Annotated in this window: 124 protein-coding genes, 1 tRNA gene and 3 pseudogenes; 34 read left to right on the top strand and 94 right to left on the bottom strand. The window is 63.6% G+C overall.

Features of this window, described 5'->3' with window-relative positions:
- Positions 1-55 precede the first annotated feature (55 nt).
- A pseudogene (locus RT614_RS21040) lies at positions 56-473 on the bottom strand (transposase); the annotation flags it as partial.
- A gap of 87 nt (positions 474-560) precedes the next feature.
- Between RT614_RS21040 and istA the strand changes: the two are divergent.
- Positions 561-1,571, top strand: a complete 1,011-nt coding sequence (istA, locus tag RT614_RS21045; protein ID WP_313624212.1) for an IS21 family transposase — start codon at positions 561-563, stop codon at positions 1,569-1,571.
- Positions 1,568-2,338, top strand: coding sequence for an IS21-like element helper ATPase IstB (gene istB / locus RT614_RS21050; protein ID WP_313624067.1), 771 nt, complete (start codon positions 1,568-1,570; stop codon positions 2,336-2,338). Before istA ends, istB begins: the two co-directional genes overlap by 4 nt.
- A 78-nt stretch (positions 2,339-2,416) precedes the next feature.
- Here istB and RT614_RS21055 read toward each other — a convergent pair.
- Positions 2,417-2,776: pseudogene (locus tag RT614_RS21055) on the bottom strand (transposase); the annotation flags it as partial.
- A 481-nt stretch (positions 2,777-3,257) separates the two neighbouring features.
- Here RT614_RS21055 and RT614_RS21060 point away from each other — a divergent pair.
- The 4 genes from RT614_RS21060 to RT614_RS21075 all read left to right on the top strand — a co-directional run bounded on the left by RT614_RS21060 (position 3,258) and on the right by RT614_RS21075 (position 4,964).
- Entirely contained in the window at positions 3,258-3,446 is a 189-nt protein-coding gene (locus RT614_RS21060) for a tyrosine-type recombinase/integrase (RefSeq protein WP_409558504.1), read from the top strand.
- Between the two features lie 403 nt (positions 3,447-3,849).
- Positions 3,850-4,005, top strand: a complete 156-nt coding sequence (locus RT614_RS21065) for a hypothetical protein (protein WP_313624068.1) — start codon at positions 3,850-3,852, stop codon at positions 4,003-4,005.
- Between the two features lie 31 nt (positions 4,006-4,036).
- Complete coding sequence (locus tag RT614_RS21070; RefSeq protein WP_313624069.1) at positions 4,037-4,699, top strand: SOS response-associated peptidase; 663 nt, start codon at positions 4,037-4,039, stop codon at positions 4,697-4,699.
- A gap of 46 nt (positions 4,700-4,745) precedes the next feature.
- Positions 4,746-4,964, top strand: a complete 219-nt coding sequence (locus RT614_RS21075; RefSeq protein WP_313624070.1) for a hypothetical protein — start codon at positions 4,746-4,748, stop codon at positions 4,962-4,964.
- A gap of 36 nt (positions 4,965-5,000) precedes the next feature.
- Here the strand turns inward: RT614_RS21075 and RT614_RS21080 are convergent, their stop codons facing one another.
- From RT614_RS21080 to RT614_RS21225, 30 genes are all read right to left on the bottom strand, one after another.
- Positions 5,001-6,470, bottom strand: a complete 1,470-nt coding sequence (locus tag RT614_RS21080; protein ID WP_313624071.1) for a hypothetical protein — start codon at positions 6,468-6,470, stop codon at positions 5,001-5,003.
- A 207-nt stretch (positions 6,471-6,677) separates the two neighbouring features.
- Positions 6,678-7,115 (bottom strand): hypothetical protein, encoded by a 438-nt coding sequence (locus RT614_RS21085; RefSeq protein ID WP_313624072.1) that lies wholly within the window; start codon positions 7,113-7,115, stop codon positions 6,678-6,680.
- On the bottom strand, positions 7,091-7,501 hold the full coding sequence (locus RT614_RS21090) for a M15 family metallopeptidase (protein WP_313624073.1): 411 nt from the start codon (positions 7,499-7,501) through the stop codon (positions 7,091-7,093). The genes RT614_RS21085 and RT614_RS21090 overlap by 25 nt, the downstream gene beginning before the upstream one ends.
- Complete coding sequence (locus RT614_RS21095) at positions 7,498-7,776, bottom strand: hypothetical protein (protein WP_313624074.1); 279 nt, start codon at positions 7,774-7,776, stop codon at positions 7,498-7,500. Before RT614_RS21095 ends, RT614_RS21090 begins: the two co-directional genes overlap by 4 nt.
- 1 nt (position 7,777) lies before the next feature.
- A complete protein-coding gene (locus RT614_RS21100) occupies positions 7,778-8,086 on the bottom strand; it encodes a hypothetical protein (RefSeq protein ID WP_313624075.1) in 309 nt (102 codons plus the stop codon).
- Between the two features lie 32 nt (positions 8,087-8,118).
- Complete coding sequence (locus RT614_RS21105) at positions 8,119-8,529, bottom strand: hypothetical protein (RefSeq protein ID WP_313624076.1); 411 nt, start codon at positions 8,527-8,529, stop codon at positions 8,119-8,121.
- On the bottom strand, positions 8,530-9,537 hold the full coding sequence (locus RT614_RS21110; RefSeq protein ID WP_313624077.1) for a hypothetical protein: 1,008 nt from the start codon (positions 9,535-9,537) through the stop codon (positions 8,530-8,532). It lies immediately after the preceding gene.
- Entirely contained in the window at positions 9,538-10,188 is a 651-nt protein-coding gene (locus RT614_RS21115; protein WP_313624078.1) for a DUF2612 domain-containing protein, read from the bottom strand.
- Positions 10,185-11,375 (bottom strand): baseplate J/gp47 family protein, encoded by a 1,191-nt coding sequence (locus tag RT614_RS21120; protein WP_313624079.1) that lies wholly within the window; start codon positions 11,373-11,375, stop codon positions 10,185-10,187. The genes RT614_RS21115 and RT614_RS21120 overlap by 4 nt, the downstream gene beginning before the upstream one ends.
- On the bottom strand, positions 11,368-11,712 hold the full coding sequence (locus RT614_RS21125) for a hypothetical protein (protein ID WP_313624080.1): 345 nt from the start codon (positions 11,710-11,712) through the stop codon (positions 11,368-11,370). The genes RT614_RS21120 and RT614_RS21125 overlap by 8 nt, the downstream gene beginning before the upstream one ends.
- A complete protein-coding gene (locus tag RT614_RS21130; protein WP_313624081.1) occupies positions 11,709-12,416 on the bottom strand; it encodes a Gp138 family membrane-puncturing spike protein in 708 nt (235 codons plus the stop codon). The genes RT614_RS21125 and RT614_RS21130 overlap by 4 nt, the downstream gene beginning before the upstream one ends.
- Positions 12,401-13,225 (bottom strand): baseplate hub protein, encoded by an 825-nt coding sequence (locus tag RT614_RS21135; RefSeq protein WP_313624082.1) that lies wholly within the window; start codon positions 13,223-13,225, stop codon positions 12,401-12,403. Before RT614_RS21135 ends, RT614_RS21130 begins: the two co-directional genes overlap by 16 nt.
- On the bottom strand, positions 13,218-13,526 hold the full coding sequence (locus tag RT614_RS21140) for a hypothetical protein (RefSeq protein ID WP_313624083.1): 309 nt from the start codon (positions 13,524-13,526) through the stop codon (positions 13,218-13,220). The genes RT614_RS21135 and RT614_RS21140 overlap by 8 nt, the downstream gene beginning before the upstream one ends.
- Positions 13,523-14,065, bottom strand: a complete 543-nt coding sequence (locus RT614_RS21145) for a phage baseplate protein (RefSeq protein ID WP_313624084.1) — start codon at positions 14,063-14,065, stop codon at positions 13,523-13,525. The genes RT614_RS21140 and RT614_RS21145 overlap by 4 nt, the downstream gene beginning before the upstream one ends.
- Positions 14,065-15,681, bottom strand: coding sequence for a phage tail tape measure protein (locus RT614_RS21150; RefSeq protein ID WP_313624085.1), 1,617 nt, complete (start codon positions 15,679-15,681; stop codon positions 14,065-14,067). Before RT614_RS21150 ends, RT614_RS21145 begins: the two co-directional genes overlap by 1 nt.
- A 93-nt stretch (positions 15,682-15,774) precedes the next feature.
- Positions 15,775-16,227, bottom strand: a complete 453-nt coding sequence (locus RT614_RS21155) for a hypothetical protein (protein ID WP_313624086.1) — start codon at positions 16,225-16,227, stop codon at positions 15,775-15,777.
- 9 nt (positions 16,228-16,236) lie between these two features.
- Complete coding sequence (locus tag RT614_RS21160) at positions 16,237-16,689, bottom strand: phage tail fiber protein (RefSeq protein WP_313624087.1); 453 nt, start codon at positions 16,687-16,689, stop codon at positions 16,237-16,239.
- A 57-nt stretch (positions 16,690-16,746) separates the two neighbouring features.
- Complete coding sequence (locus RT614_RS21165) at positions 16,747-18,255, bottom strand: DUF3383 domain-containing protein (RefSeq protein WP_313624088.1); 1,509 nt, start codon at positions 18,253-18,255, stop codon at positions 16,747-16,749.
- A 10-nt stretch (positions 18,256-18,265) separates the two neighbouring features.
- Entirely contained in the window at positions 18,266-18,793 is a 528-nt protein-coding gene (locus RT614_RS21170) for a phage gateway protein (protein WP_313624089.1), read from the bottom strand.
- On the bottom strand, positions 18,790-19,158 hold the full coding sequence (locus tag RT614_RS21175; protein WP_313624090.1) for a phage collar protein: 369 nt from the start codon (positions 19,156-19,158) through the stop codon (positions 18,790-18,792). Before RT614_RS21175 ends, RT614_RS21170 begins: the two co-directional genes overlap by 4 nt.
- Positions 19,155-19,631: a hypothetical protein gene (locus RT614_RS21180; protein WP_313624091.1), complete on the bottom strand. Its 477-nt coding sequence runs from the start codon at positions 19,629-19,631 to the stop codon at positions 19,155-19,157. Before RT614_RS21180 ends, RT614_RS21175 begins: the two co-directional genes overlap by 4 nt.
- Complete coding sequence (locus tag RT614_RS21185; RefSeq protein WP_313624093.1) at positions 19,628-20,056, bottom strand: DUF4054 domain-containing protein; 429 nt, start codon at positions 20,054-20,056, stop codon at positions 19,628-19,630. Before RT614_RS21185 ends, RT614_RS21180 begins: the two co-directional genes overlap by 4 nt.
- A gap of 1 nt (position 20,057) precedes the next feature.
- The gene (locus tag RT614_RS21190; protein ID WP_313624094.1) at positions 20,058-20,408 is read right to left on the bottom strand and encodes a hypothetical protein; all 351 of its coding nucleotides are present in this window, start codon (positions 20,406-20,408) and stop codon (positions 20,058-20,060) included.
- A gap of 59 nt (positions 20,409-20,467) precedes the next feature.
- The gene (locus tag RT614_RS21195) at positions 20,468-21,550 is read right to left on the bottom strand and encodes a major capsid family protein (RefSeq protein WP_313624095.1); all 1,083 of its coding nucleotides are present in this window, start codon (positions 21,548-21,550) and stop codon (positions 20,468-20,470) included.
- A 20-nt stretch (positions 21,551-21,570) separates the two neighbouring features.
- A complete protein-coding gene (locus tag RT614_RS21200; protein WP_313624096.1) occupies positions 21,571-22,071 on the bottom strand; it encodes a phage minor capsid protein in 501 nt (166 codons plus the stop codon).
- Positions 22,068-23,324, bottom strand: a complete 1,257-nt coding sequence (locus RT614_RS21205; protein ID WP_313624097.1) for a DUF2213 domain-containing protein — start codon at positions 23,322-23,324, stop codon at positions 22,068-22,070. Before RT614_RS21205 ends, RT614_RS21200 begins: the two co-directional genes overlap by 4 nt.
- On the bottom strand, positions 23,305-24,177 hold the full coding sequence (locus RT614_RS21210; protein ID WP_313624098.1) for a minor capsid protein: 873 nt from the start codon (positions 24,175-24,177) through the stop codon (positions 23,305-23,307). Before RT614_RS21210 ends, RT614_RS21205 begins: the two co-directional genes overlap by 20 nt.
- Complete coding sequence (locus RT614_RS21215) at positions 24,077-25,585, bottom strand: DUF1073 domain-containing protein (protein ID WP_313624099.1); 1,509 nt, start codon at positions 25,583-25,585, stop codon at positions 24,077-24,079. The genes RT614_RS21210 and RT614_RS21215 overlap by 101 nt, the downstream gene beginning before the upstream one ends.
- Complete coding sequence (terL, locus tag RT614_RS21220) at positions 25,582-27,003, bottom strand: phage terminase large subunit (protein WP_313624100.1); 1,422 nt, start codon at positions 27,001-27,003, stop codon at positions 25,582-25,584. The genes RT614_RS21215 and terL overlap by 4 nt, the downstream gene beginning before the upstream one ends.
- On the bottom strand, positions 26,984-27,565 hold the full coding sequence (locus RT614_RS21225) for a terminase small subunit (RefSeq protein ID WP_313624101.1): 582 nt from the start codon (positions 27,563-27,565) through the stop codon (positions 26,984-26,986). The genes terL and RT614_RS21225 overlap by 20 nt, the downstream gene beginning before the upstream one ends.
- Positions 27,566-28,223: 658 nt before the next feature.
- On the opposite strand from RT614_RS21225, the gene RT614_RS21230 reads away from it, so the two are divergent.
- Positions 28,224-28,457, top strand: a complete 234-nt coding sequence (locus tag RT614_RS21230) for a hypothetical protein (protein ID WP_313624102.1) — start codon at positions 28,224-28,226, stop codon at positions 28,455-28,457.
- 111 nt (positions 28,458-28,568) lie between these two features.
- On the opposite strand, the gene RT614_RS21235 is transcribed toward RT614_RS21230, so the two are convergent.
- The 11 genes from RT614_RS21235 to RT614_RS21285 form a co-directional block, all read right to left on the bottom strand.
- Entirely contained in the window at positions 28,569-29,303 is a 735-nt protein-coding gene (locus RT614_RS21235) for a hypothetical protein (RefSeq protein ID WP_313624103.1), read from the bottom strand.
- Positions 29,300-29,581, bottom strand: coding sequence for a hypothetical protein (locus RT614_RS21240; protein ID WP_313624104.1), 282 nt, complete (start codon positions 29,579-29,581; stop codon positions 29,300-29,302). The genes RT614_RS21235 and RT614_RS21240 overlap by 4 nt, the downstream gene beginning before the upstream one ends.
- A 67-nt stretch (positions 29,582-29,648) precedes the next feature.
- Complete coding sequence (locus RT614_RS21245) at positions 29,649-29,852, bottom strand: hypothetical protein (protein WP_313624106.1); 204 nt, start codon at positions 29,850-29,852, stop codon at positions 29,649-29,651.
- A gap of 140 nt (positions 29,853-29,992) precedes the next feature.
- Positions 29,993-30,322 carry a DUF1064 domain-containing protein gene (locus RT614_RS21250; protein ID WP_313624107.1) on the bottom strand — a complete coding sequence of 110 codons (330 nt, stop codon included), beginning with the start codon at positions 30,320-30,322 and terminating at the stop codon, positions 29,993-29,995.
- Between the two features lies 1 nt (position 30,323).
- The gene (gene dnaB / locus RT614_RS21255) at positions 30,324-31,712 is read right to left on the bottom strand and encodes a replicative DNA helicase (RefSeq protein WP_313624108.1); all 1,389 of its coding nucleotides are present in this window, start codon (positions 31,710-31,712) and stop codon (positions 30,324-30,326) included.
- The gene (locus RT614_RS21260; RefSeq protein ID WP_313624109.1) at positions 31,709-32,758 is read right to left on the bottom strand and encodes a replication protein; all 1,050 of its coding nucleotides are present in this window, start codon (positions 32,756-32,758) and stop codon (positions 31,709-31,711) included. The genes dnaB and RT614_RS21260 overlap by 4 nt, the downstream gene beginning before the upstream one ends.
- Positions 32,759-32,761: 3 nt before the next feature.
- Positions 32,762-33,223 (bottom strand): HNH endonuclease, encoded by a 462-nt coding sequence (locus RT614_RS21265; protein WP_313624110.1) that lies wholly within the window; start codon positions 33,221-33,223, stop codon positions 32,762-32,764.
- 95 nt (positions 33,224-33,318) lie between these two features.
- A complete protein-coding gene (locus tag RT614_RS21270; RefSeq protein ID WP_313624111.1) occupies positions 33,319-33,804 on the bottom strand; it encodes a hypothetical protein in 486 nt (161 codons plus the stop codon).
- Positions 33,804-34,220 carry a recombinase gene (locus RT614_RS21275; protein ID WP_313624112.1) on the bottom strand — a complete coding sequence of 139 codons (417 nt, stop codon included), beginning with the start codon at positions 34,218-34,220 and terminating at the stop codon, positions 33,804-33,806. Before RT614_RS21275 ends, RT614_RS21270 begins: the two co-directional genes overlap by 1 nt.
- A 1-nt stretch (position 34,221) precedes the next feature.
- A complete protein-coding gene (locus RT614_RS21280) occupies positions 34,222-34,401 on the bottom strand; it encodes a hypothetical protein (RefSeq protein WP_175178531.1) in 180 nt (59 codons plus the stop codon).
- Positions 34,398-34,625 carry a hypothetical protein gene (locus RT614_RS21285; RefSeq protein ID WP_306636943.1) on the bottom strand — a complete coding sequence of 76 codons (228 nt, stop codon included), beginning with the start codon at positions 34,623-34,625 and terminating at the stop codon, positions 34,398-34,400. The genes RT614_RS21280 and RT614_RS21285 overlap by 4 nt, the downstream gene beginning before the upstream one ends.
- A 247-nt stretch (positions 34,626-34,872) precedes the next feature.
- Here RT614_RS21285 and RT614_RS21290 point away from each other — a divergent pair, with 247 nt between their 5' ends.
- Positions 34,873-35,037: a hypothetical protein gene (locus tag RT614_RS21290; protein WP_175178529.1), complete on the top strand. Its 165-nt coding sequence runs from the start codon at positions 34,873-34,875 to the stop codon at positions 35,035-35,037.
- Between the two features lie 2 nt (positions 35,038-35,039).
- On the opposite strand, the gene RT614_RS21295 is transcribed toward RT614_RS21290, so the two are convergent.
- A complete protein-coding gene (locus RT614_RS21295; RefSeq protein ID WP_006218617.1) occupies positions 35,040-35,240 on the bottom strand; it encodes a hypothetical protein in 201 nt (66 codons plus the stop codon).
- Between the two features lie 94 nt (positions 35,241-35,334).
- Between RT614_RS21295 and RT614_RS21300 the strand changes: the two genes are divergently transcribed.
- From RT614_RS21300 to ssb, 12 genes are all read left to right on the top strand, one after another.
- Positions 35,335-36,438, top strand: coding sequence for a S24 family peptidase (locus RT614_RS21300; RefSeq protein WP_313624114.1), 1,104 nt, complete (start codon positions 35,335-35,337; stop codon positions 36,436-36,438).
- A 100-nt stretch (positions 36,439-36,538) separates the two neighbouring features.
- The gene (locus tag RT614_RS21305) at positions 36,539-37,333 is read left to right on the top strand and encodes an OB-fold protein (RefSeq protein ID WP_313624115.1); all 795 of its coding nucleotides are present in this window, start codon (positions 36,539-36,541) and stop codon (positions 37,331-37,333) included.
- Between the two features lie 405 nt (positions 37,334-37,738).
- Positions 37,739-38,149 (top strand): hypothetical protein, encoded by a 411-nt coding sequence (locus tag RT614_RS21310; protein ID WP_313624116.1) that lies wholly within the window; start codon positions 37,739-37,741, stop codon positions 38,147-38,149.
- A gap of 78 nt (positions 38,150-38,227) precedes the next feature.
- Positions 38,228-38,875, top strand: a complete 648-nt coding sequence (locus RT614_RS21315; protein WP_313624117.1) for a hypothetical protein — start codon at positions 38,228-38,230, stop codon at positions 38,873-38,875.
- A 39-nt stretch (positions 38,876-38,914) separates the two neighbouring features.
- Positions 38,915-39,307, top strand: coding sequence for a hypothetical protein (locus tag RT614_RS21320; RefSeq protein ID WP_313624118.1), 393 nt, complete (start codon positions 38,915-38,917; stop codon positions 39,305-39,307).
- Between the two features lie 3 nt (positions 39,308-39,310).
- On the top strand, positions 39,311-39,679 hold the full coding sequence (locus RT614_RS21325; protein ID WP_313624119.1) for a hypothetical protein: 369 nt from the start codon (positions 39,311-39,313) through the stop codon (positions 39,677-39,679).
- 103 nt (positions 39,680-39,782) lie between these two features.
- Positions 39,783-40,259, top strand: a complete 477-nt coding sequence (locus tag RT614_RS21330) for a hypothetical protein (RefSeq protein ID WP_313624120.1) — start codon at positions 39,783-39,785, stop codon at positions 40,257-40,259.
- 1 nt (position 40,260) lies between these two features.
- Positions 40,261-40,413, top strand: a complete 153-nt coding sequence (locus RT614_RS21335; protein ID WP_313624121.1) for a hypothetical protein — start codon at positions 40,261-40,263, stop codon at positions 40,411-40,413.
- A 1-nt stretch (position 40,414) separates the two neighbouring features.
- Positions 40,415-41,512, top strand: coding sequence for a hypothetical protein (locus RT614_RS21340; protein ID WP_313624122.1), 1,098 nt, complete (start codon positions 40,415-40,417; stop codon positions 41,510-41,512).
- 7 nt (positions 41,513-41,519) lie between these two features.
- Positions 41,520-42,353, top strand: a complete 834-nt coding sequence (locus tag RT614_RS21345) for a hypothetical protein (protein WP_313624123.1) — start codon at positions 41,520-41,522, stop codon at positions 42,351-42,353.
- Positions 42,346-43,017: a hypothetical protein gene (locus RT614_RS21350; RefSeq protein ID WP_313624124.1), complete on the top strand. Its 672-nt coding sequence runs from the start codon at positions 42,346-42,348 to the stop codon at positions 43,015-43,017. Before RT614_RS21345 ends, RT614_RS21350 begins: the two co-directional genes overlap by 8 nt.
- Positions 43,017-43,523, top strand: a complete 507-nt coding sequence (gene ssb, locus RT614_RS21355; RefSeq protein ID WP_313624125.1) for a single-stranded DNA-binding protein — start codon at positions 43,017-43,019, stop codon at positions 43,521-43,523. Before RT614_RS21350 ends, ssb begins: the two co-directional genes overlap by 1 nt.
- A gap of 13 nt (positions 43,524-43,536) precedes the next feature.
- On the opposite strand, the gene RT614_RS21360 is transcribed toward ssb, so the two are convergent.
- Positions 43,537-43,770, bottom strand: coding sequence for a hypothetical protein (locus tag RT614_RS21360; RefSeq protein ID WP_313624126.1), 234 nt, complete (start codon positions 43,768-43,770; stop codon positions 43,537-43,539).
- A 55-nt stretch (positions 43,771-43,825) separates the two neighbouring features.
- Between RT614_RS21360 and RT614_RS21365 the strand changes: the two genes are divergently transcribed.
- From RT614_RS21365 to RT614_RS21390, 7 genes and pseudogenes are all read left to right on the top strand, one after another.
- Positions 43,826-43,960, top strand: a complete 135-nt coding sequence (locus RT614_RS21365) for a hypothetical protein (RefSeq protein ID WP_313624127.1) — start codon at positions 43,826-43,828, stop codon at positions 43,958-43,960.
- 1 nt (position 43,961) lies between these two features.
- The gene (locus RT614_RS21370; RefSeq protein ID WP_313624129.1) at positions 43,962-44,606 is read left to right on the top strand and encodes a hypothetical protein; all 645 of its coding nucleotides are present in this window, start codon (positions 43,962-43,964) and stop codon (positions 44,604-44,606) included.
- A complete protein-coding gene (locus tag RT614_RS21375; RefSeq protein ID WP_313624130.1) occupies positions 44,603-44,884 on the top strand; it encodes a hypothetical protein in 282 nt (93 codons plus the stop codon). The genes RT614_RS21370 and RT614_RS21375 overlap by 4 nt, the downstream gene beginning before the upstream one ends.
- The gene (locus tag RT614_RS21380) at positions 44,884-45,459 is read left to right on the top strand and encodes a hypothetical protein (protein ID WP_313624131.1); all 576 of its coding nucleotides are present in this window, start codon (positions 44,884-44,886) and stop codon (positions 45,457-45,459) included. Before RT614_RS21375 ends, RT614_RS21380 begins: the two co-directional genes overlap by 1 nt.
- A complete protein-coding gene (locus RT614_RS21385) occupies positions 45,456-46,676 on the top strand; it encodes a DUF3850 domain-containing protein (protein ID WP_313624132.1) in 1,221 nt (406 codons plus the stop codon). Before RT614_RS21380 ends, RT614_RS21385 begins: the two co-directional genes overlap by 4 nt.
- A gap of 137 nt (positions 46,677-46,813) precedes the next feature.
- Positions 46,814-46,948: pseudogene (locus RT614_RS29110) on the top strand (helix-turn-helix domain-containing protein); the annotation flags it as partial.
- A gap of 14 nt (positions 46,949-46,962) precedes the next feature.
- Positions 46,963-47,958 carry a site-specific integrase gene (locus RT614_RS21390; protein WP_313624133.1) on the top strand — a complete coding sequence of 332 codons (996 nt, stop codon included), beginning with the start codon at positions 46,963-46,965 and terminating at the stop codon, positions 47,956-47,958.
- Positions 47,959-47,984: 26 nt separating this feature from the next.
- On the opposite strand, the gene RT614_RS21395 is transcribed toward RT614_RS21390, so the two are convergent.
- The 20 genes from RT614_RS21395 to ndk all read right to left on the bottom strand — a co-directional run bounded on the left by RT614_RS21395 (position 47,985) and on the right by ndk (position 69,981).
- Positions 47,985-48,063: transfer RNA gene (locus tag RT614_RS21395), tRNA-Ile, on the bottom strand.
- Positions 48,064-48,071: 8 nt separating this feature from the next.
- Positions 48,072-50,339: an RNA polymerase sigma factor RpoD gene (gene rpoD, locus RT614_RS21400; RefSeq protein ID WP_313624134.1), complete on the bottom strand. Its 2,268-nt coding sequence runs from the start codon at positions 50,337-50,339 to the stop codon at positions 48,072-48,074.
- Positions 50,340-51,130: 791 nt separating this feature from the next.
- The gene (gene dnaG / locus RT614_RS21405; RefSeq protein WP_313624135.1) at positions 51,131-53,209 is read right to left on the bottom strand and encodes a DNA primase; all 2,079 of its coding nucleotides are present in this window, start codon (positions 53,207-53,209) and stop codon (positions 51,131-51,133) included.
- A gap of 19 nt (positions 53,210-53,228) precedes the next feature.
- Entirely contained in the window at positions 53,229-53,441 is a 213-nt protein-coding gene (gene rpsU, locus RT614_RS21410; protein WP_006218592.1) for a 30S ribosomal protein S21, read from the bottom strand.
- A 337-nt stretch (positions 53,442-53,778) separates the two neighbouring features.
- Complete coding sequence (locus RT614_RS21415; RefSeq protein ID WP_056315724.1) at positions 53,779-54,321, bottom strand: phosphoribosyltransferase; 543 nt, start codon at positions 54,319-54,321, stop codon at positions 53,779-53,781.
- A gap of 81 nt (positions 54,322-54,402) precedes the next feature.
- Positions 54,403-55,698, bottom strand: a complete 1,296-nt coding sequence (locus tag RT614_RS21420) for an adenylosuccinate synthase (RefSeq protein WP_313624136.1) — start codon at positions 55,696-55,698, stop codon at positions 54,403-54,405.
- A gap of 76 nt (positions 55,699-55,774) precedes the next feature.
- Positions 55,775-56,932 carry an ATP phosphoribosyltransferase regulatory subunit gene (locus tag RT614_RS21425; RefSeq protein ID WP_313624137.1) on the bottom strand — a complete coding sequence of 386 codons (1,158 nt, stop codon included), beginning with the start codon at positions 56,930-56,932 and terminating at the stop codon, positions 55,775-55,777.
- 263 nt (positions 56,933-57,195) lie between these two features.
- On the bottom strand, positions 57,196-58,098 hold the full coding sequence (gene hflC / locus RT614_RS21430; protein ID WP_313624138.1) for a protease modulator HflC: 903 nt from the start codon (positions 58,096-58,098) through the stop codon (positions 57,196-57,198).
- Positions 58,099-58,116: 18 nt separating this feature from the next.
- Positions 58,117-59,418: an FtsH protease activity modulator HflK gene (hflK, locus tag RT614_RS21435; protein ID WP_313624139.1), complete on the bottom strand. Its 1,302-nt coding sequence runs from the start codon at positions 59,416-59,418 to the stop codon at positions 58,117-58,119.
- Positions 59,384-60,490, bottom strand: a complete 1,107-nt coding sequence (gene hflX, locus RT614_RS21440) for a GTPase HflX (protein ID WP_313624140.1) — start codon at positions 60,488-60,490, stop codon at positions 59,384-59,386. The genes hflK and hflX overlap by 35 nt, the downstream gene beginning before the upstream one ends.
- Positions 60,491-60,574: 84 nt before the next feature.
- Positions 60,575-60,811 (bottom strand): RNA chaperone Hfq, encoded by a 237-nt coding sequence (gene hfq / locus RT614_RS21445; protein ID WP_006218585.1) that lies wholly within the window; start codon positions 60,809-60,811, stop codon positions 60,575-60,577.
- A gap of 157 nt (positions 60,812-60,968) precedes the next feature.
- A complete protein-coding gene (gene hisC, locus RT614_RS21450; protein ID WP_313624141.1) occupies positions 60,969-62,042 on the bottom strand; it encodes a histidinol-phosphate transaminase in 1,074 nt (357 codons plus the stop codon).
- Between the two features lie 3 nt (positions 62,043-62,045).
- On the bottom strand, positions 62,046-63,398 hold the full coding sequence (gene der, locus RT614_RS21455) for a ribosome biogenesis GTPase Der (RefSeq protein WP_313624142.1): 1,353 nt from the start codon (positions 63,396-63,398) through the stop codon (positions 62,046-62,048).
- Between the two features lie 25 nt (positions 63,399-63,423).
- Positions 63,424-64,581 carry an outer membrane protein assembly factor BamB gene (gene bamB / locus RT614_RS21460; RefSeq protein ID WP_313624143.1) on the bottom strand — a complete coding sequence of 386 codons (1,158 nt, stop codon included), beginning with the start codon at positions 64,579-64,581 and terminating at the stop codon, positions 63,424-63,426.
- 5 nt (positions 64,582-64,586) lie between these two features.
- Complete coding sequence (locus tag RT614_RS21465) at positions 64,587-65,225, bottom strand: YfgM family protein (RefSeq protein ID WP_313624144.1); 639 nt, start codon at positions 65,223-65,225, stop codon at positions 64,587-64,589.
- Positions 65,226-65,228: 3 nt separating this feature from the next.
- Positions 65,229-66,515 (bottom strand): histidine--tRNA ligase, encoded by a 1,287-nt coding sequence (gene hisS, locus RT614_RS21470; protein ID WP_313624145.1) that lies wholly within the window; start codon positions 66,513-66,515, stop codon positions 65,229-65,231.
- 50 nt (positions 66,516-66,565) lie between these two features.
- Entirely contained in the window at positions 66,566-67,852 is a 1,287-nt protein-coding gene (gene ispG, locus RT614_RS21475; RefSeq protein ID WP_313624146.1) for a flavodoxin-dependent (E)-4-hydroxy-3-methylbut-2-enyl-diphosphate synthase, read from the bottom strand.
- A 14-nt stretch (positions 67,853-67,866) separates the two neighbouring features.
- Entirely contained in the window at positions 67,867-68,361 is a 495-nt protein-coding gene (locus tag RT614_RS21480; RefSeq protein WP_313624147.1) for a helix-turn-helix domain-containing protein, read from the bottom strand.
- Entirely contained in the window at positions 68,358-69,512 is a 1,155-nt protein-coding gene (gene rlmN / locus RT614_RS21485) for a 23S rRNA (adenine(2503)-C(2))-methyltransferase RlmN (protein WP_313624148.1), read from the bottom strand. Before rlmN ends, RT614_RS21480 begins: the two co-directional genes overlap by 4 nt.
- Positions 69,513-69,555: 43 nt before the next feature.
- Positions 69,556-69,981, bottom strand: coding sequence for a nucleoside-diphosphate kinase (gene ndk, locus RT614_RS21490; protein ID WP_313624149.1), 426 nt, complete (start codon positions 69,979-69,981; stop codon positions 69,556-69,558).
- A gap of 407 nt (positions 69,982-70,388) precedes the next feature.
- Between ndk and RT614_RS21495 the strand changes: the two genes are divergently transcribed.
- On the top strand, positions 70,389-73,283 hold the full coding sequence (locus RT614_RS21495) for a valine--tRNA ligase (RefSeq protein ID WP_313624150.1): 2,895 nt from the start codon (positions 70,389-70,391) through the stop codon (positions 73,281-73,283).
- A gap of 72 nt (positions 73,284-73,355) precedes the next feature.
- On the opposite strand, the gene RT614_RS21500 is transcribed toward RT614_RS21495, so the two are convergent.
- The 8 genes from RT614_RS21500 to rpsP all read right to left on the bottom strand — a co-directional run bounded on the left by RT614_RS21500 (position 73,356) and on the right by rpsP (position 79,686).
- Positions 73,356-74,645, bottom strand: a complete 1,290-nt coding sequence (locus tag RT614_RS21500; protein ID WP_313624152.1) for an FAD-binding oxidoreductase — start codon at positions 74,643-74,645, stop codon at positions 73,356-73,358.
- Between the two features lie 9 nt (positions 74,646-74,654).
- Entirely contained in the window at positions 74,655-75,386 is a 732-nt protein-coding gene (locus RT614_RS21505) for an amino acid ABC transporter ATP-binding protein (protein ID WP_313624153.1), read from the bottom strand.
- The gene (locus RT614_RS21510) at positions 75,383-76,036 is read right to left on the bottom strand and encodes an amino acid ABC transporter permease (protein WP_313624154.1); all 654 of its coding nucleotides are present in this window, start codon (positions 76,034-76,036) and stop codon (positions 75,383-75,385) included. The genes RT614_RS21505 and RT614_RS21510 overlap by 4 nt, the downstream gene beginning before the upstream one ends.
- A 116-nt stretch (positions 76,037-76,152) precedes the next feature.
- Positions 76,153-76,908: an ABC transporter substrate-binding protein gene (locus RT614_RS21515; RefSeq protein WP_313624155.1), complete on the bottom strand. Its 756-nt coding sequence runs from the start codon at positions 76,906-76,908 to the stop codon at positions 76,153-76,155.
- 97 nt (positions 76,909-77,005) lie between these two features.
- Entirely contained in the window at positions 77,006-77,680 is a 675-nt protein-coding gene (locus RT614_RS21520) for a helix-turn-helix domain-containing protein (RefSeq protein WP_313624156.1), read from the bottom strand.
- A gap of 108 nt (positions 77,681-77,788) precedes the next feature.
- On the bottom strand, positions 77,789-78,664 hold the full coding sequence (gene trmD / locus RT614_RS21525) for a tRNA (guanosine(37)-N1)-methyltransferase TrmD (RefSeq protein WP_313624157.1): 876 nt from the start codon (positions 78,662-78,664) through the stop codon (positions 77,789-77,791).
- On the bottom strand, positions 78,664-79,281 hold the full coding sequence (rimM, locus tag RT614_RS21530; RefSeq protein ID WP_313624158.1) for a ribosome maturation factor RimM: 618 nt from the start codon (positions 79,279-79,281) through the stop codon (positions 78,664-78,666). The genes trmD and rimM overlap by 1 nt, the downstream gene beginning before the upstream one ends.
- Positions 79,282-79,425: 144 nt before the next feature.
- Positions 79,426-79,686, bottom strand: coding sequence for a 30S ribosomal protein S16 (gene rpsP, locus RT614_RS21535; RefSeq protein WP_008165084.1), 261 nt, complete (start codon positions 79,684-79,686; stop codon positions 79,426-79,428).
- A 447-nt stretch (positions 79,687-80,133) separates the two neighbouring features.
- Here rpsP and RT614_RS21540 point away from each other — a divergent pair, with 447 nt between their 5' ends.
- A complete protein-coding gene (locus RT614_RS21540; RefSeq protein ID WP_313624159.1) occupies positions 80,134-80,715 on the top strand; it encodes a hypothetical protein in 582 nt (193 codons plus the stop codon).
- A gap of 72 nt (positions 80,716-80,787) precedes the next feature.
- Here RT614_RS21540 and RT614_RS21545 read toward each other — a convergent pair whose 3' ends face one another.
- The 14 genes from RT614_RS21545 to panD form a co-directional block, all read right to left on the bottom strand.
- Entirely contained in the window at positions 80,788-81,057 is a 270-nt protein-coding gene (locus RT614_RS21545) for a sulfurtransferase TusA family protein (RefSeq protein ID WP_313624160.1), read from the bottom strand.
- Complete coding sequence (gene alaS, locus RT614_RS21550) at positions 81,057-83,681, bottom strand: alanine--tRNA ligase (RefSeq protein WP_313624161.1); 2,625 nt, start codon at positions 83,679-83,681, stop codon at positions 81,057-81,059. The genes RT614_RS21545 and alaS overlap by 1 nt, the downstream gene beginning before the upstream one ends.
- A gap of 77 nt (positions 83,682-83,758) precedes the next feature.
- On the bottom strand, positions 83,759-84,829 hold the full coding sequence (locus RT614_RS21555; RefSeq protein WP_313624162.1) for a prepilin: 1,071 nt from the start codon (positions 84,827-84,829) through the stop codon (positions 83,759-83,761).
- Positions 84,830-84,849: 20 nt separating this feature from the next.
- Positions 84,850-85,467, bottom strand: a complete 618-nt coding sequence (locus tag RT614_RS21560; RefSeq protein WP_313624163.1) for a type 4 pilus major pilin — start codon at positions 85,465-85,467, stop codon at positions 84,850-84,852.
- Between the two features lie 64 nt (positions 85,468-85,531).
- Complete coding sequence (locus RT614_RS21565) at positions 85,532-86,665, bottom strand: hypothetical protein (RefSeq protein ID WP_313624164.1); 1,134 nt, start codon at positions 86,663-86,665, stop codon at positions 85,532-85,534.
- Complete coding sequence (locus RT614_RS21570) at positions 86,658-88,382, bottom strand: ATPase, T2SS/T4P/T4SS family (protein ID WP_313624165.1); 1,725 nt, start codon at positions 88,380-88,382, stop codon at positions 86,658-86,660. Before RT614_RS21570 ends, RT614_RS21565 begins: the two co-directional genes overlap by 8 nt.
- Positions 88,379-88,726: a hypothetical protein gene (locus tag RT614_RS21575; RefSeq protein ID WP_313624166.1), complete on the bottom strand. Its 348-nt coding sequence runs from the start codon at positions 88,724-88,726 to the stop codon at positions 88,379-88,381. Before RT614_RS21575 ends, RT614_RS21570 begins: the two co-directional genes overlap by 4 nt.
- Positions 88,727-88,865: 139 nt before the next feature.
- Positions 88,866-90,200, bottom strand: a complete 1,335-nt coding sequence (locus RT614_RS21580; RefSeq protein WP_313624167.1) for a hypothetical protein — start codon at positions 90,198-90,200, stop codon at positions 88,866-88,868.
- Between the two features lie 2 nt (positions 90,201-90,202).
- On the bottom strand, positions 90,203-91,792 hold the full coding sequence (locus tag RT614_RS21585) for a hypothetical protein (RefSeq protein WP_313624168.1): 1,590 nt from the start codon (positions 91,790-91,792) through the stop codon (positions 90,203-90,205).
- Positions 91,789-92,721: a TcpQ domain-containing protein gene (locus tag RT614_RS21590; protein WP_409558503.1), complete on the bottom strand. Its 933-nt coding sequence runs from the start codon at positions 92,719-92,721 to the stop codon at positions 91,789-91,791. The genes RT614_RS21585 and RT614_RS21590 overlap by 4 nt, the downstream gene beginning before the upstream one ends.
- Positions 92,722-92,919: 198 nt before the next feature.
- Complete coding sequence (locus RT614_RS21595) at positions 92,920-94,257, bottom strand: extracellular solute-binding protein (RefSeq protein ID WP_313624170.1); 1,338 nt, start codon at positions 94,255-94,257, stop codon at positions 92,920-92,922.
- A 4-nt stretch (positions 94,258-94,261) separates the two neighbouring features.
- Entirely contained in the window at positions 94,262-95,518 is a 1,257-nt protein-coding gene (locus RT614_RS21600; protein ID WP_313624171.1) for a D-amino acid dehydrogenase, read from the bottom strand.
- A gap of 126 nt (positions 95,519-95,644) precedes the next feature.
- A complete protein-coding gene (locus tag RT614_RS21605; RefSeq protein WP_313624172.1) occupies positions 95,645-96,691 on the bottom strand; it encodes a CDP-6-deoxy-delta-3,4-glucoseen reductase in 1,047 nt (348 codons plus the stop codon).
- A gap of 69 nt (positions 96,692-96,760) precedes the next feature.
- Positions 96,761-97,129, bottom strand: coding sequence for an aspartate 1-decarboxylase (gene panD, locus RT614_RS21610; RefSeq protein WP_050446262.1), 369 nt, complete (start codon positions 97,127-97,129; stop codon positions 96,761-96,763).
- Between the two features lie 208 nt (positions 97,130-97,337).
- Between panD and sugE the strand changes: the two genes are divergently transcribed.
- Entirely contained in the window at positions 97,338-97,655 is a 318-nt protein-coding gene (gene sugE, locus RT614_RS21615; protein WP_313624173.1) for a quaternary ammonium compound efflux SMR transporter SugE, read from the top strand.
- A gap of 19 nt (positions 97,656-97,674) precedes the next feature.
- Here sugE and RT614_RS21620 read toward each other — a convergent pair whose 3' ends face one another.
- The 6 genes from RT614_RS21620 to RT614_RS21645 all read right to left on the bottom strand — a co-directional run bounded on the left by RT614_RS21620 (position 97,675) and on the right by RT614_RS21645 (position 102,547).
- Positions 97,675-98,547 (bottom strand): MOSC domain-containing protein, encoded by an 873-nt coding sequence (locus tag RT614_RS21620; RefSeq protein ID WP_313624175.1) that lies wholly within the window; start codon positions 98,545-98,547, stop codon positions 97,675-97,677.
- Between the two features lie 127 nt (positions 98,548-98,674).
- Entirely contained in the window at positions 98,675-99,601 is a 927-nt protein-coding gene (thpD, locus tag RT614_RS21625) for an ectoine hydroxylase (protein ID WP_313624177.1), read from the bottom strand.
- Between the two features lie 15 nt (positions 99,602-99,616).
- Entirely contained in the window at positions 99,617-100,015 is a 399-nt protein-coding gene (locus tag RT614_RS21630; protein ID WP_056571502.1) for an ectoine synthase, read from the bottom strand.
- A complete protein-coding gene (gene ectB / locus RT614_RS21635; RefSeq protein ID WP_313624178.1) occupies positions 100,012-101,319 on the bottom strand; it encodes a diaminobutyrate--2-oxoglutarate transaminase in 1,308 nt (435 codons plus the stop codon). The genes RT614_RS21630 and ectB overlap by 4 nt, the downstream gene beginning before the upstream one ends.
- 122 nt (positions 101,320-101,441) lie before the next feature.
- The gene (gene ectA, locus RT614_RS21640; RefSeq protein ID WP_313624179.1) at positions 101,442-102,002 is read right to left on the bottom strand and encodes a diaminobutyrate acetyltransferase; all 561 of its coding nucleotides are present in this window, start codon (positions 102,000-102,002) and stop codon (positions 101,442-101,444) included.
- Positions 101,999-102,547 carry a MarR family winged helix-turn-helix transcriptional regulator gene (locus RT614_RS21645; protein WP_313624180.1) on the bottom strand — a complete coding sequence of 183 codons (549 nt, stop codon included), beginning with the start codon at positions 102,545-102,547 and terminating at the stop codon, positions 101,999-102,001. The genes ectA and RT614_RS21645 overlap by 4 nt, the downstream gene beginning before the upstream one ends.
- A 270-nt stretch (positions 102,548-102,817) precedes the next feature.
- Between RT614_RS21645 and RT614_RS21650 the strand changes: the two genes are divergently transcribed.
- The 4 genes from RT614_RS21650 to RT614_RS21665 all read left to right on the top strand — a co-directional run bounded on the left by RT614_RS21650 (position 102,818) and on the right by RT614_RS21665 (position 109,056).
- Positions 102,818-103,750, top strand: a complete 933-nt coding sequence (locus tag RT614_RS21650; protein WP_313624181.1) for a MurR/RpiR family transcriptional regulator — start codon at positions 102,818-102,820, stop codon at positions 103,748-103,750.
- Between the two features lie 48 nt (positions 103,751-103,798).
- A complete protein-coding gene (locus RT614_RS21655; RefSeq protein WP_313624182.1) occupies positions 103,799-105,139 on the top strand; it encodes an aspartate aminotransferase family protein in 1,341 nt (446 codons plus the stop codon).
- Between the two features lie 154 nt (positions 105,140-105,293).
- Positions 105,294-106,298: a TAXI family TRAP transporter solute-binding subunit gene (locus RT614_RS21660; RefSeq protein ID WP_313624183.1), complete on the top strand. Its 1,005-nt coding sequence runs from the start codon at positions 105,294-105,296 to the stop codon at positions 106,296-106,298.
- Positions 106,299-106,437: 139 nt separating this feature from the next.
- The gene (locus RT614_RS21665) at positions 106,438-109,056 is read left to right on the top strand and encodes a TRAP transporter fused permease subunit (protein ID WP_313624184.1); all 2,619 of its coding nucleotides are present in this window, start codon (positions 106,438-106,440) and stop codon (positions 109,054-109,056) included.
- Here the strand turns inward: RT614_RS21665 and RT614_RS21670 are convergent, their stop codons facing one another.
- Positions 109,057-110,256, bottom strand: a complete 1,200-nt coding sequence (locus RT614_RS21670) for a DUF418 domain-containing protein (protein ID WP_313624185.1) — start codon at positions 110,254-110,256, stop codon at positions 109,057-109,059. It abuts the gene before it with no gap.
- Positions 110,257-110,327: the final 71 nt, after the last annotated feature.

The following is a 110,327-nucleotide window of genomic DNA, read 5'->3' on the forward strand; positions in this document are numbered from 1 at the left end:
CCATGGCCGCGTAGCGTTCCTACTTCTGGCAATCGCTAAAAATGGGGGGATTACCGCCGCCGGTGCTGTACTGTCGTGGCACCAAACCTACCGAGGCGGCGAACTGGCGTGCCGAGCCGAATTGCTGCGCATCGCCCAGTTCTGTCATCAGCACACTGGCCGTGATCGGCCCAATGCCGGGGATCTCGAGAAGCCGCTGGCTGCGATCGTCCTCGCGCAGTTGCTGGCACAACTCACGTTCAATCTGGCCGATCTGCTCGTCCAGATACTTGAAATGTGTTTGCAGCCGTTCAAGCAGCGCCACAAGCCGGGGCGGCAGCTCGTGCTCGGTCAGCGCTGCCGGCAGGCGCCGGATGATTGCCTGACCGCGCGGCAGGCTGATGCCGAACTCCAGTAAAAAAGGCGTGAACCTGGTTAATCACGCCGGAGCGCTCGCGTACCAGCGACTCTCGTACGCGGTGCAATGCCGAGACGTGTCATCGCCGATGTAATACTGACCCACCCCGTCGGAGTAAATCTGACCCACCTGGGCAATGATGGCGGCCTTTTGGCCGCCGAAGATGTTGACTCAGGAGCAAGCAGTGGAGATCAAGGTAATGGCGCGTCGTGGCGTCAATATTCGGGAGATGGCCAGACAGTTGGGCTGCTCACGCAACACGATCAGGCGATACCTGCGTGAGGCCAATGCCCAGCAGTACAAGCCACGCGAGGCGCGCGCAACCAAGCTGGATCCGTACAAGGACTACCTTCATGGCCGCATCGAAGCGGCGCGGCCACACTGGATCCCTGCGGCTGTGTTGTTGCGCGAGATACAGGAACTGGGCTACCCCGGTGGCGTGACGCAACTCAAGGAGTTCTTGGGCGGCTACAAGCATCGGGAGCCAGAGCCGGTGGTGCGTTTCGAGACGCCGCCCGGCAAGCAGATGCAGGCCGATTTCACCCACATCCGGCGCGGCCGGGATCCGTTGATGGCCTTTGTTGCCACGCTGGGATACAGCCGCTCGAGCTGGGTGCGCTTCACCACCGACGAGCGTGCCGACACCTGGTTCGGATGCCTGCGCCAAGCCTTCCTCTATTTCGGCGGCGTTCCCCAGCATGTGCCGTTCGACAACGCCGGCGCCATCATCATCGAGCGCGACGCATACGGTGATGGTCATCATCGTTGGCACAATGGGCTGCTAGCGGTGCCCGAGGAGTTCGGCTTTACCCCGCGTGTTTGCCAGCCATACCGGGCCAAGACCAAGGGCAAGGTTGAACGCTTCAATGGCTATCTCATGGGTAGTTTCTGCGTACCATTGGCAGCGACCCTCAAGCAGGCCGGCTTACGGTTCGATGTGACGGCAGCCAACGCCCACATCGGCCGGTGGCTGACGGAGGTAGCAGATCAGCGCCTGCACGGCACAACCCGAGAACGGCCTGCCAAGCGGCTACAGGAGGAACGCCTGGCGCTATTGCCGTTGCCCTCGCAGCATGGCATCGCGGTGCCAACTCCCTCTCTGCGGCCTGTGCCGCGCGAGAGCTTCCAGCACCCGCTGTCGGTCTATAACGAGTTGCTGGAGGTGCGTGCGTGAACCTTCAACACAGCCGGATCGAACAGTTCTGTGATCTTCTGAGGCTCGAACGCGTTGGCAGCGAGTGGCCAGCGATCGCGCAGCAGTGCGCTCGCGAGGACGCCAGTCACGGTGACTTTCTGGAGCGCCTGCTGGGCATCGAGAACGACGCGCGCATCGAGCGCCAGCGGGCCGCCTTAATGAAGATCGCCACGCTGCCTTCGGTCAAGACCATCGAGGACTATGACTTTGCCTTCGCCAGCGGTGCACCACGCGCCCAGATTCAGGAACTGGCAGGCCTGAGCTTCGTCGAACGGGCCGAGAACGTCATATTCCTGGGGCCCAGCGGCGTGGGCAAGAGCCACCTGGCGCAGGCGCTGGCCTATCGCGCCGTGATGGCAGGCATCAAGACCCGGTTCCTGACCGCCGCAGATCTAATGATGCAACTAGCTACCGCCCATAAGCAAGATCGGCTGCAACAGTACTTCAACCGGGCCATCATCGGGCCGCGACTGTTGGTGATCGACGAGATTGGCTATTTGCCATTCGGGCATGAGGAGGCAAATCTGTTCTTCAACGTGGTGGCTCAGCGCTACGAGCGCACCAGCATCATCGTCACGAGCAATCTGCCCTTCAGTCAGTGGTCGTCCTGTTTCGCAGAAGATCAGACGCTTACCGCCGCGTTGCTCGATCGCCTGCTGCATCACGCTCATATCGTGCAGATCGCCGGGGACAGCTATCGGCTCAAGGACAAACGCAAAGCGGGAAATATCAAGATCAGAAACTAGGTTTTTTCGATGCCGGGGTGGGTCAGGTTTACTCCAACGATTCCGACGAAACCGGGTCAGATTTTAACCGACGTTGACAGAGACGGTCTGCTGGGCCTCGTTGCGGGCGCTCACGAACCGCATGCTCGGGCGCGAGGCGGCTTCGCAGATCGCCTGCGCATCGGCAAAGTCGTTCTTGTTCCCCTGCACGAAGGGGCGCACGAACTGGGGCGAGATCAGCTTGGCCTGGTGACCTAGCGCCTGGATGCGACGCGCCATCCAATGGGCTCCCGCGCAGGCCTCCATCACCACCGTGCTGCACGGTGTATTGCCCAGCAATGCGAACAGTTGCTGGCGAGAGCATTTCTTGCGAAACACCATCCTGCCGGTCGCGTCTTGCCCGTGCAGATGGAAGCTATGCTTGCTCAGATCAATGCCAATCAGCGTGACGGTGCTCATGAGAGGTCTCTCAGAAAGAACAATCCCCAGAAGGTCAACGGGACTACGAGACCAAGGTACGTCACGTCAAATATTGGCGTGGCGTACTTGGCGGCGGCACCGCGGTCAGCTCTTTAACAAGCGACTCCATTCTTCACGCCCTGCCGACGCATTCCGCTCATGCGCGCCGAAAGGCCAAGCCCCTAACAGCGGCGGCGAAGAACCGATACCTTGCGACCATTCAACGCATTTTGTCCCTATGCGTTGAATGGGGCTGGTTGAATCGATCACCGAAGCTTCGGAAGTTCGTCGAGCCCGACGTACGCGTGCGCTGGGAGCCACCGGCGGTGATCGTTCAGTTGATCCAAGCCATGTCCACGGATTGGATGCGTAAGGTCAGCCTATTCGCAGTGGCCACTGGAATGCGGGCAACAGAAGTACTGTCCCCCAGATTAGCCAGATCGATTCTTCGATTCTCGCCGCCGTTTGCAAGGAAGTCGGAATCACCGGCTTTCGCTTCCATGACTTCCGGCACACCTGGGCATCATGGCATGTGCAGGCAGGCACACCGCTGATGGTCTTGAAAGAACAGGGTGGTTGGAAACGGATCGAGATGGTGCAGAAGTATGCCCACCTTGCCCCAACTCACCTCGCCCACCACGCCGAGAACGTCAAGATTACGTCAATGTAGGAGCTGGAAAAGAAACAGCCGCCATCGCTGGCGGCTGTAGGTGCCTGAATTAACAGGACTTTCTTGGTAGGCCCCCCGAGAGTCGAACTCGGCACCAACGGATTATGAGTCAACGGGCGCAGTAGCCGCACAACCGTAAGGCGTTGATTTATCGGGCTTCTTGTCTCGCGCCAGTTGTGGGGAATTCGCTCAACTGCGCCTGCTGTGCCAAATTTTCCCCCACATGCTTTGCTGTATATTCATACAGGCAATGTCCTACTTCACCCCCCTATCCGAGCGCCCCGGAGGCTGCTGGACCTGTACCAACTGGCACTGTGAAACAAGCGACGAAGCGCGGGTAACTTGGTCCTAGATTTGGGCCCGTGCGTATACGGAAATCCAACCATTAAGTAGAGTGGCCGCCATGGACACATGGCCCTTCTCCAGCATCTCACCCGAAAACTTCGCGCTCCTGACCGAACAGGAAATAGCGCTGTTTGAAGTCATCATCGCCACCTTTCTTGCCTTCGTCCACGCGAGAGATGCGACGAAGCAGGACTCAATGGGACCCGCGCCTTGACCCTATACTGGTTCCCTCTTTGGAGGGTTCCATGTGCAGCCACTACCAGACGCTGAAAGACGCCGAGCTCCTGCTCAAGAAGTTCGGCGTGACCCGGCCGGGCGTGCTTGGCAAGTACGACATGTGGCCGCGCTACCAGGGCGTGTTTGTACGCCGACCGCCGGAGCATGATGCAGGCGACGAAGCCGTGGCCGATGTGGAATCGGTGATGGGCCGCTGGGGCCTGATATCTGCCTCCACCGGACCGGACAGCCTGGCCGGCGCAGAAAAGCTCTCGACCTTCAACGCCCGCGACGACCGCGTCGCCAACGCGTTCACCTTCCGCAACGCCTGGCGCCGGGCCCAGCACTGCATCATCCCTGCCGATGCCATCTTCGAACCCGACTGGAGATCAGGCAAGGCCATCGCCACCCGCTTCACCCGGGCAGACGGGGCGCCGCTGGGCATCGCCGGTCTCTGGGATCGGTACCGGGACGCCGCCGGCCAGTGGCAGGACAGCTACACCATGCTGACCATCAACGCGGACGCGGACCCGCTATTCCGCGACTACCACCAACCGAACAAAGAAAAACGAATGGTGGTGATCCTGCCCGAGGGCGCCTACGGCGATTGGCTGACCGCCAGCGCCGAGCAAAGCCGGGACTTCCTGGTGCCCTTCCCGTCCGAAAAGCTGGTGGCCACGCCCATGGCCTGACCCCAATAAAGGCGGAATACACTGTGTTTTTGCACAGGTGTTTCACATGAACAACAACGGGATTTTGGAACAGGTCGGCGGGCCCTATGTCGCCGAGGCCCTGAAAACGCTGCCGCCGGCCGCCACGGCTGAAGATCGCGATTATTCAGTCGAGGTCGACGCAGGCCACGCCGGGCGCGTGCGCATCACCTTCCGCAAGCAGAAGGCCAAGCGCGGCAAGTTCAGCCACTGGTTCTGGCGGGCCAAGCGGGCGGATGCGGCATGAGCGAATACAGCCTCTACCGTGCGCAATCGCTCGGATTTAGCGGTTCGAATACGGCTGAACCTCGGCCGGCTGCTTGAAGCGTTCGCGGTATTCATTCCACAGCGGACGCATGTCGATTACGTAGCAGGCGCAGTCGTCGACGTCATCGCGAGAGGTCGTGACTAGCTTCAACGAGCCTGCAGGCAGCGCCAAGCGCCGCTGTGACATGATTAGCATGCCCGGGGGTGTCCAATTCGCTGACGAAGAGAACTGAGCGAATTCATACTGAATGAACTTCGGGATAAACGGACCGGGTGGCGGCATGACGACAGCAAAGTCGGTGAACCCCCGGCTCACACCCTTAACCACCTCGGCGGTGAAATAGTTCATTTCCGCAATGGCAGGAGTTATCAGATATCGCTTGGTGGCTTTGCCATTCCACCATCCTATTCCGACCATTGACATCGCCACTATTACTACCAGCGCGCCTTCACCGACTCGGCGAGAAAGCAACGCGTAAAGCACCCACGCCAGCAAAAAAGTCGATAGCATGACCCACGGCACGATGGTGCGCGCGCTCGCCCAACTGTCATTGACGATAAGGATGGGCAATTCCGCTGCGATGAGATATGCCGCGGTCACCCCCACGGTCAGCAGGAAGCCGACCAAGCCGCGCCCGGCAAAATCTCGCATCCCGGCGAGAATAATCATCGATGCTAATCCGATATAGGAGAGCACCACCGACGCCATGGTTGGAGGAATTACGGGGCTGGCGGCGAACGGAAGTAGCCGCTCTGTCAAAAACTCCACTTTCGCCCAAACGTCATACAAAAGGGCGCCTCGTCCTGACCACGTCGGAGGGGTCATTGCAGACATGACTGTTATCTTTATCGAGATGAAGATGATCGCAAGCCCCACCCCGCCGATGGCGAAGGGCCACAGATCGCTCCATTTCATTCGTTCCCTGCGGACCAGCAGCCAATCCAGCAGATGGAATACAAAGAAGATGCACGCCGTGGGCTGATAAAAAAGCCCGGATAGAGTGAACAGCACAACTGCTGCTACGATCCTGCGGCGACTGTCGTACCCTACCCCATATGCCAGCGTCGCTAGGATAAGCGACACCAAAGAGGATCCAGTGTTGATCCAAACAATAGATAGGTGGACAGAGTAGCTCGCGGGTATTGCAAGGGCGGCGGCGACCGCGAGGGCGGCCACCTGACCTCGGTGGCGCATGCTGGCGTAGATGGTCAGCGACGTTATGGCGAGCAGAAGTAGCGCCATGATTCTGGCGAACTCCAGATTGCTGCGTAGGACCTTATTGACAAAGTCCATGTACAGGTAAGTCCCGGGCCTACCTATGGAAAGCCACTGAACCATATCGGGAAGTCCCCGGACCATAAAGCTGTAATCGTCAACGAGGGCGTATGACCCACTAAACCAGTATGCGTACGGAACGAGCAGCAGAAACAGTGCCGTCACCAAAATCATGATGGGGAAAATGGCTCTGCTGTCCTGGTTTTTCATATCTGACATATCAACGCCCAATTTGTTGGCGCGGATTATTACACACCAGAATCATCGATCATTGGGCTTCTCAAAGGGATATCGGGTCGCTATCCCGACTACCGTTTTGACCATGCATCGACAACCGCCTGATGCCGCGCCGCGCATTCGGCGTACTGGAACGCCAGCGCAGCATGCGCCTGCGCCAGGTCGTCCCAGGAGGTCGAATCAACGCGGGGAACTGGCGGGCACGGCGCGCTCAGATTGACGGGCAGCGTTGGCCGCGTCGATGGCGTCGTTGGTTGCGCGCACCCGGCCAGGGTCGCGCACGCAGTCAGCAGGTAAAGGGCGCTGAACAATTTCACGGGTGTACCTCTCGATGACCTGGGGCCGCGTGGCGGCGAGCTGGTCGATGCGGGCCTGCAGGTCGCCGGACAGCCCGGTCAGCCGCTCGGCCTCAGTCTTGAACTCTTCCAGACCGGCCACGCGGTGGGCCTCCTGACACTCGGCGCGGCCGGCTTCGCGCTGGCTGTGGCCGTACCAGGCGATGGCCGCGCCGGCGGCGCCCAGGGCGACCGCGCCAGCCAGCCCGGCCACCAGGTAGACCTTCCAGCCGGCCAGAGCCTTGGCGGCGGCGGCGATCATGCGCGCCCCTTCCAATCGCACGGGATCTGGAAATGCGGGCCGTCCTTGAACGACTTCCAGTCGCCGCCCCATTCCACCGGCACGCCAAGCTCCGCGGCGCAAGCCTTGACCACCACGGCCAGATCGGCAAACGCCTGCCAGTTGTTCCAGGGGATGGCACCGGCGACCAGCGGCGCCAGGTCGACGGCGTGGCCCAGGCCGTCCGCCTGCGGCAGGTGGTAGCTGTTCATGGTCTTGCTGCTACCGCGCGCTACATACTCGCGCTGCTGCCCCACGGTGCGCACGCCCTCCACCACCGTGAAATCCACGGCCGTGCGCTGGATCGCCAGCTTCACGATCGCGACCAGGTCGGGATGCACGCCGGCTAGGCGCGTCAGGCTGCGCTGCGACAGTTGAAAGTTGCTCATGGCTTCGGTGTCCTGATGTGCTTGGCCGTCACGGCGGCCACGTAGAAGGCGGCGGATGCTGCGAGCGCGGCATCGCCGGCGCTGGCCCAGCCCGCCACAAAAACGCGGCAGGCAGCGCCAGTCGCCGTCAGGCAGACGGCCGAAAGGCCGATCCGCTCGAGCGTCGTGTCCTTGATGTCGCGCGCGAAGACGGCCAGCCCCGCGCCGCCCGCCACGACCAGCCAGCAGACGAAGGCCAGGACCGCCCACAAGGTCAGATAGATGGTGCTGTCCATGTCACGCCCCTTTGCCGCGCACGCGGTCGATGACGGCCTGCCAGAGAGCGCCCACCGGCGCGGCCTGCACCGCCTCCCAGGCGCGCGAGACGATGGCCATACCGAACATGCCGGTCAGGAAGCCCGCCAAGCCCTCGGGGATTCCCAGCATGAGCGAGAGGTAGGGCGACGCGTAATAGGCCACCAGCGAGCCGCTGGCAGCCATGCTCAGGCGCGCCGGCCAGGACCCTTGCAGGTATCTCATCGATACCGCGGCGCCAAGCACGCCGGCGAATTTCGCCGCGAAGGCGTCGAAGTCTTGGATGTTCAATCGCGTCCCCTATAGACGAAAAAAAACCGCCGTTAGGCGGCTTGCGGCTGGAGCAGCTCGGTTCGTCGCTCCGGCGTCACCACGCCTTCCGAGACGAGCAGGTCCAGGGTCAGCGCCACACGCGGGTCGTCGAGGTCGACGTATTGGGCTGCGATAAGCATGTCAAGGCCGAACTGCACGGAGGCGTTTTGGTGATTCCGGGCCGCGGCATACTCTTCCGCTGTGAATTTCTGAAGATATTCCAGTGAGGAAAAGACCGTGATCGGCGCCGGTGCAGGCTGCGTTGGACGGCTAAACGACCCACCGTCATAAACGTCTCCAGGCAGCGTGTCAGCGTTCGCCTCCACCCAAATCAGATCTGGGTGGAACATCTTGGTGATGTCGCCGTCAGTCTTGAAGATTTCGGCCACCGTGCCGGCTTGAATTCGAGCGTAGGCTTTCATTTACGCATACTCCCAAACAATGACGATTCCACGAAATCCATTTCCGCCAGACACGGCCGCTACTGATTGCCCGGCGCCTACGCCCCCACCACCGCCGCCATACCCCGTCGCGGGGGAACCGAAAGTGTTGGCCGTATTGGAACCGCCGGCCCCGAAGGGTGAAGCGCCACCAGCGCCGCCTATCACGTTTGTTCCCAGGTCAAGGGCCGCGGAAAAAGAGCCTGACTGACCCCGCGAGCTAACGATATTGCCGCCGCTAGGAGCCGCACCACCTTGATTCCCGCCCAGGATTCGCGGCGGTGACCCTACACCTTGTGCACCCGTACCGCCAGTGCCGCCCGGGGCCGAAATCAAAGCCCCAAAAGAAGAAGTCCCGCCAGCGCCACCGGAAGCGTTAACTACGCCAGTTCCGCCGGCCCCAACTGTCACGGTTACCCCGGCGAAGCCAGAAGTAAAGCGACCCCTAGCGTAAGATCCGGACCCTCCGGGCCCCCCGATGGCGCACTGCCCCGCGCCGGTTACCGGTGTTCCGCCACCCGCTCCGCCACCGCCCTGCACCTCCACTACGACGGATTTGGTGCCCGGCGTGGGCGTGTATGTGCTAGTTCCGGCAGTTTCAAAAATCCGAACTGCCAGAAGGCGCCCCGAAAAAGGTTGGGACCAACCGGCGCCACCTGCGCCCGGATCCGTGGTGTTGCTGTTCACGTCAGATCGGTAAACGGTATCACCCGACCGGACAAAAGCGCCCAACGGCCAGCCACCATCAATGGCTTGCCATTGCGCGAATCCATTGAGCTGAATCTCGCCGAGTCCTTCCGTGATTTCGCCGATGATGCCGTTCATCTCGGCACGGCCAACCGGTCGGTAGTTGGCGTTGTCGTTGGGCAGCTCGTAGTCCGGGGTCCATCCGGCCTGCAGCGACACCTTTCCGTCCGGCTGATCAGCCGTGGCCAGCACTTCCTTGTCGCCGGTGGCCGCGAACGACGTCTTGTAGATCCTGGTAGCCATTTACGCTCCGAAGTTTCCGTTTTCGAAATTGAGATGCTCGGGGCCGAAACCCCACGAAGGTTTGATCTGCACCTTCCATGAGACTCCGACCGTAGAGGGCCGCGGCAGGATGTCGGTCTTTTCCAACAGCCGGCGCAGCCTGTAATCAGGGACCTGAGTGAAAAAGAACGTGACCAGCGTCATGTCGTAGCTGTCCGCCACATATGCCACCCCATCACCGAAGACAACCGCCAGCGCCTGGTTGATGTTCGGCGCCGTCGGCCGCATGGTCAGTTGGAACCACCGAAGTTTCAGCAGCTTGCGCGCTGACTCGATGTCGAGGCTCACCTGGCCGTCGCTGGCCCGGCCGAAATTCCCGTTCTCGAAGTTGGCGTTGTTGACGCCAAACCCGAACACACCCTCCACTCGCCGCGGTGCGCCGATCTCCAACGACACGCCGAGGATCCGGGCCCAGACTGAAAGTCCGAATTCGTTCGCCGTGTCCAGGTCGAAGACGTCCCGGTGCCAGTTTCTCCAGAACTCTGACTGGTGGTCATCGATCCACGCCTGATCGTTCCGCGCTAGCGCGACAGCGCGCGGTGCCCCCTCGTACTGCCAGAGGACGGACCGCATCAGATCGACGGAGAAATCGAACTGCTGGGTTCCGCTCATGCAATCACCACTTGGATCGAGCTGCGCTGCGTCCGTGCGATCTGGTCCGGTGCAATCTCCATCGTGTCGGCCGACCAGGTGCCCGAGCCAACCACCGACAGCTCGACCTTCTTGACGAAAATGGTCGGCTCCTGCTGGTTGACAGCGCTGGCGATCTCGAACGTCGACACGTCGCTACCCACCACGAAGCTGACATCCCCCTCGATGTCGCCGTCGACGTAGCTCATGATCAAGTCCGGGACCAGCTGCTGGACGTCCAGCGGACTCGCACGCACCGTGATGCGAATGAGGAGCGCGATCTCCTCCGGCCGGTCGAACTTCACTTCGTACAGCCGGCCGTTCACCGGATCCGGCACCTGGACAACCACCGCGCCGTTGTACCCGCCGCCGACGGTCTTTGTCTCGAATAGCGCCTGGGCGACTTCTTGGTCGGTGCCGCCTTCAATGCACGCCCAGATGCTGTGCTTGCGCATATGGATGCCGTCGATCACTTGGTCGACGTCGGCGTAGTTCTCCAGGTAGTAGCAGGAACGCACGGCCTCGATGCTGTAGAGGCGCGAAACGATCGCCTCGTTGATCGAGGTGGTCTGCAGCGCCAGAGTCTGCGCGCGCCGGCGCCGCAAGAGGACATCGTTCTCCTCCACCTGGCCCGGAATCGCCGCGACAGGGTTGGTGATCGTCTCCCAACCCAAGACGCTGGAGGCCACGGTGTTCAGTCCGCCCGGCGGCACGACGATCTCTCCGTCTTGGAGCGCGCGCAGGTTGCCGGACGCTGCCCCGGCCGAATCCAGCACCACCGTGGTGACGAGTTCGAACTGCTCGCCTTGCGCGGTCTCGGCGATCGAGCCGGCGGGCACGTTCGTGCCGGGGATTCCACCGAGCAGCGCGCCGACGATCAGCGACCTCACGCTGCTACGGCGCCTGCCACCGGTCAGCGCGACGAGAGAGTCCAGAAACACGCCGCCGGCCAGATTCGGGTTGATCTGGTTGGCCAGCTCGGCGTTGTTCCGGGCGATCGCGTCCCGCTCCTCGGTGATGCGGGTGATGAGCATGCCCTGAGGCGTAGCCGGATCCGTCGGCATGTCCTCGCCGAATACCGCCCGAAACTCGGCTTCTACCTGCGCCCGAGTGGTGGCCGTGTCCACGACGATGACGCCGCGGTTCGCGATGAAACTGTAATCAGCCATTGATCGTTACCGTGCCGTATGTGGTTTGGAGCGTCGCCGTGTACTTCAGCGTCTCGCCGTCAATTTGAGTGGTCAGGCTGAGAATGCCCGTGACGTCCGGCGTTCCCAGAAGCCGCCGGCGCAAGGACGCTTCGAACTGGGCTAGGTTCGGCTGCTTGCTGAACGCCTCGCGCAGGAACGGGATGCCCTCGTCGTAAGCGTGGATCATTTCCGCGCGCGCGGTGGCCGCGAAATGCTTGGCTTCCTGGGCCACGGCGTCTCGCCCGGTCACCATCGCCAGGTTGCCATTGGGCAGCGTCACGAAGTCGTTATCGTCGTCGGTCTGAAATGAAATCAATTCGGGCCTCCCGAGTTGCCGCTTCCGGGCTGCACGCCGTTATGCGTGTGCGTGCTGCCGATGTTCTTTCCGTTGTGCGTCAGCGTGCCGCCCGACATCGCCACGTTTCCGCCGCTGGTGGCAACGTTGCCCTTGAACTCGATGTTCCCGATCCACTCCGTCTCGGGGATCTCCACCTTCGCCTTGGGCGCCTTGATTCGGACTTCCCCCGCATGCAACGAGATGCAGACCGCGCCGTCCGTCGACTGCAGGACGAGAGCATCAGCGTTCTCGCCGTCGATCGCCCAATCCTTGATCGTGTCAGGGAAGAACATCGCGTCCGAGAACGAGTGCAGCCGCTCCGTGTTCGGCCAATCCTCCCGGCCGCCGCGCTGGAACATCAACGACACATCGCGGTCGTTCGCCTTCAGCCAGCCGAAGTCCCCGGGCTTGATCGGGAACCGCATGAAGAAGCCCCCACCGCCGAAGCGGAACACCGGGATGTTCGGGATGCTGCCGCGGGAAATCTTCTGACCATCCGTCGTGCCGACCATGATCAACGGCTTGATCACCGCCCGGTTTGAGGCGTCGTCATAAGACACCACCTGCGCGGGCAGCATGTCGTCCAGGTTCTCGCGGATGAACGCGCGGATCCAGGATTTCAGGACGCCCGCCATGCTTCCATCGTCGGCACCGTCGATATCGGGGGCTACAGTCGGCTGCATGTCGCTTGATAGAAAAAGGGGTCTTCGTGGCTGGCCACGTCGAACTTCAGTTGATCGATCTTGTAGTCGCCGTTCAGCGACCGGTTGAACTTGCTCTCCAGGCGCAGCGTGCCGCCCAGGACCGACTCGCCGTCAATCAGGTAGGTCACCTCCACGCCCATTTCCGTCGCCTTCGGAATTCCCACCATGCCGCTGTTCATGTTCAGGATCTTGACCCGGCCACTGACCGCCTTGTCGAAGTCCTGCACGATCAGCCGGGTGTCGTCCACGAAGGCGCGGACGCCGCCGGCCTCGGCCAGCCTGTTGACTTGACCCAGCGCACCGCCGGTATAGGTGTAGTTCCCGATCAGTTTGTCCAACGCCTGGAATACGAGCGTGGCGCCAATGTCCGTGGCCACCGCCGCGGCTATCGCCGACAACCTGGAAGTCGCCTGCGCGCTCTTGGACACCACCAAGCCGTTCGCTGCGTTTCCCGTCTTGGATTTCAGGACGATGTCCACGTCCGGCGGGCTGCTGGGCTCGGCGCTGATGATGTCGCCCGTGTAGACCTTGAACAGGCCCGTGGAGACGCGCCCGACCTCCACGACCAACCGCTTCGGCGTCCGATTCTTGTTGAACGGACTCGTCTCGGTCAGCAGGAAGTCACGCGTCTCGCGCCGCAGGTTCGAGATGGTCACGCTGCATTCGTTCTGCGTCGCGTTGGCGTACTTGGTGCCGCTGGCCTTGATCCGCATGCCATCTGCGGCGCTGTAGTAGTTCATCCGACCGGACACTTCGATTCCGATCCGGATAGCGCGTAGGTCAATCATCGATGCCGACCTCCGCCGGATCCAGGTAAATCAACGACTGCGACCGCCCGAACTCCTCCCACCATGGCAGCTCGCCATCGCGGGTCAGGATGGCGAAGTTTCCCTGGTGGCTGAGGTAGCGATACGGCAAGATGGGGTACTCGGCGACGATCCGCTGGCCCAGCACCAGATTCACGCCGTCCCGCTTTACATCGGCGAGCATGGTGCCGATTGCCGCCTTGATGGTCAGCTCCCACAGAACGCCGTTGATCGTGGCCGAGAATGTCTGGTTCGGCACCGCCAACAAGGTGATGTCTCTCACTTGAACACCCCGCTCAAGACGCTGCCCTTCCGCTCGGTGCCGGCGCCGGACTCTTCCGAAGTCTGCTGGCCCCGTTTCACGGTGCTGGACTGGCTCTTGTTTTCCACCTTCGCCGGCGGCAACTCGCCGAACTCTGGCTTAACCTCAAGCCACTCCTGCAGCCGCACAGGGACGTTGATGGCCATGCCCAGCTCTGGCGTCTCGTCATGCGGCATGTCTACGATCAGCATGCTCTCGTAGGACTTGACCTTCGTCTGGACCGTCAGCAGCTTGTTCTTGTCGAAGGCCTGGCGCAGGGATTCGAACTGGTTGCGCGTGTCGTCGGTCAGCAGGAAATCGATCTGGATCTCCACCAACTCGCGCACGACGTGGTCCGACCGCTCGCTGCCATCCTCGACCGCGAACTTGGTCGCCCGCTTTGCCTCCCTCACCGCAACCCGCATGGGATGGGCGGACGCAAAGAGGGTCTCAAAGCTCTCAGCATCGAGGATCGTCACCTGCTGCTGGGTGGATGTCGACAGGCTGTCTGATAGCTGCATTACCGTTTCACCCCGCTGGCAGAATCAGCCTGCAAGTTCTTGAGCTCGTCCTTCAGGCCGCCACCGATCGACTGGCTGATGCCTTGGGCGTCGGTTGCCTGGGTCTGCACGGTGACCTGACCCACCTGTACATTCGTTTCGGTGTGCGTGTTGCTGGCGTTCGAGATCGCGTTCGACGTAATCGAGTTCATCGGGTTTGCCGACGCCTGGTCAAGCTGCGCCTGCGCCGCCTTCATGTTCTCGGCCGCCTTGGCCTCGGCGTCCGATACACCCTTGGACACCGTCGACGCCGTCACCTGGATATCGTCACCGCTGCCGAAGCCCAGCCACTTTCCAATCCTGGAGATGACCGACGAGACGCTGTCGAACACCCCGCTGATGTACGTCCAGGCACTTTTCACCACACCGACGACGCCCTGAAAGATGGCGCCTATGGACTTACCCATGACGGCAAAAGCGTTCACCGCGCCCGACGCGAAGACCTTGACCGAGTCATAGGCGCCGGCCAAAGCTTCCTTGACCCAATCGAATGCGGCCGTCACGGCCTGCGCCATGGCCTTGACCGTCTCGCCGACGATCGGGTACTTCTCCGAGATCTGCCCGATGAGCGAGTCGTTCCCCTCCAGGAAGTTCATCACGTCGTCGTACAGCAGCGCGAAGAGCGCCACGACCGCGGCGATCGGCGCCGCCACTGCCAGGAACGGCGCGATCAAGGCCCACACCGCCGCCGTGGCCGAGATCACCGCAGGCAGGAACATCGCCGTCAAGATCGTCGTCAGCCCGATGAAGAAGCCTTTGACGAAGGTGTCGTGCCGGTTCATCCAAGTCACGACGGAATCCAGCATCTGGATGAAGCGCGTGATGGCCGGCAGGATCCAGTCCACGATGCCGCTCGTCGCCACGCCGGCGCTCTGCCGCAGTTTGGCCAAGGCTTCCGAGTAAACGCGCACGCGCTCGGCGGACTCTTTGGTTACGACACCCTGCTCTTTCTGCACGCGCAGCATGCGCTCGACTTCCTGGCGCCCCTTCAGCAGCAGCTCGACCGACCGGTTGTCGGTGATGCCCAACTCCTTGATCCGGAACACCGCCTGCTCGCGGCCCATCCCCTCGACAGCGCCGGCCAGCTCGACCATGCCCTGCACGGCATTCTTGGCCTGACCGTAGACGTCCTTGAGACTGATGCCCAGCGCCTTGAACGTCTTGGCGCGTCCGGACTCGACATCCTGCAGCGCCTCGCCGATGGACTCCGCCATGTCCGTCAGGGAGTCTCGCGCGCCCTGGGCGTCGCCGCCCATCCGCTCAATAGCCTTGCCGAACGCGTCGACGTCCTCGATCGCCACGCCCAGCGCATCGCTGGTGTTTCGGATCTGCTCGACCGTCTGCACGTGGTTGTTGAACGTCTCCAGAGCCTTGGAGGCGGCAACGGTAGCCAGGATGGCGGCGCCGATCCGGGTAAAAGCCCCCTTGATCTTCTGCTCCATCAGGGCAGCGCGCCCCTCGGCGGTCAGCATCGACTTGCCGAACTCGTCGGTCTTCTGCTCGGACTTGTCGATCTCCTTGTTCAGCTTGGAGTTGTCCGCGTCGATGATGTACGTCAGGGCGTCCAGCAAGGCCATGTCACTTCCTCTTTTCCGCTTCCATCGCGCGGATCTCGTTGACCTTGTTGGTCGTGGCGATTTCCCAAAGGTCCATCGCCTCTTCCAGGTCAATTACGGTTTTGAGCTCGACGAGTCGGGCGAGTCCTGAGCTGACAATTGACCCAATAAAGGGGTCAGCATTGGCATAATCGAGTGGAGACACTTTTCCAGCAGGCAATCGAGGAAACCGCGCTGCCCGCCGAGTCCGAAAAAACCGGTGTTCTCCTCGATCATCTCGACCTCCAGCTTCATGAGCTGGATGCCGTCATCGACGTGGTTGTCGATGAGATCGCCGGTCGTCAGACGCAGCTGTCGCCCGTCCAGATCGACCGCCACATAGCACATGAGCTTCTTCATGACCTCTTCCGACGTCTTGTAGTCGCCCAGCTTCGGGATGTTCGATAGCGGGTACTTGGCGATGACCTCCCGCGCCACCGTGGCCGGCAGGCGGGAAATCGTGAATGCCTTCTCCACGCCATCACGGTTTTTGACCATGACGACGCGGGGTTTGATGAGGTCGGCCATGAGTCGTCCTTACTCGCCGCGGGTGCGGGACAGGTTTTGGAAGGCGAAGGTGTAGGACTTCGACTTGAGGCGGCCGGCAGACGCCGGCGAGTTGCCCGGCATGCCATTGATCATCTTGCCCTCGCTCAGCTTGAGGCTCGACCCGTCTGGATAGGTGCCCACCATGGTGATCTCGTCGCGCGCGTGCCGCTTGTTCTTGGCGGCGCGGTTCGCTTCGAAGATGACGGCAAGGTTGTTGTCAGCCTCGCTGCCGGGGATAACGTTGACGGTGATTGTGATGGGCGTCGGCGCGCTGAAGGTGACCAAGTCGCCATTGACCGTCATGGCGGCAGTCGCGATGTCGATCGCCGGGAGATCGAACGGATCCGCGTCGTCCGCGAACTCGGTGATCGTGAAGCCGGACGGGAATGACTCGCTGGCCAACAAGCGAATCGCAACGCCGATAGCGGAAATGTCGTACATGTCTGATCCTCAAAAGAAAGACGGCCCGCAGGCCGTCCGAAACGTTGTCTTGCCCGGTCAGACCAGGTTGTGCGAGCCGTCCACCTTCCGGACCATGTCGCCCTTCGAATAGACCAGCGTGTACTTGGCCGTGTACTCGGTCACGCCCGACTCGCCGGTGTCCTGCTCGATACTGACGTTGAACCAGTAACCGTTGTCTTGCACGTCGTGCCATGCCAGAGGGTCGTTAGTCAGCTGGCCGACAGCAACCTTCTGCAGCTCCGTCAGCGCCTTGCCGATCAGGATCGTCCCGTTGTTCAGCGCCTTGTTGACACCGCCCTGGATGATCGCCATGACCATGCCGCGGCCGTCGTTGTTGGCCGGGATCTTGTTCGTGGTGAGCAGCAAGCTCATCAACTGGGCCGTCATGTACGCCTTGAGCCATTGCTCGTTGGCGTGCACCGACATGTCCAGGGGCGCCGTCGCGCCGCCCATCAGGTAGCCGCGCTGGAAGAACGAGATCTTCTGGCCAGCGCTGGCGGTCTGGCCGTAGTAGTTGACCCGGCGCGCGTCGTAGAAATCGGCCATCTGATCGTCAGTCACGTCGGACGTAAGCGTCACGCCGGACTGCCGGAACATGTAATTGATGGTCGCGTTCGTGCGGTCGTAGTCCGTGGCCGCCATCACCGCCATCGGCAGGGCTTCCTTGTACTCGCCGGCCGTGCCGTTCAGGATCAGGGCGTTGGAGGCGGTACCGATCATGGCCGCGTTCCAGGTGTCAGCCGTGACCGAATCCACCGACCAGTACATCTGGTACTTCACGTTCTCGCCGGAGACGTACTCCGCGAGGGGGATCGCGTCTTCCAGGTCCACCGCAGCGCCGAACGATGCCGAGCCGAACGAGTCGGTCACATTCTCGGCCGCTCGGAATGCCTCCAGGGGAGTCATCGCGACCGAGCCGGGGGAACTGATGGCCTGGGCACCCTGCAGCGCCAGCATCGCACCGATATCGCTGCCGGTGGCCGGAGACACGACAACAGCGCCCGGGCCCGTCGCGGCTGACTCGACCGTGAACGATCCCGCGATGGCGTCATAGGTGACCGTCGCGGCGGTTCCGGTCTGGGCGGTGGCCGCCGTGGCGATCGCCGCCGTGACCAGCTGCGCCACATTCGTCAGGCTGGTGGCCGTCGACAGGTTAACGCCGGTGAGCGCGTAGGAGAACTCGCCGACCTTGATATTCATGGCGCCGGCCGTGACCGCCTGGAAGTCTGCCAGGCTGGCCGAGATCCGGTAGCCGTACACACGGCCGGGACGAGCGACGTCCGGGAACGCAGCAAACTGCAGCTCGGGCGCCTGCGAGGCAGGGGCCGGGCTGACGTAGGAGAAATACTGGCGGGCGAACGCCGCCTCGGGCGAGTCCGAGCCGAAATAATCGTCCGCGCCGCCCGGGCGCACCGAGACGATCTGGCCGACAGGCACGCGCGGGTCGGTGGTGAAGCGCCGGCCGGTCAGTTGCTGCTGGGCGACGGCATTGGCGCCGATCACCGCACTGATGATCCGGACGTAGCGAGTCATCTTGATGGACATGTCTTTTTCCTCAAATGCGATGGATGCCCGGCGCAACCTGTTGGATATGTGCCGTGGCCTGGGTGATGTTGCGGTTGTGGGTGAAGATGACGGTGAAATTCGGGTTGAAGTCGAAGTTGTCGCGGTCGTTCACGAAGGCCGGCGTCACAATGTCCGTCGCGCGCTGCACGCCAATCCCGGCCGCCGTCATGGCCTGGGTGAACTTCATGGACTGCAGCACGCCGCGGACCACCGACAGGACGTCGGAGGCCAGAAGCTGCTCCGGTGCGTCCAGGTCGTCCTCGACGAACGCCTGGAACTGGTACATCGACTCGTTGATCTGGGATTCCGTTGCCGTGAGCGCAGCGCCGTCATCGCGGTACTTGCGCGCCTGCCAGCCGCGCTTCCCCCGGCCGACCGGGAAGAAGTAGATGCCGTCGTCGACGCGGCCCTGCTTCGTCGGCTGGAAGGCTGCCAGCACAGGCAGGGTGGTCCCCTGCTCCGGCAGCAGCGCTAGCAGTGCGGCCCGGATGGTGGCTTCCAGCTGCTTCTGTTTCATGCTGGCCCCACGTCAACGCACAGGATCCCGCGCCAGCCGTCCTGGGTGTACCAGTCGGCACCGCCCACAACGTCATGCCGGCGCCCGCCATAAAGCAGCTGGTCCGGCGCCGCGCCGCGCTGCACGTTTTCCACGGGGTGGGACGTGTACAGGTTGAAATAGCGCTTGGCGGTGTCCAGCCCCAGGTCGCGGATCGTCGATTCGCTCACCGGCTGCCAGGAACCCTGGATCGGCAGGGGCGGCTCGTACTCGTTGACCCACTGCCCGCGCGAGTTCTCGGTGCGGCCTTTGAACTTGAGCCACACCGGCGCCTGCTGCGCGATCACGCCGGCCGCCAGGCCAAGCACGTTGATTCCTGGAATCACGATTTATTCTCCACGACGTGGCTGACGGACTGGATCATCAGCCCGGTGTCGACCAGGGGCTTCTTGGATACCCCGGGCGTCTTCTTCCGGGCCTGGCGGGCTTCCAGAGTTGTCTTCTTCAAGGGCGGCGTAGTCAGGAGCGATATCGTTCGCGCGATATCGCCGGCCGACCGCGCGCCCAGCGCCTCGAAGGCCTGGCCGACGTCAACCCTGCCGTCGATTGCGCCGCGCACGGCCCCGGCGATCTGCCGGCCCCATTCAGCCTTCTTCTGCTCGGCCGTGGGTCGCATGAACGGCCGCGCCGGGATGTTCCCCTGCGGATAGCCGTATTCCTGGATGGCCGCCACGTACGCGACAGGCGTGCCATCCGGATACTTGGCCTCGGGGAAGAATCCCACCCGGATCTGCTTGCCTCCAACGTCCTTCAGCGTCGCCTGCAGCTTCTCCGTGCCGCCCTTGCGCACCACCTTCATCGGAACCTTCCCCCGCGGATCGACAGGCCGCCCACGTTACGAAACGCCGCGCGCTCGGGCAGCCCGCCCACATACACGCCGCCAGCCGCGCAGCTCTTGGACAGCGCCAGGAACTGCTGGCCGTATGGCGTCAGGTTCAACCAGTGCGACCAGGAGTCGGTCGCGGGCGGCGCCTGGAACGAAACGCTGACCTTGTCGATCGTCGCCGAGGCCAGCGCGCCTGGCACGCCTCGATTGCCCGATTCGGCATTCAGCCGCAGCTGCAGCAGGTGGGCCGTGATCAGCATCCACAACTGCTCGTTGCACTGACAGCCGCGCCCGCTGGTGTAGCACTGCGCCCATTCCGCCACGGTCAGCACGACGTCATCCGGGATGGCGACAAACATGGGGAACAGGATCCGGAACTTCGCCAGCGGGAAGTCCATGTCAGGCCTCGGCGTCTTTGACCTTGGCGCCGCCGGCGTTGCGCTTCTTGGCCGTTTCCGGGGTGTCCTGGGCCGACTTGTCCATGGGCTCCAAATTCCGGGCGGCGAAGGTTTCCGCGTCCTGCTTGTCGTGGCTGGCGGACACGAAGCCGTTCTTCGAATGCGCCTTGAATACGATGTTCTCCTGCAGGAGGTTGAACTCGTCTTCCGAGATGGAGGTAGCCATGCCCTTGAGCGTCACCAGCTGCTTGTTTGCCACGTTGGCCTTGCCAGCGATCAGGACCGAGCGGCCGTTTTTGAGCTGGTAGCGCTGGTCGTTGCTGAGGGTGCTGTAGATATAGATGCGAGACATTTCGACTCCAGAAATGAAAAGAGCCGGGTTTCCCCGGCCCTCTGTTCAGTGCGCGACGATCACGACGCGCTGATGGTCTTGCGGGCGAACGCCCAGGGGCGCAGCACGAAGATGCCCGCCGTGGCGTTGATGGCGTCCTCGATGTAGCCCTTGATGCGGTTCTCGCTGCCCAGCACCTGGTAGCGCACGGGCACGGCCTGGATCAGGCTGGCGCCGGTGATGTCCGATTCGTCCTGATCGGCTGCGTTTTCGACGAACAGGTAGGCCACGTCCAGGCCGCCGTTGGCATCCTTGAACTCGGCCGTCGTCACCACGCGCACGTTCGGGAAGTTCTCGTTCAGCCACTGGCGGAACGTCATGCCCGAGGCCGCGGGGCTATACACGCTGAAGATCGAGCGGTAGCCGGTCGGCAGGACCAGGACCAGGCGCGCCGTGTCCTTGAGCTCGCCGCCCATCTGGGTTTCGAGCTGGTTGTACATGCCCGTGAACTCAGCGACCAACTGGTCGAAGTTCGCGGTCAGCCACGGCGTGGTGGCCGAGACGAAGGCCGGCAGGCTGGGATCGTTCAGCAGGCCGTACACGTTCGTGTCGGGCTGGTTGAAGCCGTAGAAGCCCACCTGGTTGCGGCTGATGTCCAGCGACTCGGTGGCCGCGCGCCGCTTCTCGTCCGCAGCCTGGTAGCCGATGGCGGCCTGGCGGGCGTCTTCCAGCTTCCCGACCTGAAAGCCCTGCTCGAAGCGCACGACGCCGCGCGATTCGATGGACTGGCGGTAGTCGGCCAGCGGGATGTTAGTCGTGTCGCCGTACAGCTCGGCCTTGGCGGCCGGCTCAGCGACGCGCAGGCTGATCAGCTCGTCTTCCCAGCGACCGACGGTCGTGATACCGGCGATCTCGTCGATGTTGCGCACCTGCGTCACGACGCGCAGCGTGCCGGGCAGCCAGGTTTGGAGCATGTGCGACAGCATCGCGCCGTTCGTGACGGCCGGGCCGGTCAGGGCCGAGTCCATCGCGCGCAGGCCGACGCCCAGGTTCTCCAGGTCTTCGAAGCCGATCTTGGCATCGCTGCCCAGCTTGACGGCGCCGCGCGAGAGGGCCAGGCGGCCGCTCATGTGCATGTGCACCTTGGATTGAGTTTTTGCCATGATTTTTGGTTCCTTTCCGATCAGGCGCCGGCCGGGGTGGGCAGCACCACCAGGCCATTGAGGGCGATCACCGCCAGACGCGGGGTCTCGGCGCTGGGTTCGTGGCGGGCGATGTGCGCGCCGGGGATGACGGTGCCGGTCTCGCCGGCCGAAATGATGCCGGTGGCCGGGTCGAACGACACGGGATCGCCGATATTGCCGTCGTTGCCCAGCTGGACGTAGACCTCGCCCATGGTCAGGAACTCGCCGACCGTGGCGTTGCGCGCGTACGTGACGTCGATCGCGTACGCCTTGGGGTTAATCAGAATGCCAGCGAAAGCGCCGTCGCCGCCGGCCTGCACCTGTTCAAAGGTGCCGCGGCCGGAGGGCTGGCCGTCAACGTACGTGAAGGCGCGGCCGAAGACGTTGTTCGCCTCGGTCGCCGAGTCGATGATCGCCGAGGCGGCGCGGGTCGGGCCGTCATGGCTGATGTTGCCGGGGATGCCGGACAGCAGGTAGGTTCGTGCGGTGTTCGGGATCATTTCTTTTCGCCCCAGACTTTGGCGGCCGTGTCTTCGGCGCGCACGGTTTTGGAATCGCCGACGATCTTCTCGGCGTCGGATTTGGCGGCCTGCAGGTAGCCTTGCAGCACCGCGAGCTCGGCGCCGTCCTGCGCCTTCAGGCCCAGCTTCTTGACGGCGTACTTGGCGACGTGGTCGTCCGACACCAGCAGCGCGCTGTCAAAAGCGCCGATGAACGGCGTCACGCGCTTGACCAGTGCGTCGCGCTCGGCGATCTGCTTGATGACCGCGTTCGCGTCGTTGGCCTTCACCTGGGTCTGCAGCGTGCCGATCATGCCCAGGACCTGGGAGTCCGCGGCGCGCGCGGCGATCTTGTTCTTGGCGGTGCCCAGCTTGGCCATGGCGGCGTCCAGCGCTTTGCGACTGTCGGCGGTCGGCGCGGCCTTCACTGCTTCGGCAGCAGCCTCGACTTCCTCCAGGGCAGCCGTGACCTCCTGGATTGCGGCCGTGGCCGTCTCGACAGCGCTGGTCGCCTGCTCGGCAGCCGCGGCGGTCTCTTCGACGGCGTCCTTTTCTTCCGTCGTGACGGCGCCGGGGGCCGGAGGCGTCTCGGCGTCGGCGCCGGGTTTCTTCTCCAGGTCGTCGTCCGAGCCAGCGGCGGCGGCTTTGTCCGCCAGCACCTGCTCGATCAACGCCCGAATCTGTTCGAGGATTTCGGGGGTCAATTCCATATTGATGAACTCCGCTGAGTCGTATGTGATGGTGAGGCAGTCCTGTACAGCCACGTCCGGCCCCGTCCTGCCCTCTTTCACGGTTGCCAGATGATTGAACCGAAGGTCGCGCTGGATGGCGTGGTACTTCTTGCCATCGAACGCCCCTTCGGTGAATTCGTATCGGCAGCGGTAGCTGGGCGAAAGCTCCACCTTGCCGCGGTCGATCAGGTTCTTCATGAACTCCGAATAGACCTTGACGCTGTTGCGCAGGTACGGATACTCGAAGCGCGCCGTCTCGCCCGTGGTGCCTTGCACGCCTTTCTTTTCGGCCGGCGTGCCGTCCTTGCCCAGGAACTCGTGCTCGTCGATCCAAGGCACCAGGTTGGCCGAGGCGATCGTCTCCGGGTTCTCCAGCTCTTCCTGGGGCCGGTACACCATGTAGATCCGGTCCGGATCCGGAGCGCCGATCTCGCGCCCCAGGTACGGAAACACCCCGACCTTCGTGATCGGGTTGTCGCGCACCAGCAGGTAGCCGTTGACGTCAGTTTGTCGCTTGCTCATCGAGGTACTCGGTAAAGTCGATGACCGGGCGCATGCGGCACCGGCAGTTGATCAGCTCGCCAGGGAAGCCGCGCTGCCCGGTCCGCTTGTCGATGATGGGCGGGTTGTCCATGCTGAACGTCTGCCCGTTGTATTGGACGTGCAGTGACCGGGGCTCCGCGCCACCGCCGCTGTGTATCCATTCGAACTGCTTCACCCCAGCAGCCTTCATCCGCTCCTCGTTCATGGCGGACGTGATCTTGCGCGTCTGGTCCACCGCAATCAGCTTGGCGCGGTTGCGGGTGACCTGGTTCAGGCTTTTGATCTCGTCGAAGATCTGGCTCGAGCCCTGGCCGCCCGACTGGATCGACCGCATGACGATGCCCTGGATCCGGTCCTGGAACTGAGCCGGGATGCTCTTGATCAGCCCGACGTTCTCGGCGGTGCTGGCCAGGACCTTGTCGTACAGCCCGGCCGGCATCTGGAACGTCTTGATGGTCAGCCCTCCCGACATGTCCCGCAGCGAGGCGCCCAGGTTCTGTTTTGAGAACCTGTCCACCTGGCCGATCGTGCGGTTCGCGAGCGGGCCCGCCTTCTCGGCAAAGGCCTTGCTCCACTTGCGCCCCAGCTCGGCCAGGATGCGCCGCGCCTGCGTGGTGACGCTCTCGTCCTGCGTGACTTCCGGATTCGAGCGGTAGAGCGCGCGCAGAGCCTTGTCGTACTCGGCCAGCATGCCGTCAATCATCGACTCCATGCTGGCCCGGTACCGGCCCTCAACGGCGACCGGGTACGCCAGTGCCGAGCCCTTGAACTGGCTGGCCTGTTGCTGCTGCCCCCAGGCCTGGCGCCGCTTCGTGACCATTTTCTTCGGCATCTACGAACTCGGCGTCTTCAAGGTTGTGGTAATCGCCCTCGCGGTCTTCGCGCAGACGGTCACGAATGTCTTCCGCATCGATCGCGCCGGTGTTGAACAGCGCGGCGTCGCGGTCGGCCTTGATCTTGTCGATCTCGGCCCATTCCTTGGCGGTCGGACTGTCCACGGGCATCCACTGGATGGCGATCTCGGCCGGCAGCGCGATGTTCTCGGACTTGGCCAGCAACCGGTAATGCGTCTCCAGCAGCGGCGTCATGTCGTTGGACTGGATGCTCTCCAGGTCTTCCCGGTACACCGACTGCTCGTAGTCGCCCGTGGCGTTGAAGCCCTTCGGTTGCGTGCCCAACAGCTTGGTCGCGGGGACATTCGCCACAGACGCCGACAGCTGGTACTGGGTCATGATGACCGTGTCCACGTCGCCTAGCGCGGTGTCGAACTGCTGGATGGTCTCCTCGGCGCCGCCGACGCGCACGCCGTAGTTGTCACGGAAGGCCACCCACTCCGCCAGGTTCTTCTCCAGCTCCTCGCGGTTGCTCAGGGCGGCATCGCCGACGTTCAGTGACGTCAGCCGCTTGGTCATCAACAGCTGCGGGCCTTCGTTGGCACTGCGCTCTGCCGCGTACGCCCGCTCCATCATGCGCTGAGGCACGCTCACGCCAAGATAGCGGTAATGCGGCTTCAGGTAGTCCGGCACCGGGTACGGCACGAAGATCCTTAGATGGGACTTGTGATAGACCCGGTCCTTGATCTTCCAGAACGTCGGCTCGTAATAGCTCTGGCTGGCCGGGTCGTTCAGGTTGTCCTCGGTCAGCACTGGCGTCACCCAGTTCGGATCGATCTGGGACATGCCGCGGTACGTGCCAACCTGCACGCCGTCCAGGTTGAACGGCGCCTTGTAGTACTCCTCGGGGTTCGCCGCCTCGACGTCGAACAGGACGATCCGGCCGCCGTACACACGCCCGAAGTGCACCAGCTCGCGCAGGTGCCGCTTGACCGCGTACTTCTTGTCGCCAGCCATCAGGCGGGACGAGACAGCGTCCGACCCACACGTCAGCAGGTAGCCATTGCGCACCGCATCGCGCGCGGGCATGTTGCACGCCTTGTCGATCAGCCAGTTCGTGGCCAGCATCGCGCAGGCCTGGTACCCGATGAAGATGCTGCCGGCCGCGTAGAAGCCGAGCTGCGCCTCGTTGACCGGTGTGAAGCTGGCGGTCTTGGGCGTCGGGCGCTCGCCGATGTAGCCGTTGTCGGAAGCGACGGTCGGCGCGCCCGTGGGCTGCTCAAACGCCGGCATCTCGAAACGAGTCTGCACCTTGTGGCCCAGGGGATGCGTGGAGAACAGGCCGCGCCGCTTGGGCGCCGGCGCGGGCTCTTGGCTCCGTCCGAGCAGGTTGCGAAGGAATTTCATCCGAAGAATCCGCGTTTCAGCGATAAAATTTCGTTGAATGCGCGGGATGCGCCATCAACCTGATCGTCGTACTTGCCCAGGGGGAAGTACCTGCACTCTTCCTTGAACGCCTGGTTCCATCCTCCCCGCAGCAGGAGCACGTTCCCGGCGTTGATCTGGGAAGCCAGGGGAGTAGCCCTGGTCACTTTGTCGCCGCTCTCAGGGCTGAACTTGACGCTGTGCCCCGCGAGCAACTTGGCGAAAGCTACAACCTGGCTCTTGCCCGCCTGCCCAGGGTCTTGCGGCAGGGACTGGACGACCTTGTTGGCGCCGTCCGCATCCGCCGTGTTCTTGATCAGCGCGTCGCGCTCATTGGTCTCAAACTGCTCTCGGCGAACGTCGGCAATCACGAAGCGGCCATCGCTGAGCTTTCCAAGCTTTACACCGGCCGTGTGATCGCCCGAAGCGGAAGCGCCCAAGTCCCACCCGCGGACCCATGCGACCACGCTGGCCGGCACCGCGTCCACAATGGGCATCATGTCCGGCTTGATGGTCCCGCCAGACGGAGGCGTGGGCCATTGCCGGTACTGCCCGGCAAATACGTACGGTGCCGCCTTCTCCATCCGCGCGAGGTCGTCCGCGCTGTGCTTCTCCGGCCAAAGCGGCGTTCCGTCGTCGTTCCAAACAGATAGGCACAGGTGGTCCCATACTTCTCCGTTGCCGCCAGCGACCGCAGGCCCCTGGCCATCTTGCCCCCGATCGCCCAACAGCCAGCCCGACAGGTCTTCCTCATGCAAGCGCTGCATGATCACGATGATCGGCGTATCTGGGCTGTTCTTCCGGCTCTCCAAGGTGTTCTGGAACCAGTCGATGACGTTCTTCCGCATCACTTCGGAAGTCGCCTCATCGGCCTTGTGCGGGTCGTCGATGATGATCGCCCCGCCAAAGCCTTCGCGGTGCTTGCCGGCCCCAAAGCCGGTAATGGTCCCGCCCGCGCCAGTGGCGTACATCACGCCGCCCTGCTCCGTCTTCCAATGGTGCTGGGCGTCGCTTGCCAGGGATACCGCCGGGAACACCTCCCGGTATGCCTCATGCTGGATGACGCCGCGCACGTTGGCGCTGTTGTTCACCGCGAGCGTGCTCGAGTAACTGGCGTGGATGAACTCGCAATCCGGCGATCGACCAAAGCACCAGGCGATGAAGTTCACCACCGCGAGCTCGGTCTTGGAGTAACGCGGCGGCACATTGATGATCAGCCGCTTCGTCTCTCCCCTGTAGACGCGCATCAGCGCATCACAGATCAGCTTGTGGTGCGCCGCCCTCTGCCACTGGTAGCCCTTGCGCTGCAAGAACATCCAGCGGCTGAAACTGAACAGGTCCTCTCGGGACCAGCCCACCGCAGCCAGTCGTTCAGCAGGGCTAAAACTTGTCTTGGACACTTTGAACGGCCTTCCTCAGCTCTTCCGGGCTGACCGCCGCGGTAGCTATGGGGCCGCCGTCCGGGCCGGAGTGCTCCACCCGATCTTTGAACATTCCAAGGTGGCGCCCGATATCGACCAGCGCGCCCTTCTTGTCGTGCAGCTTGACCTTCAGCCCTTCGCGCCCTTCGGATATTTCGGAGATGGCCGCCGCGGTGTCGTCGTCGATTTCATCGGCACTCACCAGCGCCAGGCCGTGATAAGGCTCAGTCGCTTCGGCGTCATCGTCGTCCGCGTCAGTCACGCGCAGTTCCGTCTTGCCCCAGCGCACGATCTTTCGGATGTCGCTGAAGCCGATCTTGGCCAGCTCGCGCAGGACCATGTCCTGGGTGATCTCGGTACGCTTGGAGCGTGCCGCCTGGGCTTCCTGAATCGCCTGAGCAATTTCAAGTTTTTTCAAGTTCTGCTCGCCAATCTGGCCAGCAGTCTTCTGGCTGTACCCCGCCCTTATCGCCGCTTGCGTGGCGTTGAGGTCAACGAGATACTCATCCACGAAGCGGCGCTGTTTGTCTGTCAGCGCCATGTTTGATCCTGTCTATTTTCCATTCCGCCGCACGCACTCGTCGTTGATGCACACCAACGGGCCGAACCACTTCTGAGCCGCTGTGTGGCTACCGCAATGGCGGCACGTTCCGTGACGGAGCGGTGGCCCCTCAAACCTCACGCGGCCAAGTGAGTGCGGGACTGGGCACAGGGGTGGCGGCGGTGGTGCGCGCATCAAGGCCTCTTTGGGAATTGCCCCCATCCGTCTGCCCGCCGAAGCGGGCTGGGTGCGGCGGTTCTCGTCATGCTGGCCACCGGCGACAAGACCGGTAGAAGTGTCCCGCGCATTTGCCCCTGCGCGGGCGCCAGGCCTGCTGAGGCGACTCATGGGGGTGTGGTTGGTTGTGGGGCCCCTCCCCAGCAGACATCCCGTCGCGGGTGGAGTTGTCGGGCGGCGCCGGTCGGAGCCAGCGGTACAGGGCTATCCCCGAGTGCAGCATTGGCCTGTGGCGCGCTGCTGGCTGGTCGATTGCGGCGGCTGTTCCCACAGAGCAAAGGCCTGAGCGTGACGTCTGCCAGCCGGTGCCCATGCGGCCCGGCGGACGGTTCTCTCTGGCCCCTGCTCTCTGGAAACGGCTATGCAAAAACCTCTCGGATGGTGCTAACGTTGCGGCCCATCACCCTATAACGAGGCCGACATGGCAGACCGTCGAAAAATCGTGACAGACAGGTTCAAAGTGCAGGATGAGTCAGGCAATCAACACACCGTGATGCGCCTTTCCGATCAGACCGATGGCGGAGGCCTCGACGGCAGCAATTGGATAGAAACTATGGGCCGCCTGGTCACAAGTGCCGGGCACGCGGTGAAAACTGTGGGTCCGGGGGCTTACTACATCGTGGACCTGGGCCTTTCCGCCAAACGCGTTGGGTAAATAAAAAGCCCCGGCTTTCGCTCGGGGCTTCATTTCTTCAGGGCGCAAGAGCCCGGCGCTAGTATCCCACAATGCGGGGCGCTTTCCGGAATGTCCGTGTCCCACTTTTCCTCACGTTGCCCTCAGCTCGAAGGGGATTCCAAGCTTGAGCATGGCTTGCACCTGCTCATATGTGTATTGAGGCGGTGGGCGATTCGCTACCGCTTCAGCCATGGCAATCAATTCTGCCCGACGCCGCGACGTCAAACTGGCGACGTCCGCTTCTTTTTTGGCCGACCCAACGTAGTCGGCCATGTTGCCCCGGATCGTTGTCAGGTAGATATTGCCGACGGCATACGGACCCGTGTCTCCGTACCGGCCCATGCAGAGATCATTAGGGCCGCTGCCACGCAGGTGATAGTGGTCTTGCCAGAACTCCCACCATTCGGCAAAAGTGAGTTCGAAGCCTATGCCGCGGCCAGCGGATCGGGTCTTCTGCTTCATGAACGCGTGGTATGGATCAGAAAGCCTCTGGCTCTTGGCATGGGCGCGAATTCTCGCAAGGGCTTCCGGACTCAGGTCGCCAAGGACGCTGGCGATACGGTCCTCGCCAGGCGCATCGTCCGGAATTGCATAGCTTTTCAGCCGGTAGGTTGCATAGCCGCCACGCTCATGGATGGGCGCGATGCGGATCAGGCTGCCGCCGTTCTCCATCGCCTGCAAAACGCGCGTGACCGCCTTCCGCGCGGCCTCTCTATCCTGTCGATTCTTGTTGTCGCCAAGGATGTAATTGACGATCTCCATCATCCGGAAGTCTCGCTTGGGGTAAGTCCCCAGCAAATCAAGAACCTCGGTGGCGTATTTCATCGAATCTTCCTCTCCACTTCATTTCGGAACATGCCCAGGTAAATCTTGTATTCGCCTTCCGTAAGGCGGGTTCCGGTTGTCGTTTCAATCCAGCGAAGTGCGGCGCGGACTCGGGCCTTTGCGTCCATACCGCCGAACAGGTTGTTCTTCTGCGTGTACTCGGCAATGATGACCATCCTTTCGTGCCAGGGCAGTGCTGCGTGCATCGCATCCACGGCCATCGCGTGGTCATAGTTGATGGGGCGCGGGTCGACCTCGTCTTCGTAGTAGATGGGCATATTCCCAACGCAGGTACCAGACCAGCTCCAGCGGCACCAATTCCAAAGCAAGTCATCCCCCGTCAGCCTACTCATCGGCCACCTCGTACTGTTTGCATTTCTTCCCGTAGGGCTTGCCCTTCAGGCAGCGGCGCATCGTGTCCTCGAATGGCGTCTGGACCGTCCGCGCGTTGGCGCAGCCTTCACAGGATCGCTTCAGCGCGGCTTGCTGGCGGCTCATCACGACCAGCATCGGGTCGCGGAATTCCCACTTCTGCAGGTCGGCTGTCATGCGAGCCACCCGCGCCGCCAGGCCCACGCCTGGTATGCCGCTTCCAGCGTGGGCCGCGGACTCGGCCCGACGGCTGCACACCACACCAACCACATACTGCCCTCCCGCCGGGCGCGGGGCTTTTGGATGATCGTCATCGCCTAGACCTCCCTAACCGTGATGCCGTGTCGCAACAGCATCAACTTGCGTTTGATCACGTAGTCCGGCGTCCGTACTCCCTTAGCGTCCTCGACCACGCACTTGTCGCCCTCGAAATACATGAAATCCCCTACATAGACGACTGGTCGCTCCGGCTTGCCATCCGCGCGGCGTTGGCTGTCGATCAGCGTGAACTTGGGCTGCAGGGACAGCCCCCGGATCTGGCCGCCCCGCTCCAGAAGGCGGAGCTGGGAATAGCGGGCCGCCTCTCGCTTGCTGTCGAACTTGATTCCATCCAATTCGGTCTTCTTGTTTCGGTACTTGGTCGCCATGTCAGTCCCTCAATTGGCTGTATTTCTGCTTCGGCTTGAACTGCACGGCGTTGCGCGCTTCGATCACGGCCTGCTGATCCGCATCCAGGAAACGGGAGTGCTGGCCTTGGAAGGTCAAGAACACCTCCCCGAGCGGGCCCATGCGCTGCTTGCGGATCAGGATCTCGGCCAGGCCTTTGAACGGGCTGTCTTCTTGGTAGTAGTCGTCCCGGTACACCATCATCACGACGTCGGCGTCTTGCTCGATCGCGCCAGACTCGCGCAGGTCGCTGAGGATCGGGCGCTTGTTCGGGCGCTCCTCGACCTTCCGCGACAGCTGGGACAGCACGATGATCGGGCACCCCAGTTCCCGCGCCAGCAACTTGATCGCCCGGGTGATTCCGCCCAGGTCTTCGTTCCGCGTGGACCCCTCGCCTTGCATCAGCTGCAAGTAGTCGATGACGATCAGGTCCAGCCGCCCCTGGCGCTGCTTCACCTTGCGGGCCGCGAGCCGGATCCGCGCCACGTTGGCCAGGCTGGGATCGTCGGCGATGATCAGTCGCTGGTTTTCCAATTGTTGGATGGCGTGCGTCAACCGCGGCCAGTCGCCTTGGTGCAGCTTCCCGGTGCGCAGGCGCTGGGTGTCGATAGCGCCGTAGCGTGCAATCGAACGCTCAGCCAGCTGGGCCGCAGCCATTTCCAGGCTGACCACCAGGGCAACGCCCTCATCCTCGGTCACGTTCTCCGCGATGTTTATCGCAAACGTCGTCTTTCCCATCGAGGGGCGGCCGGCGATGATGATCAGGTCGCCGTCTTGGCAGCCGCTGGTCTTCTCGTCCAGGTCCGCAAACCCGGTCGGCAGACCAGACACGCCGCCCTCGCGCTCCGAACGTGCCTCAAGCTGCTCAAGCACATTCCGCAACAGCGCGCCGACTTCGACCGGATCGCGGCCAGCCGCCCGTGTGTCCGCCAGCGCCATGACCAGGCCTGTCGCGCACTCCACCAGCTCGGCCGGATCTGCGGTTTCCGCTAGCTCAGCGATGTCGTGCCCCACGGCCAGCACATCGCGGCGCACGCGGTGGGCGCGGACTATCTCCGCGTAGCTGCGCACGTTGGCGCTGCTGGGGACGTTGTTGGCGATCGCGGTCAGGTAGGCCAAGCCACCCGCATCCTCAGCCTGCCCGGCGGCCTGCAGCGAGTCGAAGACCGTCAGCACGTCGGCCGGCTTGGAGGCGTTCAGCAAGCTGGACGCGGCGCCGAAGATCAGACGATGGTCGTGGCGGTAGAAATCCTCCGCGCTCAGCAGGTCGCCCAAGCGATCCCATACGCGGTTGTCCAGCAGCAGGCCACCAATCACGCCCTGCTCGGCGTCTACGGAATGCGGCGGCACGCGTACGGCGATGGTGTTCATGCGGCCTCCCGCTTGTCGTGCAGGCGCTGTGCCTGGATGCCGACCGTCGTCAGGCCGTAGCCTTCCTCCGCGTTCGCGTACCAGAGCTTGTACCAGCCGTTCGAGACGCAGTTGACGAAATGCTGGCGCCAATTAGCTTGCACCTTGTGTGCGTCCGGGCCACCCGGCAGGTGACGGCGCTTGAACTCGAGCCACGCCAGATTCACAAACTCCATCGGCAGGCCAGCGTCCTCGACGTAGGCAAGCAGCGGTTGGTATTCGCTTATCGCCTTTTCACCGGCCGCCTTGCAATTTTCGATGAAGCCTTCGAACGACACGCCGGCGCCTTCGCCCGAGAACTCGTCTTCCCAGCCTGCGGCATTCAGCCAAGACGCGGGATGCGGGATGTACTCTCCGGCGTTTTTCGTCCACTGCACCGAGGTCTTGGCCCGCTCGATGGCATCCAGAATGGTCGCCAGAAGCTGCTCGCTCGGATTGATCCTCTCAAACGCCTTTTGGGCACGTCCCTTAGATTTCCGGTTCGGGTAGACAGCCCAGAACCGCGCAAACGCGTCAGCGATTGCGCAAGGGTCTTTTTTCTTTTGTTGGTTGTCTTTTGGAAAGTTGTCTTTTGTGTGTCCCGATTCGGGACTATCGACCTGTCCCGAATCGGGACTAGCAAAGTCCTGTTCCGGGACACCCTGTCCCATATCGGGACTAGTACCAGATTGGGACACCTGTCCCGATTCGGTACTAGCAATTACCCACGACTTGTAGTCCTTATTGATGCCGACGACAGACCCGTAAACCCCGGCAGCCTTCGTGATGACGCGAAGCGCGGCCAGTTGATTCAAGGTACTGGTGGCATGGTTACGGCTCATCCCGCACATAGCCCCAATCTGGGATGCGGAGATGTCGTCTTGCTTCTTGCCGAAGCCGTACGTCTTTCTCATGATGGACATGACCACCTTCAGTTGTCGGGCAGTGAACGGGAATGCCAGGATCGCGTCGTAAAGCTCGTTCGCGATCCTGAGAAAGCCGTCTTCAATTTGAGGACCGTTCGCCATGGCTTAGTCGATGAGTCCACTCGGCGGGCACGGCTTGCTGCGGAGCGCCAGGGCCTGCTCTATCAGAGTTTTGATATCTTCTCGGGAAAGGTCCTGACAAATGCCCGCAAGCTTGCCGGCGTAGAAGTAAGCCGAGTGGCCCTCCTGATCGGACTGGGGAATCGCGCCAGCCCAACCAAACAGCAGGTCAGCGGCTTCTCCCCACATGTAGCCAGGAATCCAAGCGAGGATGTCGTTGATCCGATCCTTGGCTTCATGGTTGTCTTCGTGGCATGCGCCGCAGAGCGCCTCGAAGTTCTCAAGGTCGTACTCCCAAACCTTGCGGCCCTTGATATAGCGCTTGTGGTGGACATGCATTTGCTTGTCCGCCTCGCCGCACTGCTCACACTTCCAACCGGCGCGCTCAAGAACTTGGAGCCGCTTCTTCTGCCATTCAGGGTGCTGATACTGTTGGAAAAATTCCACGATGCAATCTCCGTTGCTCTCCACAAAAAACACAGCGCCAGGCCGGGTGGAGAAATCCGGCTTTTCGGGAGCTACCCTAGGCGTGTGCACACAACTCATTGGTCAACGCTTCCCAGCATGCGCAAGGGCTCGATGGCCTTGCGATAGTGCAATTCGATTTCCGGGGTCCATTTGCCCAGCGCCATCAGTTCCGCGCGCGCCCAGTCGACCCATACCCATTCGCGATGACGACGCGCGTCCCTCAGCAGCTTCCCGCCCTGGTCAAGATCGCGGTGGCATTCAGGGCACAACGGAAACGTGAGGCTGTCGCAAGCCTTCAGCGCCATGCCCTTGGTGATGTTCGCGTGGGCCGCCTGGCTCGGCCCTTGGCGCCCGCAGCATGCGCAGTCCAATGCCGCGACGTTGCGACGGTGGTGCTCACTACGCAGCAGCGTCGGCAGCTTGTGGCCCGGCGGCCGGTAGAAACCCATGACGATCTCGACCTTGCGGCCCAGGCCTTCGCCGCGGTCCGACTTGGCCCGCTTCATCGGAGTCTTGGAGCGCAGTGGCGTCGAGCGCTTGAGAGTCGAATTGCGCAGCATCAGACGGTCACCCCATACTCGGTCGAGATCTCCGCCAGGACCTCTTCAGTGAACGCGGACATAGCGCGCACGCCAATGTGTCCTCGAGCGATCGAGGCACGCTTGATCACCACCTCGCCGTCCGGCAACACCATCTCGGAAGGCGGCAGAAACTTTCGCGCGAAGTGCTCGTGCCAGGTCTCTTTGCTGAACTTCCGGCCGTCGACCCATACTTGGTCGGCAACTGCCTTGATGACGACGCCAAAGTAAAAGCGGATCTGCTGATCGAGCCGGTCTTCTTCCTCATCGGTGACGATCACGCGCAGCGGATGGCCTCGCTCGGCGAAGGCGCGAGCGTTGGATTTGACGAACTGCCACAGGGCGCCAGCAGGCGCTTCACCGGTCAGCAGGAACTCACGATGTACGGCGTCCGACATGTCAGTGCCTCGTGGCAAAATTCGTGTGCCAGCCGACAATCGCGACGGCTTCACGCAGTTGGGGGTCGCGGTCTTCGCGCAGCATCATTTCCTCGTACGCTTTGACGCGGTCCCAGTTGTGCCGGCGCAGCTCTTCTTCAAAGGCGCGCTTGGCAATTGCGAGGGCTTGTTCATACGTCATGCGGCCCTCTGGGCGATGACTTCTTCCATGATCGTCAGCCGGCCCAAATGGTTGAGGTACTGGCGAATGGCGTGGTTGCCCACGGCCTCTTCGAAGGCATCGATGCGATCGGCGGGAAGATTCAGCCGCGGCCGGTTCTTCTCGTCGAAGGGTTCGGGATGCAGGTAGCTGCTGACGTGGGGCGCGTACAGGTCGCATTCCTCGGCCAGGCTCCGCTGAGTCATGTTCGGGCGGGTCCGATGTTCCCAGGCAAGGCGAACCGCCTCGCGGAAGGTCTTGCACGCGGCAACCGTCGACGGCGGCAGAAACCTCTTTCCGGCGGGCGCCGACGTGGTACTGGCGCTATAAACAACTGCGGGATGGGTGTGCATTTCTCTTCGCTTAGTAGGGAAAATTCATCGAGTTACAAGATGAGTTACAGCGTGGCTTCGGGGCAAAATTTTTCCAATCGACAACACGAACCGAAGAAAAATGTCCGAGACCGAAACCTTGCTGAAGAACGCCGCCGACATCGCCAAGCGGACCTTTCTGGATCCGTCCGAGTCGGCTGTGCTGGAAATCTTTAAGGAGCTGTGCGCCGAGCGTGACCGCATGGCGTGGGCAACCGATGGGCGCGAGAGCGCGACGGTGCATTGATGTCATGCCGCCTCCCGCTGCACGGGCGCTGGCGCACGCAACCATTCATGCGCCAGCAGGACGCTTGACGGGATGCCTCGGCGTTTCCAGTTGCTAACGCGCTGGACTGCGCCGGGCTCGTCAGCGATGCCAAGACGCTCGGCAACCTTGGTCGGTCCGCCAAAGGCATCGATCCGCGCGGCGTCCCGGTGAAGTTGTTCCATTGATTTCTCCATGCGGCCAATTAAACACCATGTTTAATCGTCAGGTCAACACGGCGTGTATCAACAACACGTTTATCCCGGCAACAATCGCCCTATGAAGCAAATGCACGAACAGATGGCGAGGATCTACGAGGCCGCACGGGCCTCGGGGATGCTCATGAGCGGCCCGGAGCAAGCAAATCTGGCGCGCCTGTTGAACGTCGCCCAGCAGAACGTCAACAACTGGGAGCGCCGCGGCCCCTCGAAAGAAGGCATGCTGGCTGCCCAGAACGTCTTGGGAGTCAATGCCACCTGGGTGATGACAGGCGAAGGCGCAATGTTCACGACGTCCGCGCCCGCCAAGGCATTGGCCGAGCCGGAAGCGGCGAAGGCGCAGCCGTGGCCCTTCCGCACGATCCCTGAGGACCAGTTGCGGGCACTACCCGAGTCGCAGCTCAATGCGCTCGAGGGAGCCATTGCGCTCGCAATCGCTCAAATGAAGCTTGGGATACAGGTGTCACCGCGGCCGGCGCCGCCCGCCACGGTCATACCGATGCGCTCACACAAGCCCGGCGGTCTGGTTGACATGGACCATGCCGACGATCCCTTCCCGATGCGCATCGCGGGCTTGCCGCCGGCGCCCTGGGAAGGTGGCACAACGACATTCGAAGCAGAGCGCAACCCGAAGATCAGGATCAGCACTCAGACGGGCGTCACTGCAAACGCCGGGCCGGGTGAACCGCACGCCGCCAATGACAGATTCGAGAAGGTGCCAGAACTGGCCGAGGTGCGCCTGGCCGCCGGCGACGGCATCGAGAACCATAGCGAAGACCAGACCGGCATGATCCAATTCCGCCGCTCGTTCCTGAAGGCGGTCGGCGCCGATAACGGGAAGGCGCGCGTGGTGTATGCAAAAGGCGACAGCATGGAGCCAGTCATTCGAGACGGCGCCGCCCTACTCGTCGTTCCCAATGAGAACCTGACGCTGCAAGACGTGGCCACTGGCGGCGTCTACGCCATCAACTACGACGGCAAGATGCTGGTGAAAACCGTGGTCAGGGACAAGTTGACTGGGCGTTGGGTAGCGCGTTCGTTCAACCCGGCGTACTACGACATTCCGCTTGAGAACGGGACGCCCGTGCGCGTGCTCGGCCAAGTGGTCTGGGCGGGTGCGCGGCTGCGGGATGATGAGGCCGGCCAGTGGGCGCGCCAACGATAAGCCGCATTTTCTTTTCGTCAGGAAATCAGTCACCTCCGGGTGGCTTTTTCATTGGGCAACGTACAATCTGCGCACGATAACCGCACAGGGAGTGATAGAGGTGTCCACCTATAAGAATTCGATCCTCGGTTTGGCCGCAGCTGCCATGTTGGCTGCAACCTGGTCTTTCCCAGCCAGCGCCCAGGAGCGCCAAGTCAGCGAGTTCTCTGCTGGGAAGTCGCACAAGTACCAACTCTCCGTTCAGGAATACGCGGTTTTCAAGACGCTCCTCAACGACGAAGCGAAGAACTTCGCCAGCGGTTCGGACTCCCTGATTGGCGCCCGCATTGGAACGGTAAATGTGTCGAGCGCGTCACTTGCCAAGGCGTACAAGGCAAACGAGGTCGCCGCCGACAAGACCTACAAAGGCAAGCAGTTGTTGGTGTCTGGCAAGATCGAGCGGATCCATTCAGGAATCGGCGGTTCACCCTACTTTGTACTTGGCCCGGGAATGGATGCTCCTCAGGCCGCGATACGCAAAGACGCAGTCGACTACGCCGCGGCTGCTCAACGCGGCCAGGCGGTTCGATTGGTGTGCGTTGGGAACGGCGCCACTCTCGGAACTGCCATGCTGAAGGACTGCGCGCCGGCTGACGCGGTTGCCAAAGCTGAAGTTACCAAGCTCACGCGGCAGACCGACATACTCCTGAGCAACGCCCGCACCAACGCGTCTGCCGCGCAAGTCGTAGCCGCTGTGGTAGCAATCAGCGGCGCGCTCAAGCCATCCGAATGCACCAAGGAGGGCGACGCCTGCATGAAGGCGATTTCTCGTATCACAAGCGGGAAGGATTTCTCTCAGAAGCTCACCGAGGGGGTCGCCACCCTCAAGGCCGCAGGCATCGATATGCCAACCTAAGGCCTTCCCGTTTCAAACCCCTGCCCGCCTCAAGCGGGCTTTTTTTTGCCCAGAAATAAACATGGTGTTGACACAACAATTAAACATCGTGTTTAATTGATTCATCGCCTCATCACGCAGCAACGAGGCCCGCTCTTTAACAACCAGCAAGCCATGGAATACGCCTAAAGCCGAAAGGCCGGTAAGCGCAGGTGGCAATCCCCCACGCCTGAATGAATAGACCGGGGGCTATCACCGACACGCCTTGATCCCAAGTGGGGATCGCATAGGGCGTGCACGGGATTGAAGAGGCAGCGCCCCACCTGGAGCCGCGATGAGCGGGAGTAGCCAGGGGAGCGTTGCCCCAGATTTCATCTGAAGCCCCATTCACCGAGTGCTGGGCTTTTCATGAACCTGGAGGAATTGATGAAGAAGCTCCTAGTCCTGCTGCCGCTGGTCGCCATGCTCGCAGCTTGCGACGATGACGCCCGAGTCGCCAGCCGCAACCTGTCCAAGGCTGCGGACAACTTCGAAGTGAACCGCCGCATCGTTTTCTACAACGGCATCACCGACCAGTACATGCTGACCGTCGAGGGCCGATGTTCGATTGACACCAGTTCGACCGGCAAGACGCTGCACGTCATCTGCATGACCGGCCCCGGCGAATACAAGAAGCACTTTCTCGGTCTGTCCGACAACGTGACCTTCTTTGCCGAGCAGCTGGAAGCGGTCAAGGCCAGCGCCTATCACTACCGCGTCACCTTCAAGCCGCAGCAAATCATCCCGGATATCGACTTCCGCGGCAGCGGGAAAGCGCTGCAAGGCCTTGTGAAGTGACAGCCCGTCAGCCCGTTCATCGAGCGCCGGCTGACGAATGAATCCTCACCACCCGGTGAACGACTTGGGAGAACAGCAATGCCGAATTGGGTCACCAACAAGATCTGCACCAGCCCGGAAGTTATCAAGGCCATGGTCAACGCAGAGGGTCACGTGGACTTCTCCCTAGCCGCGCCGTTCCCCGGCGAGTTTCCGTGGGACACCATATCCCTGCGGGCCGAAGAAATGGCCGAAATCGTTGCTGGTGTTCCGCTCCATCAGAATCCTTTGATCGCATCGCTGGAAGCATCTAATCGTTCCAGGGCGAAGTTATCCGATCTGCACGACGAGGACTTTGAGCAGTTCATCCAAATGCTGCGCAACCACCGCAAATGCGGGTTCCTGAACCAGATGGATTTTGCCCGCGCCACGTGGGGCACCAAATGGAATGCGTGCGACAGCAGCGTCTCCGAGGACCAAAGCGAAGCATCTTTCGACACGGCCTGGAGCTGCCCCAAGCCGGTGTTCCAAGCCGTGTCGCAGCGCTTCCCGGACGCGGAGATCCGCGTCACCTACGCAGACGAGGACCTGGGCAGCAACTGCGGAACGTACACGCTGCGCGCGGGTGCAGTCGTGCAGTCCGACATTGCGCCGCCCTGGCGCGACATGACCGAGCAAGAGCAGCAGCGGTGGACCCGTTTCGCCCGGGAGGTAAAGGGCTGGACGGCTGACGAGAAAGACGAGTAACCCCCAACCTTCCCCGGCCGCCGGGGCCTGGAGACTTCCATGAACGAGAACCGCATCAAACGCCGCGCCGCGCGTATCGGCGCAGTTGGCCGGGAATACCTGCTGAACGTGTCGAAGCTGCGCGCCATGGTGCGCGACTACTCGCGGGACCGCCAGCCTGGGTACCGCGTGAACCCGGCGAACCGCCGCAGCGCCCAAGACGCGCTGTTCAAGGAGCGCCGGTTCTGGTTCGGCGACCGCTACAGCGCGCCGGTCAGCCCTGCCGCCCGCGCCGCGTTGCGCGTGGCCTGCGATGTGGGCACGGACTTCATGGCGCTGCGCGCGGCGCTGATCCCGGATTACTACGTCCGCCTGCTGGCGGCCCGCCGCATGCCCGCCGCGCCGCGCGCCGGTGTCATGGCTGCGGCCTATGAGAACGAGTCGAGGAACTGAGCCATGGGCGCCCTTCCCAATTTCCGAATTTCTCCCGCGCAGGAACTGCGCATGGACCTGGCCGGCGACGTGCGCGCCGCGCTGCGCGGCTGCATGCTCGAGGTCATCACCTACGCCGTAGCCGACCCCAACCGCACGCCCGTGGCACGCGCTGTGTACGAGGACAGCATCGGCGATCCCCACCTGGTCGAAGCCTTCGACGCGGTGGCCAAGGCCTATGCGGTGGGCGACACGTTCGGCCGGATCGGCGAGCTGTTCAGCAAGTTCATGGACGACGCCAGCGCGCACTACGTCGAGACGCTGGCCGAAGCGATCGAGGACCCCGAGCGCCAGCTTGACGTGTCCTTCGAACTGCCGGCGCGCCGCAAATGACCGCCGCCGCTCTTCTTGGCCTGTGCGCCGCCCTTTACCTGATCGGCCGTGCTGGCGATGCGCTGATGCGCGCGCACGCCCGCCGCGATTCCTGGAGCAAAGCATGACGACACATAGAACCGTTGCGGATCAGCTGCGCGAAGCCGCACAGCAAGTGCCCCGCATGTTCTGGGGCCGCAGCAACACGACTGTCCATATCCCGGAGACGGAAGACTGGGCTGGCAAGGATTTGTGCATCACCGGCCTGTCGCGGCCTGTTGGCAAGGCGTACGCCAGGCACATCGCGGCGGCAAGCCCGGCCAACGTGCTGAGCCTGCTGGACCAACGCGACGATCTGCTGACAGCTTTGGAGGCCTTGCTTGATATGGACGTTGCCTACCAGCGCGGGCCGCGCGTGCAAGAAGCGGTAGCTGTCGCACGCGTCGCCATCGCCAAGGCCAAGGGAGAGCAACCGAAGCTCAACGCTGGCCTGCCCCGCGCAGCATTCCCGCACATGAGCCCAGCCGAATATCTGGCTCAGCGCCTCCGCGAAGACGACGAGGATCTGCAGGACCTCATGGACCGTGACATGGGAGGCTGACATGAGAAACCAGATCCGCACCCACTGGGAAGGAATCGTCATGGCCCTGGCGATGACCATCGCCTTTTCCCTCGCCGGCCTGCTGGACGAGCCGGCTCCCACCCTCACCGCCTGCGAAGGCTGCGGCAAGACCGCAGTCGCCGCGAAGGACTGACATGACCGAAGCAACCCAACTTGCCGAGCTGCCGCCGGCGGAAACCGCCCTGGACGTCTATTCCAAGGCCGGCGGCCTGGATCCCTGGCTGGACAAGATCCGCGCGGAAGTCACCGGCCATGCGCCGGACCTGACGACCAAGAAAGGCCGCGACGCGATCGCCAGTCGGGCCCACAAGGTCGGCAAGGCCAAAGTCGCGCTGGACGATATCGGCAAGGAGTTGGTTGCCGAGCTGAAGGAAGTGCCCAAGAAGATCGACGCGGAGCGCAAGCGAATGCGGGATCTGCTGGATGCGTTGAAAGAAGAGGTCCGCGCGCCGCTCACCGCCTGGGAGCAAGCCGAAGATGAGCGCATCCAGCGACACAAGGACGCGATCGAGGGCATGGCCGGGCTGGCTGCCGACTGCGGCGAAACGGTCGAGTCCATTCGCGCCGCCATCGCGGCGGCCGAAGCGGTCGCCATCGGCCCGGAATGGGAAGAGTTCGAACCGGAAGCAGCGCGAACCAAAGACAAGGCGCTGGCCGGCCTGCGCAACCGTCTGGCCGCCCGCGAGAAGTACGACGCCAAGCAGGCCGAGCTGGCCCGCTTCCGCGCCGCCGAAGCAGCGCGCGAGCAGAAGGAGCGCGAAGAGCGCATCGCCCGCGAAGCCGCCGAGAAGGCCCAGCGGGAAGCCAACGAGCGGGCCCGGGCCGAGCGCGACGCCGCCGCGCGCCGTGAGGCTGATGCGCTGGCTGCCGCCGAGACGGCCCGCCTGAACGCCGAACTGGCCGACCAGCGTCGGATCGCGTCGGAACAACAGGCCGAGCTTGATCGCCAAGCCGCCGCCGCACGTGAGCGCGAGGCAGCCGCCCAGGCCGAGCAGCGCGCGAAAGAGGCCGCCGACCGGGCCGCCGCTGCCGAACGCCAGCGCATCGCTGACGAACAAGCCGCGGAGGCCGCTGAAGCCCAGCGCCGCGAAGCCGACATCGCCCACAAGACCAGCGTCAACCGCGCCGCCTTGGATGCGTTCGTCAAGGGCGCCATACCCGAGGACTGCGCCAAGAAGGTGATCACGCTGATCGCCAAGGGCCTGATCCCCAACATCCGCATCACCTACTGAGGACGCCATGAACGACGTTATCGAAGCGCCAGCCCGACAGGCTGGAATTGTCCCGCAGCAGGACGGCCGCAGTTCGGTGGCAGATGTCACGCGCCACGTGATCGCCGTGCAGGAAGTCATGCGCTCGGTGATGAAGCCGAACGTGCACTACGGCGCTATCCCGGGCGCCGGCGAGAAGCCCACGTTGCTGAAGCCCGGCGCCGAAGTGCTGTGCATGACCTTCCGCATCGCCGACGAGTACGAAATCGTGGACCTCTCCACGGCCGGCGCCGTCCGCTATCGCGTGAAGTGCATCGGCCGCCACCAGGCCACGGGCGTCGCTCTGGGGTCAGGTCTGGGCGAGGCGTCCACCGACGAAGAGAAGTATCGCTGGCGCAAGGCGGTCTGCGACGCGGAATTCGAAGGCACGCCGGCCGACATGAAGCGCACGAAGTATGGGCGCAAGTCGGGCGGCCATTACACCGTCCAGCAGATCCGAACCGAGCCGGCCGACCTCGCCAACACGGTGCTGAAGATGGCCTGCAAGCGCGCCAAGATCGCCATGGTCCTGAACGTCACCGCCGCCAGCGACATGTTCAGCCAGGACCTGGAAGACCTGGACGCCGAGCTGGTCCGGCACCTGGCCGAGGATGAGCGTGAAACGCACATGCAGGAAGTCCGCACCGAATGGGTCACCAAGGCACAGGCAGCGGCCAACGAAGACGAACTGCGCGCCACCATGAAGGCCGGCGTGAAGGTGTTCCAGGGCGCTCGCGACCAGGATGGATACAAGCTGTTCGCCGCGGCGGTGCAAAAGCGCGGCGCAGAAATCAAGCAACCTCAAGGAGATAGCAATGCGTGATATCAAATTTCGCTGCTCGAGCATCGGCAAGCTGATGGCCAACCCCACCGCCGCCGCAATCAAGGCCGGTGAGATCCTGTCGGTCGGCGCCAAGACCTATATCCGAGAACTGGCCCAGCAGAAAATCCTGGGCATCGACTTCGAATTCTCCAGCAAGGAAACCCAGAAGGGCCTGGAAGTCGAAGATCAGTCCATCGCCTTGCTGAACCGCGTCCGCGGCCTGTCCCTGGTGAAGAACGCCGAGCGCCGCACCAACGACTGGATCACCGGTGAATGCGACCTCTATGACGCCGGCGCCCGCCGCGGGCACGACCTGAAATCGTCGTGGTCCGCGAAGACGTTCCCGGGCTGGCTCGTCGACGCGATCGACAGCGGCTACGAATGGCAGATGCGCGGCTACATGATGCTGTGGGACGCCGACCAGTGGGAAGTGAACTATGCGCTGGTGGACACGCCCGAGCGTCTGATTGGCTTCGAGCCGATCCAGATGCACCTGGTGTCGCACATCCCGGAACACCAGCGCCTGACGTCCTGGATCATCGAGCGCGATTTCGACAAGGAACGCGAGATGGTCACCAAGGTCAAGGCCGCGCGCGAGTATTTCGCCGAGGTGATCCAGGACTTCGACCAGATCCACCCCCAATTGCTCAAGGAAGCCGCGTAATGGCCAGCGTCAACAAAATCATCCTGGTGGGGAATCTGGGGCGAGATCCCGAAGTGCGCTACAACCCCGACGGTGCCGCCATCTGCAATCTGTCCGTCGCCACCACGTCGTCCTGGAAGGACAAGGCGAGCGGCGAGAAGCGGGACGAAACTGAATGGCATCGAGTCGTCATGTACAGCCGCCTGGCGGAGATCGCCGGCGAGTACTTGAAGAAGGGCCGCTCGGTCTACATCGAAGGCCGCCTGAAGACGCGCAAGTGGCAAGACAAGGACACCGGCGCCGATCGCTACAGCACCGAAGTCATCGCGGACCAGATGCAGATGCTGGGCGGCCGCGATGAGGGCGGCGGCAGCGGCGGTTACGACGACGCACCGCGCCAGCAGCGCGCGCCGGCGCAACGTCCGGCGCCGCGGCGCAACGAGTACGCCGACCAGCGTAGCGGCTCCGCGCCTCAGCCGACGCCGGCTGCCAACCTGGCCGACATGGACGACGACATCCCGTTCTAGTTCCTACCTGTCGCTATTCAGGCCGGTAGCCCTCGGCCTTGCGGAGCCCGCGGATGGCTTCTTCAGCAACCACCTTCGCAGCGGACAAGGCCTGATCAAGGGTGGTGAAGGTTCCATCGAGCAGCCGGAACGACTGGTTCCCCGGCGTGATTCGGGTGACAAGCCCGCCATCACATTCTTGAACTTCCACGGTATAGGACCAGCCCTCGCTGGTGCCCCTGGCAACTACCTTCCATTCCTGTTCCATAAGCCTCTCCATTTTTTTTGGATTGGAAATCGTACCCCACCGCTGCGGAGTTGACATGACCGCCGACCCGACCGACAGCCCGGAGGACCGGGCCTTCCAGCGCCGCGTGCTGTGCATCGGCGCCCTGATCACCCTGGCCGCCGCCGGCATCGCGGCGTGCTTCCTGTACCCCTATTTCTCCGGAGCCTGAAATGTCTGATAAGAACGAATCCCGCGACTGGGAACTGACCTGCGACCACTGCGACGGCTCCGGCCATGTCTTTGTCGAGCGCCAGGTTGCCGAGCGCAAATCCGACGTGCAGGAGTTCAAGGAGGAATGCGAGGAATGCGAAGGGCGCGGCTTTCGGATCGCGTTTCAGGACATCCCTGGCATTGCCGATTACGTTAAGTGGCCAATTCCTGCACCTTCAACGCTCGCCAGACAAGCGCATGAGTATGGCAGCCCGGCCGACGTGGCGAGCCGCATTGAAAAGTTCCTCGCCGTGAATGTCCGCCAGGACTCCACCACCCTGCTCCTGTACGAAGCCATGAAGGCGCTGCGACGACCGCTGCCCGCCGCCCCTGGTTCCACTTCTTCAGCGCCTGGGGATGCGCAGGACGAGCGCCAGGACTGGATGGCATGTGAAATGCGCCGCCGCATTGTGACGGACAACCTGAAATTGAGCGCAGCGGAGATGCGCGCCAGAGAAAATCGCTGCCGTATCGCCTACACGCAAGACTACATGGGCGCTCCGATGCGCTGGCTCGCGGACGTCTACGCCGAAGCTGCGGCCGTGCTTGAGGCGAAGAATGCCGCCCTCGCCGCCCAGGTCCCGCACAAAGGAGATGCAGCATGAGGTTCTATGCACGAGTCTGGCCGCAGTCTGGCCTGGGTAGCCGCACTTTGGCCCCGGAGTTCGTTCAACGCTCGTCTGCAGATGATATCGACGAGGAGGAAGCCGAGGCATGCGCCGAAGACTACTTCCGCAATCATGACGGCTTCGAGGCGAACTGGCCGCTGACGTTCGCCATATTCGACGGGTTCACCGGCCCCGAGATTGGGCGATGGGAAGTAAATGTTGAATACGAGCCGTCGTTTGTTGCCGTCCAGGTCCCGCAGCAGGGAGAGGCGTGATGGACGTTGCCGTGTTGTTCGCCCGCCAGGACAGCACCTACAAAGCGCTGCCCGATGTGGACGTCTACGACATCGACCGTGACGCCCGGACGTTCCAGGGCGGCATGCCGATAGTCGCGCATCCTCCGTGCCGTGCGTGGGGTCGTCTGCGGGCCTTTGCCAATCCGCGCCCGGACGAAATGAACCTTGCGCGCCTGGCCGTGGCCCTTGTGCGCGAGTTCGGCGGCGTGTTGGAACACCCGGCAGGCAGCACTCTCTGGTCCGCCCAGATGCTGCCGCGCCCTGGCGGCGCCAGAGACCAGTACGGCGGCTGGACCTTCGCCGCACCGCAGATGTGGTGGGGCCATAAGGCCGAGAAAGCGACATGGTTCTACATCGTGGGCGTGGGGCCCTCGGATATGCCGCCTGTCCCTTTGGTACTGGGCGAAGCAACCCATGTCGTTCAGTCCCGCAAGCGCCAAGACTACCGCCCGCACATCACCAAGGCAGAGCGCGAGCATACCCCCCCCGAGCTGGCCGCGTGGCTGGTCGAGGTTGCGCGGCGCTGCCGCATTGAGAAAAGGATTGCAGCATGAACGAGAACAACGCCACGCAGCCCCTGCTGACGGGTGACGAAATGATCGCCTGCTTCAAGGATGCGATCCGGCGCGCCCGTGAGCAAGGTCTAACCGATGCCGGGCCACACGAATACGTTGCAGCTGGTGCCGTCGCCACGCTGTCCAAGCTGCGCGCCCCTGTAGCCGATGAGCGGGCCGCAGAGCAGACTGCGCCGGGCCGTCAATACCATCTTCTCAAGACCGACCCGAAAGTTTTTCAGGCGGTCCTGTCCGGCGCGAAGACCTTTGAAATCCGATTGAACGACCGAGGTTATGCCGTTGGCGACGTGCTGGGCCTGCGCGAAACGCGGTTCACGGGTGCGGAAATGCGTGCTGGCGCGCCGCTGGTGTACACCGGGCGCGAGTGCCAGCGGTTCGTCAGCCATGTACTGACGGGCTACGGGCTTGCGGATGGCTGGTGCTGCCTGTCGTTCGACCTGCCGCACGCTGGCGGGGCAAGCGCCCCTGTAGCCGGGGAGGCGCAGCCGGTGGCGTGGGCATTCAACACTCCATCCCGCCCCTACACGGTGTTCACCACTAAGCCCGATCAAGACAATCTGAGGCGCGACAAACTAATACCGCTCTATGCCGCGCCCCAGGCCAGCGAGGCGGTGCGCGATGCCGGAATAACGGCATCGGAAGACCACATTCGTCCAGACCTGGACCGAGGGGTTCCGGGCAGCTTCCAGGCCTTCACGCATTGGGTCACGAATCACCCGAACGACAAGATTTATGTTCACTCCGCGCACGAGGGGTTTCTCGCTGGCGCTGAATGGTGCCGTCAGCCGAGCGCCGCCCTGTCCGCGCAACCGGGAGCGCAGAAGGGCTGCAACTGCGCGACCTGCCGCCCGCATAGCGTGGAAATGCGCATGATCCTGTGCGGCATCTGCGGGGACAAGCGCTGCCCGCATGCGGCGGACCATCGGAACGAGTGCACCGGAACTGTCGCGCAGAAGAACGGCCCGTGGCAGCCGATCGACACGGCCCCTAAGGACGACGTGATCCTGCTGTTCGGCGGCCTGAAGAAGGACGGCAAGGTCTACGCGCCGCACGTAAACGTGGGCTACTGGACGGAGCAATTCGGCTGGACGTGCCTCGTTTACTCCCATCAGGAATTTGCCCACATCGAGCCGACGCACTGGATGCCGCGTCCGGAGTTCCCCAAGCAGCACAACGACGGAGGCGCGGATGCGTAATGTATCGCGCACACACCGCTCCTATGACTCATCAACGGAGCAACGCCGCAGTGAATGAAGCAATCCAGCGCCTGCTGGACACCACAAAGAAGCACTGGATACAGCCCGCCTAGCGCGGGCTTCGTTTTGGAGGCGATATGCTTTCTGTCCCTGAGGCCGCCCGACAACTGGGGGTCTCCCCCCGAACCGTCTACGATTTGGCCGCCCCGGGCGGCCCTATCCCCTGCCACCGCGTCGGGCGTCGAATCCTGTTCTCGCCCGAAGACCTATTCGAGTACCTGCAATCATGTCGATTTACCGAGACAAAGCGCGCGGTTGCCTCGTCTTTGAGTTCGACCGTCTCATTGAAGGGCAGCGGGTCCGCGCTCGAAAAGCTCTTCCAAAGTCATGGAGTAAAGCCCAAGCTGACGCCTACGACCGCCAAGAGTCGGCCCGCCTCTACGCGCTTGCAACTGGTGTCCAGCGCCCACAGTTCCTGATTGAAGACGCGGTTGCCGTCTACCTGAAGGAGCGCATTCCTGATCTGAAGTCCGGTGACACCATCGTCCGCGAGCTGGCCCAAATGATGTGGGCATACCAGGGCAAGCCTATGGGCTCGCTGCACGATGTATGCCGGGATTATGCAGAAAAGGCCTTAAACGAGCTCACCGGCGAGCCTCTGGCCCCCGCCACCAAGCGCAACCGGATCCGATACCTCACCAGCGCCTGCCGATGGGGGTGGAAGCGTCACGGGATGCACGACCGCGACCCGGCTGAGCGGGTGATAGCCCCTGAGGTCAGGAACGAGCGTAGGCACTTCGTCAACCGCGCTGAGATGCTGGCCATCGCCCGGGCCTGCAAGTGTCGGCGCGCCCGCGCTGCTATCCGCATTGCCTTCTACAGCGGAATGCGCCTGAGCGAAATCCTTGGGGCGCAGCGTCTGGATGGGATGTTTGTCCTGGCCGATACGAAGAACGGAGAACCAAGACACGTCCCGATGCACCCTAAGATCCGGGCGGCTGCCAAGGCCTCCCCGCGCAACAAGTGGAACGTGTCCAAGGAGTTCAAGGCTGCGGCGATCGCCGTAGGAATGGACCACCTACGCTTTCATGACCTGCGGCACAGCGCAGCCAGCGAGATGATCAATGCGAAGGTCGATCTGTACACCGTGGGCGCGGTGCTGGGCCACAAGTCGGCGGCGAGCACCAAACGCTACGCGCACCTAGCGACCGATGCCATCAAAACGGCGCTCGGCCAGATTGGCAAAAAATCCCCCACACAAAAGAAAACGCGGGTTGCATGAATCTCATGCAAACCCGCGTCTTTACTTGGTAGGCCCCCCGAGAGTCGAACTCGGCACCAACGGATTATGAGTCCGCTGCTCTAACCAGGCATGAGCTAGAGGCCCAGGAAAACTTACTGCCCTTCCAGGAAGCTCTTCAGCTTGTCTGCACGGCTGGGGTGACGCAGCTTGCGCAGCGCTTTAGCCTCTATTTGGCGGATGCGCTCGCGTGTGACGTCGAACTGCTTGCCCACTTCTTCCAGGGTCTGGTCGGTGCTCATTTCGATGCCGAAACGCATGCGCAGGACCTTGGCTTCACGCGGGGTGAGAGAGTCTAGCACTTCCTTGACCACATCGCGCATGGAGCCATGCAATGCGGCGTCCGAAGGCGCCAGGGTGGACGTGTCTTCGATGAAATCGCCCAGGTGCGAATCGTCGTCGTCACCGATCGGCGTTTCCATGGAGATCGGTTCCTTGGCGATCTTCAGGATCTTGCGGATCTTGTCCTCGGGCATGTCCATCTTCTGCGCCAGGGTCGCGGGATCCGGCTCAGCGCCAGTTTCCTGCAGGATCTGGCGGCTGATGCGGTTCATCTTGTTGATCGTTTCGATCATGTGAACCGGGATACGGATGGTGCGAGCCTGGTCGGCGATGGAACGCGTGATGGCTTGACGGATCCACCACGTTGCGTAGGTCGAGAACTTGTAGCCGCGACGGTATTCGAACTTGTCGACGGCCTTCATCAGGCCGATGTTGCCTTCCTGGATCAGGTCCAGGAACTGCAGGCCGCGGTTCGTGTACTTCTTGGCGATGGAGATCACGAGGCGCAGGTTGGCTTCGGTCATTTCGCGCTTGGCCTTGCGGGCCTTGGCTTCGCCAGTGGCCATGCGCTTGTTGACGTCCTTCAGGTCCTTCAGCGGCAGCACGACGCGCGTTTGCAGGTCGATGAGCTTTTGCTGCAGTTCCTGCACTGCGGGGATCTGGCGCTCGAGCGTTTCGGCGTACGGATGGCCGGCGGCCACTTCGTCGACGACCCACTGCAGATTGGTCTCGTTGCCCGGGAACACCTTGATGAAGTGCAGGCGCGGCATGCCGGCCCGGTCCACACACGTGTGCAGGACAGCGCGCTCGAGTTGGCGGACTTCTTCAACCTGGTTGCGCAGCGTGTCGGCCAGCTTTTCAACCATCTTGGCGGTAAAGCGGATGCCCATCAGTTCATTCTGGATGGATTCCTGGGCGCGCACGTAGATGTCCGACTTGTAGCCGTCTTTCTCGTACGACAGGCGCATCTTGTCGAATTGCTTGCCGACTTCGTCGAACTTGGCCAGGGCCTTCACGCGCAAGTCTTCCAGCTGCTTGCTGGACATGCCGCCCGCGGGGCCGTCGTCGCTTTCGTCTTCGTCGGCGGTGACGCCGGCGCCGGCGTATTCTTCGCCGTCTTCCGGATCCACCAAGCCGTCCACGACCTCGTCGATCTGGGCCTGGCCTTCACGCACGCGCAAGATATGGGCCAGGATTTCGTTGATGGTGGTCGGGCACGCCGAAATGGCCATGACCATGTGCTTCAGGCCGTCTTCGATGCGCTTGGCGATCTCGATTTCGCCTTCGCGGGTCAGCAGCTCGACCGAGCCCATTTCGCGCATGTACATGCGGACGGGATCGGTGGTGCGGCCGAAATCGGAATCGACGGTGGTCAGCGCAGCTTCGGCTTCGTCTTCGACGTCGTCGTCGTTGGACGCGACCGGCGCGTTTTCGCTCATCAGCAGAGTTTCTGCGTCGGGCGCCTGGTCGTAGACCGCGATACCCATGTCGCTGAAGGTGCTGATGATGCCGTCGATGGCTTCGGCGTCGACCAGATCGTCGGGCAGATGATCGTTGATTTCGCCATACGTCAGATAGCCGCGGTCCTTGCCCAGCTTGATCAGCTGCTTCAGGCGGTTGCGGCGAGCTTCGTATTCTTCGGGCGTGACAGGACCGCGGGCGATCAGATCCTTGGGATCCGCCTTGCCGCGCTTGCCGCCGCGCTTGGGCGGCTTCAGGTCCGGCAGGACCTCGCCTTCACCGTCCATCGAGTCGTCGAAGCCGTCGGAGTCGTTGTTGGCGTTCTTGGCGGGGCGGCCGGGGCGGCGTCCGCTCGGGACGGGACGTGCGCTGCCAACCAGGTCGGCGAGTTTGTCTTCGGCCTTCTTGGCGCGGGCCTTCGTCACCTTTTCAGGCTTGTCCGCGGCAGCAGCCGTCTTGGCCACTTTTTTGGCGGCCGTCTTGGCAGCGGGCTTGGCGACCTTCACCGCCGTCTTGGCGGGCGCTTTTTCCGCAGCCATGCTGACGACGCGCTTGGGCGCGTCAGCCTTGGTTTCAGCCGCATCAATTGCAGAGGAGGATTTGCCGGTGGATTTGGTCATAGTCGCTTCCGTGGTCGTCGCAACCCGTTTGGGCATGTTGCACCGCATGACGCCCCGCTGGACGAAGGCCCAGCGCAACGTGGAATACGGGTAAATCTGGTGAATCGGCGGAGTTCACGCGGCTGCGTTGTTCGCAGCGCCAGCTCTTGCGAGCCCGCTTGGCGTCGTCCCGGTGCAGTACCGTTTTGGCGCCTGACGTGCATGACCTCATTCATCGACGGGTTCCGGACATCGGGGGGGGCTGCCTGCCTATAAATAGGCTTTGCTTGCTTACCGGGCCATTGCCCCAAGCAGCTACGTGTACACAGCACCCGACCACTAACGCCACGCGGAAACTACCGCCGCTGAACTGCCTGATTCACCGCTCAGCTATATTAATTAACTATGTAACAAAATTGACGCACGCGTCCCGTCTTTTTGAAGCCGTTGCGATAAAGGGCCACCTTCTGGCCCTGTCCCTGTTCGGCGCGACTGCCTTAAAGCCGTCGCTCGGGGTACTTCGGGCGTACAAACCGCCCTCGTCAAAATGGCACAATAACTATTAGATTCCAGCATCCGGAATAGATTCCGCAGATTGGATTCCGCGGAAATAAAGTCCGATCACCACACTACATATTTTCAACACTCTGCATCGCTGTGTCGGAAATCGCACCAATCAAGCATACATTGGGCAACTCCCGGCATCCATCACGCAACAATCGGCGCCGCTGCTGTGCTACACGCCCATATCGGGTTTGTGGCGGCAAAATTCAAGGCCCCGCATGAGCGGAAAACCTTTGATTTTAACGCATTTAGCGTATGCCGGCACCTTTCAATATGGTCATCCGACTAGATAACTCGAGATAGCGCTTGCGCGCCTCCTCTGACGCCAAGCCGGCAGCAGCCAGCTTGGTCATCTCGGATTTCGCGGAATCGAATTCGATGCGGCGCAACGCGTCGTCCCATTCCGTCTGGGGATCTGGCAGATCTTCTTGCGACAGAATGTCGGCCCGAAGGCCCTTGAGTACGGTCGCCAGGTCGGAATCCGGCTCCGCGGCTTCCAGCAGCGCGCCAACGTGACGGGCGCCACTGGCCTGGGCCAGCATGATCAGATCCCTTACAAGACCTAGATGGGGGCCATGGTCGATGACTTCAAGCTGCTGGTCTCCCATGGAGTCCACCAGCTCGGGGTGCGCCAGCAACAGCCCAAGCAGCCGTTTCGCCAGCGATGGCATGGTCCGGCGCCCTTCGAAGCCGCCCACATCGTTGTCGCGACGACCCTTCCAGTTGCCCTTGCCTCCCTTCCAGTCACCCTTCCCTTTCCAGTCGCCCTTCCCCTTCCAATCGCTCTTGCCTTTCCATTGCGGCTTGCCGTCCTGCTGCCAGCCGCCCTCGAGGCCTGCGGGCTCGTCGCCTTGCGAGGCAAACTGGCCGTAGTCGATGAACTCCGAGTCATCCGCCGGAATGTCGTGGAATTCGTGGCCGCCGTCATAGCCCATGTCCGGCGGACCGCCATCGGAGCCGGACGCCGAGCCCGCGGGAGCCCCCGAGTTACCCATGCCGGGCGCCGGCCGGGGACCGGCGGCAAATGGCTTGGCCGGCTGTTGCGCCAGCACCTGGGCCATTTCCTCGGGGGTCAACTGCACCAACTTGGCCATTTCCCGCTCGATCTGCACGCGTAGCGCGCATTCGGGAATTGCCGCCAGAAGCGGCTTGGCCTCGTGCAGGCAACTGGCGCGGCCCTCGGCCTCGTTCATGTTGTGGCGCGAAGCAAGTTCGTCCAACAGGAAACGGGACAACGCCACCGCTTCGCCCAGGCAGGCCCGGAACGCCTCGGATCCCAGCTCGCGCACATACGAATCGGGGTCGTGCTCGGACGGCAGGAACAGGAAGCGAATTGCGATGTCGTCCCTGAGCACCGGCAGACACGCCTGCAAGGCGCGCCACGCCGCTCGCCGCCCGGCGCCATCGCCATCAAAGCTGAAGATGACTTTGTCGCTTGCGCGCAAAAGCTTCTTTACGTGGTCCGGCGTGGTAGCGGTACCGAGCGTCGCAACGGCGTTCGCGATTCCCTGCTGCGCCAGCCCGACCACATCCATGTAGCCTTCGACGACAATGATCTGACCTTCCTGGCGGATGGCTTGCCGGGCCTCCCAAAGGCCGTAGAGCTCCTGCCCTTTGGAGAACAGGGGCGTCTCGGGGGAGTTCAGGTACTTGGGTTCGCCCTTGCCGATGATGCGGCCGCCGAATCCGATGAGACTGCCTCGCGCGTTGCGAATCGGAAACATGATCCGTTCGCGGAAGCGGTCGTAGCGCCGGCCATCTTCGGACTCGATGACCAGCCCGGACTCCACCAGGGTGGGATCTTCGTAATTGGGGAACACCTGGGTGAGGCCGTGCCGATCCGTACCAGACCACCCCAGGCCGAAGTGCGCCGCGATCTCACCCGTGAGGCCGCGCTGCTTCAGGTAGCGGACGGCTGCGGGCGACGCACGCAATTGCTTGAGGTAGTGCGCCTGTGCGGCGTCCAGCACTTGCGTGTGACGGGATTCCTCGGCCTTGCGGCGCGCGGATTCCTGCTGCTGGCGAGGACTGCGGTTTTCTTCGGGGACCGTCATTCCCGCCGAAGCCGCGAGCGTACGCACGGCTTCGGGGAAACTGGTGCCCGTGTGTTCCATCAGAAAGGTGATGGCGCTGCCATGTGCTCCACAGCCGAAACAGTGATAGAACTGTTTGGTGGGGCTGACAGTGAACGAGGGACTTTTTTCGTTATGAAAGGGGCACAGGCCAAGCAAGTTGGCCCCACCCTTTCGCAACTGCACATATCGCCCGACTACATCGACGACGTCGACTCGGGCGAGTAGATCCTGGATGAATGATTCTGGAATCAATAGATTCGGGAATCAAAAATCAATACAGGCGCGGGGGCAGTTGTTGGCTACGGATGCGCTTGTAGTGACGCTTCACGGCGGCGGCATGCTTGCGCTTGCGCTCGGCGGTGGGCTTCTCGTAGAACTCGCGCGAGCGCAGTTCGGTGAGCAAACCGGTCTTTTCGATGGTGCGCTTGAAGCGGCGCAGAGCGGCTTCAAACGGTTCGTTTTCCTTCAGTCGAACGATAGGCATAAAGTAATTGGCCTGCTTGTAGGGTAACAAAAGTTGATGACAAACCTGGCTTGCTTTTCCAGCAACGCTGCGCGGATCCAGGTACGCGAAGACGGCCTCAGGCGATAAGACTGCGAACCACCAATAGGCAAGTACCGCGAACTAGGAACCTTGTAAGCGCAACCCGGGCATGCGTGCGCCCAGGTTTGAGCTGGCTGTTTCCGTTACCCAAAGACTACCCAGAGAGTAACAAGCCAAGTTCGGTTTAGCGATAACCAGCGATTCTAGCATGGTCATGGCCATTTTGACTACCGAAAGGGCATCCCGACCATCGGCGACCGCCCTTCCAGTCAGCGCCTCAGCTTTGGGAGCCCTTGCGGATCCAGGCTTCCAGCTGATGAGGACGCAAGCTGTCGTAATCTTCGAACGGCTGGTGAATCCACGGGTTGGTCGGCAGCTTCTCGACATAGTAGTCGGGCGTTGCCAGGGAATGACCCTTCCACCACAGCACAGCGCTACGCAATTCGGTGATGTCGGCGAACTGGCTCTTCAAGTGGTCGAACACCTTGTTGAAGGTCTTGCCGGTATCCACCATGTCGTCCACCAGCAACACCCGGCCGGACAAGGTTCCGCGGGTAATGGTGATGAACTGGGCGATATCCATGTCGCCCTGCTTCGTGCCCGCCGCCTCGCGATAGCTGCTGGTGGCAAGAATGCCCAGCGGCACGTCAAAAATACGGGACATGACGTCGCCCACGCGCATACCGCCGCGCGCCAGGCAAAGAATCTTGTCAAATTTCCAGCCCGATTGGTGCACCTGCAAAGTAAGGCGCTCGATCAAGCGGTTGTAATCGTCCCACGTTACCCATAGATGGCTATCGTCACTGGTCGGCGTGCTCATAGGCAAGCATCTCCTGCACAAAAATACGAAAAGGCCGCCGCCGGTATGACCGGCGGCGGCCTTGGGGATAATAACCCGATGTCAGCCCTTCAGGGGATGACGCAAAACAATGGTCTCGTTGCGATCCGGACCGGTGGACACCAGGTCGATCGGAACACCGCACACTTCAGCCACGCGCTCCAGGTAACGGCGAGCCGCTTCGGGGAGCTTGTCGTATTCGGTGATACCGACAGTCGATTCGCTCCAGCCGGGCAGTTCTTCGAGCACCGGTTGGGCCTGGGCCACGGCGTGCGCACCGTACGGCAGGACATCGCGGAATTCACCGTTGACGCGGTAACCGACGCCCAGCTGGATGGTTTCCAGGCCGTCAAGCACGTCCAGCTTGGTGATGCACAGGCCGGAAATGCCGTTCAGGCGGACGGAGCGCTTCAGCGCGGCGCCGTCGAACCAGCCGCAGCGACGCGGACGGCCCGTGACGGAGCCAAATTCCTTGCCGATGGTAGCCAGGCGGGTGCCGATTTCGTCGACCAGTTCCGTCGGGAACGGGCCCGAACCGACGCGGGTGGTGTAGGCCTTGGTGATGCCCAGGACGTAGTCCAGTTGCTGCGGACCAACGCCCGCGCCAGCCGACGCCGCACCGGCAACGCAGTTGCTGCTGGTGACGAAGGGGTACGTGCCGTGGTCGACGTCGAGCAGCGCCCCCTGCGCACCTTCGAACAGCAGGCGCTTGCCTTCCTGTTGCATGGCGTACAGGTTGCTGGACACGTCCTTGACCATCGGCGCGATGGCCGGAGCAAGCGCCATGGCCTGGTCACGCACTTCGTTGGCGGACACGGCTTCGGCGCCGAGGTACTTGGTCAGCACGAAGTTGTGATAATCCAGCACTTCGGCGAGCTTTTCGTCGAAGAGCGCGGGATTGAAGAGGTCTTGCACGCGCAGGGCGCGGCGGGCGACCTTGTCTTCGTACGCCGGACCAATGCCGCGACCGGTGGTGCCGATCTTGCCTTCGCCCTTGCGCGCTTCGCGCGCTTTGTCGATGGCAACGTGGTAAGGGAGGATCAGCGGGCAGATCTCGGAGATCTGCAGGCGCGAACGCACGTCCAGACCCGCAGCCTCAAGCTCTTCGATTTCCTTGAGCAGGGCCTCGGGGGACAGCACAACGCCATTGCCGATGAAGCAGGTGACGCCGGGATGCATGATGCCGGACGGGATCAGGCGAAGAATGGTCTTCTTGCCATTGATCCACAGCGTATGGCCGGCGTTGTGACCGCCCTGGAAGCGGACCACGCCCTGGACGGATTCCGCCAGCCAGTCGACGATCTTGCCCTTGCCCTCGTCACCCCATTGGGTGCCGATTACGACTACGTTCTTGCTCATGTTACGAATCAATATCGAGTTTCTCGGGAAATCCGGAAATCTCCCCGCGGCCCCCTCGTTTCCGAGGGGGAGTTAGTCACAGCGTTCTGACCGTCCAGACGCCATCCTGCAGCGCCAGCTCGCGATCGCAAACGAATTCGTCCTGATCCTGCTCGTGACCGGGCAATACCTGAACGACAATTTCCCCCGACCGGCGAAGGCGGCGAACCGCCTCGGTCAGGGCGGGGGCCTGCCCCCAGGGCGCACGAACCGCGCGCGCCCGTTCCGCCGGCGGCAAACCCGCCGCCAGCTTGCGTAAATCAAGACTGAAGCCCGTGGCGGGACGCGCCCGCCCGAATGCACGGCTGACGTCGTCGTAGCGACCGCCGCTGACCAGCGCATCGTGCCAACCTTCGGCGTACAGGGCGAACTTGACGCCAGAATGGTAGGCATAGCCGCCGACGTCCGCCAAGTCCACGCTGAACGACACATTCGGCATCGCGTCGACCACGGCCTGCAGCGCATCCAGCGCCTCGGCCACACCGGGCAGCGAGGGCAGATCGCGACGCGCGGTCTTCAGCACTTCCGGACCGCCGTACAAGGTAGGCAGCAACTGCAATGCCTTCAGCGTGTCAGGGCGGATGCCAGGCGCACGCGTCGCCAGTTCGCCCAAGCCAGGCACATCCTTGTCGCGCATCAGGCGGATGGCGTCCTGCGACAGTTCTGCCGCTGCCGGATCCGATTTCAGGATGGCGCGAAGCACTCCTGGATGGCACAAGTCCAGGCGAGGATTGCGCACGCCGGCAATTGCGACGGTTTCCAGCACAAGCTGGATGATTTCAAGGTCGGCCTCGAAGCCCGCGTGCCCGTAGATTTCAGCGCCGATCTGCAGCAGTTCGCGGCTGGACAGCAAGTCCGACGGACGGGCATGCAGTACGTTGCCGCAATAGCACAGGCGGGTAACGCCCGCGCGGTTCAACAAGTGAGCGTCGATGCGCGTGACCTGGGGAGTCATGTCTGCTCGCACGCCCAGCGTGCGGCCCGAAAGCTGGTCGACCAGCTTGCAGGTGCGCAGATCCAGATCGGTGCCAGTGCCCGACAGCAGAGAATCGATGTACTCGACAAGGGGCGGCGCGACAAGCTCGAACCCGTATGTGCGATACAAGTCGAGAAGTTCGCGGCGCAATTCCTCGATGCGCCGGGCCTCTGCCGGAAGTACGTCGGCAAGGCTCTCGGGCAGCAACCAGTTACCCATGAATGTTTACCTGAATAACGCCAAGTGATGCGTGGGCGTCGCCCAAACGAAAAAGCGGCTGAGGGGGCGTAAGCCCGCTCAGCCGCTGCGGAATGTTTTCTAGCTTACGCGGTATTGTACATGGTTCGAGCATCCGCGCCACCCGCGGAAAAGGCGTCGCACGGACCCGTCCCTCATACCCGCGGAAAACCGCCCCGCCCCGCCAGAAATGAAAAAGCCCCTTGAGTACCAAGAGGCTTTTCCTGACTACCAACCTAGCCGAATCACTTGGCCGGCACGGTGACGGGAGCCAATGCGGCGCCGGCCGGGTCCTTCATGAACTGGAAGAAACTGGAGCTGGGGTCCACCACCAGGACATCGCCCGGCTTGGAGAACGAAGCACGGTAGGCTTCCAGGCTCTTGTAGTACGTGTAGAAGTCCGGGTTCTTGCCATAGGCCTGGGCATAGATGGCCGCCGCGGCAGCATCGCCCTCACCCATGATGCCCTGCGCCTTCGCATACGCCTGGGCCACGATGACTTCGCGCTGGCGGTCCGCTTCGGCGCGGATTTTTTCGCCTTCGGCGGCACCGATGGAACGCAGCTCGTTGGCGACGCGAGTACGTTCTGCCTCCATGCGGCGATACACCGACTCCGAAATTTCCGGCGCAAATTCGATCCGGCGCAGGCGCACGTCGACGATCTGCACGCCCAGCGGTTCGGCGCGCTTGGCGACGTTCGTCAGGATTTCCGCCATGATCTTGTCGCGTTCGGTCGACACCACGTCGCGCACCGTGCGCACGTTGACCGACGCGTTCAGCGCGTCGCGGATCTGGGCTTGCAGACGCTCTTGCGCCGCACGCTCATTGCCACCGAACGTCACGTAGAACAGTCGGGGATCCGCGATACGCCATTTGACGTACGAGTCGATCAGCAGGTTCTTCTTTTCGGAAGTCTGGATGCGCTCGGCTTCGTTGGTTTCGATGGTCAAGATGCGCTTGTCGAGCGTGACCACGTTCTGGAAAGGCGGCGGAACCTTGAAATACAGACCGGGCTCGCTGATGACCCGGCGAACTTCACCCAGGGAGAACACCAGCGCGTAGTCGCGCTCGCGCACGACGAAAACGCTGGAAGAAAGGAGGGCCAGCACGATAAGCAGGCCGACCAGGATAGGCATAAGACGATTCATGATCAGGACTCCTCCGGGTTAGCGCGACATACGGTCGCGAGGCAGCGTGTTGCTATTGCTGCTGCCGGAAGGCTGCGGCGCCGGCGCGGCGGTGCCGCGTGGAGGCTGCTGGACGGGCGGGTTGACCAGGGTCGGCGAACCGGAGCCGCCGATGTTGGACTTGCCCGCATCCTGGGCTGCCAAGTGCATGATCTTGTCCAGGGGCAAATACAACATGTTGTTGTTGCTCTTGGTGTCGACCATGACCTTGCTGGCGCGCGTGAAGATGTCCTGCATGCTTTCCAGGTACATACGTTGGCGCATGACCAGCGGAGACTTCTCGTATTCGCCGAGAATGCTGGTGAAGCGCGACGTATTACCCTGGGCATCGCCGACGACCTTGGCCTTGTAGCCTTCGGCCTGCTCCGTCATGCGCGACGCCTGGCCACTGGCCAGCGGCACGACCTGGTTGGCGTACGCCTGGCCTTCGTTGATCTGGCGCTCGCGGTCCTGTCCTGCCTTGACGGCGTCGTCGAACGCGGCCTGAACCTGTTCCGGCGGCTGCACGTTCTGGATGGCGACCGTGCTGACCTGCACGCCCGTCTGGTAACGATCCAGGATCTGCTGCATCAGCGCCTGCACTTGCGAGGCGACCGTCGTACGGCCTTCGTAGAGCACGAAGTCCATCGACTGTTTGCCCACGACTTCGCGCATGGCGGTCTCGGACGCCTGGCGGACGGATTCGTCAGGGTCGCGCGTCATGAAGAGGTAGTCGGGCGCGCCGTCGGCGCGCAGGCGATATTGCACGACGAACTGCATATCGACGATGTTCTCGTCCGTCGTGAGCATCAGCGCTTCAGGCAGCACCTTGTTGCGCGCGCCGCCACGGAAACCGACTTCGAACGTGCGAAGCTGCGACACGTTCACCATCTCGTGGTTCTGGATGGGATACGGCAAGCGCCATTGGAAACCGGCCTGCGACGTGCTCTTGTATTTGCCGAACTGGGTCACGACCGCGACCTGGCCTTCTTGCACGATGTAGAAGCCGCTGGCCAGCCAGATGCCGACCGCGACCAGGGCGATGACGCCCAGGCCGATGCGCGTTCCACGCGGAGAAGGCGGCGTCATACCGCCGCGGTTGTTGGGTCGGTTATTACCGCCCCCGCCCTTGCGTCCGAACAGGGAACCGATGCGATTATTGAAATCGCGCCAGACCTCGTCCAGATCAGGAGGGCCGTCTCCATTGCCTTGGGGCCGCTTCGGCGGCGGCTCGGAGCCGTTGTTGTTTCCACGACCCCAGCCGGGGTCATTCAGATTGAAGAGTTTGATAATTCGCGGCATTGTTTCCCACAATCTGTCCGGTCTCCGCAATTGCCCCGCGCAACGCATCCAAACCGGCGCGCTCGGTGGCGCTTACAAATACTCGCGCAATCGTACCATGTGCATCGCGCTCCACCCGCGGTTCCAATCCCGCCCGGTCGATCTTGTTGTATACCAGAATGGTGGGAATCGCGGCAGCGCCGATTTCGGCGAGGACCTTGTTGACCTCGAATATCTGCTCATCCCGTTGGGGGCTGGAGGCGTCCACCACATGGAGGAGCAGGTCCGCGTGCACCGTTTCTTCCAGGGTGGCCCGGAAAGCGGCGATCAGGCCGTGAGGCAGGTCGCGAATGAAGCCTACCGTATCGGAAACGACAACCGAACCCGCCCCTTCCACCCAGATGCGCCGCGTGGTGGTATCCAGGGTGGCAAACAACTGGTCGGCGGCGTAGGCGTCGGCCCGCGTCAGGGCGTTGAACAAGGTGGATTTTCCGGCGTTGGTGTAGCCCACCAGCGACACTGACAGCGCGCCGCCGCGCGCGCGGGCGCGCCGCTGAGTGACGCGCTGGCGCTCGACCTTATCCAGGCGCTCGCGCAGGGTCTTGACCTTGGCGCCGATCATGCGGCGGTCCATTTCGAGCTGGGATTCACCCGGCCCGCGCATCCCGATGCCGCCCCGCTGTCGTTCAAGGTGGCTCCACAAACGCGTCAGGCGGGTGGCCAAATGCTGTAGCTGGGCAAGTTCCACCTGGAGCTTCCCCTCGTGACTCTTTGCGCGCAGGGCAAAGATGTCCAGGATGAGCGCGACACGGTCGACCACGCGCAGGTTGAAGGCGCGTTCGAGGTTGCGCTGCTGGGCGGGTGACAACGGTTGGTCGAAGAGAACGATATCGGCAAGCAGGGCCTGCGCCATCGCGACGCCTTCGTCGGCCTTGCCCGAGCCGATGAAGAATTTGGCGTCGGGGCGATCGCGCCGGGCGGTAAGGGTGCCGACGATTTCGGCGCCCGCGCCCTTGGCCAGCATGGCGAATTCCTCGGCATGGGCCGTGAAGTCTGGGTCACCCAGGTCCACACTGATGATCAGAGCGCGCATACATGCACCATATTGGAGCCAAAGCGAAAATGCCCGCCGACGTCATCCGTCCGGCGGGCAATAAAAGGTAAAGCTGGAGCGAGATTACTCAGCAGGGACTTCCACTTGAAAATTCACGGCACGCGCGGGAACGACGGTGGAAATGGCGTGCTTGTAGACCATTTGCGTGACGGTATTTCGCAGCAACACCACGTACTGGTCGAAGGATTCGATTTGCCCTTGAAGCTTGATGCCGTTCACGAGGTAGATCGACACGGGCACATGATCCTTGCGCAGCGTGTTGAGGAACGGATCTTGCAGAGTTTGCCCTTTATTGCTCATTGGCCAGGCTCCATTTGTTTGTTATTGAGTAATGACGTGCTTTTTGTACTGGTGGTGCACGCCGAAACACGTACTCTACAGGGTTTTCCCGGCCCGTGCTACTTGGCCGGGAAGCAAAAATGAGACCAGAGTTTTCCAGCTGAAAAGCCTCTGAAAATCACGCCTGCAGCACCTGCGCGAGCGCCGCCAGAAGCAGGTCGCATTGCGCTTCCGTACCCACCGTGATGCGCAGAAATTGGTCAATCCGCGCATGACGAAAATGGCGCACGATGATGCTGCGTTCACGCAGTTCGGCGGCCAGGACCGCCGCGTCTTTTGAACGATGTCGGACGAACACGAAATTCGCGGCCGACGGCAGCACCTCGAAACCTAGCGCTTCCAGCCCCGCCGCCATCCGCGACCGGGTGGCGATCACGGCTTGGCGAGTCTGCTCAAAGTACTCCCTATCTTCCAAGGCCGCCACCGCTCCTGCGGATGCCAAACGATCGATGGGGTAGGAGTTGAAACTGTTCTTTACCCGCTCAAGACCGTCGATCAGGGCGGCGCTTCCGACGGCGAAACCGACTCGCAGGCCCGCGAGCGATCGCGACTTGGAGAGCGTTTGCACCACCAGCAGGTTGTCGTAACGGGAGACCAGCGGAATCACCGATTCTGCGCCGAAGTCCACGTATGCCTCGTCCACGACGACGACCGTATCTGGATTGCCGGCAACGATGCGTTCGACCTCGGCGGCGCTCAGAGCGCGCCCGGTAGGCGCATTGGGATTCGGGAAGATGATGGCGCCGGCCTGCCCGTGGCGCGCGGGCAGATAGTCGTCGACATCGATCCGGAAGTCGGCCGTCAACGGCATGGGCTGGTGCTCGATGCCGTAAAGACCGCAATACACCGGATAGAAGCTATAGGTGATGTCCGGAAAACGCAGCGGCCGGTCATGCTTGAGCAGCGCAAGGAACACGTGCGCCAGGACCTCGTCGGAGCCATTGCCCACGAAGACCTGAGCCGGCTGGGCGCCGACGGCCGTGGCGATGGCCTGACGCAGGCGGTCGGACGACGGATCTGGATAAAGCTTGAGCGTGTCGTCGCAAGCCTCGCGGATCGCATCGAGCACCTTGGGCGAGGGTCCGTAAGGATGCTCGTTGGTGTTCAGCTTGACCAGGTTCTGAAGCTTGGGCTGCTCGCCCGGGACATAGGGGCTGAGCGTCCCGACGACGGGACTCCAGAAACGGCTCATGGATCAGCTTTCCTGCGCGTAAGGGTTATGCGAAGACTTGAATTCGATGCGCAACGGCGTGCCGGCGAGGTCGAACGCATTGCGGAAGCGCGTTTCGAGGTAACGACGGTACGAATCCGGAATGGCATCAAGCGCGTTGCCGTGGATGACGACCAGCGGCGGATTTTGTCCGCCCTGGTGCGCATAACGCATCTTGGGACGGAAAATGCCCTTGCGCGGCGGCGGCTGCTGTTCGACCGCGGCTTGCAACTCGCGCGTGAGCTTGGGCGTGGACAGCTTGGCGAAGGCGGCTGCATGCGCGGCGTTGATTGACTTGAGCAAGGGTTTGATGCCCTGCCCCTGCAACGCCGAAATCGTGTGCACGCGCGCGAACGAGAGGAAACGCAGTTTGCGGTTGAACTCGCGTTCGATGCGCTCCTTTTCTTCGCCGTCCAGGCCATCCCATTTATTGACGGCGACGACCACGGCGCGCCCGGTTTCCAGCACGAACCCGGCGATATGCGCGTCTTGTTCGGAGATCTCGGTTTGCGCGTCCAGCATCAGCAAGACGACGTTGCTGGCCTCGATGGCCTGCAAGGTCTTGATGACGGAGAACTTTTCAACGGCTTCGAACACCTTGCCGCGCTTGCGCAGGCCAGCGGTGTCGATGAGCGTGTAGCGCCGGCCGTCGCGATCGAAATCGATTTCGATCGCGTCGCGCGTGGTGCCCGGCATGTCGAACGCGATCACGCGCTCTTCGCCCATGAAGGTGTTGATAAGGGTGGACTTGCCTACGTTGGGACGACCGACGATCGCCAGCTTGATACGGTGATCGTGCTCGCCTTCTTCGACGGGTTCTTCTTCCGAAGGCGGCTCGGCCAGATCCTTGAGCGCGAGCTCGATCAGGTCGACGATGCCGTCGCCGTGCGCAGCCGAAATGGGGTGGGGTCGGCCAAGGCCGAGCTCATGGAACTCGGCGATGGCGGGACCCAAACCCATGCCTTCCGCCTTGTTCACGGCCAGCAATACGCGTTGCTGACCCGATTTGCGCAGCAGTTGGGCGATTTCGTGGTCGTGCGCGTTCAGGCCTGCCCGCGCGTCGACCAGGAACACCACGACGTCGGCTTCAGCGATGGCCTGCCGCGTCTGGCGGGCCATTTCGCGCAGGATGCCATCCTTGGCGACGGGTTCGAAACCGCCGGTATCGATAGCGATGAACGGAATCTCGCCTACCCTGCCCTCGCCGTAGTGGCGATCGCGGGTCAGGCCGGAATAATCGGCCACCAGCGCGGCGCGCGATCGCGTCAGGCGGTTGAAAAGGGTCGATTTCCCCACATTGGGGCGGCCGACCAAGGCAACGACAGGCTTGAAGGACACGGTGTAAGGCTTTGGTTTATAGGTTTCAGTTGGTGCCGATCATGACGAGATTGCCATTGCCCGTCTGGACCAGCACACCTTGGGGGGTCGTCTGCGGCGGCGTCACGATCGCGCCGCCACCCACGGACAGGCGCGCCAGCAGGCTGCCGTCACTACGCGACAGGAAGTGCAGATAGCCATCCAGGTCGCCCACGGCGAGCGCTCCCCCCAGAATAGCCGGTGCGGTGAGCTGGCGGTTCTTCAGCGCAGCTTGCTTCCAGACATTGCCGCCATTATCCATCGCAAACGCGTTCACCACGCTGTTCTGGTCTGCGGAATAGGCGAAGCGGTCGTCGAGCGTAAGGCCGCTGACGCTGGAAAAATCCTTCGCCCAGAGGGGACGGCCGCCCGCAGTGACGTCGAAGCAGACGATGCGTCCCTGGTAAGCGACTGCGCACAGCAGGGTGCCGGCCAGGCGCGGGCTGCCGACGACGTCGGTCAGGCGTTCGAGGTCGCTGGCGCCGCGCGGCGTCGCGACGGTGCCTTCCCATTGCACGTTGCCGCTATTGGAAGCAATGGCCATGAGCTTGCCGCCCGGCAGGCCGGTAATGACCAACCCTTCGGCCAGAACCATCTGCGACACGCTGCGCAAGGCCAGCGAGGGGCCCGGACGCTGCACGCTCCAGACGCGCTCGCCATTATTGGCGTCGAAAGCCTGGATGCGGTAGTCGCCGCTGCGCACGACAACGATGCCGTAGCCGACGACCGGCGGCACGCTGACGTCGCTGGAGGCGCGGACCTTCCACTTCACCTTGCCGGTGTCGTCGAAAGCGATCACGTCGCCATTGGGCGAAGCGACTGCGGTGGTGGTGCCATCACTACCGGCGCCTGCGGACAGCTTGCCGTCGACCCTGGCCTTCCAGATGGCGCGACCGCTTTGCAGATCGAACTTGCCCACGGAACCGTCGGGCGTAGCCGCGTAGACGGCATCGCCCAGCACGGTGGGCGCGAAGCCCAGGCCGGAACCGCTGCCGATGGACGTGGACCATACCTGGCGCACGGACATGCCGGCCTTGTATTCAGTCAGGGGAGCGGGGTCGTAACGGCCGTCGTCGTGGGAAAACATGCCGCATCCGCCCAGCGCAAGCAGGCTTGCCAGCAAAACGGCGCCGCGCCACGTACGGCCAGGTGCAAATTTACGCATTACAGTCACGCTCCGCTCAAGGCATCCAGTTTCAGTTGCACGACCTGGGTCAGGGGGTTCGCCATGCCCAGGCCATCGATGGCGCTTTGCCACGCCGCGCGCGCCTCGTCGCGCTTGCCCTGCGCGGCCAGAACGTCGCCACGGCGGTCCGCGAACAACGCGGCAAAGGCAGCGGGCGGATTGTTCAGTTGCGCCAGGGCGGCATCGTATTGCTTCTGGTCCAGCAGCATGCCGGCCAGACGCAGACGCGCGACGGCCTGCATGGACGGGTTCTTGCCCTGCCCGGCCAGCCATTCAAGCTGTTCGCGAGCACCGGCCTCGTCCTTCTGAGCCTGCAGCGCCTGCGCGGCAACGAGCGCGCCGCGTGCGGCATAGCCGGTATTGGGGTACTTGTCGCGCAGCGTCGCGGCGGCAGTCTTGATACGCACCGAGGAATCGGCGCCGCCCAGGCGGGCCGCGTCTTCGAGCGCCTCGAAGTAGCCCATGGCCTGGTTGGCGCGATGCGATTCAAACGCCTTCCAGCCCCACCAGCCGCCCCAGGCCAGGAGCACGACGGTCGCCAGCGTGAGCACGAGAGTTCCGTAGCGGGCCCACCACGCCTTGATCGCGTCGAGTTTTTCCTGTTCTTCCAGATCGTATGCCATGCCTTAACCCTTGTTGTTCAATGCATCGGCCAGATTCGCCAACGGAACCTGCTGCTGCGCCGCCTCGCCCTGTTCCTGCGCGCGCAGGAATTTGACGCTGGCGGTCTGCGACGCCACTTCATCGGCGCCAAGGATAACCGCAACGCGAGCGCCGCTGGCATCCGCGCGCTTGAATTGGGACTTGAAGCCCGCCGAACCGGCATGAACGATGACTGACAGGCCAGCGTCCCGCAGGTCTTCACCTACGCGGGCGGCAAGGCGCTGCGCGTCTTCACCCTGATGCACGACGTAGACATCGCATTCCGCGGGAGCGGCAACTTCGACGCTTTGTTCCCACAAATCCAGCAGGCGTTCCATGCCAATGGCGAACCCCACGGCGGGAGCCGACTTGCCGCCCAGCAGTTCGATCAGGCCGTCGTAGCGGCCTCCGCCGCAGACGGTGCCTTGCGAACCGAGGCGGTCGGTAACCCACTCGAAGACGGTCAGGTTGTAGTAGTCCAGGCCGCGGACCAGGCGAGGATTCAAGCGGTACTCGATTCCGGCGTCCGACAGGCGCTGGCACACGCCATCGAAGTGCGCGCGGGATTCTTCGCCCAGGAAATCGAACAGGCGCGGCGCGCTGTCGGCCATTTCCTGCATGGCGGGGTTCTTCGTGTCCAGCACGCGCAGCGGGTTGCTATACATGCGGCGCTGGCCGTCTTCGTCCAGGACGTCGCGATGCTTTTCCAGATGCTGGATCAGGGCAGCGCGATGCGCGGCGCGCTCGGCCGGCTGCCCCAGCGAGTTCAGTTCGAGGCGCACGTCTTTCAGGCCAAGCAGCTTCCAGAGGCGAGCCAGCATGACGATCAGTTCGGCATCCACATCGGGACCAGCAAAGCCGAGCGCTTCGACGTCGATCTGGTGGAACTGGCGATAGCGGCCGCGTTGCGGACGTTCGTGGCGGAAGACCGGACCGATGGAGTAGACGCGCTGCGGGCGGTCATAGAGCAGGTTGTGCTCGATGGACGCGCGCACGATGCCGGCCGTCATCTCGGGCCGCATCGTCAGCGATTCGCCATTCAGCGCATCGGTGAACGTGTACATCTCTTTTTCGACGATGTCGGTGACTTCGCCAATGCCGCGCGCGAACAGGCGCGTATGCTCAAGCACGGGCGTACGCACATTGCGATAGCCGTAGCCGCGCAGCCAGCCGCGCACGATTTCCTCGAATTGCTCCCAGCGGGCGCTTGCCCCTGGCAACAGGTCATTCATGCCGCGGATGGCGGCGACTTTCTGGAAAGCTTGAGTCATCTTGATCATGCCGCGCCGCGCGCCGGCGCGCGGGCGGCTACACCCTTACTTTAGTGAGAGGCGAGCGCGCCGTAGCGACGCGCAACGTATTCTTCAACGATGGCCTGGAACTCTTCGGCGATATGGTCGCCCTTGAGCGTAACGGTGCGCTCGCCGTCGACGAACACCGGGGCAGCCGGCACCTCGCCGGTGCCGGGCAGACTGATCCCGATGTCGGCATGGCGGCTTTCGCCCGGCCCATTGACCACACAGCCCATCACCGCGACGTTCATGCTTTCGACGCCGGGATATTGCGCCCGCCACACCGGCATCTGCCGGCGCAGGAACGTCTGGATGCTGTCGGCAAGTTCCTGGAAGAACGTGCTGCTGGTGCGTCCGCAACCCGGGCAAGCGACGACCATGGGCGTGAATGCGCGCAGGCCCATGGTCTGCAGGATTTCCTGCGCGACGATGGCTTCGCGGCTGCGCTCTCCGCCAGGTTCCGGCGTAAGCGAAATGCGGATGGTATCGCCGATGCCCTGCTGCATCAGCACGGCCAGCGCGGCCGTGGACGCCACGATGCCCTTGCTGCCCATGCCGGCTTCGGTCAGGCCCAGGTGCAGGGGATAGTCGCATCGCGCGGACAGGTCACGGTAAACCGCGATCAGGTCCTGCACATGGCTGACCTTGCAGGAAAGGATGATGGCGTCGCGGCGCAGGCCGAGTTCTTCAGCGCGCTGGGCGTTGCTGATGGCCGACACGACGAGCGCGTCGCGCATGACCGCCTGCGCCTCCCAGGGCTGGGCGCGCCGGCTGTTTTCGTCCATCTTGCGCGCCATCAGTTCGTGGTCGAGGCTGCCCCAGTTGACGCCGATGCGCACGGGCTTGTCGTACCGGCAGGCGACTTCGATCATCTGGGCGAAGTTGTCGTCGCGCCGCTTGCCTCCGCCCATGTTGCCGGGGTTGATGCGGTACTTGGACAACGCCTGGGCGCATTCGGGGAATTGCGTCAGCAGCTTGTGGCCGTTGTAGTGGAAATCGCCCACCAACGGCACGTTCACGCCCATGCGGTCGAGCTGTTCGCGGATGGCGACGACTTCGCGGGCCGCTTCGGGCGTATTGACGGTGATGCGCACGAGCTCGGAGCCGGCCTGGGCCAACTCTTTGACCTGGATCGCAGTGGCGATGGCATCCGCGGTGTCGGTGTTGGTCATGGACTGCACCACGACCGGGGCGTCGCCCCCCACCGTCACGACGCGGTCGCCCCACTTTACTGCGACGGAACGCGTGACACGGCGCGCCGCAGCCCCGACCGGGGGAGGCGGCGCATCCTGGCAAGGCAAAGAGGAATCTTGCATCGGTTGAAGCCGGGTTACTTGGTCGGTTTCGGCAGCCAGTCGGCCGGCAGCCATTGCTGCGGCAACCAGCCTTGCCAGAAGGCATACGCCACGCCGGCGGCCAGCACCAGCACGATGGCGATCAGCCAACCCCAGGACGTCGACGACGAACGCTCGTCCTCGGCGCTGGATTGGGGAATGGAGTGCGCCGAATGCAACGCGCCCGGGCTGAGCCTTACGGGGCCGGTGACGCGGGCCTTGGGATCGAGCGAATCGACGATGGCCTGCGAATCCGCGCCTAACAGGCGCGCGTAGTTGCGGACCAGACCGCGCAGAGAAACGCCGGTGGGCAGGTTGTCCCACTGCTCGTTTTCAAGGGCTTCGATCTGCTTCGTGGAAAACTTGATGCGGCTGGACACTTCGTCGAGCGACCAGCCCTTGGACTGGCGCAGGACGCGCAATGCGGAGCCGACGCTGCCCGCAGCGCCTGCGGACGTTTCAGAAACTGCAGAAGCGAAATCCTGCGTCATGCGTGCACCTGTTTAATTGGTATGGTCTGGCGCTGTGCGGCGTTGCGCTCGGTAATCCGAGTGCGATCGCGCACCTCTCCGGCCAACTGGCCGCAAGCCGCATCGATATCGTCGCCCCGAGTCTTGCGGACCGTCGTGATGATGCCGGCGTCCATGAGACGCTGAGCAAAGACTTTCACGCGCGCCGAGGCCGAACGCTTCAGGCCGGACGCAGGAAACGGGTTGAACGGGATCAGGTTGAGCTTGCAACGCACCTGGCGTGCAATGTGGATCAATTCTTTGGCGTGCTGGTCGGTGTCGTTGATGCCGTCCAGCATGCAGTATTCAAAAGTGATGAAGTCGCGGGGCGCAAACGCCAGATAGCGTTCGCAAGCGGCCAGCAGTTCCTTCAGGGGGTACTTCTTGTTCAGCGGCACGAGTTCGTCTCGCAGCGCATCGTTGGGCGCGTGCAGCGAAACGGCCAGGGCAACCGGACAGTCCTGCGACAGACGGTCCATCATGGGAACCACGCCGGACGTGGACACCGTGACGCGGCGACGCGACAGACCATAGGCGTTGTCGTCGAGCATCAGGCGCAAGGCCGGCAGGACCTGGTCGTAGTTGAGCAGGGGTTCGCCCATGCCCATCATCACGACGTTGCTGATGACGCGCGTGTCTTCGGTGGCGCGGGCAGTTTCAAGGCGGGCGGTGCCGATGTCGGCCTCGAGCACGCGCTTGGCCCACCACAACTGGCCGATGATTTCGCTGGTCTTGAGGTTGCGGTTGAAGCCCTGGTGCCCTGTCGAGCAGAAGCGGCAGTTCACCACGCAGCCTGCCTGGCTGGATATGCACAGCGTGCCGCGATCGTCTTCGGGAATGAAGACGGTTTCGATGGCATTGCCCTGCCCCACGTCGAACAGCCACTTGCGGGTGCCGTCGGTCGAGCGCTGCTCGATGTTGACGGGCAATGCTTCGATACGGCAGTGCGTCGCAAGTTGGCCGCGGAATTCGCGGGCCAGGTCGGTCATGGCGTCGAACGAATCGGCGCCGCGCTGGTGCATCCAGCGCTGCAGCTGACGGGCGCGGAACGGCTTGCCGCCCCACTGCCCGACCAGATCGGACAAGGCGGAGCCATCAAGCCCCAGCAGATTGATTCGTTCGACGGATTCCATGACCAGGTAAAACTAAAGCGCTTTCAACAATCGAGCCGAAAAATTAACGGCTGTGGATGTTGATTTCGGGGAAGAAGAAAGCCACTTCGACAGCAGCCGTTTCCGGAGCGTCGGAGCCGTGGACGGCGTTGGCGTCGATGCTGTCGGCGAAGTCGGCGCGGATGGTGCCGGCGGCCGCCTTCTTGGGGTCGGTGGCGCCCATCAGGTCGCGGTTCTTCTGGATGGCGTCTTCGCCTTCCAGGGCCTGGACGAAGACCGGACCCGAGATCATGAAGTCAACCAGGTCCTTGAAGAAGGGGCGTTCCTTGTGCACGGCGTAGAAGCGTTCGGCATCGGCGCGCGACAGTTGGATCAGGCGGGCGGCGATGACCTTCAGGCCGGCTTGCTCGAAGCGGCCGACGATCTGGCCGATGACGTTCTTGGCGACGGCGTCGGGCTTGATGATCGAGAGGGTGCGTTGAATGGACATAAGGACTCCGAAAACTGGTTTTCTGACGGGTTTCTGGTTAATTGCCTGGTGAGGCTCTGCGCTTGCCGGTGCCGCCGTTCGGCGCCGCCCGTCAAGCATCATTGCGCTGTTGGCGCGCAGACGTCCCGATGAGGGCATCGGGCCGTCCGGAGCCACCGACCAGGACAGGGATTCGACACTGCCGACCTGTCGGACGCGTCCTGGATTGCCTGCGGGATTCCAGATGTGCACGAACACCGACTATTTTCGCGCACGTTTCTGAAGGAATCCTCAATGAATTCAGGGACTTCTAAAAGGTTTACAGTAACCCGGTATTCTAACACGCTGAGAAGACCGCATTACATCTTAAAATGAGCGGTTTGCTGCCCGCTTCCCAGGCGGGCGCCCCTGTCTGCCGGAACCCTGTAATGACTCAAGCTGCCTCCCCGAACGCCGCGCCTCTCGCGGGCGAAACCCCGGAGCTCTCCAAGAGCTTCGAACCCTCTGACTTGGAATCCCGCTGGTATGCCGAATGGGACAAGCGCGGGTACTTCACGGCCGGCCAGCACGTAAAAACGGGGACGGAAAGCCAGCCCTACGTCATCCAGTTCCCGCCGCCCAACGTGACCGGCACCCTGCACATGGGCCACGCGTTCAACCAGACCATCATGGACGGTCTGGTCCGCTATCGCCGCATGTCGGGCGACGACACCGTGTTCATCCCGGGCACCGACCATGCCGGCATCGCCACGCAGATCGTCGTGGAAAGACAGCTGGATGCCCAAAAGGTTTCCCGCCACGACCTCGGCCGCGAGAAATTCGTCGAGAAGGTCTGGGAATGGAAAGAGAAGTCCGGTAACGCCATCACCGAGCAGGTCCGCCGCCTGGGCGCCTCCGCCGACTGGCCGCGCGAATACTTCACCATGGACGACCGCATGTCGCGCGGCGTGGTGGAAACCTTCGTGCGTCTGTATAAACAGGGACTGATCTATCGCGGCAAGCGCCTGGTGAACTGGGATCCCAAGCTGCTCACCGCCGTGTCCGACCTGGAAGTCCAGTCCGAAGAGACGGATGGCCACATGTGGCACATCCTCTACCCCTTCGTCGATGGCCCGCAGACCATCGTCGACAAGGACGGCCAGACCGTCACCTTGCGCGGCATGACCATCGCCACGACCCGTCCCGAGACGATGCTGGCCGACGGCGCCCTGTGCGTGCACCCCGAGGATCCGCGCTACAAGCACCTCGTGGGCAAGCAAGTCGAACTGCCGCTCTGCGACCGCAACATTCCGATCATTGCGGACGACTTCGTGGACCCCGAATTCGGCACGGGTTGCGTGAAGATCACGGGCGCGCACGACTTCAACGACTACGCCTGCGCGATGCGCCATGATCTGCCGCTGATCGTGATCTTCACGCTGGATGCGCACATCAACGCGAACGGCCCCAAGCAATTCCAGGGCATGGAGCGCTACGAGGCCCGCAAGGCCGTGGTGGCGCAGCTGGAGACCGAAGGCTATCTGGTCAAAGTCGAGCCGCACAAGATGATGCAGCCCAAGGGCGACCGCACGGGCGTCGTGCTGGAACCCATGCTGACCGACCAGTGGTTCGTGGCGATGAGCAAGCCCGCGCCGGAAGGCACGCTGAACCCCGGCAAGAGCATCACCGAGGTTGCGCTGGAAGTGGTGGCGGACGGCCGCATTCAGTTCTACCCGGACAACTGGACGACCATCTACAACCAGTGGCTGAACAATATCCAGGATTGGTGCATTTCGCGCCAGCTCTGGTGGGGTCACCAGATTCCGGCCTGGTATGCCGAAGACGGCCAGGTTTTCGTGGCCCACGACGAGGCCGACGCCACCGCGCAGGCGCGCGCCGCCGGCGTCACGGGCCCGCTGACGCGCGACCCTGACGTGCTGGACACGTGGTTCTCGTCCGGCCTGGTGCCCTTCACGACGCTGGGTTGGCCCGAAAACACGCCCGATCTGCAGCGCTACCTGCCGTCCAGCGTGCTGGTCACGGGCTTTGACATCATCTTCTTCTGGGTCGCCCGCATGGTCATGCTGACCACGCACCTGACCGGCCAGATTCCGTTCAAGCACGTCTACGTGCACGGCCTTATCCGCGACGCGGACGGCCAGAAGATGAGCAAGTCCAAGGGCAACACCCTGGATCCGGTCGACTTGATCGACGGCATCGATCTGGACGGCCTGGTTGCCAAGCGCACCTATGGCCTGATGAATCCGAAGCAGGCCGGCGCCATCGAAAAAGCCACTCGCCGCCAGTATCCGGACGGCATCCCGGCATTCGGCACGGACGCGCTGCGATTCACGATGGCCGCGTACGCCACGCTGGGTCGCAACATCAATTTCGACCTGAAGCGCTGCGAAGGCTATCGCAACTTCTGCAACAAGCTCTGGAACGCCACGCGCTTCGTGCTGATGAACACCGAAGGCCACGACCTGACGGTGCCGGATGCCGGCGAGCTGTCCTTCGTGGACCGCTGGATCGTCAGCCAGATGCAGACACTGGAAGCCGACGTCGCGCGCGGCTTCGCCGACTACCGCTTCGACAACGTCGCCAATGCGCTGTACCGCTATGTGTGGGATGAGTACTGCGACTGGTACCTGGAGCTGGCCAAGGTGCAGATCCAGACCGGCACGCCGGCTCAGCAGCTGGGCACGCGCCGCACGCTGATCCGCGTCCTGGAATGCGTGCTGCGCCTTGCGCACCCGATCATTCCGTTCATCACGGAAGAGCTCTGGCAAAAGGTGTCGGTGGTGGCTGGCAAGCGCAAGGAAGGCGTCGCCGACAGCGTCAGCGTGCAGCCTTACCCGAAGGCCAACCCCGACGCCGTCGACACGGACGCCGAAGCGGCCGTGGCCGAGCTGAAGGCGCAGGTCGAGGCCGTGCGGGCGCTGCGTGGCGAAATGAGCCTGCCGCCCTCGCAGAAGGTGCCGCTGTGCGCCCAGGGCGACGCACCCATGCTGACGCGCAACGCGCCGTACCTGGCTGCGCTGGCCAAGCTGAGTCAAGTCGATGTGCTGGACGCCCTGCCCGATGCGGGCGCGCCGGTGCAGGTCGTGGGTTCCAGCCGATTGATGCTGCACGTCGAAGTCGACGTGGCCGCCGAGCGCGTGCGCCTGGACAAGGAGATCGCGCGCCTGGCCGGAGAAATCGCCAAGGCCCAGGGCAAGCTGTCCAACGCCAGCTTCGTCGAGCGTGCGCCCGCGGCCGTCGTCGACCAGGAAAAGGCGCGCATGGCGCAGTTCGGTGAAACCCTGCAAAAGGTGCAGGAGCAGCGCGCCAAGCTGGGCGACTGACCTTCCGCCTGACCGTGGAACCGATAACCCCGGACTTCGCTCCGGGGTTATTTTTTTTGCGTTCCGAAAGCGTCAGACCCCGCCGTCGGTCATCCTGTACCAGGTCACTACCGCGTTCACATACAGCCGGCGCAAACCATACAGCGGGAACGGCACGACCGGCGACAACGGCAATGGCAGCGCGTTGGCGTCGCCGGTCGCCACGTACTGCGCCATTGCGCGCCCCATGCTGGTCTGCAGACCGACGCCGCGCCCCTGGCAGCCGATGTCCACCAGCAGCCCGGGTTGCGGCTCATGCAGATGCGGCAGGTAGTCGCGCGTGATGGCGACGCGACCGCACCAGCGGAACTCGATCGGCGTACCCGCCACCTGGGGAAACATCTTCACCATCACGCGTTCCAGATGCGCCCAATCGGCATCCCCCCTGGGCTCACGGAATGGCCCGCGGCCGCCCATCAACAGACGGCCCTGGTGATCCAGGCGAAAGTACAGCAGCAGGTTGCGCGTGTCGGAAGTGACGTGCCCGTCCGGAAAGATGCCGGCCCGGATGCGGTCCGGCAGAGGCGCCGTCGCGACCTGGAAAGTATTCGCGTCGATGATCGACGGCTTGAGCCCCGGCAGGAGATCGCCGCAATAGGCATTGGTGCACATCACGACCCGGTCGGCCGAGACGGTCGGGCCGAGCGCCGTTGATGCCGTCCACTTCCCGCCGTCTCGCTTTAGGCCGGTGACGGGCGTACCCGTGTACAGCATGGCGCCCGCATTCAAGGCGGCGCGAGCCAGGCCGCGCACGTAGCTCAAGGGCTGAATCGCCCCCGCTCGCCGGTCCACCCAACCCCCCAGGTACTTGTCCGCGCCGATCAACCGCGCCACCTGCGCCCGGTCCAGGGGCTGAGCATCCACGCCCAGCCGCGCCCATTGCGCAGCGCGGTCGTGCGCCACGCGCAAGGCCTCGGGATTGTGCGCGCCCTGGATCCAGCCCTTGCGCACACGAGGCACCTCCATGGCATGCCGTTCGATGAGGTCGAACACGGTGTCTGCCGTGGATCCCGCAAATCGCAGCAAGCGTTCGCCACGTTCGGGACCAAACATGGACAGCAAGTCGTCGGGGTCGTATTTCAAGCCCGGGATGACCTGCCCGCCATTGCGGCCCGAACCGCCGAAGCCTATCTCCCGCGCTTCCAGCAACACGACCCTGACGCCGTGCTCCGCCAAGTGCAGCGCCGTGCTCAGTCCGGCGTACCCGCCGCCAATGACGAGCACGTCCGCCTGCGTGGACGCGCCCAGCGGCTCGGTGGGCGGCGCCGCCGCCGCGGTAGCCGCCCACAACGAGGGGGAAAGAGGAAACGGCGATTGCTGCATGGGGCTTCCTTACATGGGATGCAGCACGCGACGCAGGAAGTCCTGCGTGCGGGGATGCTGCGGATGATTCAGCACTTCGCGGGCGGCGCCCTGCTCGACCATGACCCCGCCATCGAAGAACATCACGCGGTCGGCGACTTCTCGCGCGAAGCTCATCTCGTGAGTCACGACGACCATCGTCATGCCGGCCTCGGCCAGCTTGCGCATGACGCCCAGGACGTCGCCCACCAGTTCGGGATCGAGCGCCGACGTCGGCTCGTCAAACAGGATCGCTTTCGGCCGCATCGCCAACGCCCGCGCGATGGCCACACGCTGCTGCTGGCCGCCCGACAACTGGTTCGGATGCGCGTTCTCCTTGTCAGCCAAGCCCACGCTGGCCAGCAGTTCACGCCCCCGCTCCAAGGCCTGGGCGCGAGGCTCCTTCTTCACGAAGATCGGTCCTTCGATCACGTTCTCCAGCGCCGTTCGATGCGGGAACAGGTTGAAGCGCTGAAACACCATCGCCACCTGCGTGCGGATCGAAACGATCGACGGGGCATCGCAATCCACCAACTCTCCGTCAACCGTAATGCGGCCGGCGTTGTAGCGCTCGAGACCGTTGATGCAACGCAGGATGGTCGACTTGCCCGAACCGGACGGCCCGACGACGCAGACGACTTCACCCTGAGCGACCTCGGCATCGATGCCTTTCAGGACCTCGAGCGAGCCAAAGCTTTTGCGGACGCCTTGCAAGTGGATCATTTGGTTGCGTTCCTTTTTTCAAGATGACGCACCAGCAAGATGAGCGGCACGCACATGACCAGATACATCAGCGCCACGAGCGAAAACACGGTCGCATTCTTGAAAGTGGAAACGGCGATCAGCTTGCCTTGCAGGGCGAGTTCCGCGACCGTGATGGTGGACGCCTGGGACGAGTCCTTGAGCATCATGATCATGATGTTGCCGTACGGCGGCAAGACGATCTTCACGGCTTGCGGCAGCACGACGCGCCGCATCGTGAGGCTCCAGCTCATGCCCATCGCCATCGCGGCCTCGACCTGGCCGCGGTCGATAGCCTGTATGCCCGCCCTGAAGTTTTCGGCCTGATAGGCCGAGTACGCGACGCCCAGGCCGATGATCGCCGCCTGCACCGCACTCAGCGACACACCCATATCGGGCATTACGAAATAGATGTAGAAAAGCAGCACGATGATCGGAATGCCGCGCAGCAGATTGATCAGGCTGGCGCTGAATCCGGACAGATATTTGTTGCCCGACACGCGCATCAGCGCCCACACCAGCCCCAACACCGTGGACAGCGCCAGCGAGCCCAGGGTGACTAGGATCGTGAGCTTGGCGCCTTCCAGCAGGATCGGCATGAACTCTGCCGCGTCTTTGAAGAATTGCATCATGAATCAACCCGCCTCGACATAACTTGCGCGCAAGCACGACAGATGCGACCCGTCCGGCGCGTTCGGCGCGCCGGACGGAGCGTGTGATTGCCTGGGCCATGCGGCCCTGGCGGGCATCAGGCCCCGCCCAGCCCCCACTTCTTCAGGATGGCGTCGATGGAACCGTCCGCCTTCAGCTTGGTCAGCGCCTTGTTGATGCGATCGAGCAGTTCCGTATCTTCCTTGCGCGTGGCCAGGCCGAGGCTGCCCATGATGGTGGGCTGGTAGGACTGCGCCATCTTGAGGTTCGGATAGTTGCCCTGGGTAAGGATGTACGCCGCGATCGGATAGTCCATGAAGCCGCCCTGGATACGGCCGGCATTGGCGTCGCGCATCATGTCGGGGGGGTTGTCGTAAAGCTTCACTTCCTTGAAAACGCCGCTTTTCTGGATGGGTTCGACGAACGCGGTGCCGACCTGTACGCCCACCGTCATGCCCTTCATGTCGGCGAACGACTTGTAATCCTTGTTGTCCGTCTTCAGCACCATCAGGCCTTCACCATAGCGATAGACGGGTTCCGAGAAGCTCACTATCTGCTGGCGCTGAGGCGTGATGAACATCGCCGCCGACACGATGTCGATGCGCTTGGAGGTCAACGATCCGATCAACGCCGAAAACGCCATGGGCTCGATCTGCACCGAGAATCCCGCCTCCTTGCCGACCGCTTTGACGATGTCGACCATCACGCCCTCGATGCTGTTCGACTTGGTGTCGAGGAACGTGAACGGACTGCCGGTGGGCGTGGAGCCCACCTTCAGCACAGTCTGGGCTTGCGCGCCCGCGGCCATGGACAATGCTGCGAATACAGAGACAACCAGAGTCTTGAATTTCATGACATATCCTCATCGTGGCAAAAGAGCCGGGCTGCGGCGTTGCGGCCCGGTGGCAGGACGGCCCCCTGTGCCCTCCCGCTGCGTTGGTGCTGCGAGCTTATGGCGTCTGTCGCGTGTCGTCCCCCGAGGCCTGAGTGATGTTGGATATGGCCCAGATGACCTCGGTCGTCTGAGTCCCCGGATTGCACCAGCGGCGCGGCGTGCTGCTGGCATAGCAGAAGCTGTCGCCCTCCTGCAGGCGGATGACGTGGTCGCCGACCCAAAGCTCCAGCACGCCCTTCAAGACCACCCCGATCTGCTCGCCCTGCCCTGTCACGAATAGCTCGTTGCCGGTGGATCCACCCGGCGCGATCGACGCCCGGCACAGGTCCATGCTGCGGCATGCCGAAGGCGTGTACATCTCTTTGCTGATGCCCTTTTCCTTCAGGTCGATGAAGCGATGGGTGCCTGCGCGCGCGACGCGGCCATCTTCTTCACCGCCGGTATGCTCGGCGTTGCGCAACAGTGAATTCACCGAGACGCGGAACTCGAGCGCGAGCAGATGCAGGACTTTCACGGAGGCGGAGCTGAGGCCTCTTTCAATCTGGCTCAGCAGGCCGAGTGACATGCCGCAGGCGCGGGCCACTTCGGCGAGGGAACGACCCTGCTGTTTGCGAAGCTGGCGAAGTTGCTGGCCCAGCCAAAGGTCGACAGCGGACCCCGGCCGCTCCGCCCGGACGATGGGCGATGACGGCGCGGCGGCGGCACGGCTTACGCGGGCGGGGGAGCTCATATGAAAATTTCACATGTGTGTAATTTTCAATGCTAAGGAGCAGCCTATCCGCCCACAATCTAGGAACATCCCTAGCGCTGGGGCCGCTTTTCCAGGTGGAGGTGACCGTCAGGTCGCGTCGGACGGGTCGGGCGTACCGGGTGCAAGCTTGGGCGAGACATCACCGCCTGGCGCTTTGCGCGGCTTTCGGCGTCTTGGAGAAGAGCCTTCCGCGGGAAGCGGCGCGCCTGACAATTCGGCCAGAAAGCGCTCATCCAGCTTGTTGAGCCACCCCTTGGCGCGGGCGGATTCAATCAGCTCGGGCCGCCGAGTGGCGGTCAACCCCAGAGAACGATCACGTCGCCAGCGCGCGATGTTCGCGTGATGGCCGCTGAGTAACGGCGCAGGCACCGGCACGCCTTCATAGACTTCGGGACGGGTGTAGTGCGGGCTGTCCAACAGGCCGGACAAGGTGTCGTTGAAGGAATCCTGCAGCGCGGAATCGCCGTCGTTGAGCACGCCCGGCAGCAGACGGACTGCGGCGTCGATCACCGCCAGCGCGGCGATTTCCCCGCCCGACAGGACGAAGTCGCCCAGCGAGATCTCGTGCGTTACGCAACGATCGATGAAACGCTGGTCGACGCCCTCGTAGCGGCCGCAGATCAGGATGATGCCATCGCTGGAGGCCAGCGTTTCTGCGCCGGCCTGATCGTAGCGCCGGCCCACGGGCGCAAGCAGCGCCACGGGCGCCGGCCCCAGGCCTTGGGCGGCGCGCGCTTGTTGGGCGGCATTGACGGCGGCCTCGAGAGGGGCCGCCATCATCACCATGCCGGGGCCGCCGCCATAGGGGCGATCGTCCACGGTACGATGTACGTCATGCGTGAAATCGCGGGGATTCCACGCATGCAGCAGCCACCGGCCCTGCGCATGCGCCCGGCCGGTGACTCCCAGATCGCGCACTACCCCGAACATCTCGGGGAAGAGCGTAATGACGTCAATACGCATCAAAAGTCCACTGGCCAGTCGCTATCGATGCGGCGAGCCGCAAGATCGACGGCGTGGATGTGCGCGCGTACGAACGGAACGAGCATTTCGGCGGGTCGGCCTTTGGCGTCCAGCACGGGCTCGGGCCCTTCGGCCCCCGCCTTCTGCAGCAAGACCTTCAACACGGCATGAGCGCCGTTGTCGAGGACCTCGCCCACCACGCCTATCAGCGCGGGTTCGCCGTTGGCGCTGGTGTACAGCGCGCAACCGATCAGATCGACCCAGTAGTATTCGTCTTCCTCAGGCGCGGGAAAAGAACCGCGCGGCGCCTGCACGGTATGACCGCGCAGCGCCTCGGCCTGATCGCGATCCGCAATGCCCTGCAGTTGCGCCACCACGGTGGCGCCTTGCGAACGGACTTGCAGGATCTTGAATGCGACAGGTGCAGACGCGACAGCGCCCCGCGCCAATTCAGGCACAGGGCGAGTCAACCACCATTGAGATGCTGAGAGCAGCACTTCGGCATTGGCCGAATGCGGCTGCACTTTAACCCAGCCTTTCACACCGTAGGCTGCAGTGATGCGGCCAAGCTCGACCAAATCCGTAGGCGCCGCGTTGGAGGTTGCGGCATCAGGCATGTATCGTGCTCTTTATCGTGCTTTGATAGCTTTGAAAAAAGCTATGAATGGTAGCTTTCAAGCGCGTAGCTTTCAGCGTGGAAAAACCAGCGGCTGGGAGTACCAGCCAAGGGGTATCAGCTAAAGATACCCCGACGCGGGCAATTAGGCCGCGGCGGAAACCTTGGCCGAGTATTCCTTGACCAGACGCTCGACTGCGGGCGACAGTTGCGCGCCGGTGCCGGTCCAGTACTGCACGCGATCCAGCGCAATGCGCAGGTTTTCCGTGCCTTCGCTAGCCACGGGGTTGTAAAAACCCACGCGCTCGATAAAACGGCCGTCGCGACGGTTACGCGAATCGGTGGCCACCAGGTTGTAGAACGGACGCTTCTTGGACCCACCGCGGGCCAGGCGAATCACCACCATAGGTAATCCCTTGAATTAGTTGTGAAAAACGGGAAATTCTAGCACTTAAAGGAGCCTGCTGGCAAATGAGAGTGCCGAAATCTGTGGTGCGGCGCGATTTGTATCCTAAAACACGACACATCCGGGTATCCTACGAACGCAGGTCCCAGGTCCACCGCAGCCAGAAGTGTAGCCTCCCCGTCGCGCTTGTGCCTGCCGCCGGCCCGTTTTAATGCGTTTGAGCAGTTGGTGCGTCTGAAGAGCAACCCGATTGGAGCGATCGGTTTCATGTCGACCCGCGCAGATCTCTACGCTTTCCCTTGTCCGGCCGCCCCCCCAGGCGGTGGCGAACTACCGCTACATCCCCCCCTTTTCCCTCTGCCGGGATACTCCCAGGCCCTGCTGCCGCGACCCCGTTTTTGTCCGCGTTTTCCTCCATGAACTACCTTTAACCGGAGTGTGCACATCATGAAGAAACAAAAGACAGTCTTCACCCCGATCACGCGCCTGGCTCTGGCGGGATTGCTGGCGGGCACGCTGGCGATGCCCATGGGCGCCTCGGCCAGGGTGATCGGCGCCGCAATGACTACGGCGTCCGGCCAGGTCACGGCGGTGGATCCCGCCACGCGAACCATCACCCTGCGAGGCCCCGAAGGCAACTCCGTGGAGGTCGTCGCAGGGCCGGACATCCGCAATTTCAACCAGATCAAGGCTGGCGACACACTGACACTGGACTACTACGAGTCCGTGGCGGTCGATGTGCGCCCGGCGGGCTCGGGTGCGCCAGAAGTCGTGACTGAAACGGCGGCGACCCGCAGCGCCAAGGGCGCGCGGCCGGGCGGAGCCGTTGGCCGACAGACCACGATCACCGCCGAAATCTGGCACATCAATCCCAGCGCGAACCTGGTGATACTGAAGGGACCGCAAGGCAACAGGCGGACCATTCAGGTGAGGGATCCGGCTTTGCGAGCAAAGCTGCAGCAGCTGAAGGAAGGCGATCTGGTCGACTTCACCATTACGCAGGCTGTCGCCGCAGCCATCCATCGATAGGCGGCGCGCACCACGATGCAAAAGGCCCGTTTCTTCAAGCGGGCCTTTACTTGTGCATGCCAGACAATCGACCTAGCGTCGGCGCAGGAAATGCACACAGCGTCCGTCGGCTTCTTGTTGCGCGACGAGCGCGTTGCCGGTTTGGCGCGAAAAAGCCTGGAAGTCGCGGATGGCGTTGCGGTCGGTGGTGATGACGCGCACCACCTGTCCGCTTTCCATCTGCGCCAACGCCTTCTTGGCGCGAAGAATAGGCAGCGGGCAGGTCAGGCCGGAGGCATCGACCTCGTGGTCGAACGCGGGCGCCGCGGCGTCCGCGTCAAGACGGGTATCGGCCTCGCTCATCAGAGGCGCTCGTCCACCCACTTCTGCACGCCGGCAATCGCCGCGGGCAGCGCCGCGATATCCGTGCCGCCGCCCATGGCCATGTCGGGACGACCACCGCCCTTGCCGCCCACCTGGCTGGCGACGAAGCCGACCAGATCACCGGCCTTGATGCGATCGGTCAGGTCGGCGGTGACGCCGCCCACCACGCTGATCTTGCCGTCGGCGGAGCCGGTGGCCAACAGCACGACAGCAGGCTTCAGTCGGTCCTTCAGGTTGTCGACCATGCCGCGCAGCGCCTTGGGATCAACATCGCCAATGCTGGCGGCCAGGACCTTGATGCCCTTGACGTCGACAGCGGCGCTGGAAGCCAGATCGTTGCCGGCACTGGCGGCCAGCTTGTTGCGCGACTGTTCCAGTTCTTTTTCGAGCGTCTTGACCTGGTCTTGCACCTGGGCGATACGCGTCGGCAGGTCGGCCGGCGTGCTGCGCAGCATGCCGGCAACCTGGGTCAGCAAGGCGTTCTGATTCTGCACCCACGCCAGCGCGTTGTCGCCGGTGATGGCTTCGATACGGCGCACGCCCGCAGCCACCCCGCCTTCGGAGATGATCTTGAACAGGCCGATATCGCCCGTGCGGCTGACGTGCGTGCCGCCGCACAGTTCACGCGAAAAACCGATATCGAGGACGCGTACGGTGTCGCCGTACTTTTCGCCGAACAGCGCCATGGCGCCGCCCTTGACTGCGTCGTCGTAGCCCATGACCTGGGCGACCGTGGGATGGTTGGCCAGGACTTCAGCGTTGACGATGGCTTCGACGCGAGCGATCTGCTCGGCCGTCAGCGGTGCGTCCTGCGCGAAGTCAAAGCGGGTCTTGTCAGGGTCGACCAGCGAGCCGCGCTGCTGCACATGCGCGCCCAGCACCTGGCGCAGCGCCTTGTGCATCAAGTGCGTGGCGGAGTGGTTGCGCACCGTGCGGGCGCGGCGCACCGCGTCAACGCGGGCAAGCAGCGTGTCGCCGACCGCGAGGGACCCGGATTCGAGCACGCCGTGGTGACCGAACACGCCAGCCTGGATCTTGAGGGTGTCGGCAACGGCAAAGCGCACGCCGTCGGCTTCCAGCAGGCCGGTGTCGCCCACCTGGCCGCCCGATTCCGCATAGAACGGCGTGGCGTCAAGCACTACCACCGCGCTTTGACCAGCCTTTACGTCCTGGACCTGCGTGCCGTCCACGTACAGCGCCGTGACCTTGACGCCGTCGAGTTCGAGTTTTTCGTAGCCTTCGAAGCGCGTTTCGGCGCCTTCATAGCTGAGGCCTTCGGCCATCTTGAATTTGCCGGCGGCGCGAGCCTGGTCGCGCTGGCGTTCCATCGCGACCTCGAAGCCAGCCATATCGACTTCGACTTCGCGTTCGCGGCAGATGTCGGCGGTGAGGTCGACGGGGAAGCCGTAGGTGTCGTACAGCGTGAACAACGTGGTGCCGTCCAGCACGCCGCCCTTGGGCACGTTGGCCAGGGCGGTGTCCAGAATGCGCATGCCGTGTTCGAGGGTTTCGCCAAAGCGCTCTTCTTCCTGCTTGAGCACCTGCGCGACCCGATCGGCCGCGGCGGCGAGTTCCGGATAGGCTTCGCCCATTTGAGCGACCAGATCCGGCACCAGGCGATGGAAGAACGGCTTGGTCTGACCCAGCTTGTATCCGTGGCGCAGAGCGCGGCGGACGATACGGCGCAGCACGTAGCCACGGCCTTCGTTGCTGGGAATCACGCCGTCGACGATGAGGAACGAGCAGGCGCGGATGTGGTCGGCGATGACCTTGAGCGAGTTGTCTTCGAGGTCCTTGAGGCCGGTTTCGCGAGCGGCGGCGGCGATCAGGTGCTGGAAGAGGTCGATTTCGTAGTTGGAATGAACGTTTTGCAGGACAGCGGCAATGCGTTCCAGGCCCATGCCGGTGTCGACACAGGGACGCGGCAGGCGCGGCATGTTGCCGGCGGCATCGCGTTCAAACTGCATGAACACCAGGTTCCAGATTTCGATGTAGCGGTCGCCGTCTTCTTCGGGGGATCCCGGAGGGCCGCCCCAGATCTCGGGGCCGTGGTCGAAGAAAATCTCCGAGCACGGACCGCACGGGCCGGTATCCGCCATTTGCCAGAAGTTGTCGGAAGCGTAGCGCGCACCCTTGTTGTCGCCGATGCGGATGATGCGCTCGACCGGCACGCCGACTTCCTTGGCCCAGATGTCGTAGGCTTCGTCGTCTTCCTGGTAGACCGTTACCCAGAGCTTTTCCGCGGGCAGCTTGTAGACCTGCGTCAGCAATTCCCAGGCGTACTGGATGGCGTCGCGCTTGAAGTAGTCGCCAAAGCTGAAGTTACCCAGCATTTCGAAGAACGTATGGTGGCGGGCGGTGTAGCCCACGTTCTCCAGGTCATTGTGCTTGCCTCCGGCGCGCACGCTGCGCTGCGACGAGGTGGCGCGCGTGTACGACCGCGATTCCTTGCCCGTGAAGACGTCCTTGAACTGGACCATGCCCGAATTGGTGAAGAGCAAGGTCGGGTCGTTGCCTGGGACGAGCGACGACGAGGGAACAATGGTGTGTCCCTTGGACTTGAAGAATTGCAGAAACTGCTGGCGAATCTCGGAGGATTTCATCGTGGATGAAGCAGAATTTAGGCGAATCGCCAATTATAGAGGGTTGGCGGAAATACGCCTGAACGGGCCCGGCCGGGCTACCGGACGCAAACGTAACCGGTGGTCCAGCCTTCGGTCTCTGTCCATTTGCCGCCTGCGGAAATGATTACGCCCGCGTAGCCCTCGGGGCAGGAACACTGGCCCGTCCGGGGGTTGGCCGTGGACACGCCGGTGTAATGGAAGCAGCCCAGCGGATAATTGGTGCTGAAGGCGCCCCCGAACCCGCCGCTGGCCTGCATCCAGACGCCGGACTCGCACGAGAGCAGTTGTCCGACGCTGGAGGTGGCCAGCGTGCCGGCCTGGGCGCCGCAGGAATGTCCAGGGATCTCTCGCGCGCCCACCGTGACATGCCCGCCCGCGTCGAGGTTCCCCGCCACGGAAAGCTGCCCTTGAAGATCCGGGTCCCGGGTGTCGCGCATTTTCACATAGCCGCTCAAGTCTGGAGGCCCGCTGCCGACGCCCGCCCACAGGGCCAGGGTGCCGGGCGCATAAGTGGGCAAACCCGGCGCCACGGGGTTGGGAAAGCGGTAGGCAGCCCCGCGCAACTGGGATGGCGCGTCGGGCCACACCGCCCCGCCGTAGCCAGCGGCCGCCTCGATGACCGACGCCATGGCAATTTGATCCGGCAATTGCGTCCCTTTTTTCAAAACGGGCTTGTCGGCGATGATCAGACCGTCAAGCCGGCAGGGCTCGGCTGGGCAGGTTGTTGTCCGGGTAATTTGGATATCCGCGCCGAAGCCCATTGCGGACTTATCCGGGAAGTCGCCGGGCAGATGTCCGTGGCTGCGCAATTCGGCCAAGGTGGGCCGCAAGGCATCCACAAACAGCGGCAGGCCTTGGGCGTCCACCGGAGATGCCCCCTTGGACAGTGCGTCGGAATGGCGCGCCACAACGCCTGCCACCGCAAGGCGGATCTGGGTCATCCATGCGCCCGTGGATCGGGCGGCAGACGCCTCGATGTTGTGGACGACTTCGTTGGAAGCCCATATGGCGACCGCCGTGGTGATAGCCAGCGCCAGGACCAATCCGACCAGGGAAAAGCCGGCCTGGCGCCGCTGGCGGGCCGCCGGTCGCCGCGAGTCCATCCAGGCCGAAATCGGGGAGCGCATGGAGGCGCGGATCGAGGCGCTCATCTTGCGGTGAATACGAAAGTGTTGACGTCGCCCTGGCTGCATTGCGCCTGCGCCTGCGCAGCCCGGTACGGCGTGCTGGGCTTTGCGATCGAGTCCTTGACGACCTTGGCGCCGCCGCCGCCCGAGATGGAAATAACTTCAGATACCCGCTGCAGCACGGAGGCCAGCGCTGGACAAGCCGCATGGCTCACGCTGGTCAGCGTGAGCGTGAATGCCGAGCCCACGCCGGCGCCATCGACGGCGGCGGGCTCGACCTCGACGATGCCACTGCCGCCCGTCCCGCTGCCCCCCAGTCCGTGAGCGACACTGGCCGACGCGCCGGTGCCCTGCACGGCCAGCACGGTGGAATCTCGCAACGCGTTGGCAAGGGCGCCAGTGTCCAGCCCGGTGTAGGGCGTTACTCCGCCTCCCTGCGCGTTGATCTTCATGCTTGCGATGAATCGCTGCAGTTCCTCGCCCACCTTCGGCACCTTGTTTTCGATCACGTAACCGCCAATGGCCGGAATCCCGACGATCGCGATCAGCAAGACGATCGCAGTGACAATGGAGACTTCCATCAAGGAAAACCCCTGCTGGCGCGAGGCGCCAGATCCCATCTTTTCAAGACCTTTCATCAATGCCCTCTTTGGATAAAGCGCGCAGCTTTGCTGCGCCGTTTGTCGCCGGCCGCAGAACCCTCTATTGGCTGGCGTAGAAATTGGTCAGCGCCTGGCGCAATTCGTCGATGACGGCGTAGTGCCAGAGCGTGATGCCCAGCACTGTCGCCAGCGACAGGATCAGCAGAGACCATCGCAGCACCAGCGCCTGGCGCCGCACCCGCGCCAGCAGGCGAAGCTCGACCCGTTGACGAACACGCGCCAGCCCGGGCTCCACGCCCAGGGCATCCATCATGTCGGCCATGTACCACCAGGTTTCCGGGTCCAGCAGTCCGGTTCCGAATATCTCGGGACCACTGGCGCCGGCATCGATGCGGTTCAACATCGACTGAAGATGGGCGTGCAGCCAAGGCGGCGCGTGGCGGGCCTGCACGGACAGCGCGCGGCGCAAGCGCGTGTCAGCCGCGCCGTGCTGCCGGATAAGCACCGCCAGCAAGGACAGAAATCGGATTGCCTGGAAATCGCGGTACAGCCGCCAAAGCAACCAGCGGTCGAGCACGGCCCGTACATCCCCGGTGAGGTTCGCCAACGACCACAGCGCCAGCAGGACAGCGCCGAAGATAAGAACCACCCAAAGCGCCAGCCATTGCCTCAATCCGCTGGACAGCGCGAAGAGCGCGCGCGTCAGGCGGGCGTAGTCTTCGGCAGGGACCGCCTGAAAGACTTGCTGCAAGCGAGGCACGCTGAAAAATGGGATGGCGCACAGCAGAGCGAAGGCCACGGCTGCCGCCACCACGCCTGTCGCGGCGGCCGACAGCAGCGCCATCCATGCGTCGGACGCGAGCCTGACGGCGCGAGCCAGGTCCCGCAACGCCGCGGCGAGATCGCCGCCCTCTTCCTGCACGCAGCTCAGCAATTCGCATTCGCCCTGCGGCAGCGTATCGAGCCACGCGATGCCGAGGTCGCCGCCGGCATCCAGGTAGGCAGCGGCCCAATGTTGGCAAAGACGCCCACGCACCGTGGCGGGCCCATACCGGCGCGCGTCGTCTTCGAAGATGTCGCGCAGGCTCTTGCGACCCTGCGTGCCTTCCACGACGTCGGCCAGATATTCGTAATAGTCGGCGCGCTGCGAGCGGAAGCGCAGGCCGTCCACCCGCGGCTGGTGCAAGCCGCTGGAAACGCGGAGCCATGAAGACCGGGGCGCAAGATCAACCATGGCTGCCCCCCGCGGGCCCGGCTGCGCCGGCACGCGGCGCGACGGGCAGTTCGAACCTGCGCAACAGGGTTCGAGGATCGATTTCGCCAAGGCTGACTTTGTACAACGCACAATCCAACGCGCGTGCGCCGCGCATGGCCGCATCGCGCCAGGCGCCGCCGGTGCTGGGCAGGAATTGCTGCTTCAGGCCGACGTTGTCGCGCGTGCGCACGCGATCCAGGAAGCCATTCGCGCACTCGGGCTCTACCATTTCGGCCGCCACGCTGCGGCCCGTCGTGCCGTTCAGTTCCGGCAGTTGCGCGCGTCGGCATTCGGGACAACCCGCCGCGTTTCTGACCCTGAGCGTCATGGCGTCAAGATCGAAGGCCTCTTGCATGCCATGAACCCAGCTGCGCCAGTCCCATCCGCCCCCTGGATTTTGCTGAGCCGTGCTCCACAGGCTGTCCACGGGCAGCGCACAGCCATTGCAAAGCCTGGGCAGCAAGGTTTGGTAGATGAGGAGTTTGAGGACACCAGGCGAAGCGAGGAAGTCGCGAGATACGCCGATTGCGTCGGACGCCAGGCGCTCTGGGATCATCGCCGCCGATCCGGCGTGTGTGGTGGCGTACAAGCTGACGCCCGAGCTGGCGAGGTCCATGAAGGCCCGGCCAGTGTGGGTATCGCGGATCTCGCCGATGAGCAGGTCATTCATCGCCGACCGCTTGATGGTCTTCAGCTTGGCGTCGAGCGCAGGCCAGGCTGAATCCGCAAGCGCGCCCGCCAGTGTGTTCTGCAGCGCGTTGCCGATGTGGTATTCAACCGGGTCTTCCAGCGTGATGACCTTGCGTGTGGGGGCGATGCCTCGCATCAGTGCTGCGATGGTGGTGGACTTGCCGGAACCAACGACGCCAGCCAGCACGATGGCGCCGCCTTCGCGCTCGCGTGCCCGCAACAGGGTCTCGGCCTGTCCCGGCAGGTAGCCGAGCGCCAGCAGGTCGCCGTCGACGGTCGCGTCGAGCCGCAGGATGCGCAGACACACCGACGGCCCCGCGTCAGCGGCCAGCGAGGCCCAGCGCAGCACGATCGGAACGGCGTCGACGTCCAGTGAAATACGCCCCTGCTGCTCGACGGCGGGATCGAACACGGCGCCGTTTCCGCCGCGCACGTCCATCCAGGCCACGGCCAGAACTTCGAGCAGCGTCGAACTGGACAGTCCCGAGAACCGGTCGGTGCTGACGTACTCGCCATGAATGGTGTACCGGATGTCGCCGGCGTCGCGCCGTTGGTTCACGTTGATGTGGACGTCGCTCGCGCCCTGGGCTACGCCCCACCGGACGATATCGAGAAAAAGCGCGGCCAATGCCGACGCGCGCTCCGCCTGCCTGGCGCGCGTCCAGCGCGCCGGCCCCGGTGCGGTGAACTGGCCGCGGGCGATCATCAGCAGTAGCGGCGCGGGCAGCACGTAGCGGGAGGGTTGCGCCATGCGATAGCCCGCCGCCTTCACCATGCGTTCGACTTCGTCGATCTGGTCGCCCACGGTGTATTCCATGACGGCGAAGATAGCGGCCTCCCCGCCTTCCAACAGCACAGGGCAAAGGCGGCCAGCGAGCGACGCCAGGTCGAACTGGCGGCCCAACGCGCGGACGAAGGCCGGCTCCAGGCGCGCGACATCTTCAGGAGTTTGCAGTTCGGGCACGAGTGCGCGCGATGCGGCGACGGGCAGGCTGTGGACCGTCATGGCCGGGCGCCCCCGGCGTCCAGGCAGGCGGCGTGGTCGCGGCCATCGCGGTGCAGGCGCACGCAGCCGCCGTCGACGGCCAACAGGCGATAAGGCTGTGACGTGGCCGGCCCGGCGATGGGATCGGCGCGGCCGGCGCGATACCGCAGCAGAGCCCCGTTGACGACCACGTCCACGTGCAGACTGCGCGCAGTGCCGAAAATCGCGGCCACGCGGATGTCATCCAGCCGTGGCTCGGGCGGCCGCGCGACGCTCGCGCCGGGCGCTGCGCCATTGGCGCAGAGGCCTGGCACCCTGCAGTCTGCCAGTGCGGCGGCGGCATCCGCGCGAAGCAAAGTGCGCACGATTTCCGCCTCTGGCCACGGTTGCGGCTCGGACGACTGCGGTGCTGCAGCCTGAACCGGCAAGCTCCACGTTGCCGCGACGCTGCTCGCGAGACCGAAGAGAAGCCGTCCGATGACGGGTCGGCCCGCCATGCAATGCCTATTCCTGTTCATAGATATCTCCTTGCAATTCGGCAACAAGCGCGCTGGCCACGAGGCTGGGTCGCGCTTGCGGCTGCACGTCGACGACCAGACGGGACCAGCGGGCGGCAGAGACAGGCCCCGGCATCAACGCCATCGAACGCAAGGGCCCGTGCAGCACCAGCGTGCGGCGCCTGATGATGGGCATGTCCTGATGCGGGGTGTGCACACGGGAAGCGTCCGCGCGGGATGCAGCGGGCATGCGCGGCTGGAGCGGCGCGGGCGCAGACAGCGCCACCGAAGCGAAAGCCGGCCGCAGGCCCTGCAAGCCCCCCGCGACTTGGGTGTCGACATGCAGCGAAGACGGCAACGTCATGTCGGCGAGCGGGATCGGCCGCGACGCCATGTGCCAGGCCAGCGTGGCTTCCTCGAGCGGTTTGAACGACACCCGCCAACCAGCCGGCATCAAGGCGTACAGACCGTGATTGGTGGCAAGAGGATGGGCCCTGGCATACACGGCGGAGCAGTTCCATTGCTGCGACCCCGCTTCGCACTGCACGCGCCGCAATGCCCAGCCCTGGACTGTCACGGGCAATCCCCCTACCCCAGCCAGCAAGCGACCCAGCTCCGCCTGTGGATGGGTCGTGGTGTCGGTCAACATGGCCTGATAGGCATCCACGACCGGATCACGGGCTGGCGCGGGTTCTGGTGCGACGGCCTGCTTGCGCAGGAGCGGATGGACCGTGGCGTTCCATATTGTCGGGGCCACCGCAGCCACGCCGATGGCGGCCACGAACAGACGCAAGGCGAACGGCAATTCCGCCCAACGAGTGGGCAGTGCGATAAGCGCGGCGCCGGGTTCGACGGATTGGAGCAGGTCCGCCCATACACGGTCGGCGGCGTGTTCTATCAGTGAAGGACGCTGCGCGAGCAGCGCCCGCTGTTCGTGAAGCGCGTCATCGAGCGATCCGAACACCCTGTCCGTCTGGGACAGGACCGCGCCGCCGTGGGCCGCGATCAGCCAATGACGCCCGTCGGGCAGGCGAACCAGGCTCTGGCCCCCTTCCGGGTATAGCAGCGCGAACAATTGCGCGGCCGATTGAGGATGGGCCGCATCCCCCGGCAGCATGCGCCGCGATACCCCTCGGCGTCGGGACGCGCGGGCGCGGCCATAGCCCGCGACCATGGCAGGAGCGCCGCCCACGACGTAATGCGTGGCCCGCAGGCGCCTCCCTCGCGAACGAGCCAGCTTTGGGATGTTGGAGCCGATCAATGCAAACCAGCGCAAACCGAACGCCAGCAGCCGCCCGGAAGCAGGGGACTCGAGCAGCAGGATTTGGGGAGCCCGGTTCACGGTCAGTACCCTTCCTCGACCTGGGCCGTTACCAGGACCAGGGTCGTCATGCGTTCGGTGGCGGCGCTGTCCAGGCCTCCGGCGAGCAACGGCATTCCGGGCGCGAGCCGTTGACGGTCGTGCTGGTCCTGCTGGCGGTCAAAGCCCGCGACGATCATGGGCTGGCCAGGACGCAGTTCGATCTGCTGCACGGTGCCGGTGCCGTCGATAGTGATCTGCTGGACCTGCACCTGATTGGCGTTTTGCCCGAAGGTGATGGTCTTCAGCGGTTGCGCGACCGCATTGTCATAGGCGATGGACAGAAGGATCTGCCCGTCTTCCTGGATATCCGGCACCAGCGTCAGGAACGAACCGACTGTCTCTTCTTTCTGGCTGATGGACACCGCGGGCAGCGAACCGTTGGCGCCGGTGGACGTCATGCCCGGAACCGCCGTGCTCTGCACGCGATCGATGTAGGAAAACGTGGTGCGGACGGCATGGGTGACGGGCCGGCGGTTCAAGGTGAGGACCGGTATCTTGCTATGCCGCACGACCGCGCCCATGGTGCTAAGCGCCGAAACGATGGCCTGCGACCCTTGGAACGGGCCCGTGCCGGCGCCCGCCTGAAGCACGCCAGCGCCGGTGACCGGCACGCCGGGCATGGCCAGCCGAGCGGTTGCGCCTGCTGCGGCATACAGCGCTGTCCAGTCCACGCCGCCCGACGTCTCGCTGTTGGCGATCAGCGTGATTTCCTCGAAGACCAGACGGACGCGACGCGTGAGTGTTTTGTTCTCGCGTTCCAGATAGCGCCCCACGCGGTCCAGGGCATCAGGCGTGTCAGTCACGACCAGCGTGGCCGCGCCGGGAACCGGATCGGCGATGACGCCGGACCTGGTGAGGAATGGCAGAACGTTGGCGCGCAGGATGGCCAGCGCGTTGTGCTCGCCCGCCGACAGCGTGGTGTTGGACGTGCTTTCAAAGCCTTCACCTTCGGCGCTGCCGGAGCGCCCCAGCCGGACATCGACCTTGCTGGCAAGAGACAACGCCCGCAATTCGAATACCCGCGTTTCGGTCCGGTAGAACTCGAGCGCATTGTTTTCATAGCGCCAGTAAACCGAGAAGCGCGCCGCCAGGGCGTCCAGCAAGTCGGCCAGCGGCTGGGGATCGGCGCGGACTTCCATGCGCGCCGGCGCGGCAAGCGCCATGGACCCACTGACGGCGAGGCGTGGCAGGAACTGGTCTTGCGGTAGCAGCGCTTCAGGGCGCACGCGCACCGGGATGCCGGTCGCGGCGGATAGTCGCTGGGCGAGCGTTGACAGGTCTGCCTCGTCGGCGAGCATCAGCGTGGTCTGCACGTTTTCGCGCAGCGCGGGCGGCAGCACGACCTCGCGCGCCAGAGGCTGCGGCTTGCCCGCCAGCCATGGCGTGGCGATTTCCTGGGCGGCGATGCGTGCCTGGCGGTTGGACAGGCCATCGGCGAAGTCCTGATGCCGTGCGCTTATTTCGGCATGCCGCCCGGTGGAGGCGCGACGCATGTCGGAGACCTGCTCCGACACAGAGCAGCCGCCAAGGATGCAGGAAAGCATGGCGGGCATAAACAGTCTGGGGTTCATGCTGCGGCCCCCTGAGGCGTTTGCGCGCGCGAGCACGACTGTGCAAGCGGCACGACACGCAACACGCGATTCCCGTAGAAACATGGCTGCAAGGGACGGTCCGCCAATTCGGTGGCGCCCAGCAGGCCGCGCACCGCCGCTTTGAAATCACCGGGAAATTCGGCGGTTGCAGCAAGCGGGATGTCGACGTCGACGGCCCAATGCTGAGGATGGAACGTCCATCCCGCTGCGTCGGCCCAGCGCGCAAGCACGGCTCGGAACGTGGCGTCGGGCGGCGCCGCGCGGAAGACCGACAGCTGGGCGGCTTCGGGCAAGGCCTTGGTTTCGGCATTTTTTAGGCTGGAGCCAGCGAGGACCGCGCCCGCTGAAGGCGGCCGCGCCAGCAGCGCCGACGCCGCCTGCGCGCCGCCCGAAGACTGCGCAATCGACTCGGACGCCGGACCGATCGGAGATGGCGAGCCTTGCGGCAGGTGCTGCGCCGGATCGGGCGAGCCGAAAGAAGGCTGCGGTGCAGGGGTGTCGGACCGACTCCCTTCCATTCGGGCGAGCGCTGCGCTGTTCGCGCGTTGCGCCCTGGCCGTCAGCCGCCCGCCGCGGAACGACAGCCCGTTCCACACGCCTGTGACCACAACGTAGGGGTCGCGCCGCACGTATGGCAGGGCTCGCTCGCCATCGTTGCCCATGCCGAAGATGGCGGGCAGCGGCTGCCCGGGCAGGAACTGCAGCCAGGTCTCGCGGCCATCGTCGAAGACCTGCAGAGGAGCGACGGCTGGATCGCCCGATAATTGCCAGTCAAAGCGGAAGCCCTGCGCGGACGGCCCGGCCGACTGCCAGGAGGACCCGCCCGGGCCAAGGTTAGAGCCTGGGCCCGACCATGTGCATGCGCCAAGGCAGAACAGCCCGGCCGCCATAAAGAAGATTCGTACCATGCCTCACCGCGAGCAAAGGGCGCATCGGAATCGACACGCGTGAGAGGCATGGTGGCCGACCATCCTGAGCGCCACCAGACTGGCATGTACGCATGGATGAATTGATCCGCCATGTCCATGCGGACTCGGCAGGCAAAAAAAAGCCCGGTCCGAGGACCGGGCAATTCCTGGGGCGGCGCCCTGTTGGCGCCGTGGAGATCAGCGTTGCGCGGCGATGCTGCGCGCTTGCGCGGCGGCGTTGTTCAGCGCGGCGACGGGCGGCACCTTGCCTTCGAAAGCGTCGGTGAGTTCCTTGTTCAGGACGGGCTCGATGCGTTCGTAGTTGGCCATGCGGAAACCGCGGCTGTTCTGCACGGGCTTTGCGCTCATGGAGGCAACAAACATCTGCGCGCCGGGGATGCGGCTGTAGAACGACACATCGGACGCGCGGAACGCGGCTTCGGTCAGGGGCAGGTAACCCGTGCGTTGATGCCATTCGGCGGCAACGACAGGCTTGGCCAGCCAGGCCAGGAACTGCGCCGTGGCCTTTTCCTGGGCCTGCGGATGCCCTTCAAGAGCCCACAGTGCCGAACCGCTGACAAACGGCTTGCCGCCTTCCTTCGTGGCCTGCTCGTAGTAAGGCAGCGGAGCCACGCCGAAGGACAGCGACTTGGTCGCCAGGAACTGGCCGAAGGCGCCGGAATTGGCCGTCAGCACGGCGCATTCGCCCTTGGCGAACAGCTTGTCACTGGCGTTGTCGCCCGAGTACGCCATGAACAGCAGCGAACGCTTCCAGCTCACCATCAGCGAGATGTGGCGCATGTACAGGGTGTCGAACTGCATGGCGGGCGCGGCGGACTTCTTGGTGACCGCATCCAGGCCGTTGTTGTTGCTGGTGAACTGCTGATTGTTGATGGGGGCCAGGTTCTCGAGGTGAACCGAGACCTGATCGCTGGACGCGTACGGGCAATCAATGTCGGCCACGTCGCGCAACTTCAGGAGTTCGCCCTGCAAGGCAGTCCAGGTGCGCGCAGGCTTGTTGGGATCAAGGCCGGCCTTTTTGTAGGCGGCGGTGTTGTAGAACATCACCGGCACTTCGGCCATCCAGGGGAAGGCCAGCAGGCGGCCCTTGCTGTCGCGCGTGAAGCTGCTGGTGGCGGGGATGAACCAGTTGAGGTCCTTGATCGGGTACTTGGCCAGCAGTTCATACAGCGGAAGCACCGCCTTGTGCTGGGCCACGACCTCGGGGGAGTGGTTGTCGGACAGTTGCAGCAGGTTCGGGCCCTTCTTGGCCTTTACCGCAGAGACCGCCTCTTGTTCAAGCGCGGCGGGCGATGCAAAGCCGCGCAGCGTGACGCGAACATCGTCCTGTTCCTTGTTGTACTGCTTCGCGAGCTTTTCGAACTCGGCCTTGTTTGCGTCGGTCAGCGTGTGCCAGACCTGTATCTCGGTGGCGGCATTTGCCGCGCCGGCCACCGCCATCGCGGCGCCGAACACCCATGCGCGCCGGCTGGCGAACATCGCGCGGGCAACGCCCGCCAATTGCAGTTTCTTCATAGGTTCACAAACCAAGAAAAGGGAATTCCGGTTCTGGCCGGCGTCCGCTGAGGAGATCGGCCAACGCCCGGCCCGAGCCAACACCCATCGTCCAACCGAGCGTACCGTGTCCTGTATTGATAAACAAATTGGGGATACGGCTGCGACCGATGATGGGCACGTTTGAGGGAGTGGACGGGCGCAAGCCCGACCAGTAACTGACGCGTTCGAAATCGAGCGCGTCGGGAAAAAGTTCCTGAGCCAGGCGAGTCATGGCCTCGCAGCGACCGGTATTAAGACTGCGAGAATAGCCGGACAGTTCCGCCGTGCCCGCCATGCGCAGGCGATCGCCCAGCCGCGAGAACACGACCTTGTGACTGCTATCGGTGAGGCTGACAGTGGGGGCCGCACCGGGATTCAGGATTGGGAACGTGGCCGAGTAGCCTTTGGCCGGATACACGTTGCAAGGGATGCCGAGGGGACGCAACAGCGCTGGGCTGAAGCTGCCCATCGCGACGACGTAGGCATCGGCGGCCAGGTTGGCGTAGCGGCCGTCCGGCTGGATGATTTCGACGCCCTGTACGGCGCCGCCGGTAGTCAGCAGCCGCGTGGCCCGCGTGTTGTAGCGAAATTCGACGCCAGCGCGGGCGCAATGTTCGGCGAGGGCGACGGTAAAAAGGTGCACGTCCCCGCTTTCGTCTTCCGGGGTGAAATCGCCCCCGACGATGGTGTTGCGATGCCGTGCGAGCGCCGGTTCTATTGCGATGACTTCGTCGGTGGACACCACGCGGCGTTCAACGCCGAAATCACGCATCAACCCGGCGGCGCGCTGGGAATTTTCGAATTCGTGGGGATCGCGGTAGAAATTCAGGATGCCGCGTTCGAGGTGGTCGTACTGGATGCCCAGTTCCGCCCGCATGCCGCGCAGCGTGGCGCGGCTGTATTCGGCCATGCGGACCATGGCGCGGATGTTCGGGGCCAGCCGGCTGGGCAGGCATTCGCGCAGGAACGCCAGCCCCCACATCCATTGCCGCCAATCCAGTTGAGGACGGAACAGCAGCGGGGCGTCGTCGCGGAACATCCATTTGAGCAGCTTGAGCGGCGCCTGGGGATTGGCCCAGGGTTCGGCGTAGGAAACAGAAATCTGCGCGCCGTTGGCCAGGCTGGTTTCCTGGGCGGGACCGGTGCAGCGGTCTATGACCACGACGTCATGTCCCGCCTGACTTAGCCACCAGGCGCTGGAGATGCCGATAATGCCGCTACCCAATACCGCTACTTTCATGCGCGCATCGCTCCTTGCGTGCCGGTACCGTTCGCGGACCCGATGTCCGCGCCCCCGGCAAGCCGCTGCAAAAGGCAGTTTACCTTGCCGTTTTGCAGCCGCCTAAGTAATAAAAAAACATATTACTTACGACCCGGCCTTCGCCAGATCGGCCTCGGACGTGAAGGCGTCCGCGTAGAACTCTTCGGGCGGCAGCCCGTTCTGGGCGCTGAACTCGCGCCGCGCCGCATCCACCATCAGCGGGGTGCCGCAAGCATAGACCTGATGCCCGGAAAGATCGGCGACGTCGCTCATGACGGCCTCGTGGACAAAGCCGGTACGGCCGGTCCAGTTGTCTTCCTGCAAGGCGTTGGAAACCACGGGAACGTAGTTGAAACCAGGCAGTTGCGCGGTCCAGGACTGCGCCAGCTCGTTCATGTAGAGGTCCTGCGGGCGGCGGCCGCCCCAGTACAGCGTGACCGAGCGGGCGATGTTCTTGTGGATCATGTGCTCCACGATCGCCTTGACCGGCGCGAAGCCGGTGCCGCTGGCGAGCAGCACGATGGGCTTGTCGCTGTCTTCACGCAGGAAGAAGGATCCGAACGGCCCTTCCAGGCGAAGGATCTCGCGTTCTTTCATCTGCGTATCGCCGGCGCCGAAGACGTGGTCGGTGAAGAGACCGCCTGGCATGTGGCGGATATGCAGTTCGAGCGGGCTGCCCGTATGCGGCGCGCCGGCCATGGAGTAGCTGCGGCGGCGGCCGTCCTTCAGGATGACTTCGACGTATTGGCCCGCGTAGTAGCGGAATTGTTCGGACGCCGGCAACTGCAACTTGAGCACCGTGACGTCGGGCGCGACGCGCTCCATGGTCTGGACGCGCGACGGCAGCTTGCGGATCTGGATATCGCTGGCCAGGCGCACTTCGGTCGATTCGACCACCAGGTCGGACTCGGGACGAGCCTGGCAGAACAGCGTGTAGCCGTCGGCCAGCTCTTCAGGCGAAAGGATCTGCGCGGGGTACTGGCCGGCGTCGAACTCCCCGGACACCACTTTGCCCTTGCAGGTGGAGCATGCGCCGTTGCGACAGCTATAGGGCAGCACGATGCCCGCCGCCAGCGCGGCGTCGAGCACGGTCTGGCCGGGCTCGACCGGGAATTGATGCTTGCTGGGTTGGATGATGACCTGGAAGCTCATGATGAAACGGTTCAGAGGCGACGAAGCGCTATCCGGCACGGCCGGGATGGCGCTTCGCCCGGCCCGGCGTCAAGCCGGGAACTTGCGGATTTCCTTGACGCGGTTGGCGTCGTCCACCAGCACCACCTGGGGCTTGTGCGTGGCCGAATCTTCTTCGGACATGGGGCCGTACGTGCAGATGATCAGCAGATCGCCGACCTGGGCACGGCGCGCAGCCGCGCCGTTCAGCGAAATGGCGCCGCTGCCGCGAGCGGCCTTGATGATGTAGGTGTCGAAGCGTTCGCCGTTGGTGACGTTGTAGAGTTCGATGCGTTCGAACTCGCGCATGCCGGCAGCGTCCAGCAGGTCTTCGTCGATGCCGCAAGAGCCTTCATAGTGAAGGTCGGCTTCGGTGACCGTGACGCGGTGCAGCTTTGCCCGCAGCATGATGCGTTGCATAAAATTTCCTGGTTTCGCGGCCCGGATCGCGAAGTGTTGCTAGAGTTGATTCCCGGCACCCGGATTTGCCGTCGAAAGCCGGTATTCTATAATTTTTGCCGCAGCGGGACGGCCCGTTGCTGCGGGCAGTCAAATGGCTGCCGCTATTTCCGGGGACGACCCCTATTTATGCCGGTGCTCGCCGGCAATGCAATCTTGGGAGTCGTGCATGACCTGGATCATCCTGGTATTGGCAGGCCTGTTTGAAATCGTCTGGGCCGTCGGCCTGAAATACACCAACGGATTCACCCGGCTCGGGCCGTCCGTCGTGACGGTGGTGGGCATGATCATCAGCTTCTGGCTGCTTGCCCTGGCCATGAAAACGCTGCCGTTGGGCACCGCCTACGCAGTGTGGGTGGGCATCGGCACGATCGGCGCCTTCGTGGCCGGCATCGTGCTGTTCGGCGAGTCCGCCAGCTGGCTGCGCATCGCCAGCGTCGCCTTCATCGTACTGGGGCTGGTCGGTTTGAAGCTGTCCTCGCCCTGACGTTCCGCCGGGCGGCGCGTCAGAAGTCCAGTTCGATTTCGACTGCGTCGCCCACTTTCAGGCGCGCTCCTGCCGGCGCATCCAGGATGGCGTTCTGTCCGAACACCACCCCGATTTCCAGATTGCGGTAACCCGCCAGCGTGCGTCCGGGCTCGTCGTGCTGCTTTGCGGTGCGCTGATCGATGTCCGGGATCGAGCAGCGGGTGCACGGCTTGACGAAAGCCATCCGCACGCCGGCTGCCGTGATCATGGCGGTGTGGTCCTCGTCGTAGGGTCCCCACTCGCCATCCACCACGATGTTCGGACGAAACCGGTCCATCGGCACCGGCGACACCCCCTTGGCCTGCAAACGGGTGTTCAGTTCGTCCAGCGACGCCTGGTTTGCCACCAGCAGCGGGAATCCGTCGGCGAAGCCAAAACAGTGTTCGCCCACGAACGCATCGGCCAGGTCGGGGTGCGCATCCACCCAACGCGACACCCAGTCGGGCTTGGCATTGCGGCGCGCGGCGCTGTCCACCTTGAGCAGGCGGCATGGCGTCTTGAGGAATCCGGAAAGCCACTCGGCTGCCGCCGCGCCTTCGCGACGCGCGGAAGTGATGTCGCTCCAGACGCCCACAGTTTCAATCCCGGCTTGCAGCTCCGACCCGTCCAGTGGGACGTCCAGATCCGGCATGCCCGGCGCCGACAGGCGCAGTGAATCACGCGTGAGGGCCGTGCGGATCAGCGCCATGGCGGGCCATTGCCGCTGCGTCATGAACTGGCCGTCCGCGTCCACCACCATCCATCGCCGGTCATGGGCAAGGCCGGCACGGTCGATGGGCGATTCGACAAGGTCGATGCCCGCGCAGGATTTGACGGGATAGATATGCAGGCTGAGGATGCGGGCGGACATGGCGGCGGGGGAGGCGGAGCGGTTGCGGATGCCGGTGAGAATACAAGAATTGCATCCGTCCAGCACCGCGGCCGGACGAAAAAAAGCCCGGGCCAAGGCCCGGGCTGTTTCCGAACGACCAGCCGGCTCAGCCGCCGACCAGCTTCAGCGCGTCGAGCGGCGTGACCGCCTTGAACCCCTTGCGCGTCGCGATGTGCTCGGGACGCGGCGTCAGCCCGTACTTGGGCGGGCTCAGCGTGTTCTCCATGCTGTTGTAGACCATGAAGACATTGGCGCGCGGCCACGGCGAGATGTTGCTGTTCGATCCGTGCATCGTGTTGCAGTCGAAAAACACCACCGAGCCGGCCTTGGCCGTCATGGAGCGGATGCCGCCCTGCTCCACCAGCAGTTGCAGGCTGACAGGATCCGGCACGCCGTATTCCTGCTTCTTCAGCGACTGCTTGTAGTGCTCGTTGGGCGTCTCGCCCACGCACGAGATGAACTGCCGGTGGGAACCGGGAACCAGCATCAACGGACCATTGCACTCGTTGTTGTCGGTCAGCAGCACCGAGCAGCTCAGCGCGCGCATCGAGGGCATGCCGTCTTCGACGTGCCAGGTTTCGAAGTCGGAGTGCCAGTAGAACTCCTTGCCCTTGAACCCCGGCTTCATGTTGGCCCGCGACTGGTGGATGTAGACCTCCGAGCCGAGAATCTGACGCGCCACGTTGACCAGCCGCGGATCGCGCACCAGGCGCGCCAACATCGGATTGAGCACGTGCACCATGAAGATCGAGCGCACGGCGTTGCTGCCGGGCTCCGTAATGGATTCTTCACGGCGGACGATGGACGGATCGCGCGTCATGCGCTCGACCTCGGCCGACAGCGCACGGACTTCGGCTTCCGAGAACAGGTTTTCCAGCAGCAGGAAGCCGTCGCGGTCGTACTGGCCGACCTGCTCGTTGCTCAAGGCGCTGGCGTACTTGCCGTCCTCGTAGACCACGGGGTCCTGGCGCGAAATGATGGCGGAACTTCGATCCGTACGAGACGCGTACGGATCCTGAGCGGGTGAGATCATGCGAACCTCCTTGTTTCAGGCCGCGACGGCATCGGGCAGCGCGTAGACACCTTCCTTGTCGTGCACTTCCTGGCCGGTCAGCGGCGGATTGAAGACGCAAATGACGCGCAGCGGTTCTTTGCCGCCGCACAGCCAATGCTCGTCGTTCTCGTTCAGCGCGTAGACCACGCCGGGGCCCAAGTCGTATTTCTTGCCGTCGGCGATGGTCTCGATCGAACCGTCGCCTTCGATGCACCACACGGCCTCAAGATGGTTCTTGTAGTGGATGTGCGTGCGGCCGCCCGGAAAGATGGTGGTCTCGTGGAACGAAAAGCCCATTCCATCCTTCTTCAGCAGCACGCGGCGGCTGACCCAGGTGTCGGTGCGGACTTCGTCGGCGGTGCCGATCACATCTTTGACATTGCGTACGATCATTGACGTTTTCCTCCAAATTTCAGGATTCGGGCAGACTGCCCCTCATCGGCCAGCGCTTCAGCCACGCTGGCCTCGATCAGATCCAGGCCCTTGGCCAGCAGCGACTCCTCGATCGTCAGCGCGGGCAGCAGCTTGAGCACTTCGTCATGCGCGCCCGAGGTTTCGATCACGACGCCCTTCTTGAAGGCGCATTGGGCGATGCGGTTGGACAGCGCCGGGTTGCTGTTGGACACCAGGCCCTGGATCAGGCCGCGACCCCGCGCCGACAGGCCGGCGTTGGGATAGCTATGCACCAGGTTTTCCAGCCAGTCGCCCACCAGGCGTTCCTTGCGCTGGATGTCCGCGGTGAACGCGGCGTTGGTCCAGTAGGTTTCCAGCGCCTGCGTCGCGGTGACGAAGGCCAGGTTGTTGCCGCGGAAGGTGCCGCTGTGCGCGCCCGGCTTCCAGATGTCATGCTCGGGCTTCATCAGCACCAGCGACATCGGCAGGCCGAAACCGGATAGCGACTTGGACAGCGTGATGATGTCCGGACGGATACCGGCGGTTTCAAAGCTGAAGAACGTGCCGGTTCGGCCGCAGCCGACCTGGATGTCGTCCACGATCAGCAGCATGTCGTGGCGCTTGCACAGTTTTTCCAGTTCCTTGAGCCAGCGCAGCGTGGCGACGTTCACGCCGCCCTCGCCCTGCACCGTTTCCACGATGACGGCAGCCGGCTTGTCCATGCCGCTGCTGGGATCTTCCAGCATGCGTTCCAGATAAGACATGGTGTCCACGTCCGGACCGAAGTATCCGTCGTAGGGCATGAACGTCGTGTTGCCCAGGGCGTAGCCCGCGGCGTCACGGAACTTCATGTTGGCCGTGGCGGCGAGCGATCCGCCGCTGACGCCGTGGAATCCATGCGTGAACGAGATCACGTTGGAGCGTCCCTTCACCTGGCGCGCGATCTTCAGCGCAGCCTCGACGGCGTTGGTGCCGGTGGGGCCGGTGAACTGCAGGGTGTACTGCCAATTGCGCGGCTTGAGCAGCACGCGATCCACCGTCTCAAGGAAACGCTTCTTCGCGCTGGTGGCCATGTCCAGGCCATGGACGACGCCGTCCGCCTGCACATACTCCAGCAGCTTTTCCTTGAGAACAGGATTGTTGTGACCATAGTTCAGCGTGCCTGCGCCGCTGAAGAAGTCGATGTATTCGGTGCCATCCTCATCGATGAGCGTCGAACCGCGGGCCTGATTGAATATCACGGGAAACGACCGGATGTAGCCCCTAACTTCCGACTCCATGCGGTCAAAGATCTTCAAGTCCATGATTAATCCTCCCTTTTCATCTCATAAATTGACAGACGGCCAGCTCCCTCCGGGTGCGCGACGCGCATCCGGACGGTCAACCATCCCGGTAATTCGATAAGTCCGTCAGGCCGGCGCCACCCCTAGGGGGACGGCAAGGCGAACGGACCTATCCTTAACAGCATCTCGTCGTCATGGTCCGCGCCGCCAAACAGTTGCCGGTCGAAGAACGGCTGTTCGGAAACGTGGGCGCCTACCTCGCCGGCAAGCCCGGCGAAGGTGCGGCGCGAAGCCTGGTTGTCAGGCCCCACCGTGGTTTCAAGATAGCGGACATGCGCCAGGTTCTTGCGCTGCAAGAGTTCCCGAAGCATGGCGCGGCCAAGGCGATGGCCGCGAGCGCGGGCGTGCACCGCGACCTGCCAGACGAACAGGACGTCTGGACGGGACGGGTCCACATAGGCGGAGATAAAACCGTTGATGCGTCCTCCGGCGCTTTCGGCCAGGACGCAGGTGTCGCGAAAGTGCTCGCACAGGAGCAGGTACGCGTAGAGGGAATTCAGGTCGAGCGGCGGGCACTCGGAAATGAGGCGGTGGATGGCGGCGCCGTCTTTGCGGTCGGGCAGACGCATCGTGTGGGTCTGCGCGCTGACTGCCGGCGCCACGGCACTTGAGAGTATTGGGGTGTCCAGTTCGTTTTTCTTCATGCAACGATTCCCGATTCTGGGGGTGCCCCGCCCGTGGGCACTTCAAGGATGGGCGACGACACGTCTCCATGCGTGTCGACTGCGGCCTGGCCATCCTGTTCCATGAGCGTCACGATGCGCTCAAGGGACAGCGTGATGGTGGCCTGTTCCAATTCCGGCAAGGCATTCAGGGCGTCGGCCAGGTGCTTTTGCAGCGGCGACGGCGCCCCTTGCGCCAATTCCCGACCCACATCCGTAGCCGTGACGAACACAATGCGGCGGTCTTCCCGGCCGCGCTCGCGGCGGATCAATCCCTTGTCTTCCAGGCGATCCAGGATGCCCACCACGGTGCTGGGGCTGACGTGCATCTCGCGACTGATCGCCGTGGCCGTCATCGGCCCGTTTGCGATGACCGTGCGCAGGCACATCAACTGCGGCGCCGTGATGTGGCTGACCGCGGACAACTGGCGCGAATGCAGCGCGATCGAGCGCGTGATGCGGCGCAGGGCTCGCAATATGCGCAGGTCGTACTGCTGTGAGGGATCGGTTTTCGCGGCGTCAGTCATGGTTACGGAGGGTGGTTCGGTCAAATCATTTCTACACAAATGATATGCGCCCGATTTATTCGAGTCAAACAAAAACGTCCGGCACGATGTAAATAAATGAACGCTGATTTGCCGATGATGACAGCACTATGGCTGGACTTGAATCCGCCGAGAGGGATTCGGAAACCGCCATGCGCGGCTTTTCCATGGGGGAAGTCCCTATAAAAAACATATGTTTTATTCGCTAGCATTTATCTACCATTTGTTTTTTCAATTATTTCCCGACCTGACATGTCCCTGCCGTCCGCCCTCCTCGCCACGCTTCAGGAAAAGCTGGAGCAACTGCCACCCGAGTTGCAACGGGCGGCGCACTGGGTTGTGGCGCATCCGGCGGAAGTGGGCCTATGGTCAATGCGGCGGCAGGCGGTGGCGCTGGGCGTTGCGCCCGCCACCATGCTGAGATTGGCCCGGGCGGTCGGCTACGACAGCTATGAAGGTTTTCGCCAGCCGTTCCAACAGGCTCTGGCGGGACAAAGCCAGCCGGGGTTGCGCGACCGTGCTGCCGCCCTGCAGGCGGCGGCCGGCGCCGACGCCGATCCCGGGCATGACGTCCTTACCGACTATCAGGTCCAGGCGATGGCGTCGGTGTGCAAGCTGAACCCGCCCTCGGCATTCGACGCGGCGGTGCAGACGCTGCTGGAAGCGCGGCAGGTGGGCTTCCTGGGCACGCGATCCGCCTTCGGCATCGCCTTCCAGATGCGCTACGCCTACCAGCTGGTGCGCCGCAACAGCGTCCTGATCGATGGCATGGGCGGGGCGCCCGCCGAACAGATCGACAACCTGGACGCGGGCGACGCATTGATCGTTATCTCACAGGCGCCCTACCCCACCGCCACTGTGCAATTGGCGCGCCAGGCCGCGCAGCGCGGGGTGGCGCTGGTCGCGCTGACCGACGATCCGCTGTCGCCGCTGGCCATGGACGCCCGCCACACGCTCCGGTTCGCGCCGCCGGACCGGGACGGTGTGCGAGCCCGGCCCGCGCGCCAGGGCCCGGGATCCTTCTTCCACACCACCGCCGGTCTGCTGGGCCTGGCGGAACATTTGATCGCCCGCCTGACCGCTCGCGGCGGCGAGGCGGTGCTGAACCGCCTGACCGAAGTGGAAGCGCGGCTGCGCGCCGATGGCGTCTACTGGACTGGCGCAAGCGCGCGCCGGCCCGGCTGAGGCACGCACCACAGCCATCATTAACCCTAGATCTACGGAAACCGCAGCATGAGCCAGACACACGTCCTGCATCGTTCTCTACGCCAGACACCTCCCGTCGCCGTGCGCGGCCAGGGTGTGTGGATCCATGACAGCGCTGGCCGCGCCTATCTGGACGGCTCCGGCGGAGCCGCGGTGTCCTGCCTGGGGCACAACCATCCCGACGTCCAGGCCGCCATGCACGCACAGATCGACGCGCTGGCCTACGCCCACACCAGCTTCTTCACGACCGACGTCGCCGAACAGCTGGCCGACCGGCTGGTGGCCGACGCGCCGGCGGGCACCTCGCACGCCTATTTTGTGTCCGGCGGATCCGAAGCCGTGGAAGCGGCCTTGAAGATGGCCCGCCAGTATTTCGTCGAAACCGGCCAGCCTCAACGCCGCCATATCGTCGCGCGCCGACAGAGCTACCACGGCAATACGCTAGGCGCGCTGGCGGTGGGCGGCAACGCCTGGCGACGCGCGCAGTTCGCGCCGCTGTTGATCGACGTGGAGCATGTCTCGCCCTGCTACGCCTATCGCGACCAGCGCGAAAACGAAAGCGCCGATCAGTACGGCGAGCGCCTGGCCGTTGAACTGGAACAGACGATCGAACGCCTGGGACCCGACACCGTCATGGCCTTCGTAGCCGAACCGGTGGTGGGCGCCACGTCCGGCGCCGTGACGGCCGTGCCCGGTTACTTCCGCCGTATCCGCGAGGTCTGCGACCGCCACGGCGTCCTGCTCATCGCCGACGAAGTCATGTGCGGCATGGGCCGCACGGGCACGCTCTATGCCGTGGAGCAGGAAAACGTGACGCCCGACCTGATCACCATCGCCAAAGGCCTGGGCGGCGGCTACCAGCCCATCGGGGCGGTGATGGCGCAGCGGCGCATCGTCGACGCCATGCAGCAGGGCAGCGGATTCTTCCAGCACGGCCACACCTATCTCGGCCACGCAACGGCCTGCGCGGCCTCGCTGGCCGTCCAGGAAGTGATCCGCCGCGACAACCTGCTGGAACGAGTTCGAATCCAGGGCGCCGGCCTGAGGCAACGCCTGGAAGCAACGCTGGGCGACCATCCTCACGTGGGGGACATCCGCGGACGCGGCCTTTTCATGGGCGTCGAGCTCGTGCAGGACCGCGCCACCAAGCAGACCTTCGACCCGGCGTTGACGCTGCACGCGCGCATCAAGCGCGAAGCCATGGCGCGCGGCCTGATGGTCTATCCGATGGGGGGCACCATCGACGGCCGCCACGGCGACCACGTGCTGCTGGCGCCGCCCTTCATCATTTCCGACGACGAACTCGACCAATTGACTGAACGGCTGGCCGGCGCGATCGACGCGGCCATCAGCCAGACCGGCGGCTAGCCGCCGCCGGCGCGCGCGAACCTGGGATCCGCGCGCACGGCCCGCCACCAACGGGCACGTGATGATTCAGCACAGGGCGACCCGCGGCTCGCGGGGCTGCCAACCGCCGGCAGAGACCGGCAAATCACGGGGAAAAACCCCAAAAGGAGTTTGCATGACCACGTCCGTCAAACACCCCTTGGGCCATCGCAATGCCTGGACGCTCGCCGCGGCGGGCCTGGCGACGGCATTGCTGTCCGCGGCGCCGGCTCCGGCCGCCGCCCAACAGAAGTTCGTCAGTATCGGCACGGGCGGCGTCACCGGCGTCTACTATGCCGCCGGCGGCGCAATCTGCCGCCTGGTCAACAAAGACCGCGCCACCCACGGCATCCGCTGCTCGGTCGAATCGACCGGCGGCTCGGTCTTCAACGCCAACACCATCAAGGCCGGCGAGCTGGACCTGGGTGTCGTGCAATCCGACGTCGGCTTCAATGCCTTCAACGGCGAAGGCCAGTTCAAGCAGGCGGGCGCATACCCGAAGCTGCGCTCGGTATTCTCGATCCACCCGGAGCCTTTCACCGTCGTGGCGCGCAAGGAGTCCGGCGTGAAAGGCTTTGAAGATCTGAAGGGCAAACGCTTCAACGTCGGCAATCCGGGCTCGGGCACACGCGCGTCGATGGAAGAGCTGCTGGCCACGATGGGCTGGACACTGAAGGACTTTTCACTGGCCTCCGAGCTGCGCCCGGACGAGCATGGCTCGGCGCTGTGCGACGGCAAGATCGACGGCTTTTTCTACGGCGTCGGCCACCCGTCCGCCAACATCCAGGATCCCACCACAAGCTGCGGCGCCAAGCTGGTGCCGCTGACCGGGCCGGCCGTGGACAAGCTGGTCGAAAAGTACCCGTATTACGCGCACGCCACGATTCCCGCAGGGCTGTATCCGGGCAACCCCAACGAGACCAAGACCTACGGCGTGACCGCCACCTTCGTCACGTCCGCCGACGTGCCGGACGCCACGGTCTACACCGTGGTCAAGGCCGTCTTCGACAACTTCGACGACTTCAAGAAGCTGCACCCCGCCTTCGCCAACCTGAAGGCCGCCGACATGGTGAAGAACGGGCTGTCGGCGCCGCTGCATCCGGGCGCCGAGAAGTACTTCAAGGAAAAGGGCCTGCTGTAAGGCCTGCCGCACCGGCACCGCCCGGACTCGAGGCCCGCGCCTTGGAGCCGGGCGAGCTGCCGCTTCCCGCTCGCCCGACGCGCGGGAACACATCGCGCGTGCCGGCTTGGACGCGCGCCACGACATGCAGGGGAATCACATGACAAAAGAGTCGCACGCGCCGACCCCGGATCTGGAACAGCTCGTCGCCGAGGCTGACCGCGGCGGCCGCGACGCTCGCGGCATCGCCGGCGCCACGCTGGCCGCCGGCGCGCTGATCTGGTCCTTCTTCCAGCTCTGGTACGCGTCGCCGATACCGTTCTCGCTGAACTGGGGCATTTTCAACGACACCGAGGCCCGCGCGCTGCACCTGGGCATCGCCATGTTCCTGGGCTACCTGGCCTATCCGGCCAGCAAGCGTTCGCCGCGCGACCGCATGCCCTGGTATGACTGGGTGCTGGCGCTGACGGCGGGCTTTTGCGGCAGCTATCTGTACGTGTTCTATAACGAGCTGGCCGCCCGGCCCGGCCAGCCCACGCCGATGGACGTGGGCACCGCCGTGATCGGCCTGGCCCTGCTGCTGGAGGTCACGCGCCGCGCGCTCGGCCTGCCCATGACGGTGCTGGGGCTGGTGTTCGTCGCGTATGCGCTGGCGGGCCCGTGGCTGCCCGACGTGCTGGCGCACCGCGGCGCGTCGGTGGAACGGCTGATGTCGCACATGTGGCTTACCACCGAGGGCGTGTACGGCGTCGCGCTGGGCGTGTCGGTGTCGTACATCTTCATATTCGTGCTGCTGGGTTCGATGCTGGACAAGTGCGGCGCGGGCAACTACATGATGCAGGTGTCGTTCGCATTGCTGGGGCACCTGCGCGGCGGACCAGCCAAGGTGGCGGTCGTGTCCTCGGCGGTCAACGGCCTGGTGTCGGCGTCGTCGGTCGCCAATGTGGTGACGGGCGGCATCTTCACGATTCCCCTCATGAAAAAGGCGGGCTATGGCGGCGTGCGCGCCGGGGCCATCGAGACGGCCTCATCGGTCAACGGGCAGATCATGCCGCCCGTCATGGGCGCCGCCGCATTCCTGATGATCGAGTACGTGGGCATTCCCTATACCGACATCATCCGCCACGCCATCCTGCCAGCCGCGATCTCGTACATCGCGCTCTTCTACATCGTCCACCTCGAGGCCCTGAAGCTGGGCATCCAGCCTATGATGGCCTCCGGCCCCGCGCGCACGCCACTTCAGAAGCTGGCCGGCTGGGGCATGGGCATCAGCGGCACGCTGCTGGTGATGGGCGCGGTGTACTGGATCGGCACGGGCGTCCAGGCGCTGGCCGGGCCGGCGGCCATATGGGTGCTGCTGACCCTCCTGGCGGGCCTGTACCTGTGGCTGCTGCGCGTGGCCGCCCGTCACCCCGACCTGCCCCAGGACATCGACATCAACCACCCGGTGCGCCCCCAGCCCTGGCCGACGGTCCGGGCGGGGCTGTACTTCCTGATCCCGATCGGCATCCTGGTCTGGTGCCTGAGCGTCGAGGAACTGTCCGCCGGCCTGTCGGCATTCTGGGCGGCCATGGCGATGCTGTTCCAGATGGTCACGCAACGCCCGCTCATCGCCTGGTTCCGCAAACAGCCAGCCGCCCCGGCCTGGCGGCAGGGATGGCGCGACGCCATCGGCGGCCTGCAGGATGGGGCCCGCAACATGATCGGCATCGCCATCGCCTGCGGCACCGCCGGCCTGATCGTCGGCGCCATCACCCTGACCGGGCTGGGACTGCGCATGACGGCTTTCGTCGAACTCGTGTCGATGGGCAATGTGCTGCTGATGCTGATCTTCACCGCCGTCGTGTGCCTGATCCTGGGACTGGGCATGCCCACCACCGCGAACTACATTTTGATGGCCACGCTGATGGCGCCCGTGGTGGTGGAGCTGGGCGCGCAGAACGGCCTGGTCATTCCGCTGATCGCCGTCCACATGTTCGTGTTCTATTACGGCATCATGGCTGACATCACCCCGCCCGTGGGCCTGGCCACCTTCGCGGCCGCGGCCATATCGGGCGAGGATCCGATCAAGACCGGCATCCAGGGCGTGACCTACGCGGCGCGCACGGCCATCCTGCCGTTCATGTTCGTCTTCAATCCGATGCTGCTGTTGATCGACGTGAACTACGGCTGGCAACTGGCGCTGGTCGTGACGGGCGCGACGATCGCGTCGCTGACCTTCGCCGCCGCCACCATGAGATGGTTCCGCACGCGCTGCACGCTGGCGGAAGTCGTGGTGCTGCTGCTGGTCACGTTCATGCTGTTCAGGCCCGACTGGTTCATGGATCATTTCGCACCCAGCCACGAAGACCGCCCCGCCTCCGAGATGTTGGCCACGGCGGCCGCCCTGCCCGACAACGGCCGGCTGACCGTGGTGCTCAGGGGCATCAATCTGGAAGGTGACGAATTGACCAAGACGGTCGCGGTGGCCTTGCCCGCCCTGGAAAGCGGCGGCACGGCGCCCGACGCCGGGCGCAAGCGCCTGGCCGACGCCGGACTGACGCTGATGAGCCTGGGCGACCAGATCCAGATCGGCGGCGTCCGTTTCGGCAGCCGCGCGCAACGCGCCGGCTGGGAACAGGGCTGGGACGTGGTGAACGTAAAGGCGCCCAATCCGCAGCGCTGGTCGGATTTCTGGGTGTACGTTCCGGCGCTGTTGATGTTGGCCGGCATGTGGGCGCGCCAGGGCCGGCGAGACGGCGGCGCTCCGGCGAGCCGTCTGCGAGCCCGCGCCGCCTAGTCAGTCGGCCAGTCGTCGCCAGGGGGGCCGCGCCCCCAGCGTCAGCGCCCGCAGGAACCACTCCACGGGGCCGTAGGCATGGCGCCGCAGCCACCATGCCGACAGCGGTAGCTGCAGGGCAAAGATGACGATCGCGATGGCGAAGGCGGCAAGCGGAGAAACAGCGGCGAACATCCGCAGGCCCCAGGCCGTGAACACGAAGGCGCAGATCACGGACTGCATCAGATAGTTGGTCAGCGCCATTCGGCCGGCGGGCGCCAGCCATGCGCCCACGCATCTGCCCACCCGCGTGCGCAGCGCAAGCAGGAACGCCGCGCCGTAGGACAGGCTCAGGAGCGGCGCAGTCAGCAGGCCGGCCGCCAGGCCGGGCAGTTCCCACACGGCGCTCATCTGCGGCATGGCGGACGTCGCGTACGCCGCCGCGCCCGCGAGTCCCGGCAACAGGCCCAATGCGCACAGCAGCCCCAGCGCGCGTGGTGCGCGCCACGGGTCGGCAAGCGCATTGCGCCGCCCCAGCGCATAGCCCGCCAGGAACATCGCAAAGACGTACGGCCCCTGCACGAACAGCACCATGAACCAGATCGTTTCGGTCAGTTCCTTGATGTGCTGGGCGATGGTGGTGCCGATGGTGCCGCGGTAGGCCTCGATGGAAGCAAGCGCGTCGGCCTTGTACAGCGCCGCGTAGCTGGGCTGCACCGGATCCAGCAGGCTCAGCCCGCCCAGGATGGCCCATACCGCAGAAGCCAGCACGATCAGCCACAGCGCAATGCGCAGCGCCCGCGCCGGGTCCATATGGCGGCATAGCAGCAGCGCCAGGCCCAGCAAGGCGTACGTCACCAGGATGTCGCCCTGGTAGAACAGCACCGCATGCGCCAGGCCCAACGCGGCAAGGCCCGCCAGCCGACGCAGGAATCGCGGCGCGAAAGCCGACGCGCTGCGTTCCGCCGCCGCCATCTGCAGCGTGAAGCTGTAGCCGAACAGGAAGGAAAACAGCAGGTAGAACTTGGTCTCGAACAGCCAGGCCACCAGCCAGCGGACCGCCAGGTCGACCGGACCCGAGAACACCGGATCGGGCACGCCTGCCCCGTAGAAGGGCGAGGCGAAAACCCCGATATTGACCACGAGGATGCCGAACAGCGCAAAGCCGCGCAGCGCATCCACGTGGGCAAGCCGCTGGCGCGAGTGGCCCGGGCCGTTCATGGGTGTTGCGGAGCGGGATGCTGGCGGCGCAACTTGCGCGCGCCGTCAGCGGCGTTGCTCTTCAGACGGGT

It is taken from the genome of Achromobacter sp., from assembly GCF_032102605.1.
Taxonomy (GTDB): domain Bacteria; phylum Pseudomonadota; class Gammaproteobacteria; order Burkholderiales; family Burkholderiaceae_B; genus Achromobacter.

Excerpts from the sequence above, each read along its gene's own strand:
- thpD (WP_313624177.1), bottom strand. The coding sequence starts at position 99,601 with ATGATCTCACCCGCTCAGGATCCGTACGCGTCTCGTACGGATCGAAGT.
- RT614_RS21645 (WP_313624180.1), bottom strand. The coding sequence starts at position 102,547 with ATGACTGACGCCGCGAAAACCGATCCCTCACAGCAGTACGACCTGCGC.
- RT614_RS21135 (WP_313624082.1), bottom strand. The coding sequence starts at position 13,225 with ATGATTGACCTACGCGCTATCCGGATCGGAATCGAAGTGTCCGGTCGG.
- hisS (WP_313624145.1), bottom strand. The coding sequence starts at position 66,515 with ATGACTCAAGCTTTCCAGAAAGTCGCCGCCATCCGCGGCATGAATGAC.
- RT614_RS21600 (WP_313624171.1), bottom strand. The coding sequence starts at position 95,518 with ATGAAAGTAGCGGTATTGGGTAGCGGCATTATCGGCATCTCCAGCGCC.
- RT614_RS21660 (WP_313624183.1), top strand. The coding sequence starts at position 105,294 with ATGACCACGTCCGTCAAACACCCCTTGGGCCATCGCAATGCCTGGACG.
- hflC (WP_313624138.1), bottom strand. The coding sequence starts at position 58,098 with ATGAATCGTCTTATGCCTATCCTGGTCGGCCTGCTTATCGTGCTGGCC.
- ssb (WP_313624125.1), top strand. The coding sequence starts at position 43,017 with ATGGCCAGCGTCAACAAAATCATCCTGGTGGGGAATCTGGGGCGAGAT.
- RT614_RS21230 (WP_313624102.1), top strand. The coding sequence starts at position 28,224 with ATGGCAGACCGTCGAAAAATCGTGACAGACAGGTTCAAAGTGCAGGAT.
- RT614_RS21300 (WP_313624114.1), top strand. The coding sequence starts at position 35,335 with ATGAAGCAAATGCACGAACAGATGGCGAGGATCTACGAGGCCGCACGG.
- RT614_RS21170 (WP_313624089.1), bottom strand. The coding sequence starts at position 18,793 with ATGAAACAGAAGCAGCTGGAAGCCACCATCCGGGCCGCACTGCTAGCG.
- RT614_RS21590 (WP_409558503.1), bottom strand. The coding sequence starts at position 92,721 with ATGGTACGAATCTTCTTTATGGCGGCCGGGCTGTTCTGCCTTGGCGCA.
- RT614_RS21345 (WP_313624123.1), top strand. The coding sequence starts at position 41,520 with ATGAACGACGTTATCGAAGCGCCAGCCCGACAGGCTGGAATTGTCCCG.
- RT614_RS21080 (WP_313624071.1), bottom strand. The coding sequence starts at position 6,470 with ATGAAAAACCAGGACAGCAGAGCCATTTTCCCCATCATGATTTTGGTG.
- rimM (WP_313624158.1), bottom strand. The coding sequence starts at position 79,281 with ATGCCTGATGCCGCAACCTCCAACGCGGCGCCTACGGATTTGGTCGAG.
- RT614_RS21370 (WP_313624129.1), top strand. The coding sequence starts at position 43,962 with ATGTCTGATAAGAACGAATCCCGCGACTGGGAACTGACCTGCGACCAC.
- RT614_RS21260 (WP_313624109.1), bottom strand. The coding sequence starts at position 32,758 with ATGGCGAACGGTCCTCAAATTGAAGACGGCTTTCTCAGGATCGCGAAC.
- rpsP (WP_008165084.1), bottom strand. The coding sequence starts at position 79,686 with ATGGTGGTGATTCGCCTGGCCCGCGGTGGGTCCAAGAAGCGTCCGTTC.
- RT614_RS21375 (WP_313624130.1), top strand. The coding sequence starts at position 44,603 with ATGAGGTTCTATGCACGAGTCTGGCCGCAGTCTGGCCTGGGTAGCCGC.
- RT614_RS21545 (WP_313624160.1), bottom strand. The coding sequence starts at position 81,057 with ATGAGCGAGGCCGATACCCGTCTTGACGCGGACGCCGCGGCGCCCGCG.
- ectA (WP_313624179.1), bottom strand. The coding sequence starts at position 102,002 with ATGAAGAAAAACGAACTGGACACCCCAATACTCTCAAGTGCCGTGGCG.
- RT614_RS21365 (WP_313624127.1), top strand. The coding sequence starts at position 43,826 with ATGACCGCCGACCCGACCGACAGCCCGGAGGACCGGGCCTTCCAGCGC.
- RT614_RS21505 (WP_313624153.1), bottom strand. The coding sequence starts at position 75,386 with ATGATCCACTTGCAAGGCGTCCGCAAAAGCTTTGGCTCGCTCGAGGTC.
- RT614_RS21585 (WP_313624168.1), bottom strand. The coding sequence starts at position 91,792 with ATGAACCCCAGACTGTTTATGCCCGCCATGCTTTCCTGCATCCTTGGC.
- RT614_RS21510 (WP_313624154.1), bottom strand. The coding sequence starts at position 76,036 with ATGATGCAATTCTTCAAAGACGCGGCAGAGTTCATGCCGATCCTGCTG.
- RT614_RS21235 (WP_313624103.1), bottom strand. The coding sequence starts at position 29,303 with ATGAAATACGCCACCGAGGTTCTTGATTTGCTGGGGACTTACCCCAAG.
- RT614_RS21330 (WP_313624120.1), top strand. The coding sequence starts at position 39,783 with ATGACGACACATAGAACCGTTGCGGATCAGCTGCGCGAAGCCGCACAG.
- RT614_RS21310 (WP_313624116.1), top strand. The coding sequence starts at position 37,739 with ATGAAGAAGCTCCTAGTCCTGCTGCCGCTGGTCGCCATGCTCGCAGCT.
- RT614_RS21555 (WP_313624162.1), bottom strand. The coding sequence starts at position 84,829 with ATGCGCTCCCCGATTTCGGCCTGGATGGACTCGCGGCGACCGGCGGCC.
- RT614_RS21105 (WP_313624076.1), bottom strand. The coding sequence starts at position 8,529 with ATGAAAGCCTACGCTCGAATTCAAGCCGGCACGGTGGCCGAAATCTTC.
- RT614_RS21290 (WP_175178529.1), top strand. The coding sequence starts at position 34,873 with ATGTCCGAGACCGAAACCTTGCTGAAGAACGCCGCCGACATCGCCAAG.
- RT614_RS21620 (WP_313624175.1), bottom strand. The coding sequence starts at position 98,547 with ATGTCCGCCCGCATCCTCAGCCTGCATATCTATCCCGTCAAATCCTGC.
- RT614_RS21360 (WP_313624126.1), bottom strand. The coding sequence starts at position 43,770 with ATGGAACAGGAATGGAAGGTAGTTGCCAGGGGCACCAGCGAGGGCTGG.
- dnaB (WP_313624108.1), bottom strand. The coding sequence starts at position 31,712 with ATGAACACCATCGCCGTACGCGTGCCGCCGCATTCCGTAGACGCCGAG.
- RT614_RS21425 (WP_313624137.1), bottom strand. The coding sequence starts at position 56,932 with ATGGGTAACTGGTTGCTGCCCGAGAGCCTTGCCGACGTACTTCCGGCA.
- RT614_RS21390 (WP_313624133.1), top strand. The coding sequence starts at position 46,963 with ATGTCGATTTACCGAGACAAAGCGCGCGGTTGCCTCGTCTTTGAGTTC.
- hflK (WP_313624139.1), bottom strand. The coding sequence starts at position 59,418 with ATGCCGCGAATTATCAAACTCTTCAATCTGAATGACCCCGGCTGGGGT.
- ectB (WP_313624178.1), bottom strand. The coding sequence starts at position 101,319 with ATGGACTTGAAGATCTTTGACCGCATGGAGTCGGAAGTTAGGGGCTAC.
- RT614_RS21215 (WP_313624099.1), bottom strand. The coding sequence starts at position 25,585 with ATGAAATTCCTTCGCAACCTGCTCGGACGGAGCCAAGAGCCCGCGCCG.
- RT614_RS21295 (WP_006218617.1), bottom strand. The coding sequence starts at position 35,240 with ATGGAACAACTTCACCGGGACGCCGCGCGGATCGATGCCTTTGGCGGA.
- RT614_RS21630 (WP_056571502.1), bottom strand. The coding sequence starts at position 100,015 with ATGATCGTACGCAATGTCAAAGATGTGATCGGCACCGCCGACGAAGTC.
- RT614_RS21190 (WP_313624094.1), bottom strand. The coding sequence starts at position 20,408 with ATGTCTCGCATCTATATCTACAGCACCCTCAGCAACGACCAGCGCTAC.
- RT614_RS21120 (WP_313624079.1), bottom strand. The coding sequence starts at position 11,375 with ATGGCTGATTACAGTTTCATCGCGAACCGCGGCGTCATCGTCGTGGAC.
- RT614_RS21200 (WP_313624096.1), bottom strand. The coding sequence starts at position 22,071 with ATGATCCCGAACACCGCACGAACCTACCTGCTGTCCGGCATCCCCGGC.
- RT614_RS21380 (WP_313624131.1), top strand. The coding sequence starts at position 44,884 with ATGGACGTTGCCGTGTTGTTCGCCCGCCAGGACAGCACCTACAAAGCG.
- RT614_RS21185 (WP_313624093.1), bottom strand. The coding sequence starts at position 20,056 with ATGGACTTCCCGCTGGCGAAGTTCCGGATCCTGTTCCCCATGTTTGTC.
- RT614_RS21520 (WP_313624156.1), bottom strand. The coding sequence starts at position 77,680 with ATGAGCTCCCCCGCCCGCGTAAGCCGTGCCGCCGCCGCGCCGTCATCG.
- RT614_RS21325 (WP_313624119.1), top strand. The coding sequence starts at position 39,311 with ATGGGCGCCCTTCCCAATTTCCGAATTTCTCCCGCGCAGGAACTGCGC.
- RT614_RS21480 (WP_313624147.1), bottom strand. The coding sequence starts at position 68,361 with ATGACGCAGGATTTCGCTTCTGCAGTTTCTGAAACGTCCGCAGGCGCT.
- RT614_RS21115 (WP_313624078.1), bottom strand. The coding sequence starts at position 10,188 with ATGAGCGGAACCCAGCAGTTCGATTTCTCCGTCGATCTGATGCGGTCC.
- RT614_RS21650 (WP_313624181.1), top strand. The coding sequence starts at position 102,818 with ATGTCCCTGCCGTCCGCCCTCCTCGCCACGCTTCAGGAAAAGCTGGAG.
- RT614_RS21155 (WP_313624086.1), bottom strand. The coding sequence starts at position 16,227 with ATGGCCGACCTCATCAAACCCCGCGTCGTCATGGTCAAAAACCGTGAT.
- RT614_RS21285 (WP_306636943.1), bottom strand. The coding sequence starts at position 34,625 with ATGACTCAGCGGAGCCTGGCCGAGGAATGCGACCTGTACGCGCCCCAC.
- RT614_RS21565 (WP_313624164.1), bottom strand. The coding sequence starts at position 86,665 with ATGGTTGATCTTGCGCCCCGGTCTTCATGGCTCCGCGTTTCCAGCGGC.
- istA (WP_313624212.1), top strand. The coding sequence starts at position 561 with ATGTTGACTCAGGAGCAAGCAGTGGAGATCAAGGTAATGGCGCGTCGT.
- RT614_RS21195 (WP_313624095.1), bottom strand. The coding sequence starts at position 21,550 with ATGGCAAAAACTCAATCCAAGGTGCACATGCACATGAGCGGCCGCCTG.
- RT614_RS21110 (WP_313624077.1), bottom strand. The coding sequence starts at position 9,537 with ATGGCTACCAGGATCTACAAGACGTCGTTCGCGGCCACCGGCGACAAG.
- RT614_RS21655 (WP_313624182.1), top strand. The coding sequence starts at position 103,799 with ATGAGCCAGACACACGTCCTGCATCGTTCTCTACGCCAGACACCTCCC.
- panD (WP_050446262.1), bottom strand. The coding sequence starts at position 97,129 with ATGCAACGCATCATGCTGCGGGCAAAGCTGCACCGCGTCACGGTCACC.
- sugE (WP_313624173.1), top strand. The coding sequence starts at position 97,338 with ATGACCTGGATCATCCTGGTATTGGCAGGCCTGTTTGAAATCGTCTGG.
- RT614_RS21350 (WP_313624124.1), top strand. The coding sequence starts at position 42,346 with ATGCGTGATATCAAATTTCGCTGCTCGAGCATCGGCAAGCTGATGGCC.
- hflX (WP_313624140.1), bottom strand. The coding sequence starts at position 60,490 with ATGCGCGCTCTGATCATCAGTGTGGACCTGGGTGACCCAGACTTCACG.
- RT614_RS21090 (WP_313624073.1), bottom strand. The coding sequence starts at position 7,501 with ATGAGCAACTTTCAACTGTCGCAGCGCAGCCTGACGCGCCTAGCCGGC.
- RT614_RS21165 (WP_313624088.1), bottom strand. The coding sequence starts at position 18,255 with ATGTCCATCAAGATGACTCGCTACGTCCGGATCATCAGTGCGGTGATC.
- RT614_RS21465 (WP_313624144.1), bottom strand. The coding sequence starts at position 65,225 with ATGGCATACGATCTGGAAGAACAGGAAAAACTCGACGCGATCAAGGCG.
- RT614_RS21065 (WP_313624068.1), top strand. The coding sequence starts at position 3,850 with ATGGACACATGGCCCTTCTCCAGCATCTCACCCGAAAACTTCGCGCTC.
- RT614_RS21130 (WP_313624081.1), bottom strand. The coding sequence starts at position 12,416 with ATGCAGCCGACTGTAGCCCCCGATATCGACGGTGCCGACGATGGAAGC.
- RT614_RS21315 (WP_313624117.1), top strand. The coding sequence starts at position 38,228 with ATGCCGAATTGGGTCACCAACAAGATCTGCACCAGCCCGGAAGTTATC.
- RT614_RS21240 (WP_313624104.1), bottom strand. The coding sequence starts at position 29,581 with ATGCCCATCTACTACGAAGACGAGGTCGACCCGCGCCCCATCAACTAT.
- RT614_RS21495 (WP_313624150.1), top strand. The coding sequence starts at position 70,389 with ATGACTCAAGCTGCCTCCCCGAACGCCGCGCCTCTCGCGGGCGAAACC.
- RT614_RS21570 (WP_313624165.1), bottom strand. The coding sequence starts at position 88,382 with ATGACGGTCCACAGCCTGCCCGTCGCCGCATCGCGCGCACTCGTGCCC.
- RT614_RS21540 (WP_313624159.1), top strand. The coding sequence starts at position 80,134 with ATGAAGAAACAAAAGACAGTCTTCACCCCGATCACGCGCCTGGCTCTG.
- RT614_RS21560 (WP_313624163.1), bottom strand. The coding sequence starts at position 85,467 with ATGAAAGGTCTTGAAAAGATGGGATCTGGCGCCTCGCGCCAGCAGGGG.
- RT614_RS21420 (WP_313624136.1), bottom strand. The coding sequence starts at position 55,698 with ATGAGCAAGAACGTAGTCGTAATCGGCACCCAATGGGGTGACGAGGGC.
- alaS (WP_313624161.1), bottom strand. The coding sequence starts at position 83,681 with ATGAAATCCTCCGAGATTCGCCAGCAGTTTCTGCAATTCTTCAAGTCC.
- RT614_RS21335 (WP_313624121.1), top strand. The coding sequence starts at position 40,261 with ATGAGAAACCAGATCCGCACCCACTGGGAAGGAATCGTCATGGCCCTG.
- RT614_RS21270 (WP_313624111.1), bottom strand. The coding sequence starts at position 33,804 with ATGCTGCGCAATTCGACTCTCAAGCGCTCGACGCCACTGCGCTCCAAG.
- hfq (WP_006218585.1), bottom strand. The coding sequence starts at position 60,811 with ATGAGCAATAAAGGGCAAACTCTGCAAGATCCGTTCCTCAACACGCTG.
- RT614_RS21075 (WP_313624070.1), top strand. The coding sequence starts at position 4,746 with ATGAACAACAACGGGATTTTGGAACAGGTCGGCGGGCCCTATGTCGCC.
- RT614_RS21595 (WP_313624170.1), bottom strand. The coding sequence starts at position 94,257 with ATGAAGAAACTGCAATTGGCGGGCGTTGCCCGCGCGATGTTCGCCAGC.
- ispG (WP_313624146.1), bottom strand. The coding sequence starts at position 67,852 with ATGCAAGATTCCTCTTTGCCTTGCCAGGATGCGCCGCCTCCCCCGGTC.
- RT614_RS21150 (WP_313624085.1), bottom strand. The coding sequence starts at position 15,681 with ATGGCCTTGCTGGACGCCCTGACGTACATCATCGACGCGGACAACTCC.
- RT614_RS21415 (WP_056315724.1), bottom strand. The coding sequence starts at position 54,321 with ATGAGCACGCCGACCAGTGACGATAGCCATCTATGGGTAACGTGGGAC.
- RT614_RS21160 (WP_313624087.1), bottom strand. The coding sequence starts at position 16,689 with ATGTACGACATTTCCGCTATCGGCGTTGCGATTCGCTTGTTGGCCAGC.
- RT614_RS21340 (WP_313624122.1), top strand. The coding sequence starts at position 40,415 with ATGACCGAAGCAACCCAACTTGCCGAGCTGCCGCCGGCGGAAACCGCC.
- RT614_RS21225 (WP_313624101.1), bottom strand. The coding sequence starts at position 27,565 with ATGGCGCTGACAGACAAACAGCGCCGCTTCGTGGATGAGTATCTCGTT.
- RT614_RS21205 (WP_313624097.1), bottom strand. The coding sequence starts at position 23,324 with ATGAGCAAGCGACAAACTGACGTCAACGGCTACCTGCTGGTGCGCGAC.
- RT614_RS21275 (WP_313624112.1), bottom strand. The coding sequence starts at position 34,220 with ATGTCGGACGCCGTACATCGTGAGTTCCTGCTGACCGGTGAAGCGCCT.
- RT614_RS21500 (WP_313624152.1), bottom strand. The coding sequence starts at position 74,645 with ATGCAGCAATCGCCGTTTCCTCTTTCCCCCTCGTTGTGGGCGGCTACC.
- RT614_RS21210 (WP_313624098.1), bottom strand. The coding sequence starts at position 24,177 with ATGCCGAAGAAAATGGTCACGAAGCGGCGCCAGGCCTGGGGGCAGCAG.
- RT614_RS21385 (WP_313624132.1), top strand. The coding sequence starts at position 45,456 with ATGAACGAGAACAACGCCACGCAGCCCCTGCTGACGGGTGACGAAATG.
- RT614_RS21605 (WP_313624172.1), bottom strand. The coding sequence starts at position 96,691 with ATGAGCTTCCAGGTCATCATCCAACCCAGCAAGCATCAATTCCCGGTC.
- RT614_RS21670 (WP_313624185.1), bottom strand. The coding sequence starts at position 110,256 with ATGAACGGCCCGGGCCACTCGCGCCAGCGGCTTGCCCACGTGGATGCG.
- RT614_RS21665 (WP_313624184.1), top strand. The coding sequence starts at position 106,438 with ATGACAAAAGAGTCGCACGCGCCGACCCCGGATCTGGAACAGCTCGTC.
- ndk (WP_313624149.1), bottom strand. The coding sequence starts at position 69,981 with ATGTCCATTCAACGCACCCTCTCGATCATCAAGCCCGACGCCGTCGCC.
- RT614_RS21515 (WP_313624155.1), bottom strand. The coding sequence starts at position 76,908 with ATGAAATTCAAGACTCTGGTTGTCTCTGTATTCGCAGCATTGTCCATG.
- trmD (WP_313624157.1), bottom strand. The coding sequence starts at position 78,664 with ATGCGTATTGACGTCATTACGCTCTTCCCCGAGATGTTCGGGGTAGTG.
- RT614_RS21180 (WP_313624091.1), bottom strand. The coding sequence starts at position 19,631 with ATGAAGGTGGTGCGCAAGGGCGGCACGGAGAAGCTGCAGGCGACGCTG.
- RT614_RS21070 (WP_313624069.1), top strand. The coding sequence starts at position 4,037 with ATGTGCAGCCACTACCAGACGCTGAAAGACGCCGAGCTCCTGCTCAAG.
- RT614_RS21320 (WP_313624118.1), top strand. The coding sequence starts at position 38,915 with ATGAACGAGAACCGCATCAAACGCCGCGCCGCGCGTATCGGCGCAGTT.
- rpoD (WP_313624134.1), bottom strand. The coding sequence starts at position 50,339 with ATGACCAAATCCACCGGCAAATCCTCCTCTGCAATTGATGCGGCTGAA.
- hisC (WP_313624141.1), bottom strand. The coding sequence starts at position 62,042 with ATGAGCCGTTTCTGGAGTCCCGTCGTCGGGACGCTCAGCCCCTATGTC.
- RT614_RS21095 (WP_313624074.1), bottom strand. The coding sequence starts at position 7,776 with ATGGACAGCACCATCTATCTGACCTTGTGGGCGGTCCTGGCCTTCGTC.
- rlmN (WP_313624148.1), bottom strand. The coding sequence starts at position 69,512 with ATGGAATCCGTCGAACGAATCAATCTGCTGGGGCTTGATGGCTCCGCC.
- RT614_RS21280 (WP_175178531.1), bottom strand. The coding sequence starts at position 34,401 with ATGACGTATGAACAAGCCCTCGCAATTGCCAAGCGCGCCTTTGAAGAA.
- RT614_RS21145 (WP_313624084.1), bottom strand. The coding sequence starts at position 14,065 with ATGCAGCTATCAGACAGCCTGTCGACATCCACCCAGCAGCAGGTGACG.
- RT614_RS21245 (WP_313624106.1), bottom strand. The coding sequence starts at position 29,852 with ATGACAGCCGACCTGCAGAAGTGGGAATTCCGCGACCCGATGCTGGTC.
- RT614_RS21250 (WP_313624107.1), bottom strand. The coding sequence starts at position 30,322 with ATGGCGACCAAGTACCGAAACAAGAAGACCGAATTGGATGGAATCAAG.
- bamB (WP_313624143.1), bottom strand. The coding sequence starts at position 64,581 with ATGCGTAAATTTGCACCTGGCCGTACGTGGCGCGGCGCCGTTTTGCTG.
- rpsU (WP_006218592.1), bottom strand. The coding sequence starts at position 53,441 with ATGCCTATCGTTCGACTGAAGGAAAACGAACCGTTTGAAGCCGCTCTG.